Here is a 115,343-nt window from a genome sequence, read left to right as displayed (position 1 = left end):
CGTACTCCCGTCCGTGCCCGGTGGGCCGCTCCAGTCGGAGGAGCAGCCGGCCGTCAGCAGGAGTGCGGTGGCGGCCAGCACGGCTGTCACAGCTCGACGTTGCACGATCAGGGTCCCTTCGACGCGGCGGCGGCTTCTGTATCTCATACACCGCTCGCGCCCGCCGGGTTCCCATCCCGGCGCACCGAACTCCATGATCCGCGCCGGGAGCTGAGGGGGCTGAGGGGGCTGAGGGGGCTGAGGGGGCTGAGGGGGCTGAGGGAGCGACGAGGGCGACGAGCGGTCCGACGCGGCGGCGGCCCTCAGTCCCAGGACCCCACGGCCGCGGGGAGCTGGGCCAGATCCGTCAGGTCCTGGGAGGTCAGGGTCAGCGACGGCGCCTTCGCGTTCTCCGTCACCCAGCGCTCCCGCTTGGCACCCGGCACCGCGATCACGTGCCGACCCTGCGCCAGGACCCAGGCCAGGGCCACCTGGGCCGGCGTGACCTGCTCGCCGTGCCGCCGGGCGACCCGGCGCAGCCCGGCGACGATGGGCTGGTTGGCGGCCATCATCTCGGCCGTGAAGCGCGGATGGCGGGCCCGGACGTCGTCCGGTTCGAAGCCCTCGCCCGGGGTCAGCGTGCCGGTCAGGAAGCCGTTGCCGAGCGGCATCGCGGCGAGGAGGCCCACCCCGTGCGCCGCGCACCACGGCAGCAGCGCGTCCAGCGCCTCGCGCGACCACACCGACAGCTCCGCCTGCACCGCGCTCACCGGGAAGACCTGCTGGACGCGCCGGAGCTGCCGCAGGGTCGCGTCGTGCAGCCCCGCACCCGAGCGGCGCCCGCCGCGCGCGCCCACCGCGCACAGGCCGAGCGCGCGGACCTTGCCGGCCCGTACCAGTTCCGCCATCGCGCCCCACGTCTCCTCGACCGGCACCTCCGGATCGGCGCGGTGGAGCTGGTACAGGTCGATCACGTCCGTCTGCAACCGGCGCAGCGACGCGTCGCACGCCCGCCGCACGTACCCCGGGCGGCCGTTGGCCACGATGTGCTGCTCGCCCACCAGCAGACCGACCTTGGTCGACACGAACGCGTCCGCGCGCCGCTCCTTCAGCACCCGGCCGATCAGCAGCTCGTTGGTGAACGGGCCGTACATGTCCGCCGTGTCCAGGAGCGTGGAACCGAGGTCCAGGGCCCGGTGCACGGCCCTCACCGATTCGTCCCCACGCTGCCGCGACCCGCTGTACGCCCAGCTCATCGGCATACAGCCGAGTCCGACGGCCCCCACCGCGAGCGCCCCCGCGCCGATCGTCCTGCGCTCCACCTGCTCGTGAACCTCCCTCTCGGGCCCCCAACCTAGCCCCTGCCTCCTCCGAGCCTGACATAGCCTCGGGACCATGACTGCAGACGTATGGCTGCCCATTCCGCCGGAGGAGATCGAAGGGCTTCCCGACGGGCCCGACTACCTGTTCTGGAACGGGGAGGAGAAGTTCCCCGCGGACCCGGCCGACTGCGCCTTCTACGTCGTCCCCTACATGCAGCCCAGCGACCTGTGCGTCCGCCCGATGCGGGACATGAGCACCGTGCGGGTCGTGCAGACGATGTCCGCGGGCATCGACCACGTGCAGCCGGGCCTGACGCACCTGCGTCCGGGCGTCCGGCTGTGCAACGCGCGCGGCGTGCACGAGGCGAGCACGAGCGAGCTGACGCTGGCGCTGATCCTCGCTTCGCTGCGCGGCGTCCCGGACTTCGTGCGCCGCCAGGACAGAGGGGAGTGGCGCGGCGGGTTCCACCCGGCGCTGGCCGACAAGACCGTGCTCATAGTCGGTTACGGATCCATCGGCGCGGCCATCGAGGACCGGCTCGCGCCCTTCGAACTCGCGCGGGTGGCGCGGGTTGCGCGCTCCGGGCGCACCGCGGAGCGCGGTCCGGTGCATCCGCTCACCGAACTGCCCGCCCTGCTGCCGGAAGCGGACGTCGTGATTCTCTCCACGCCCCTGAGCGAGAGCACACGGGGCCTTGTCAACGCCGACTTCCTCGCGCGGATGAAGGACGGGGCACTGCTGGTGAACGTCGCCCGTGGACCCGTCGTCGACACCGGGGCGCTGCTCGCGGCGCTGGAGAGCGGTCGCATCACCGCCGCCCTGGACGTGACGGACCCCGAACCGCTGCCCCCGGGCCACCCCCTGTGGCAGGCGCCCGGTGTGCTGATCAGCCCGCATGTGGGCGGCGCCACGTCGGCTTTCCTGCCGCGCGCCAAGCGGCTGCTGAGGGACCAGTTGACCCGCTTCGTGAACCGGGAGCCGCTGCGCAACGTGATCCTCACGACGGGCTCCGCGGACTCCACGGGCCCCGTCGGCTCCACCGAGTCCACGCGCGCGGGACGGCCGACGTAGCAGACACGTGATCCGTTTTCGGTACGCTCCGCAGTTTTCCGGACGCGAGGGGTACCCGAATCTCACTGTTCGTCACTGAGCGTAGAGGGGCTATGTCCCTGAGTGACGAGACTGGTGTATCGTCCCGACAGGGGCTGCGCCGCGCACCGTTCGGCGCCGGGGATGGACATTTCAGAGATGTGAGGGGGGCGACGGGCGATGCACGGCCTATGGACGAACGATCCGACGCGGCGGGGCCGCCGACGACCCTGGCGCACGGCGGCGCACAGACGCGGCCACCACACCAGCCATCACCGCAGGCACAGCGGGCGCAGAAGGCTTGTCCACCTGGACCCCCGGGACCCGGGAACGGTACGGATCCGGAGGGTCCGGTGACCTCGCCGCCCACGGTGACGACCACCACCCTGCCCGGGTCGCTGCGGGCGCAGCGACCGGCAGGGGCGCCGCTGCCCCGTCCGCCTGCCGTCGGCGGCGGGACCAGCATGGTCCATCAGCTCGTTCTGGCTCTGTTGTGCGCGGGCTACGCCGTCGGTTCCGCGCTCGACTGGGGTTCGAGCGAAATCGCGCTGATCATGGGTGACTTCGGGCTGGCCGCGGCGGCGGGCACCGCCGCGGTCTCGTGTCTGTTCTACGCCCGCAGACACCGTGTCCGCTTTCGGCCCGCCTGGCTGCTGTTCGCCCTCTCCTCGGCGATGGTGGCTTTCGGCAACGCGGTCTGGGGGTGGTACGAGGTCGTGCTGCGCCGGCCCATGCCCAGCCCCAGCTTCGCCGACCTGTTCTTCCTGTGCTTCGCGCCGCCCGCGATCGTGGGCCTGCTGGTCCTCGCCAAGCGGCCGGTGACGAGAGCGGGCTGGATCTGCCTGGCGCTGGACGCCTGGCTGATCGGCGGTTCGCTGCTCACCCTGTCGTGGAGCCTCGCGCTGGCGCAGGCCGCCAGGTTCGACGGGCCGAGCGTCGCGCACACGGCGCTGTCGCTGGCGTATCCGCTCCTCGACATCGCCCTGGTCAGCATGGTGCTCGCGCTGCACTTCCGGCGATCACCGGGCAACCGCACCGCGGTGAACACGGCGATCGGCGCGCTCGCCCTGACCGTGATGTGCGACGCGCTGTTCACCTCGCCGCTGCTGCACAGCAGTTACCGCTCCGGGCAACTGCTCGACGCGGGCTGGTTCGCCGGTTCGCTGCTGCTCGCCTACGCGCCCTGGGCGGCAGCCCCGCGCCATGGCCGGCCGGAGCCCGAGCGGGCCCGCGGCGACGCCCACGCGCGCGTGGGCGATCCGTACCCGCCGGGGCAGCGGGCCGCCGGCCACCCGTACTCGCCCGTACCCGGCCAGGGCGGCGAGCACGGTCGGTATCCGGCAGGCCGGCCGCTCACCGGCTCCCTGGCCGCACTCACCCCGTACCTGGCCGCCGCCGTGTGCACCCTGGGCATCCTGTACAACGTCCTCAACGGCCGCAGCCCCGATCACGTGGTGCTGGTGACGGCCGGGTGCGTGGTGCTCGCGCTCGTCGTGCGGCAGGGCATCATGCTGCTCGACAACATCACCCTCACCCACGAGCTGGCGCAGAAGGAGAACCACTTCCGCTCCCTGGTGCAGGGGTCGAGCGACGTGATCATGATCGCCGCGCCCAACGGAACCCTCCGGTACGTCTCCCCGGCCGCCGCCGGGGTCTACGGGCGATCGGCGGAGGACCTGGTGGGCAACGAACTGGCCATGATCATCCACCCGGACGACCTGGGCTGCGTGGTGCACGAGGTGCGCCGGTTCCTCGCCGCCAGTCCCCTCGAAGAACCCACCACCCGCATCGAGTGCCGTTTCAGGTCCGGCGACGGCGGCTGGCTCAATGTCGAGTCGACCGTCAACCGCCATCACGGCGGCCTCATCTTCAACAGCCGCGACGTGACCGAAAGAGCGCGATTGCAGGCACAGTTGCAGCACAACGCGGAACACGACCCGCTCACCGACCTGCCCAACCGCGCGCTGTTCACGCGGCGCGTGCAGCAGGCGCTGTCCGGCCGCCGTGTCTCCGACCGCGGCGCGGCCCCGCACGGCACGGCCGTGCTCTTCATCGACCTCGACGGCTTCAAGGCCGTCAACGACACGATCGGGCACCAGGCCGGCGACGAACTGCTCGTCCAGGCGGCCCGCAGACTCCAGGAGGCGGTCCGGCAGGGAGACACCGCCTCCCGGCTGGGCGGCGACGAGTTCGCGGCCCTGATCATCGGGGACGGCACCCGGGACCCCGGCGCCCGGCAGCACGACATCCTGGAGCTGGCGGACCGCCTGCGGGTCACCCTCTCGCAGCCCTATCTGATCGACGGCAACGATGTCCGGGTCAACGCCTCCATCGGCGTCGCGTTCGCCGAACCGGGCCTCGGCGCGGGCGAACTGCTGCGCAACGCCGACCTGGCGATGTACCGCGCCAAGGCGGCCGGAAAAGGCCGTGTCGAGCTGTACAAGCCGCAGATGCAGCAGGACGTCGTACGGAAGGCGGAGCTGGCCACCCGGCTGCGCGCCGCGCTGCACGACGGCGAGTTCACGCTGCTGCACCAGCCGGTGGTGTGCCTGGGCAGCGGCCGGGTCATGTCGGCCTCGGCCCAGGCGCGCTGGCGCTCCTCCCAGGGGGTGCTGTTCACACCGGCCGAATTCCTGCGGGTGGCGGAGGACAGCGACCGGACCTCGGAACTGGACCGCTGGGTCCTGGAGGAGGCGGTGGCCCGAGCCGCGGAGCGGGCGGCGACCGGACTCGCCGTACCCGTGGCGGTGCGGATGTCCGCGCGGCGGCTGCTGGACCGGTCGCTGCCGCTCGGTTCCGTGGAGGCCCTGCTGACCCGGCACGGGCTGCCCTCGGGATCCCTGCTGATCGAGCTGGCGGACACCGACCCCGGGGTCAGCGTGGACGAGCTGGAGCGCCGGCTCGGGGCGCTCAGGCGGCTGGGCGTGCGGATCGCACTGGACGGCCTCGGCAACGGCTACGCGGCGATCACGGCCCTGCGCAGACTCCCCGTCGACGTGCTGAAACTCGACCGCAGCCTGGTCGAGGGCGTCGTCGAGTCCGCGCGGCTGCACAAGATCACCAGCGGGCTGCTGCGGATCGCCACCGACCTCGGGCTGCAGTCCGTGGCCGAGGGCGTGGACCATCCGGAGCAGGTCGTGGCCCTGCGCGCCATGGGCTGCACCCATGGGCAGGGCCTGGCCTTCGCCGAGCCGCTGGACGAGTTCCGGCTGCGCCGGGCGCTCGGATCCGGCTCCTATCCGGTGCCGCACGGACCGGCCGAACCGGTCTTCGCGGGCGCCCTGCGCGAGCCGCAGGGTGTCGGCGCGGAGAGCGGGGGAGCGCTCAGACCCGACGGGCTGAGCACGGTCGTGACCTCGGCCCCGGCGGTTGCGCCGCGGGGGTGAACGAGCCGTGGGGAGGCGGGCGCACGTGTGCGTGCGGGTGTACACAGGACGTGCGCCCGCCGCCCCCGGAGGAGTACGGGCCCTCGCTCACATATTGAGACTCCCGTCCACGTACTTGACACGTAGTGCGTGCCGGGGGGAGGGTCGGTGCCATGCGCACCCGAATCCTCGTACTTGGACAGCGCGTCGGCTGAACTGGGATCCACCGGAGACATCCGGAACCCCCAGCGACCTCACCGGCGCGCTCCCCTCGCTTGCCTTACGGCACGAGGGGTTTTTTGTTGCACGGGCACCCGCCGTACAGCAGACCAATACCGCACAAACTTCGCAAAAAACCCTCAGCATCGAGAAGAGATTGCCGATGACCGAGCAGGCCACCGGGGCCCATCATCCGCAGCCGCGGCCCCGTTCCGGAGGACATCAGTCCGCGACCGTCGAGCACGTCACGGGCGCGCAGTCCCTCATCCGCTCGCTTGAGGAGGTCGGGGCCGACACCGTGTTCGGCATCCCCGGCGGTGCGATCCTCCCCGCCTACGACCCGCTGATGGACTCCACCCGGGTCCGTCACGTGCTGGTCCGCCACGAGCAGGGAGCCGGACACGCGGCCACGGGGTACGCGCAGGCGACCGGCAAGGTCGGCGTGTGCATGGCCACCTCGGGTCCGGGCGCCACCAACCTGGTCACGCCCATCGCGGACGCCAACATGGACTCCGTGCCGCTGGTCGCGATCACCGGCCAGGTCGCCTCCAAGGCGATCGGCACGGACGCCTTCCAGGAGGCGGACATCGTCGGCATCACCATGCCGATCACCAAGCACAACTTCCTGGTCACCAAGGCGGAGGACATCCCGCGGGTGATCGCGGAGGCGTTCCACATCGCCGCCACCGGCCGGCCCGGCCCGGTCCTGGTCGACATCGCCAAGGACGCCCTCCAGGCGCAGACCACCTTCTCCTGGCCGCCGGTCATGGACCTGCCCGGCTACCGCCCGGTGACCAAGCCGCACGCCAAGCAGATCCGCGAGGCGGCCAAGCTGATCACCGCCGCCCGGCGACCCGTCCTCTACGTCGGCGGCGGCGTCGTCAAGGCCCAGGCCACCGCCGAGCTGAAGGTCCTCGCGGAACTCACCGGAGCGCCCGTCACCACCACCCTGATGGCGCTCGGCGCGTTCCCCGACAGCCACCCCCAGCACGTGGGCATGCCGGGCATGCACGGTGCGGTCACCGCCGTCACCGCGCTGCAGAAGGCCGACCTGATCGTCGCCCTCGGTGCCCGCTTCGACGACCGCGTCACGGGCAAGCTGGACAGCTTCGCCCCGCACGCCAAGATCGTCCACGCCGACATCGACCCCGCGGAGATCGGCAAGAACCGCGCCGCCGACGTGCCGATCGTCGGGGACGCCCGCGAGGTCATCGCCGACCTGGTCCAGGCCGTGCAGAAGGAGCACAGCGAGGGCCACGCGGGCGACTGCACCGCCTGGTGGAACGACCTCAACCGGTGGCGCGAGACCTACCCGCTCGGCTACGACCAGCCCGCGGACGGCTCGCTCTCCCCGCAGCAGGTCATCGAGCGCATCGGACAGCTGGCACCCGAGGGAACGATCTTCGCCGCGGGCGTCGGCCAGCATCAGATGTGGGCGGCCCACTTCATCCAGTACGACAAGCCCGCCGGCTGGCTGAACTCCGGCGGTGCCGGAACGATGGGCTACGCGGTGCCGGCCGCGATGGGCGCCAAGGCCGGCCGGCCCGAGCGCCCGGTCTGGGCGATCGACGGCGACGGCTGCTTCCAGATGACCAATCAGGAACTGACCACCTGCGCCCTGAACGACATCCCGATCAAGGTCGCCATCATCAACAACGGCGCCCTCGGGATGGTCCGCCAGTGGCAGACGCTGTTCTACAACCAGCGCTACTCCAACACCGTCCTGCACTCCGGCCCGGGCGCGACGGGCAAGGAGCCGAGCAGCGGCACCCGCGTCCCCGACTTCGTGAAGCTGTCGGAGGCCATGGGCTGCTACGCGATCCGGTGCGAGTCCCCGGAGGACCTGGACAAGGCCATCGAGGAGGCGAACTCGATCAACGACCGCCCGGTCGTCGTCGACTTCATCGTCCACGAGGACGCGATGGTCTGGCCGATGGTCGCCGCCGGCACCTCCAACGACGAGATCATGGCCGCCCGGGACGTCCGCCCCGACTTCGGCGACAACGAAGACGACTGAGCGAGGAAGACCAGACATGTCCAAGCACACGCTCTCCGTCCTGGTGGAGAACACGCCGGGCACCCTCACCCGGATCGCCGCCCTGTTCTCCCGCCGCGGCTTCAACATCGACTCGCTCGCGGTCGGCGTCACCGAACACCCCGACATCTCCCGCATCACCATCGTCGTGGGGGTCGAGGACCTGCCGCTGGAGCAGGTGACCAAGCAGCTCAACAAGCTCGTCAACGTCCTGAAGATCGTCGAACTGGAGCCGGCCCAGGCCGTCCAGCGGGAACTCGTGCTGGTGAAGGTGCGCGCCGACAACGAGACGCGCTCGCAGATCGTCGAGATCGTCCAGTTGTTCCGCGCCAAGACCGTCGACGTCTCCCCGGAGGCCGTGACCATCGAGGCCACCGGCTCCGGCGAGAAGCTGACGGCCATGCTCAAGATGCTGGAGCCGTTCGGCATCAAGGAACTGGTCCAGTCCGGCACCATCGCCATCGGGCGCGGCGCCCGCTCGATCACCGACCGCTCGCTGCGCGCCCTCGACCGGTCGGCGTGACCGGGTGACCGGCCCGGTCCTCGACCGGGCCGGCCCAACGGCGCATTCGGGTGGTCGGGTGACACCGGCCGCCCGTATGCCGAGACCCCGAACCGTCCCATCCCCCCACCGTCATACGGTGGGAGCAACACCTGCACACCAAGGAGAGAACCCAAAGTGGCCGAGCTGTTCTACGACGCTGACGCCGACCTGTCCATCATCCAGGGCCGCAAGGTCGCGGTCATCGGCTACGGCAGCCAGGGCCACGCGCACGCCCTGTCGCTGCGCGACTCGGGTGTCGACGTCCGGGTCGGCCTGCACGAGGGCTCCAAGTCCAAGGCGAAGGCTGAGGAGCAGGGCCTGCGCGTGGTGACGCCGGCGGAGGCCGCCGCCGAGGCCGACGTCATCATGATCCTGGTGCCGGACCCGATCCAGGGCCAGGTCTACGAGGAGTCCATCGCGCCGAACCTGAAGGACGGCGACGCGCTGTTCTTCGGCCACGGCTTCAACATCCGCTTCGGCTTCATCAAGCCCCCGGCCGGCGTGGACGTCTGCATGGTCGCGCCGAAGGGCCCGGGTCACCTGGTGCGCCGCCAGTACGAGGAGGGCCGCGGCGTCCCCTGCATCGTGGCCGTCGAGCAGGACGCCTCCGGAAGCGGCTTCGCGCTGGCCCTGTCGTACGCCAAGGGCATCGGCGGCACCCGCGCGGGCGTCATCAAGACGACCTTCACCGAGGAGACCGAGACCGACCTGTTCGGTGAGCAGGCCGTGCTCTGCGGCGGTACCTCCGCGCTGGTCAAGGCGGGCTTCGAGACCCTGGTCGAGGCGGGCTACCAGCCGGAGATCGCCTACTTCGAGTGCCTGCACGAGCTGAAGCTGATCGTGGACCTCATGTACGAGGGCGGCCTGGAGAAGATGCGCTGGTCCGTCTCCGAGACCGCCGAATGGGGCGACTACGTCACCGGTCCGCGGATCATCACCGACGCCACCCGCGCCGAGATGAAGAAGGTCCTGGCCGAGATCCAGGACGGCTCGTTCGCCCAGAACTGGATGGACGAGTACCACGGCGGCCTGAAGAAGTACAACGAGTACAAGAAGCAGGACGCCGAGAACCTGCTCGCGACCACGGGCAGCGAACTGCGTAAGCTGATGAGCTGGGTGAACGACGAGGAGTAGGTCTCACGCACGGGGCCGGGGCGGATCGCTCCGGCCCCGTCGTCCATCCCGTCCGACCCGGACGGGTGATCCTTCCGCAGGGGCGCGAAGCAGACGTGGTCCCGCCACTACACTGCTGCACAACAACGCGTCGGGCCCACAGCGTCGTGCGTCTTCCGCGGCTAGCCCCCTCCTCCGCCTGCGGCCGTCGGGACGGCCGTCCGCACGCTCCCCCCTAGCTCTCAACGCATGGGAGGTGCCCCCAGACTTGTGAGGACCTCACGTGAGCTCGAAACCTGTCGTACTCATCGCCGAAGAGCTGTCGCCCGCGACCGTGGACGCGCTCGGCCCCGACTTCGAGATCCGTCACTGCAACGGCGCGGACCGAGCCGAACTGATCCCCGCCATCGCCGACGTGGACGCGATCCTGATCCGCTCCGCCACCAAGGTGGACGCCGAGGCCATCGCCGCCGCGCACAAGCTGAAGGTCGTCGCACGAGCCGGTGTCGGCCTGGACAACGTGGACGTCTCCGCCGCCACCAAGGCGGGCGTGATGGTCGTCAACGCGCCGACGTCCAACATCGTCACCGCCGCCGAGCTGGCCTGCGGCCTGATCCTCGCCACCGCCCGCAACATCCCGCAGGCCAACGCCGCGCTGAAGAACGGCGAGTGGAAGCGCAGCAAGTACACCGGTGTCGAGCTGGCCGAGAAGACCCTCGGCGTCGTGGGCCTGGGCCGCATCGGCGCGCTCGTCGCGCAGCGGATGTCCGCCTTCGGGATGAAGGTCGTCGCCTACGACCCCTACATCCAGCCCGCCCGTGCCGCCCAGATGGGCGTCAGGGTGCTCTCCCTGGACGAGCTGCTCGAAGTGTCCGACTTCATCACCGTGCACCTGCCGAAGACCCCCGAGACCCTGGGGCTCATCGGCGAGGAGGCGCTGCACAAGGTCAAGCCGACCGTGCGCATCGTCAACGCGGCGCGCGGCGGCATCGTCGACGAGGAGGCGCTGTACGCGGCGCTGAAGGAGGGCCGGGTGGCCGGCGCCGGCCTCGACGTGTACTCCAAGGAGCCGTGCACGGACTCCCCGCTGTTCCAGTTCGACCAGGTCGTGTCCACCCCGCACCTCGGCGCCTCCACCGACGAGGCCCAGGAGAAGGCGGGCATCGCGGTCGCCAAGTCGGTGCGGCTCGCCCTCGCCGGTGAGCTGGTCCCGGACGCGGTGAACGTGCAGGGCGGGGTCATCGCCGAGGACGTCAAGCCGGGCCTGCCGCTCGCCGAGCGCCTCGGCCGGATCTTCACCGCCCTCGCGGGCGAGGTCGCCGTCCGGCTCGACGTCGAGGTGTACGGCGAGATCACCCAGCACGACGTGAAGGTCCTGGAGCTGAGCGCCCTCAAGGGTGTCTTCGAGGACGTCGTCGCCGAGACGGTGTCGTACGTGAACGCGCCGCTGTTCGCCCAGGAGCGGGGCGTCGAGGTGCGGCTGACGACCAGCTCCGAGTCGACGGACCACCGCAACGTCGTCACCGTGCGCGGCACGCTCGCGGACGGCGAGGAGGTGTCGGTCTCCGGCACGCTGGCCGGCCCGAAGAACGTCCAGAAGATCGTCGCCGTCGGTGAGTACGACGTCGACCTCGCGCTCGCCGACCACATGGTGGTGCTGCGCTACGAGGACCGTCCGGGTGTCGTCGGCACCGTCGGCCGGATCCTCGGCGAGGCGGGCATCAACATCGCCGGGATGCAGGTGTCCCGGGCGGGCGTCGGCGGGGCTGCGCTGGCCGTGCTCACCGTGGACGACACGGTCGCGCCGGGTGTGCTGACCGAGCTGGCCGAGGAGATCGGGGCCACGTCGGCCCGGTCCGTGAACCTGGCCTGAGCCGCCCGGTCCCGGGGCCCGTGCCCCGGGGGAAGATCCGTTCGCAGGAGCCGAACCCGGCTCCGCGGCAGGCGCCGGGCGGGCCGACCGAGTGGTCGGCCCGCCCGGCGTTCTCCTTGTCGGCCAGGCGTCGGGCGTCCGGCTCCCGCGCAGCGTCCCCGCCGCGGCCACCGCGGTCACCGCCGGCAGTACGGCGCCCGCCCCGGCCGCGGCCTGCATCCCGTCGGTGAATGCCTCCCGCGCGGTCGCCGCCAGGGCCTCTCCCGCGCGCCCCGGCAGCCGGCCCGCGACGGCCGGCGCGCCACCGAGCGTCTCGTGCGCCGCGGCGGGTGCCGAGTCCGGGATCCCGTGGTGGTAGACGGCGGTGCCGATGGAGCCGAGCACCGCCATCCCGCGGGCGCCGCCGAACTCGGCGCCGGTCTCCAGCAGGGACGAGGCGGAGCCCGCCCGCTCGGCCGGGGCGGTGCTGAGCGCCAGGTCGGTCACCTGGGGCATGATCATGACAATGTCGCAACCCCGCAGGCGACCAGGACCAGCCACAGCGAGCCGGTACCGGCCAGGGACAGCAGGCCGTAGCCGACCGCCGAGATCGCGAAGCCCGCCGCCACCACGTGGGCCCGCTCGACGCCCCGCCGCACCAGGACCGCCGCCGGCGGGGCCGCCGCGCCGGTCGGCACCGAGGGCAGCAGCGCCCACAGGGCCGCCTCCATCGCGTTCTTGCCGAGGACCGCTTGCAGGTACTGCGTGGTGAAGTAGGCCGAGCCCATCATCCCGAACGAGGAGACGAGGTTCAGCAGGACTCCGGGGGCGTAGCCCCGGGCACGGAACAGGGCGGGGGAGATCATCGGGGACGCGGCCGTGCGCTGCCGCCGGACGAAGAGGAACGCGAAGACCAGGCCCGCCGCGATCGACGCGCTGTACTGCACGCGCCAGCCCTGCGACGGGATCTCCTTCAGACCGTAGATCACGGGCAGGACCGCGGCCATCGACAGCGGGATGCTCAGCCAGCCGAAGCGGCCGGCCCCGGGGTTCTTCGACTCGGGCAGCAGGAACGGTCCGAGGAGCAGCAGCAGCGCCATCGCGGGCAGGTTCACCAGGAAGACGGAGCCCCACCAGAAGAACTGGACCAGGACGCCGCTGAGCACCGAGCCGAGCGCGACGCCCGCCGTCATCACACCGGACCACAGGCCGATCGCCTTCGCGCGCTGCGCGGGGTCGGTGAACATGGTGCGCACTAGGGCCATCGTCGAGGGCATCAGGGTGGCGCCGCCGATGCCGAGGACCGCGCGGGCCGCGATCAGCGTCCCGGGGCTGTCCGCGTACGCCGCCACCAGGGAGGCGGCGCCGAAGGCCGCGGCGCCGAGCAGGAGCAGCCTGCGGCGGCCCAGGGCGGGCGTTCCCGGAGGCGTGCTCGGCCGGGGACGTATGCCGCTCAGAGACGCGCGCCGCCGAAGACGTACGCAGCTCAGGGGCGCGTGCCGTCGAAGGCGTACGCAGCTCAGTGGCCGCCCGAGGTCACGTAGCTCCGGGGCGCGTGCCGCCGAGGACGTACGCGGCTCAGAGGCGTGCGCCCTTCAGTGCCATGTGCAGCAGCAACCGGTCCTCGCCGTCGTCCAGGTCCAGACCGGTGAGGTGCTCGACCCGGGACAGCCGGTAGTACAGGGTCTGACGGTGGATGCCCAACTCGGCGGCCGTACGGGACGCCTGGCCCGCGCAGTCGAGGAACACCTCGGCGGTGCGGGCCAGCTCCCGGTGGGCGGGGACGAGCAGCGGGGCGACCACCGGGTCGTGCGCCACCTCGGCGGGCAGCGCGGTCAGCAGCCGGTACGGGCCGATGCGCGCCCACTCCGCGACCGGCCCGAGCCCCGGTTCGGCCAGCGCCGCTCGGGCCGCGCCGGCCGCCTCCTGCCACGCGGCGCCCAGCCCGGCGAGCCCGGTCCGCGCGGCCGCGATCCCCGCCGCCCGCCGTGCGCCCGCCGCGCCGCCCCGGCGCCGCTTGCCGCCCGCCTGCTCCAGCAGCCGCCCCGCCGCCGACACGGCCGGCGCGAGCGCGTCCGTCGACCGCAGCCGGACCAGCAGCGCCAGTGCCTGACCTGCGTCCCCGGCCGCCTCGGGCGCGGGGAAGGCGCCCTCGCCCCACGGCGCCGCGCACAGCGCGGTCGCGCCCGGCACCGTACGGACCGAAGGGGCGTCGTCCGGGGCCGCCGAGGGCCAGGGCGCCACGCACACCATCGTGTAGGGCCCCTCGGACCGGCCGCCCAGACCGGTGCGCAGCTCCGCCACCGCCATCTCCCGCTGCCAGTCCCGCTCCGCGGTCAGCACCGCCCGCAGCTCCCTGGTCAGGTCGGCCCCGGCCTGCGCCTCGTCGGCGAGCAGCGCGCCGATCCGGGTGGTGACCGCCATGGCCGCGGCCAGCTGCCGTTCGGTCGGCCCGGGATCGTCGTCCAGGAGCCAGACGTAGCCGAGGACGACACCCCGATGGCGCACCGGCAGGCAGATGCGGCCCCGGTACACCCCGGCCTCCGGGGTGGGCGGGATGCGTACCGGCCCGGTCGCCCGGGTGATGCCGAAGCCCTCGAACCAGGTACGGACCGCCGACGTCGAACGCCGGGTCAGGATCGAGCGGGTGCGGACCGGGTCGAGGGCGGACGCGTCCAGCTCGCCCTCGCTGTCGTACGTGCCGAAGGCGATCAGCTCGAAGTCCCGGTTCTCCAGGGTCGCCGGCGCGCCCAGCAGCTCCGAGATCTCGTCCACCAGCTCCTGGTAGTCACCCTTGTAATCCGCCGTCACCCGGGCATTCTCCCGCATTCTCCGGCCTGTTTCATACATCTGTCTGAGAAGCGGTGAGCGGATGCGTGACAGCTGTCGATGGCTGACGATCGGATGGATCCATAGGTTTCACGGTGGTTCCCCGTGCCGTACCCGAATAGTCGGTTGTCGGCATCTTTGGTGCTCTGCTGTGGAGGTGCCCCGTGCTGGGTCCCGTGATTCTCGCCGCGTCGCGCAGTGACCGGATGCGCCGTCTGATCTCCGCCGCCCCGGTGACCAGGCAGGTGGTCGACCGCTTCATCCCCGGTGAAACCGTCGGCGACATCGTGCCGATCATCCAGGATCTGACCGCCAAGGGCCTCGAACTGACGATGGACGTCGTCGGCGAGGACATCACCAGGCCCGAGCAGGCCACCGCGGCCCGGGACGCCTACCTGGAACTGGTCGGTCACCTCAAGGAACTCCGGCTCGGCCGGAAGGTCGAGATGTCCGTCAAGCTCTCCATGTTCGGCCAGGCCCTGGCCGACGGCCACGAACTCGCCCTGAAGAACGTGCGTTCCGTCGTCGAGGCCGCCGCCGAGGTCGGCACGACCGTCACGCTGGACGCCGAGGACCACACCACCCTCGACTCGATGTTCGCCATCCACGACGAGCTGCGGAAGGACTTCCCGCAGACCGGCTGCGTCATCCAGGCATACCTCTTCCGTACCGAGGCCGACGCCCGCCGGCTCGCCGCGAGCGGCAGCCGGGTACGGCTCGTCAAGGGCGCCTACAAGGAGCCCGCCGAGGTCGCCTACCAGCAAAAACACGAGATCGACAAGGCGTATGTGCGCATCCTGCGCACACTGATGGAGGGTACGGGGTATCCGATGATCGGGTCCCACGACCCACGGCTGATCTCCATCGCCCAGGAACTCGCCCGCCAGGCAGGCCGGAAGTTCGACGAGTACGAGTTCCAGATGCTCTACGGGATACGGAACGAGGAGCACCTGCGGCTCGCCGCCGAGGGCCACCGCATGCGCGTCTACACCGCGTACGGCACCGACTGGTACGGCTACTTCATGCGGCGCCTCGCGGAGAAGCCGGCCAACCTGCGGTTCTTCGCACGAAGCATGATCACCAAGGGCTGAACCACACCGCTCAAGTCAAGGAGTTACGGATCTCATGGACGCTGTGACCCAGGTCCCCACCCCCGTCAACGAGCCGGTGCACGGCTATGCCCCCGGCTCGCCCGAGCGCGCCCGCCTGGAGGCCAAGCTCAAGGAGCTGGCCGAGAACCCGATCGACCTGCCCTGCACCATCGGCGGCGAGAAGCGGATGGGCGGCGGCGACCCCTTCCAGGTCGTTCAGCCGCACCACCACAAGGCGGTCATCGGCACGCTCCGCAACGCCACCCGGCAGGACGCCCAGGACGCCGTCGACGCGGCCCTGGCCGCCGCGCCCGCGTGGCGCGCCATGTCCTTCGACGACCGCGCCGCGATCATCCTGCGCGCCGCCGAGCTGCTGGCCGGCCCCTGGCGCGAGACCATCGCCGCCTCCACCATGCTCGGCCAGTCGAAGACCGTCCAGCAGGCCGAGATCGACACCCCGTGCGAGCTGGTCGACTTCTGGCGGTTCAACGTCCACTACGCCCGTCAGATCCTGGCCGAGCAGCCCCCGGCCAACTCCCCGGGCGTCTGGAACCGCCTCGACCACCGTCCGCTGGAGGGCTTCGTCTACGCGATCACGCCCTTCAACTTCAGCGCCATCGCGGGCAACCTGCCCACCGCGCCCGCGCTGATGGGCAACGTGGTCGTCTGGAAGCCGTCGCCGACCCAGACCCACGCGGCGGTCCTGCTGATGCAGCTGCTGGAGGAGGCCGGTCTGCCCAAGGGCGTCATCAACCTCGTCACCGGCGACGGCATCGCCGTCTCCGAGGTCGCCCTGACCCACCGGGACCTGGCCGGAATCCACTTCACCGGCTCCACGAAGACCTTCCAGTACCTGTGGAAGACGATCGGCGCCAACATCGAGACGTACCGCTCCTACCCGCGGCTGGTCGGCGAGACCGGCGGCAAGGACTTCGTCGTCGCCCACCCGAGCGCCGACCGCGCCGTCCTCAAGACCGCGCTGACCCGCGGTGCCTTCGAGTACCAGGGCCAGAAGTGCAGCGCGACCTCCCGCGCCTACATCCCGGCGTCCATCTGGAACTCCGGTTTCAAGGAGGAGTTCGCGGCCGAGGTCGACTACCTCACCATGGGTGACGTCACCGACCTGGCGAACTTCGTCGGCGCGGTGATCGACGAGCGCGCCTTCGCCAAGAACAAGGCCGCCATCGACCGGGCCAGGCAGGACCCGTCCTGCACGATCGTCGCGGGCGGCTCCTACGACGACTCGGTCGGCTACTTCGTCCGCCCGACCGTCATCGAGTGCAGCGACCCGGAGAACGAGGTCTTCCGTACCGAGTACTTCGGCCCGGTCCTCGCCGTCCACGTCTACGAGGACGACCGCTACGACGAGATGCTGACCCAGATGGAGTCCGTCTCCGACTACGCCCTGACCGGCTCGGTCGTCTCGGGTGACCGCGCGGCGGCGGCATACACGATGGAGAAGCTGCGCTACGCCGCGGGCAACTTCTACATCAACGACAAGTCGACCGGCGCCGTCGTCGGCCAGCAGCCCTTCGGCGGCGGCCGTGCCTCCGGCACCAACGACAAGGCCGGCGCCCCGCAGAACCTGCTGCGCTGGACGCTGACCCGCGCCATCAAGGAGGCGCTGGTCCCGCCGACCGACTACACGTACCCGCACATGGGCTGACGAGCCCCCCGAACGCGGGCCGGGAAGCCTGAGACCTCCACGAACCAGGCTTCCCGGCCCGTTTCCATGCCGGTGCGCGGGAGACCGGCCGCGCAGGGGACGATCGAGGCATGGCCTTCACCGTGCGCACCGATACCGCCGAGCCGGCCCCCGCCGAACCGCGCGCCGTCCGCTCCCTCCTGCACGTCGGTTTCGAGGGCGAGTCCGCCGACGACGACTTCGAGCATGCGCTGGGCGGAGTGCACGCCCTGGTGCACGGCGCGGACGGAATCGTGGCGCACGGGTCGGTCGTCATGCGGTGAGCACGGCACCGGGGGCGGTGGCTGCGCGTCGGCCATGCCGAGGCCGTCGTGGTACGGCCGGCCGAGCGCCGCCAGTGCCTGGGCGGCCGGGTGATGGGCGCCCTGGAGCAGGTGATCGACCGGGCCTGCGACCTCGGCGCGCTGTCGGCGAGCGAGGACGGCGCCCGCCTCTGCGCGGCGCGCGGCCGGCGGCTGTGGACCGGCCGCGTCCACGCCCTCTCGCCGGACGGGATCGTGCGCCTCGCGGACGAGGAGGGCGGCCTTCACCTGTGGCCCGCACCCGCAGCGCCGCCCGACCCCGGCCACGAACTCCTCTTCGACTGGCGCGACGGGGACGTGCTCTGACCGCCGGGCGATGAATTCGCAGGTCAGAGCCGTGTGGCCAGGTGCGCCGTCTCAGATAGTAGGAAGTCCGACTAATTGTAGAGACAGAAGCGTGCTCCTCCCTTACTTTTGTAGGAGCCGAACGTCTCGCTCGATCCAGCGAATGGCGGTCGTGAGCCGGGCCCGTGCAGGCAATCCCTGCGGCGCCGCTCCCCGCCCCTCCGGCGTCTCGCACCCCCCTTTTCCCGTACTCCAGATGCATCCCGAAGGAGTCGATTCCCATGGCCGAGACGACCGTCCGCCGCCGAGTCCGCCACGTGTCCCGCACGAGCGATTCCGACCGCAAGAACGCCGCCGCGGCCCTCCAGCGCGCCCTCGACCGCCGGGACAACGGCGGCGAGACCGGCCACTGAACCGGGCGCCCGCACACCCCACGCGCCGGGCCCGGCCCACGCGTCACACCCCCGCGGCCGGGAGCCGCGTCCGCGGGGGACGCGCCGCGGCCCTACCCGCCGCGCCGCACCTCGAAGTGGTCGATCCGGCTGCCGTCCTGGGCCAGCGCCGACACCGTCAGCCGTGCACCAGGACCCGGCCGCGCCTCCACCTTCAGCAGCGAGAAACCGGTGTAGCGCACCCGTGACCACTCCACCGTCTCCGCCTCGGTGGCGCCAGACGCCGTCCAGCGGAAGCTGCGCACCGCGTCGTGCCGGGTGAGGTGTCCCTCGTAGCTGTCCGCGACCCCGGACGGGAACGAGAAGAGGTTCCGGCCGCCCCCGCCCGCGGTGACGTACACGGTCCCGTCCCGGGCCGGTTCCGTGGACCCGCCGACCGGCACCGCCCGGCCGACCTCGCCGCCGCGCACCGCGTCGGTCCGCTCGTAGACGTGGTTGTGCCCGTTGATCACCAGGTCCACCTGGTGCCGGGCGAACAGCGGCAGCCACGCGTCCCGCACCCCTCCGTCCGAGGCGTGCTTGGCGGTGGCGTAGGCGCAGTGGTGGAAGAAGACGACCACGAAGTCGACGTCCTGCGCCGCGCGCAGCGCACCGAGGGTGCGGTCCAGCCATGCCGTCTGCCGGCCGTCCGAGTGGCCGAGGTTGGCCGGGATCTCGTACGACACGTCGTTCGCGTCCAGCGCCACGAAGCCGACGTTGCCGTAGGTGAAGGAGTACGCGCCCGGCGTCCCGCGCGGATCGAAGCCGCTGTCCGGGAGGGAGAACCGGGCGAGTTGGCCGCCGTAGCCGTCCGGGGAGTACCACGCCTCCATGTCGTGGTTGCCGGTGGTCACCATCCATGGCACCGACCGGGCGGCCGGCTCGGTCTGCTTCAGGTACAGGTCCCAGGTGCGGGGGTCGTAGCCGTCCGCCGTGCTGCCGGTGCCGGCCGCGTCCGCGTAACAGATGTCGCCCGCGTGCAGATGGAAGGCGGGCCGCTGACGCAGCAGGACATCGTCGTTGGCGTCCGCGCTCCGGCCCACCCCCTGGTCACCGAAGGCCGTGAAGACGAAACGCTCCGGGGTGGCGGGCGCGGTGCGGAAGGAGGCGGTGGCCGACCGGTGGGCGGCGGAGACGGGGTCCCAGCCGTCGTGGCCGACACCGTAGTAGTACGTCGTGCCGGGGCGCAGACCGTCCAGGGCCGCGTGCAGGTAGTACTGCTCGACCGCCGGGCGCACCCCGGTCAGTGCGGGGGTGCGCAGATCGCGCAGGTCCGCCTCGATCCGGCGGCCCAGGTCGTCGGGGCGCAGCCCGACCCGTACGAAGGGCCGGCGGACCGCGAACGGCACCTGCCAGGAGATCCGCATCCGGGTCCTGGGGTCGGCGCCGAACGCGAGGTGGCGGCCGAACGGGGCGACGGCGGCGCCCGCGACCCGGGCGGTCGCGGCGGCGGTCGCGGACACCGGCGCGCCCGCCGGACGGGACGGTCCCGAACAGCCCGTCAGCAGCCCGCCCGCCACCGCGCCCGCCGTCACCAGGGTGCGGCGCCGGGACAGCCGGGTCCGCAGGTACTCGTGCTGTTCGGCCATGCTCATCCGGCTCGCCAGTCGTGGCGGGATGCCGAAGTCGGGGGTCTCCATGACGGAGACATGCCCAGCGGGGGCCGGTATCCGCTCCGCACGCGGGTGAACACCGGGCGGCGCGCTCTCCCCGTCACCCGTCGGGGTGGCCCTGGGCCTGTCCGAATGACGGACGCGGTATGTCATTCCATGGGACGAGGGGTAGGGTGCCCGCATGTCTCGCAGCATCAATCTCGCAGTGATCCCCGGTGACGGCATCGGCCAGGAGGTCGTGGCCGAAGGACTGAAGGTCCTGTCCGCCGTTCTCCCGCAGGACGTGAAGCTGCAGACCACGGAGTTCGACTTCGGCGCCAGGCGCTACCACGCCACCGGTGAGACCCTCACCGACGCCGACCTCGACGCGCTCAAGGAGCACGACGCCATCCTGCTCGGTGCGATCGGCGACCCGTCGGTCCCCTCCGGCGTCCTGGAGCGCGGCTTCCTGCTCAAGCTCCGCTTCGCCTTCGACCACCACGTCAACCTGCGTCCGTCGAAGCTGCTCCCCGGCGTCGCCACCCCGCTGGCCGGCCAGCCCGAGATCGACTTCGTCGTCGTCCGCGAGGGCACCGAGGGTCCCTACACGGGCAACGGCGGCACCATCCGCAAGGGCACCCCGCACGAGGTCGCCACCGAGGTCTCCGTCAACACCGCCTACGGGGTCGAGCGGGTGGTCCGCGACGCCTTCGCCCGCGCCCAGGCCCGCCCGCGCAAGAAGCTCACGCTGGTCCACAAGAACAACGTGCTGACCTTCGCGGGCCACCTGTGGACGAACATCTTCAACCAGGTGGCCGAGGAGTACCCCGAGGTCACCACCGACTACCTCCACGTGGACGCGGCGACCATCTTCCTGGTCACCCAGCCCGAGCGGTTCGACGTCATCGTCACCGACAACCTCTTCGGCGACATCATCACCGACCTCGCCGCGGCCGTCTCCGGCGGCATCGGCGTGGCCGCCTCCGGCAACATCAACCCGGGCGGCGCGTTCCCGTCCATGTTCGAGCCGGTCCACGGCTCGGCCCCGGACATCGCCGGCCAGGGCAAGGCCGACCCCACCGCCACCGTCCTGTCCGTCGCGCTGCTGCTGCGCCACCTCGGCTACGACACCGAGGCGGCCCGCGTCGAGAGCGCCGTCTCCGCCGACCTCGCGGAGCGCGGTACGGGTCCCGCGCGCAGCACCTCGGAGATCGGCGACGCGCTCCGCGTACGCGTAGCCGGCTGACCCCCGCCGCGCTGCACCAAGCCGCCGGGTGGCACGGACGCCCGGCGGCTTCCCCATGTCCCCGCCGGGTGCCACCATCGACCCCTGGGCCGCTTTCACCCCGATTCCTTCCGTCCGGGCCCCCGCGAGATAATCGAACGCGGAGCCGCGGCATGAGGGAATGCTCGGACGTCCTAGCACTGGCCGCCGGCCATGCGGACGTGAGCGCGGCCCGTCACTACAACCGGTGAAGGACTACCACTCATGACGACGCCCAAGATCGAGCTCAAGCCCTCCGCCCACCCGCTGCCCGCGGCGGAACGGGCGGCGATCCTGGCCAACCCCGGATTCGGCCGCCACTTCACCGACCACATGGTGACGATCAGGTGGACCGAGGGCCGGGGCTGGCACGACGGCCAGCTCGTTCCGTACGCGCCGATCCCGCTCGACCCGGCCACCAACGTGCTGCACTACGCGCAGGAGATCTTCGAAGGGCTCAAGGCGTACCGCCGTCCCGACGGTTCCGTGGCCACCTTCCGCCCGGACCAGAACGCCAGGCGCTTCCAGCGCTCCGCCCACCGCCTCGCGATGCCCGAACTCCCGGTCGAGACCTTCATCGAGGCGTGTGACGTCCTGGTCCGGCAGGACAAGGACTGGGTGCCCGCGCACGGCGGCGAGGACTCCCTCTACCTACGCCCCTTCATGATCGCGACCGAGGTCGGCCTGGGCGTGAAACCGGCCGACGAGTATCTGTTCCTCGCCATCGCCTCGCCGGCCGGCGCCTACTTCGCCGGGGGCGTCAAGCCGGTCTCCATCTGGGTGTCGGAGGACCGGGTCCGCGCCGTCCCGGGCGGCATGGGCGACGCCAAGACGGGCGGCAACTACGCGGCCTCCCTGCTCGCCCAGGCCGAGGCGGCGGCGGAGGGCTGCGACCAGGTCTGCTACCTCGACGCGGTCGAGCACCAGTGGGTCGAGGAACTCGGCGGCATGAACCTGTACTTCGTGTACGGCAACAAGATCGTCACGCCGCCGCTCAGCGGCTCGATCCTGGAGGGCGTCACCCGGGACAGCCTGCTGACCCTGGCCCGCGACCTCGGCTACGAGGCGGAGGAGTCCCCCGTCTCCGTCGAGCAGTGGCAGCGCGACTCGCAGGACGGCACCCTCACCGAGGTGTTCGCCTGCGGCACCGCCGCCGTCATCACCCCGGTCGGTACGGTCAAGCGCGCGAGCGGCGAATGGAAGCAGTCGGAGGGCGAGCCGGGCAAGGTCACGCTGGAACTCCGGCAGGCCCTCCTCGACGTCCAGCGCGGCATCACCGAGGACCGGCACGGGTGGATGCATCCGCTCGGCTGACGGGGCGCTGCGCTGGCCTTGGCGGGGTATGACGGGTTGTCGTTCGTCCGCGGGGGTGTGGTGGCTGGTTGCGCAGTTCCCCGCGCCCCTATGGGTGGGTGTGATGGGTTGTTGTTCGTCTGCGGGGGGTGTGGTGGCTGGTTGCGCAGTTCCCCGCGCCCCTATGGGTGGGTGGGTGTGATGGGTTGTTGTTCGTCTGCGGGGGGTGGCGTGGCTCGTCGCGCAGTTCCTCGCGCCCCTTGGGGGACGGTGTGCGCGCCCGCGTGTGTGAACGCAATGAACACAATCCGAGTCGCCCTTGTCGCGTCTGCGAACGCCCGGCACGTTACGGGCATGGGACGAGAGCATTGGAAGAGGATCTGGATCGGCTCGGCCGGCAACATGGTCGAGTGGTTCGACTGGTTCGTGTACGCGAGCTTCGCCACCTACTTCGCCGGGGCGTTCTTCCCGAGCGGCAACCCCACCGCCCAGCTGATGAACACCGCGGGCATCTTCGCCGTCGGGTTCTTCATGCGCCCCGTCGGCGGCTGGCTGCTGGGCCGGGTGGGCGACCGCAGGGGCCGCAAGGCCGCGCTGACCCTGACCGTCACGCTGATGTCGGTGTCCGCGGTGCTCATCGCCGTCGCGCCGACCTACTCCGTGGCCGGCTACGGCGGCGCGCTCGTGCTGCTCGTCGCCCGCCTGCTGCAAGGTCTGTCGGTGGGCGGCGAGTACGCGGCCAGCGCCACCTATCTCACGGAGGCCACGGACCCGCGCCGGCGCGGCTTCGCCTCCAGCTTCCAGTACGTGTCCATGACCGCCGGTCAGATCGTCGGGCTCGGCCTGCTGATCGTGCTCCAGCGCACCATGTCCGATGACGCGCTGCACAGCTACGGCTGGCGCATCCCGTTCGTGGTGGGCGCGCTCGGCGCCGCGGTCGTCTTCTACCTGCGGCGTTCCATGCTGGAGACCGAGGTGTACGCGGAGGACGCCTCGGACGACGAGGAGCGCGGCACACTGCGCGCGCTGTGGCGGCACAGGCGGGAGGCGTTCCTGGTCGTCGCGCTGACCATGGGCGGCACGGTCGCCTACTACACGTACACCACCTACCTCACCAAGTACCTGTCGAACTCCGCGGGGCTGACCAAGGAGACCGCCACCCTGGTCTCCTTCACCGCGCTGATCGTCTTCGCCTGCCTCCAGCCCCTCGCGGGCCGTCTCTCCGACCGGATCGGCCGCCGCCCGCTGCTGATCACCTTCGCGGTCGGCTGCACCTTCCTCACCGTGCCGATCATGACGCTGCTGAAACACGCCGGCGGCTACTGGCAGGCCCTCGGCCTGTCCCTGCTGGCGCTCGTGGTGGTCACCGGCTACACGTCGATCAACGCGTGCGTGAAGGCGGAACTGTTCCCGACGGGGGTGCGCGCGCTGGGCGTGGCGCTGCCCTACGCGGTCGCCAACGCCTTGTTCGGCGGCACGGCGGAATACGTCGCGCTGTGGTTCAAGAACGCGGGCCTGGAGTCCGGCTTCTACTGGTACGTGGCCGGCTGCGCGGCGGTCTCCCTGGTGGTGTACGTCACCATGCGGGAGACGAAGGACCTGGATCTGGCCCGGATGGGCGCACGCGACGCGTCCTCGATGACGACCGCATCCTGAGACGGGCGGTGAGCCGGGGGCAGGATGTGCCAGACTGCCCCCGTGCTCTCGTTCGCCATGATTATTGGCAGCAGGCGCGCCGGTCCGCAGTGACCGCCACGTACGACCAGGTACGGGCGGCCACCGTCGTCCCCGACCCGCGCGCAGACCTCTCGCACCCGCGAGGGGTTTTTTCGTTTTCCGGGCCCACCTTCAGCCGGAGGCGCAGCGCGAGGGATCATTGGGGGAACGGTGAACCGGTCATTCCGGTAAGACCGAGATCCGATACAGGAGCCTTGAGACCATGACCGAGACGGAAACCAGCGAACTCGACGACTCGTTCCACGTCTTCGACACCACGCTGCGCGACGGCGCCCAGCGCGAGGGCATCAACCTCACCGTCGCCGACAAGCTCGCCATCGCACGGCACCTGGACGACTTCGGCGTGGGCTTCATCGAGGGCGGCTGGCCGGGCGCGAACCCCCGGGACACCGAGTTCTTCGCCCGCGCCCGGCAGGAGATCGACTTCCGGCACGCCCAGCTCGTCGCGTTCGGCTCGACCCGCCGCGCCGGTGCCAAGGCCGCCGACGACCCGCAGGTCAAGGCCCTCCTGGAATCCGGCGCCCCGGTGATCACCCTGGTCGCCAAGTCGCACGACCGGCACGTGGAACTGGCGCTGCGCACCACGCTCGACGAGAACCTGGAGATGGTCCGCGACACCGTCTCCCACCTGCGCGCTCAGGGCCGCCGGGTGTTCGTCGACTGCGAGCACTTCTTCGACGGCTACCGGGCGAACCCGGAGTACGCGAAGGCGGTCGTCCGGGCCGCCGCCGAGGCCGGCGCGGACGTGGTGGTGCTGTGCGACACCAACGGCGGCATGCTCCCGGCACAGGTCCAGGCCGTGGTCGCCACCGTCCTCGCGGACACCGGGGCGCGGCTCGGCATCCACGCCCAGGACGACACGGGCTGCGCGGTGGCCAACACCCTCGCGGCCGTCGACGCCGGTGCCACCCACGTGCAGTGCACGGCGAACGGCTACGGCGAACGCGTCGGCAACGCCAACCTCTTCCCGGTGGTCGCGGCTCTGGAACTCAAGTACGGCAAGAAGGTCCTGCCCGAGGGCCGGCTGCGCGAGATGACCCGCATCTCGCACGCCATCGCCGAGGTGGTCAACCTCACCCCCTCCACCCACCAGCCCTACGTCGGGGTTTCCGCCTTCGCCCACAAGGCGGGCCTGCACGCCTCCGCGATCAAGGTCGACCCGGACCTGTACCAGCACATCGACCCCGTGCGGGTCGGCAACACCATGCGCATGCTGGTCTCCGACATGGCCGGCCGCGCCTCCATCGAGCTGAAGGGCCGGGAACTCGGCATCGACCTCGGCGACGACCGCGAACTGGTCGGCCGGGTCGTCGAGCGCGTCAAGGAACGCGAGCTGAAGGGCTACACGTACGAGGCCGCGGACGCCTCGTTCGAGCTGCTGCTGCGCGCGGAGGCCGAGGGCCGGCCGCTGACGTACTTCAAGGTCGAGTCCTGGCGGGCCATCGTCGAGGACCGCCCCGACGGCACCCACGCCAACGAGGCCACGGTCAAACTCTGGGCCAAGGGCGAGCGCATCGTCGCCACGGCGGAGGGCAACGGCCCGGTCAACGCCCTCGACCGGGCCCTGCGGGTGGCGCTGGAGAAGATCTACCCGCAGCTCGCCAAGCTCGACCTCGTCGACTACAAGGTGCGCATCCTGGAGGGCAAGCACGGCACCCAGTCCACGACCCGGGTGCTGATCGCCACCTCCGACGGTGCCGGCGAGTGGTCCACGGTGGGCGTCGCCGAGAACGTCATCGCGGCCTCCTGGCAGGCCCTGGAGGACGCCTACACCTTCGGTCTGCTGCGCGCGGGCGTCGAGCCGGCGAAGTGAGCGACCCGCCCGGCAGCACCTCGTGCCACGGCCGGGCGTAGCCGGCCGTGGCACGAGACGCTGCCGGCCGTGGGGCGAGGTGCTGCGGGCCGCGGGACGAGGCACTGCCGGGGCACGCGGTCCGCACGGCGCGGGTCCTCGGCCGGGCAGAGCCTCGGCGAGCCGCGCGGACTCGCCGAGGCCGTCGGCCCGTCGCCCGGCCGGCTGCGGGGCCGGACCCGGCCTACTCCAGACGCCACTTCTGGTTGGCGGCGCCCGTGCACGACCAGATCTGCGCGCGTGCCCCGTTGGCCGACGAGTTGTCCGTCACGTCGAGACACTTGTCGGCCGCCGTGTTGACCACGTCGCCGGTGGACGCGTTGTACGACCATTGCTGGGCACCGGACCCGGTGCAGTCGTACAACTGCACCTTCGCCCCGTTCGCGGTCGAGCCCGACGTCACGTCCAGGCACTTGCCCAGCGCCCGGACCGAGCCGTCGCCCTGCACCGTCCACTGCTGGGCGGTGCTGGAGTTGCAGTCGTAGAGCTGCACGGCCGCGCCGTTGGCGCCGGACGCGCCCGCCACGTCCAGGCACTTGCCCGCGAGTCCCACGAAGGCCCCCGACCGGCCGCCGCTGCCGGACTGCGTACCGGACCAGGTGAAGGTCGCCGACGTCTTGCCCGGCAGCGAGTAGGTGGCGTGCTGCCCGCCCCAGTTGACGGTGATCGTCCGGGCGGCCGCCGAGTCGTTGTAGGCGATCAGTGCCTTCGAGCCGTCCGGGTTGCGCCAGGCCACGTTGGGCACGGCCGTCGACGCCGTCGAGGCGATCCGCTGGGCGCCGGGGCGGACGAACTTCGTCAGGTGCCCCATCGTGTAGTACTCGACCGTGTAGTCGACCGTGCCGCTCGCGCCGTCCCCGTTGTGGACGGTGATCAGACCGGTGCAGGTGCCGCACCCGCCGTTGTGCGGTCCCCTGTTCTGGTCCACCGCCAGCGACCACTTGGTCACCGACTTAGCCCAGTTGCGCGTGTAGTCGACGATGTTGAGCATGTCCTCGCGCTGCTGGTTCGCGATCCACGTACCGCCCGAGTGCTCGGTGCCGAACGCGTCCAGCGAGGGGTACTGGTTGTGCACGGAGGTCTGCTTGGCGACGTCACCGCCGTAGCCGTGCCAGGCGATCCCGCCGAAGTTGGGGTGGCTGCGGACCGCCGCGTCGTCCACCGTCTGGGCGGCGTAGGAGTCGTAGACGTCCCAGTTCCAGTCGTGCGCCAGCACCTTCGTGGACAGGCCCGCGGCCTGGAGCTTGGGCAGCAGCTCGCTCTTGGTGAAGTAGGCGAGGCCGCTTGCGTTCCAGCTCATCGACGGATAGCCCGAGCAGCAGGTCGGCTCGTTCTGCGCCGACACGTACCCGACGCCCACGCCCTGGTCCCGGTACGCCTGGAGGTACTTCACGAAGTACGAGGCGTACGCCCCGTAGTACTCCGCCTTCAGCCAGCCCCCGTTGAGCTGCCCGCTGTCCTTCATCCAGGCGGGCGCCGTCCACGGCGAGGCCATCACGGTCAGGGACGGGTTCAGCTGGAGCGCCTGCTTGGTGAGCGGGACCACGTCGGCGAGGTCGTGCGCGATCGAGAACCGCGTCAGGTTCGGGTCCGTCTGCCCGGCCGGCACGTCGTCGTAGGTGTACCCGTAGCGGGCCAGGTCCGAGGCGCCCATGGGGTTGCGCAGGAACGACAGCCCGATGCCGTCCGTCGGTGAGAACAGTTTCCGCATCGTCGCGTCCCGGGTCGTCTGCGACAGCGCCCCGCTGCTGTTCATCAGCCAGGCCGCGGTGTCCGTGAAGGACGCGCCGCCGCCGGTGAAGGTCTGGTAGCGGGTGTTCTCGTCGACGGTGATGTTCTCGCCGCCGCCGCCGGAGCCGGGCTGGAAGGCGAACGGGGTCTGGGCCTGGAGCCCGCGCACGACATGGCGTCCGCCGGCGTCGTCGGTCGTGGTCAGCCAGGCCGTGACCTGCTCGCCCGCCGCATGGGCGGGTGCGGTCGCCACGCTGAGGCCGGCCGTGCCGAGCAGACCGGCCAGGAGCAGCCGGACGGCCCGCGTCGATCTCTTCATGGAGCGCCACCCTTCTGGAGGTGGGGGATGGGAGGCGTGCGAGCCGTGAGTAAATGACGGCTTCGCGGGCGCGTCAAGGGGGCGCGCGTTCACCATGTGAAGGGGCAACGGGCTTGAGACGGGCGGGACTTGGGGGCGTACCGGATCCGGCGTGAAGACTTGACGGGTCCTGGGGCGGCGAGCGCGCGGCGGGCCCGTGCGACGGTGGCCGGGCGGATCGGTGGCGCTCAGGTCTCCGGAGCCTGCCGCACCGTGCGCGACGAGGCGGGGCCGCGGACCACGGCCGGGGCTCGCCGCCACGGCCGCGAGCCCTTCGCTGACGCGGACGTGAACCGTTCGCCGACGCGGACCGCCTGTCGCGTACTGGGCGGCGTGCGTCGGGCGGCGTGTACCAGGCGGCGCGCACCGGCGCACGGACCGCTGCCCGCGACGGCCCAGCCGGCCCGCAACAGTCCGCGACCGCCCAGCCGGCCCGCGACGGCCCGCGACGGCCCGCGACGGCCCGCGACGGCCCGCGACGGCCCGCGACGGCCCGCGACGGCCCGCGACGGCCCGCGACGGCCCGGGTCGGCCCGGGTCGGCCCGTGAGGGTCCGTGAGGGTCCGGCACCTCCGCACGTCCGGCGATGTGAATTGTTCCGAATGACTGAATATGTGACGCTTCGGGTAACTTCGAATCATGAAGGCCGTACCGAAGGCTGTACCGAAGGCCACCTACACGGCCGTACGACGGACCCGAAGCCTCCCGGCGCTGCTGCTGGCCGTGCTGGCGCTCGTCGTCATGACCGCGCTCGCCCCCGGTGCCACGGCCGCCACCGGCGTCTCGACCATCGCCGCGGAACTGCGCAAGAACCCGGTGTACGTCGATCCGGCCGCCGCCGGACAACTGTCCACGGCGGATGCGCGGGCCCTGCGCGACCGGATCGAGGGCGCCGGCAAACCCGTCTTCATCGCGGTCCTGCCCGACGGCTTCCCGACCCAGAACCTCTTCACGAACCTGCGCACCGCGACCGGCGTCACCGGTCTGTACGCCGTCCGCCTCGGCGACCGCTTCGACGCCCGCGCCGACTCCTCGGTCATGTCGCGCACGGCCGTGCAGAACCTGGTGAGCAGCGTCCAGGGCGAGGACGCCAGGACCCAGCTGACCGACTTCACCGACCGCGCCCTCGCCAATGCGGGCGGCAAGGCACCCGCCACCTGGGGCTCGTCCGGCCACCGCGGCGGGACCTCCGCCACCGCGCTGATCACCACGGCCGCCGTCCTGGTGGCCGGCGGCGTGGGCGCGTACGCCCTGGTGCGGCACAGCCGCAGGCGCCGCGAGGAGGAGCAGCGGGCCGCCCTGGAACGGCTGCGGGTGGTGGTGGACGAGGACATCACCGCTTTCGGCGAGGAACTCGACCGGCTGGACTTCCATCCGGCCGAGGCCGGCGCCGACGACGCCATGCGCGCGGACTACGAGCGGGCGCTGGACGCCTACGACCAGGCGAAACAGCGTATGGCCGCGGCCCGCAGACCGGAGGACGTCCGCGCCGTCACCGAGGCGCTGGCGGACGGCCGGTTCGACCTGGCGCAACTCGCCGCCCGCCGCGCGGGCCGGCCGCTCCCCGCGCGCCGCCCGCCCTGCTTCTTCGATCCCCGCCACGGCCCCTCGGTCGCCGACGCGACCTGGATCCCGCCCGGCGGCACCGCGCGCGAGGTACCGGTCTGCGCGGCCGACGCCACCCGGCTGGCCGACGGCCGCGACCCGCAGACGCGCGAGGTCGACACCGACCAGGGCCGCCGCCCCTACTGGGACGCGGGTCCGGCCTACGGCCCCTGGGCGGGCGGCTACTTCGGCGGCGGCCTGCTGCCCGGTCTGCTCGTCGGCACGCTCCTCGGCAGCGCGATGGCCGCCCCGACGTACGCGGCCGACTACGGCACCGGGTACGGCGACTTCGGCGCGGCCGGTTACCAGGGCGGGGACGTGTCGGGGGCCGACTTCGACCCCGGCGACTTCGGGGGCGGATTCGGGGACTTCGACGGGGGCGGCGGGAACTACGGCGGGGGAGGGGATTTCGGAGGCGGGTTCTGAGCAGGGACGTGACCGGACAGGCGTGACCGGACAGGTGTGGTCAGACGGACGTGACCGGGCGCGCGCGGGTGGCGCGCCCGGTCACGGTGTCGGTCGCGGGCTTGCGGTGGCCGGCCGCGGGGCGCCGTGGCCGGCCACCGGACCGAGGCGGCCGTCGCTCGGCGCGGGCGGTTCAGGCGTTCTTGACCGCCGAGATGTCGAAGTTCAGCTTGATCTTGTCGGAGACCAGGACACCGCCCGTCTCCAGGGCCGCGTTCCAGGTCAGACCCCACTCGGAGCGCAGGATCTCCGCCTTGCCCTCGAAGCCGACCCGCTCGTTGCCGAAGGGATCCTGGATGGTGCCGTTGAATTCGAGGTCGATGACCAGCGGCTTCGTGGTGCCGAGGATGGTCAGGTCGCCGGTGATGCGGTAGTCGTCCCCGCCGAGGGCCTCGGCCTTGGTGGAGCGGAAGGCCATCGTCGGGAACTCGTCGGTCTTGAAGAAGTCGGCCGACTTCAGGTGGGTGTCGCGGTCGGCGTTGCCGGTCTCGACGCTCGCCAGCGTGACGTCGATCGAGGCGGTCGACTTGGCGGGGTCGGACCCGTCGAGGTGCAGCGTGCCGGAGAACTCCTGGAAGCTGCCCCGGACGTTGGTGACCATCGCGTGCCGGGCCGCGAAGCCGATCGAGGTGTGCGCCGTGTCGATCGTGTAGTCACCGGTGACCGCGGCCAGTTCGGGGTTCACGGCGGTGCCGCCCGCGTTCGCGGGCGTGTCGTCGGCGTGCTGGCGACCGAAGATGCTCATCTCATGCTCCTCGAAGACGTGGGACTGTTGATGTTGAAAGTTCAATGAGTGCGTTACGGTGACTCTAGACCCGTACGGTTCAACATTCAACATCACCTGCGGGTGTGTCGCGCTTTTTACGGTGGGTCACATGGTTCCCCAGTGCATCACGCGGTGGTAGACCGCAGGGGCATGACTGCGGACATCACCCCTACGCGTCGCACTTTTCTGGCCGGAGCCCTCGCCGCGGTGGCCACGGCGACCGGCTCGCCGGCGGCGGCCGGTCCCGGCGGCGTCCCTGCTCCCGGCCCCGCCGCCGACCCGGACGGCCGTGCGTACGGCGCCCGTGACGCCGACGACGCCTATGACGGCCTCCGTCGGCGCTGGCTGGATATCGCCCTCGGTACCGGCTACGACCCGGCCGCCGAGCCCTACGCCTCCCGGCTCGCCGCGACCGGCGAACGGGCCCGCGCCTTCCGCGCCGGCCTGGCACCCACGCCCACCTCCCTGTGGCCGGACCACCCCTTCGACCCGCCCGCGGGCATCACCCAGAGCTACAGCCGCCTGTGGACGATGGCCCAGGCATACGTGCAGGACGGCACCGGATCCACCGGCGACACGGGCCTTCTCACGGACGTCCTGCGCGGCCTCGACCATCTCTCCGGCACCGTCTACAGCCCCGCCACCACCCGCTACGGCAACTGGTGGGAGTGGCAGATCGGCAGCCCCCGCCTCCTGCTGGACATCACGGCCGCCCTCCACGACCACCTGGGAGAGGCCAGGATCGCCGCCGCCTGCGCGGCCGTCGACCACTTCATCCCGGACGCCCTGCTCGCCGACTACTCCGGCACCTCCACCGGGGCCAACCGGGTCGACCTGTGCCGCTCCGTCGCCCTGCGCGGCGTCCTCGGCCGGGCCGCCGACCGCCTCGCGCTCGCCCGGGACGCGCTCTCGCCCGTCTTTCCGTACGTCACCCAGGGGGACGGCCTGTACGCCGACGGCTCCTTCGTCCAGCACACCTGGGTGGCCTACTCCGGTACGTACGGCCAGGTGCTCCTCGACGGTCTCGGCCGGCTGTTCGCGCTGCTGGCCGGTTCCGCCTGGGAGGTCACCGACCCGGCCCGGCAGAACGTCCTCGACAGCGTCGAACACGCCTACGCGCCGCTGATCCACGACGGGCTGATGATGGACGGCGTCAACGGACGTGCCATCAGCCGGGGATACCTCAAGGACGACGACCTGCACGTCATGCGCAGCGACCACTTCCACGGGCAGGGGATCGTCGCGGCCGTGGCGCTGCTCGCGGCGGGGGCGGACACCGCGGCGCGGGAACGCTGGTACGGGCTGGTCAAGGGCTGGATCGAACGGGACACCGTCACCCCGGTCCTGACGGCACCCCAGTTCGGCACCGCCGAACTGGCGCGGCTGCACGCCGTCGCCGACTCACCGGTGCCCGCCGCGCCCGAACCCGTCGGCCACCGTCTGTTCGCGGCCATGGACCGGGCCGTGCACCGCCGGCCCGGCTTCGTGGCCTCGCTCTCCCTGGCCAGCGACCGGATCACGCACTACGAGTGCGGCAACGGCGAGAACCCGCGGGGCTGGCACACGGGCGCCGGGATGCTCTACTGGTGGGCCGACGGCACGGACGGGCGGGCCGGCCGGAGCGATCAGTACACCGACTGGTTCTGGCCGACGGTGGACTGGTACCGGCTGCCCGGCACGACGGTCTCCACCCGGCCCCTCGCCGACCGGGCCGGCGGCGAGTGGGGCGCACCGCGACCCGATGTGCGCTGGGTCGGGGGCGTCACGGACGGCGAGTACGCGGCGGTCGGACAGCACCTGAGGGGCCTCGGTTCGACCCTGCGGGCCCGCAAGTCGTGGTTCTTCCTCGCCGACGAGGTGATCTGCCTGGGCGCGGGGATCAGCTGCGCCGACGGCGTCCCGGTCGAGACCGTCGTGGACAACCGGAACCTGGGGGAGGACGGCACACAGGTCTTCGTACGCGGGCGCCACTGGGCCCATCTGGAGGGCCACGGTGGCTGGATCCTGCCGTACGGCGGCACGCTGCGCACCCTGCGCGAGGACCGCACCGGCGCCTGGTCGGACATCAACAGCACGAGCACCACCGAGCGGCGCACCCGGCGCTGGCAGACCCTCTGGCTGGACCACGGCACCGACCCGGTGGACGCCGGTTATGCCTACGTCCTGCTGCCCGGTGCGACCCGGCGCGAGGTCGTCGCCCGTGCCGCCGAACCGGGCCGGCTGTCCGTGCTCGCCAACGACGCCCGGTGCCAGGCGGTCCGGGTGCCCGCCCTGGGGCTGACCGCGGCCACCTTCTGGCAGGCGGGCACGGCGGGCCCGCTGACCGCATCGGCGGGCGCGAGCGTGCTGGTCCGGATGGACGGCCGTACCGCTAAGCTCTGCGTGAGCGAGCCGCCGCGCACGGGTGAGCCGCTGGAGATCGTCTGGGACCACCCGGTGCGGTCGGTGGTCCGGGCCGACGACACCGTGGAGGTGCTCGCCGCAGGCGGCCGTTTGAGGCTCCGTGTCACTCCGGGGATGGCATGTGCCGGGCACGAATGTGAGGTGGCGCTCCGGTGACGGCTTTGTGGCATCTCCACAACGGAGATGGCCTCTGAGCAGTCGGAACGGCTGCATCACCGTGCGGATCTGTTCAGGGGTACCAGGAAAACGGGTCGGAGACTGTACGGAGTCGACGGCTCGCTTTCCTCGGTGTCCTTCGTAAGGTCGCTACATGACCGTTTTGGAAGAGACGACGGGTGACACGGCCGGCGAGGCCGTGGGCGAGGCGGACGGCGAGCCGACGGACGCGCGCGGGCGGGTCGCCGAGTTGCACGTCATCCGTGCGCAGGCGCTGGCGGGTCCCAGCGAGAAGGCGACCGAGGCGCAGCGCGCCAAGGGCAAGCTGACCGCCCGGGAGCGGATCGAGCTGCTCCTGGACGCGGGGTCCTTCCAGGAGGTCGAGCAGCTGCGCCGGCACCGGGCGTCCGGCTTCGGCCTGGAGGCCAAGAAGCCCTACACGGACGGTGTGATCACCGGCTGGGGCACGGTGGACGGCCGTACGGTCTTCGTCTACGCCCACGACTTCCGGATCTTCGGCGGGGCGCTCGGCGAGGCGCACGCCACGAAGATCCACAAGATCATGGACATGGCCATCGCGGCCGGTGCCCCGCTGATCTCCCTCAACGACGGCGCCGGCGCCCGCATCCAGGAGGGCGTCTCGGCGCTGGCCGGCTACGGCGGAATCTTCCAGCGCAACACCAAGGCGTCCGGGGTCATCCCGCAGATCAGCGTGATGCTCGGCCCGTGCGCGGGCGGCGCGGCCTACTCGCCGGCGCTCACCGACTTCGTCTTCATGGTCCGTGACACCTCGCAGATGTTCATCACCGGGCCCGACGTGGTCAAGGCGGTCACCGGCGAGGAGATCACCCAGAACGGCCTCGGCGGCGCGGACGTGCACGCCGAGACCTCCGGCGTGTGCCACTTCGCCTACGACGACGAGGAGACCTGCATCGCGGAGGTGCGCTACCTCCTGTCGCTGCTGCCGCAGAACAACCGGGAGAACCCGCCGCGGGTGGAGTCGACCGACCCGGTCGACCGGCGCAGCGACGTCCTGCTCGACCTGGTCCCGGCGGACGGCAACCGGCCCTACGACATGGCCAAGGTCATCGAGGAGATCGTCGACGACGGCGACTACCTGGAGGTCCACGAGCGCTGGGCCCGCAACATCATCTGCGCGCTGGCCCGCATCGACGGCCAGGTCGTCGGCATCATCGCCAACCAGCCGCAGGTGCTGGCGGGCGTACTGGACATCGAGGCGAGCGAAAAAGCTGCACGCTTTGTCCAGATGTGTGACGCTTTTAACGTTCCGATCATCACCTTCCTGGACGTCCCGGGATTCCTCCCCGGCGTCGACCAGGAGCACGGCGGGATCATCCGGCACGGCGCGAAACTCCTCTACGCCTACTGCAACGCGACCGTGCCGAGGATCTCGCTGATCCTCCGCAAGGCGTACGGCGGCGCCTACATCGTGATGGACAGCCAGTCCATCGGTGCGGACCTCACGTACGCGTGGCCCACCAACGAGATCGCCGTGATGGGTGCCGACGGCGCGGCCAACGTCATCTTCCGCCGGCAGATCGCCGGGGCCGACGACCCCGAGGCGATGCGGCAGAAGATGGTCAAGGAATACAAGGCCGAGCTGATGCACCCGTACTACGCCGCCGAGCGCGGCCTGGTCGACGACGTCATCGACCCGGCCGAGACCCGCGAGGTGCTGGCCAGGTCGCTGGCCATGCTGCACACCAAGCACGCCGACCTGCCCTCGCGCAAGCACGGCAACCCCCCGCAGTAACCCGGTGGATCCGCGGTGACCCACGTGCCGGCCCGCGGGAACCTCTCTCACGGAGACTGACAGCCATGAATGATCCCGATATCCGCGTCGAGAAGGGCCACGCCGAGCCCGAGGAGGTCGCCGCCATAACGGCGATCCTGCTGGCCCGCGCCGCCGCCCGTAGCTCCGAGCCGACCCCGGCGCACCGCGGCCGTGCCAAGGCGGGCTGGCGCCGCCTGGAGCGCGAGCCCGGCTTCCGGGCCCCGCACAGCTGGCACGGCTAGACCGCGCCGCCTTCCCCCGTACGAAAGGGCCCCTCCACTGCGGAGGGGCCCTTTCGGCATGTACCAGGGACGGACGCGTCCCTTCAGGACGCGGGGAGCCGCGCGGCCGGCCACGGACCATCCGTGGCCGGCGTACGGCCGGCAGGGCGGCCCGGTGGCCGGGGCCGCGGGTCGCTAGCGCAGGCGGGCCATGAGTGCGTGCTCCACGAGCGTGATGAGCGCGCTCTTGGCGTCGGCCCGGTGGCGGGCGTCGGTCGTGATGATCGGGGTGTCCGGGCCGATCTGGAGGGCCTCGCGGACCTCGTCGGGGGTGTACGGCTGATTGCCGTCGAAGCCGTTGAGGGCGATGACGAAGGGGAGACCCGAGTTCTCGAAGTAGTCGACGGCGGGGAAGCAGTCGGCGAGGCGTCGGGTGTCCACCAGGACGACCGCGCCGATGGCGCCGCGGACCAGGTCGTCCCACATGAACCAGAACCGGTCCTGGCCGGGCGTGCCGAACAGGTAGAGGATCAGGTCCTGGTCGAGCGTGATGCGGCCGAAGTCCATGGCGACCGTCGTGGTCGTCTTGTCCCCGGTGTGGGTGAGGTCGTCGATGCCGGCCGAAGCGGACGTCATGACGGCCTCTGTGCGCAGCGGGTTGATCTCCGAGACAGCGCCGACGAACGTGGTCTTACCCACGCCGAAGCCGCCCGCCACCACAATCTTCGCTGAGGTGGTGGAGCGGGAAGGACCGCCGCTAGAGCTTGCGAAGTCCACTGAGCACCCTTTCGAGCAATGTCACGTCTGGCTGGCCGCCGGCGTTCTCGTCGCCGCCGGGCTGATGGATGGCGACCAGGCCCGCCTCCGCCAAGTCGGCGACGAGGATCCTGGCCACGCCGAGGGGAATGGTCAGCAGCGCCGAGATCTCGGCGACCGACTTGATCTCTCGGCACAGGTGGCAGATCCGCTGATGCTCGGGCAACTGGCCCTGCATCTGGTGCGGCTGCGCGGTGGTGTGCACCAGCGCCTCGATGGCGAGCTGGTACCGCGGGCGGGTCCGGCCGCCGGTCATGGCGTACGGACGCACCAAGGGGTTGTTCGCCGCCATGGCGGGCGCCGGCTCGGGACGGCGCTGCGGCTGGACCGGCTGGATGCGCGGGGCCGGCGGCTGGTCGTACGGTGAAGGGCCGGGGCCCTGCGGTGCGTACGGCTGCCGGTGACTCGGGGTGGAGGGGAAGTTGTACCGGTTCGTCGAACCGTCACCCTGGCCCTGGGCAGGGCCGTACGACCAGTTGCCTGCCGACGAACCGCTTGGGGGTGTTGCCACTTTCTCCTCCTCCGACCGTGCCGGGCACCCGTCCCTGGGAGCCGCGTCCCGAAACCTTACGGCTCCGGAAGGCGAAAACGCACCGTCTGTCTGTTAGTTGAGAAGGCTGCCCTGGAGCTCCGCACGCAGATCCGGGGTGAGAACCGTGCCTGCGCGGTCCACCAAAAGTGCCATCTCGTACCCGATGAGGCCGATGTCCGCCTCCGGGTGTGCCAGGACTGCGAGCGACGAGCCGTCGGAGATGGACATGATGAAGAGGAATCCCCTCTCCATCTCCACAACTGTCTGGTTCACCGTGCCCCCCTCGAAGATCCGGGAGGCGCCTGCCGTCAGTGACGTCAGCCCGGAGGCGACGGCCGCGAGCTGGTCGGCGCGGTCGCGGGGGAAGCCTTCGGACATCGCCAGAAGGAGTCCGTCGGCGGAGACCACCACCGTGTGGGACACCCCCGGGGTGTTGTCCACGAAGTTGGTGATCAACCAGTTCAGGTTCTGTGCCGCCTGGCTCATCGGGCTCACACTAACGCTCCTGGTCGTAGGTGCTGTCAGGACCGAAGCCCTGGCCATTCGTTTCACCGCCTGCGCCAGCGTTGCGTCCGCGCTGGACGCCCCGACGCAGGTTGCTCAGCCTGCCCCGGATGTCCTCCGGGGCTCGGGAGACCTGTGGGCCTCCCTGGTGGGTGGCTTCCGCGGCGCCCTCGACCAGGTTGGCCTTGGGCACCCGCCGCGGCAGGCCGGAGGGGGTGACCCCGCCTGCCTTGGGCTTGCGCAGCTGCGAGGCGTGCTGCCAGCGCTCGTCGTTCGCCGAACGCCAGCCACCGTCCCCGTCGTTCTCCGGTGCGGACTCCGGCGTCTCCTGGTGCCCGGCCGCCCCGTCGAGCGGGCCGTTGCCGTTCGGACCGCTCGCGATGGTTCCGCGGCGGGGCAGCCCGGCGTCGGTCAGCTCGTGGACGGCGGAGGAAGCCGGTCCCGGACGGTCGAAGCCTACGCGGTCCCGCTCCGTCACGTCACCGGCCTGCGAAGATTCCGCTTCGGGAGCGTACGGGCCCGGATATCCGTTCTGGTAGCCGTCCCGCTGGGGCCAGTCATCCTGGTGGGGCTGCTCGCCGAAACCGGGGAAGGCGCCGGCCGCCTCGCCGGGCGCGCTCGCCTGCTGCTCCTGGGCGGGCTCCGCATACGCCTGCTGCGGGTAGCCGCCGTTCGGGGTGAACGTGCCGCCCTGCGGGAGGCCGCCGTCGGTCGCGTAGTACTGCTCGCCGTACGACGGCGGGCCCGGCTGCTCGTACGCCGGCTGCGGGTCGTACGGCGCGGGCTGCTGCTGGTAGCCCGTACGGCCGCTGTCGTACGTCTGTGCGTCGAACCCCTCGGCGTAGGAGGGCGCTCCGGGTGTCTCCTGCCCGCCCTGGGGGAGCGCACCCGTGTCCTGCGCCTGGCCGCCGAGGGCCGCGCGGCGCTCCCCGCGTTTCAGGGAGCGGCCGACCGGGTCCAGTTCCCGGATGTCGTCGGGGACGTCGGGGTAGCGGCTGTCGTCGAAGCCGAGTTCCGCCGCGGTGCGCATCGGCAGCTGCTGACCGGGGTGCTCGCCCGGGAACGGCTGCTCCGGGATGATCTGCGAGACCGTGAACTCGCGGTTCAGCGGCTGCTGCCCGCGACCACCGTGGGTGATCGCGTCGGGGAGCATGACCAGCGAGGTGGTGCCGGCCTGCTCGCCGGAGGGCCGCAGCTGGACCCGGATGCCGTGCCGGTCGGACAGCCGGCCGACCACGAACAGGCCCATGCGCTGGGAGATCGCCGCGTCCACGGTCGGCGGGTTGGCCAGCTTGTGGTTGATGTCCGCGAAGTCCTCGGCGGTCAGGCCGATGCCCTTGTCATGGATCTCGATCATGACCCGGCCGTCGGGCAGCCGGGTCGCGGTCACCCGCACCTTGGTCTGCGGCGAGGAGAACGTGGTGGCGTTCTCCAGCAGCTCGGCCAGCAGATGGACGAGGTCGGTCACCGCGCGGCCGTGTATCTCGGCCTCCGGTACGCCGGACAGCTCGATGCGCTCGTACTGCTCCACCTCGGAGGAGGCGGCGCGCAACACGTCGACCAGCGGGACCGGCTGGTCCCAGCGGCGGCCGGGCTCCTCGCCCGCGAGGACGAGCAGGTTCTCGCCGTTGCGGCGCATACGGGTCGCCAGGTGGTCCAGCCGGAAGAGGCTCTCCAGCTGGTCCGGGTCGGCCTCGTTGTTCTCCAGGTCGGTGATCAGGGTCAGCTGGCCCTCGATCAGCGACTGGTTGCGGCGGGAGAGGTTGGTGAAGATCGCGTTGATGTTGCCGCGCAGCAGGGCCTGCTCGGAGGCGAGCCGGACGGCCTCGCGGTGGACCTGGTCGAAGGCGCGGGCGACCTCGCCGATCTCGTCGGTCGAGGCGATCGGGATCGGCGCGACCCGGGTGTCGACCCGGCCGGGGTCGGTGCGGGAGAGCTGGTCGACCAGCATCGGCAGGCGCTGCTCGGCGATGCCGAAGGCGGCGTTGCGCAGCCGGCGCATCGAGCGGCTCATCTGCCGGGCGACGGCGCCGGCCAGGAGGAACGCGACGAACAGAGCGACCACGATCGCGGCACCGGTGACGAACGCGGAGGTCCGGGCGTCGCCGGCGATGCCCGCGGCCTCGCTCACCGCCTTGTCGGCCAGGTCCGACTCGATCGTGCGGTACGCGTCGTACTTGAGGGTGTTGACCGCCCACCAGTTCTGCGCGGTGATGCCCTTCTGGGCCAGCGCCTGGCGGGCGGCGGTGCCGGTGTCGGGCAGCGAGGCCACGGCCGAGACCATCGTGGTCGGGTTGGCCGGCGGGGCGACGTACTTCGGGTCCTTGGCCTTGGCCTGCTGGGCCAGCGCGGCGCCGTCGGTCCTGATCTTCTTCTCGGCGTCGGTGAGCTTCTGCGCGTCCGCGTCGGTACCGCCGCCCACGTACTCCTCGACGGCTATCCGCTCCAGATAGGCGTACGACGACAGGGCCACCCGCTGGGTGGCCAGGTTGGGGGCGTCCGGGCCCGGCTTGATCAGCAGGTGCATGCCGATGGAGCGTTCGAGGGACAGCGCGGCCTTGGTCAGTGAGATGGCGTAGACGGTACGGCCGTAGGAAGTGATGTTGCCGGTGCCCAGTCCGAGTTCGTTGGCGAACTCCATCAAGGGGTGGGCGATCCCGACATAGCCCTCTTCGGTCCCCACACCGGTGAGTTTCGTGGTGTAGGCCGTCTTGCGCAGGTCCTGGAGCTTGGGCTCCTCTTCGCGGAACAGTTTCAGACGGCGTTCCAGGCCGGCTTTCCGCGGCATGTTCCGCGCGGCCTGGTCGAAGGCGCTGGCGGCCTGGTCGGTTTTCTTGCGGGCGTCGTCGACGGGTGTCTTGTCGGTGTTCAGCAGCAGGGGTGCCACGGAGACGTCGCGCTCGACGTACAGAGCGTCCGCGTAGGTGAGGGCGGCGCGGACCAGGCGCGCGGTGCTCTCCGCGTCCCGGGCCTGCTTCCAGGTGTCGATCGAACTGTTCACCTGGAACCCGCCCATGACCAGGCCGACCACCACGGGTATGAGCAGGATCGCGTTCAGCCGGGTCGGCACCCGCCAGTTGCGTGGGGAGAGGCGGCCGCCGCGCGGCGCGGGAGCGGCCGTCCGCTGAGGACCGGGCAGGGGGCTGGGCGCCGCGGCGCGCGGCGGCGGGGTGAAGTTTCCCCGGGCCGACGGCTCGGGGCCGTTCTTGCTTCGCCTCACTCGACCAACAACCTCTCGGCGGCGGGCACCTACGTCGTGCCGCAGTCTCTCAGAGCCCGATATGTCGACGGACCACTACTCGGTTCCTCAGTACGTCTTTGACTACTGGGCAGTTCAGGCATTCCAGCACGACGACCAGCGCACTTCCAAACAGTGAAGCCAGTGATTTCCGCGTGATCCGAGCCGCAGATAAACCGGTCATAAAGAACAAGCCCCGCCAAAAGGCGGGGCTCTTGTGCGCGCAGCGGGTTCATTCGACCGCGACGCGTATCGATCTGAACCGATTCCTCTGCCGAAACGTTATGAACAGGGGAGCCGACCGTGTCTCAGGCAACAGCCGGATCCCCTGCCGGTACGGCAACTGCCGTAAGCGACTTCCGACTTGAGTCCTACCCTTTCGGCGCGGCCACCCGGGCCGTCTCTCTTCCCTCTTACCTCAGCCGCGCCATGAGCGCGTGCTCGACCAGCGTGATGAGCGCGCTCTTGGCGTCGGCCCGGTGGCGGGCGTCGGTCGTGATGATCGGGGTGTCCGGGCCGATCTGGAGGGCCTCGCGGACCTCGTCGGGGGTGTACGGCTGATTGCCGTCGAAGCCGTTGAGGGCGATGACGAAGGGGAGACCCGAGTTCTCGAAGTAGTCGACGGCGGGGAAGCAGTCGGAGAGGCGTCGGGTGTCCACCAGGACGACCGCGCCGATGGCGCCGCGGACCAGGTCGTCCCACATGAACCAGAACCGGTCCTGGCCGGGCGTGCCGAACAGGTAGAGGATCAGGTCCTGGTCGAGCGTGATGCGGCCGAAGTCCATGGCGACCGTCGTGGTCGTCTTGTCCCCGGTGTGGGTGAGGTCGTCGATGCCCGCGCTCGCGGACGTCATGACGGCCTCCGTGCGCAGCGGGTTGATCTCCGAGACGGCACCGACGAAGGTCGTCTTGCCGACGCCGAAGCCCCCCGCCACCACGATCTTCGCGGAGGTGGTGGCCCGGCCCCCGTCAGAGCTTGCGAAGTCCACTGAGCACCCTTTCGAGCAGTGTCACGTCCGGTGCACCGCCGTTGTTCTCGTCGCCGCCCGGCTGGTGGATGGCGACCAGGCCGGCCTCGGCGAGGTCGGCGACCAGGATCCGGGCCACGCCCAGGGGCATGGTCAGCAGCGCCGACACCTCGGCCACGGACTTCACCTCGCGGCACAGGTGGCAGATCCGCTGGTGTTCCGGGAGCAGCCCCATGAGCGCTGCCGGGTCGGCCGTGGTGCTGATCAGTGCCTCGATGGCGAGCTGGTAGCGCGGCCGGGTCCGGCCGCCGGTCATCGCGTACGGACGTACCAGCGGCTGGTCGCCCTCGTCCCCGTACGGCTCCGCGTACGGATCATGAGAGGCGGTGGGCGGGGTCATGAATCCTCCGGGCGGGACAGCAGGTCGGACAGTCGTGCCTGGCGGGGCCGGTGGGGGGATTGTGGCGGCCGGACGGTGATTTGGTGAGCTGGGTGGATCCGGGGCCGGTCAGTGGAGCAGACTGCCCTGTAGTTCGGCGCGCAGGTCGGGCGTGAGGACGGCGCCCGCGCGGTCGACGAGGAGCGCCATCTCGTAGCCGACGAGGCCGATGTCGCACTCCGGGTGGGCGAGGACGGCGAGGGACGAGCCGTCCGAGATGGACATGAGGAAGAGGAACCCGCGTTCCATCTCCACGACCGTCTGCGCCACGGTGCCCCCCTCGAAGATCCGGGAGGCCCCGGCCGTCAGCGAGGTGAGCCCGGAGGCGACGGCCGCGAGCTGGTCGGCGCGGTCCCGCGGAAACCCTTCCGACATGGCCAGAAGGAGTCCGTCGGCGGACACTACGACGGTGTGGGACACCCCGGGGGTGTTGTCCACGAAGTTGGTGATCAACCAGTTGAGATTCTGTGCCGCCTGGCTCATCTGGCTCAACTAACGCTCCTGCTGGTGAGTGGGGCTCGGGAAGCTGCCGGTCTGGCCGTTGTTGGCCTGGCGACCCTGCGCGATACCCCGACGGAGATTGGTCAGCCGGCCGCGTACGTCATCGGGCGCACGCGAGACCTGCGGACCGCTGTGGTGCTGTTGTTGTTCCTGAGCCGTGCCCGCGACGAGGTTCGCCCGGGGCACGCGGCGCGGCAGACCGGAGGTGGTGACGCCGCCCGCGGCGGGCTGCCGCACCCGCTGGGCCTGCCGGACGAGCTCGTCGTTCGGCGAGCTGCGCCAGGAACTCGTGACGGGACGCTGCGGGTCCCCCGGGAAGGCCGGTTCGCCCTGCGGCTGCTGCTGCGGGGCCGGATCGGCCGGGCCGCCGTCCTGCGGCCGCTCCTGCTGGCCGCCGCGGAACCAGTTGGTCTCCAGCGTGTCGTACAGCGGCGTACGGCCGTCACCGGGAGTGTTCGCCGGGGGCAGCAGTGCCTCCGGCTCCTGCCGCGGTCCGCGCTGGGCCGGCACCGGCGGGCGGGGCGCGCCGAAGTCGGCACCCCGGCCGTTCGCCTGCGGCTGCTCGAACTGGCCCGGGTGCTGCTGGCCCTGCGGCTGGCCCGGCCGGGTGGGCAGCGAGTGCCGACCGGTGGGGCCGTTGTCGTGGCCGGGGGCCGGGAACTGCCCGGTGGGGGCGTTGTCGTAGCCCGGTGCGGGGAACTGGCCCGTGGAGCTGTTGTCGTGGCCGGGGGCCGGGAACTGCCCGGTGGGGGCGTTGTCGTAGCCCGGTGCGGCGAACTGGCCGGTCGAGCTGTTGTCGTGGCCGGGGGCCGGGAACTGGCCCGTGGAGCCGTTGTCGTAGCCCGGCGCGGGGAACTGGCCGGTCGAGCCGTTGTCGTAGCCCGGCGCGGGGAACTGGCCCGTGGTGGACGGGTTCTGCTGTCCGATCGGCCCACCGAAGACGTCGGAGCGGACGAACTGGCCCGAGCCCTGCGGACCGGGCCCGCCGGGCCGCGGGAACTGGCCGCTGTCGCGCTGCGGGGTGTCGAAGCCCGCGTGGGTGAACTGGCCCGTGTTCTGGGCGCCGTTGGCGCCGGTGAAGTCCGGGCGGGGAAACTCGCCGGTGGCGGCCGGATCCTGAGAGGCGTCGGCCGCCGGGACGGCCGGCATCTCCGCCGTCGCGCCGGGGCCCTGGCGGTCGTCGACGCGCGGCATGCGCGAGGTCTGCGCCGGGTCCTGCTCGTCGTGGCCGCGCGGGGCGTCCAGCGAGGCCCGGGACAGCGGCGGCACGCCCTCGTCCCAGCCGGGCGTGCGCGGCTGGGGGTTGCCGCCCGGCAGCTCGGCCCGCGGACCGCCGCGCGGCGGCAGCTGCGGCTGGCGGCCCTGGCCGGCGCCACCGCGCTGCGGGGCGGCGCCACGGCCGCCGAAGACGTCCTGCTGCGGCCCGCCCGTGCCCGCGGCCCGCAGCCCCTGCGGGGCACCCGGCGCCTGACCGCCGAAGGCTCCGGCGCCCGCCCCGGCCGGAGCCGGCCGGTCCTGCCGCGGCCCGCCCGCGCCGCCGGGCCCACCCGGCAGCGCGCCCTGGCCGGTGCCGGGCAGCGCGGCCCGCGGCCCCTGACCCGCGCCGACCTGGCCGCGCGGCCCGCTCCCGGCGCCGAGCCGTCCACCGGCGCTCGCGGCACCGGGACCGAGCGCACCGGCGGGCGCGCCGGCCCCGAGGGCACCGCCGCCGCCCTGGGCGGCGTTGCGCCGGGCCGCGGCCGCGCCGGCGGCGGCCTGCGCGGCGGCCGGACCGCCCGTGGCGGGCACTCCCGGCTTGCCGGCGGGCGCCTTGCCGCCCTGGGCGACATCGACGGGCAGCATGACGAGCGCCGTCGTACCACCGGAGTCGGACGGGCGCAGCTGGATGCGGATGCCGTGGCGCTGCGAGAGCCGGCCGACCACGAACAGACCCATGCGCCGGGAGACGGAGACGTCCACGGTGGGCGGCGAGGCGAGCCGCTCGTTGATCGCCGCGAGATCCTCGGGGGACAGGCCGATGCCGGTGTCGTGGATCTCGATCAGCACCCGCCCGTCGGGCAGCGCGTGACCGGTGACCTTGACCTTGGTCTGCGGCGAGGAGAACGATGTCGCGTTCTCCAGCAGCTCGGCGAGCAGGTGCACGAGGTCGTTGACGACGCGCCCCGCGACCTCGGTGGTCGGCACCGAGGCCAGCTCGATCCGCTCGTACTGCTCCACCTCGGAGGCGGCGGCGCGCAACACGTCGACCAGCGGGACCGGACGGGTCCAGCGGCGGCCGGGTTCCTCACCGGCGAGGACGAGGAGGTTCTCACCGTTACGGCGCATACGCGTCGCGAGGTGGTCGAGCTTGAACAGCGAGGACAGCTGGTCCGGGTCGGCCTCGCGGGACTCCAGTTCGGAGATCAGGGACAGCTGACGCTGGATGAGGCCCTGGGAGCGGCGCGAGAGGTTGGTGAACATCGCGTTGACGTTGCCCCGCAGCAGGGCCTGCTCGGCGGCGAGGCGGACCGCCTCGCGGTGCACGTCGTCGAAGGCCGCGGCCACCTTGCCGATCTCGTCCCGGGAGTGCACACCGACCGACTCCACGGAGGTGTCGACGTCCTGCGGGTCGGACTCGGACAGCTGCTTGACCAGCTCGGGCAGCCGGTCCTGGGCGACCTTGGTGGCGGTGTCCTGGAGCCGGCGCAGCGAGCGGATCATGGACCGGGCGACGACGAAGGCGCCGACCAGGGAGACGCCGAGGACGAGCAGGATCAGCGCACCGGAGATGATCGCGTCGCGCTCGGTGGCGCTGCGCAGCTCGCGGGCCTTCTGCTCCATCTCTTCGAGCAGCGTGTGCTCGATCTTCTGCATCTGCTCGATCTTGGTCGAGCTGTCGTCCACCCAGTCGCGGTAGGAACGCTTCTGGACGCTGAGGCCGTCCTCGCCGCCGAGCGCGCGCTTGGCGTAGGTGTCCGCGGACTCGATGGTCGGGTTGCCCTCGTCGATGGGCTTGAGGAGTTCCTCGGCGCCCTGCCCGGAGTAGAGGCTGCGGAAGATGTTCAGCTCGGAGGACTCGCTCTCCAGCGCGGACTCGCCGTAGAGCCGGTCGTTGTCGGAGAGCGCGCCGACCGTCTTGTTGGTGTCGGGCAGCGCAGCGGCGATGACGGCGCGCTGCACGGACGCGTACTCCTTGGCGGTGGAGAACGCCGCCAGGGCGCGGGTGCGCTGGATCATCTCCGGGTTGCTGGACGCCTCCGCCATGTCCTGCGAGAGGTCGATCAGCTGGGTGATCAGCCGGTGGTACGCCTCGACCGTCTGGGTCGAGTTGCCCTTCTGCTGGTACGCGGTCCGGCGGACCTTGGCCAGGCTGTCCAGCTGGCCGGCCAGGCCGACGAGGCTGTCACGGACACCCGTGAGGTTGCCGTCCTTGCTCGCGGAGTCGATCTGCTCGGAGGCGTTGAGGAAGTTGGTCAGGGCCCGGTCGGTCCGCTGCTCGTAGCCCTTGACCGTGTAGTTGTTCGCGCTCTGGCCGTTGGCCAGCGGTCCGGCCGACTGGTCGCGCTCCTCCTGGAGCGCCGCGGCCAGTTCGGTCGCCTGCTTCGTCATGTCCGTCAGCAGCTTCATGTTGTCGAGCTGCTGGATGTCGTCCATGGACTGGTTGATGCGCAGGCCACCCAGTGTGGTGGCCGCGACGACGGGGAGCGCGAGCAGCGACACCAGACGGGTGGAGATGCGCCAGTTGCGCAGGGCTATTCGTGAACCGGGGCCGGACGGTCCCTTGGCCGGCTTGGCCGCGGGCTTGGGGTTCGACGGCGGCGTGACACCGGGACGCCCGGGGCGCTCTGGGCCGTCACCGGCCGGGGTCGGGCCTGGGTTCTGGGCGTGCTGGGGGGAGGAACCGCGGTCGGTCCCGCCGTGCGGCCCCGGCTCGGCCGGAGCACTGCCATCCCTCTTGAAACGTCCCTGCACTAGCGTCGCAACCTCTGGACCAGGCGCCCCTCCGCGTGAGCGGTGGGACACGGTGTCGGCGTTGTCGGGGAGCGCCCTGAATACGTCCCCCGGGTGGTCGTGAGTGACCGGCGCTGGCTCCCCCTGTCTCGCCGCCACTCGGCGCTGCTTTGCGCCCCCTGAGCGCCGGCTCGATCCTGCGGCGGTCCGTGGAATTCCAGCACAGTGCCGGATCTCCAACAAGGCCCATGGGCGAGCCCGTGAAACCTGTGACGGCGTGTGAGGACAGCGTCACGAGGCGTGGAAAATGATCTCGCCCATAACGGACTTACTCCTGCGAGTTGCCAACGGCGGGTGGGTGTCCCAGTCGCCATGATCAGCAGCGGAATGGCGGGTTCGGGGCTGCAATGTCCGTTTCGTTAGTGCGCGTTGCGGGCCGGAATTGACCGGATTGTGTTCGGATCCGTGAGCAAACTCACATGGCGATCATGCGCACTTCGCGACGGTGCCAGGGAATCGGATGTTTAGCCTGACGCTTTACAAGAGGGAAGTATCTGCCAACCGGCACCGCCGGCCCACACAGGACAGGGTTCCTACCGCCGTGAAGACCACGATGATGTTCCGCACCATAGCCAACCCGCGTCGCACGACTCTCTCCCACCTCGACGACGCCGAGGAGTTGCAGGCGACGGAACATCCGGAGCACTCCCTCGACCTCCCCGCCCACACCGCCAATCCGCGCCGCACGGTACTCGACGAGCTGCCGGCCGCGGCGGTCGCCGCGGAGTAGGCGCGCACGGACCGCCGCACCACCGCGGGGGGCGCACACCCGTCGCCGTACGGCGGTACGCGACTGCCGTGGTAAAGGGGTTCGCGACCGCTGCCGTAGTACGGGGGTCCGTGTCCGCTGTCTTACGTCCTTACGTCATACGGCGGGGTCCGCGACCGCCCTCGTACGGCAGGGGCTCCGCGTCTCTCCCGCGAGCGGCCCCGCGGCCCCTCGTGGCGCGCCGCGGACAGGCGTACCCCGGCAGGCCGTACCCCGCTATATACGCGAGGCCGCGGCCTCCTGTCGCGTTAGCCTGGAGCGTCAGACTCCAGCCGACATCCAGCCGGTCCCCAGCCGACGCGGTCGTCTTCAGTTAAGGGGCGCAAGCAACTCGTGCGCATCGCCAGGTTCTCCATCGACGGGACCGTCGCCTTCGGCGCGGTCGAGGGCGACAAGCAGGACGAACTCGTCCTCGACGTCATCAAGGGCATCCCGTTCACGGACTTCGAGCTGTCCGGCACCAAGGTCCCGCTGAGCAAGGTCAGGCTGCTTCCGCCGGTGCTCCCCAACAAGGTCGTGGCCTTCGGCCGCAACTACGCGGAGCACGCGAGCGAGCTGGGCAACGAGGTGCCCGACGCCCCGTTCGCCTTCTTCAAGCCGTCCACCTCGGTGATCGGCCCCGGCGACGAGATCCAGTACCCGCCGTTCTCCACCGAACTCCACCACGAGGCCGAGCTGGCGGTGGTCATCGGCCGGCTGTGCCGCGAGGTCCCGCGCGAGCGCGTCAAGGACGTGGTCTTCGGGTACACCTGCGCGAACGACATCACCGCCCGTGACGTCCAGAAGCGCGAGAAGCAGTGGGCCAGGGCCAAGGGCTTCGACACCTCCTGCCCGCTGGGCCCCTGGGTGGAGACGGACCTCGACCTGGAGCGCGCGAACGACCTCACCGTCCAGCTCACCGTCAACGGCGAGCAGCGCCAGCTGGGCCGCACCAGCGAGATGATCCACTCCATCGAGGACCTGATCGTCAACATCACCGAGGCCATGACGCTGCTTCCCGGCGACGTGATCCTCACCGGCACCCCGGCCGGGGTCGGCCCCCTCAACGTCGGCGACGAGGTCGCCGTCACCATCGAAGGCATCGGCACTCTCACCAACAAGGTTGTCAAGCGTGGCTAGCGCAGCAGGCTCCACCTCCCCCCGCGTCCGTTTCTGTCCCTCGCCCACCGGTAACCCCCATGTGGGCCTGGTCCGCACCGCCCTGTTCAACTGGGCGTTCGCCCGGCACCACCAGGGCACCCTGGTCTTCCGCATCGAGGACACCGACGCGGCCCGTGACTCCGAGGAGTCGTACGACCAGCTGCTCGACGCGATGCGCTGGCTGGGCTTCGACTGGGACGAGGGCCCCGAGGTCGGCGGCCCGCACGCGCCGTACCGCCAGTCGCAGCGGATGGACATCTACCGGGACGTCGCGGCCAGGCTCCTGGAGGCCGGCCACGCCTACCGCTGCTACTGCTCCCAGGAGGAGCTGGACTCCCGCCGCGAGGCGGCCCGCGCCGCCGGCAAGCCGTCCGGCTACGACGGCCACTGCCGCGACCTGACCACCGAGCAGGTCGCGGAGTACGAGGCCCAGGGCCGCACCCCGATCGTCCGCTTCCGGATGCCCGACGAGACGATCACCTTCACCGACCTGGTCCGCGGCGAGCTGACCTTCACCCCGGAGAACGTGCCCGACTACGGCATCGTCCGGGCCAACGGCGCCCCCCTGTACACGCTGGTCAACCCGGTCGACGACGCCCTGATGGAGATCACCCACGTCCTGCGCGGCGAGGACCTGCTCTCCTCCACCCCCCGCCAGATCGCCCTCTACAAGGCGCTGATCGAGCTGGGCATCGCCCAGGAGGTGCCGGCCTTCGGCCACCTGCCGTACGTGATGGGCGAGGGCAACAAGAAGCTGTCGAAGCGGGACCCGCAGTCCAGCCTGAACCTCTACCGGGAGCGCGGCTTCCTGCCCGAGGGCCTGCTCAACTATCTCTCCCTGCTCGGCTGGTCACTCTCCGCCGACCAGGACATCTTCACGGTCGACGAGATGGTCGCGGCCTTCGACATCGCCGACGTGAACCCGAACCCGGCCCGCTTCGACCTGAAGAAGTGCGAGGCGATCAACGCCGACCACATCCGGCTGCTGGACGTGAAGGAGTTCACGGAGCGTTGCCGCCCGTGGCTCCGGGCCCCGTTCGCGCCCTGGGCACCCGAGGCGTTCGACGAGGCCAAGTGGCAGGCGATCGCCCCGCACGCGCAGACCCGCCTCAAGGTCCTGTCGGAGATCACGGACAACGTCGACTTCCTGTTCCTGCCGGAGCCGGTCTTCGACGAGGCGAGCTGGACGAAGGCGATGAAGGAGGGCTCGGACGCCCTGCTGCGCACGGCCCGCGAGCGGCTGGAGCAGGCCGACTGGGCCTCGGCCGAGGCCCTGAAGGAGGCCGTCCTGGCGGCCGGCGAGGCGCACGGCCTCAAGCTGGGCAAGGCCCAGGCCCCGGTGCGGGTGGCGATCACCGGCCGCACGGTCGGCCTGCCCCTCTTCGAGTCCCTTCAGGTACTCGGCAAGGAGTCGACGCTGGCCCGGATCGACGCGGCCCTCGCGAAGCTGGCGGCGTAGACACCGGACCATGCGCGAGGGGCGGCACCCGATGCCCGGGTGCCGCCCCTCGGTGCCGGTCACTGCGCGTCGGCCTCGTCGATCAGATAGTGGCTCTCGTCGAAGATCTCCAGCACCACGACGACCATGATCGCGCCGGCCACCATGTACTCCAGCAGCACGCCAGGGGCCACGTACGCCTTGCGCAGGTGCTCGTCCGGTCCCAGCTGGGCGGTCGACGTCTTGCGGAAGGGATCACGGGCCAGGACGCGCACGGCCCTGTCCACCTGGGCCCGGCGTTCCGCGGGCAGGTCCTCGTACGCGGCGCGGGCCTCGACGGTGAACTGGACGCGGTACTCGGTCATGGCTGTGGCTCGGTCTTTCGCTCGTCGGTCCGTCCAAGCTACGGCATCCGCGAGCCCCGGGACGCCGAAAGTACAGACGTGGTCACGGCCCCCGCGTTCCCGTCGCCCCATGAGCATCCGAGCCGTGGTCTGGGACGTCGACGACACGCTGTTCGACCACACCTCCGCCGGCCGGGCCGGGATGCGCGCGCACCTGGCAGCCGAAGGACTGCTCCACCGGTACGACAGCGCGGAGCAGTCCCTCGCGCGCTGGCGGGAGATCACCGACCTCCAGTGGGCGCGGTTCGGCTCCGGCGAGGTCGGCTTCGAGGAACAGCGCCGGGACCGGGTGCGGATGTTCCTGGGCGCGGAGCTGACCGACGGCGAGGCCGAGTCCTGGTTCCTGCGCCACGTCCGGCACTACGAAGCCGCCTGGAGCCTGTTCCCGGACGTGCTGCCCGTCCTCGACGCCCTCGCCGCGAGCCACCGGCACGCGGTGCTGTCCAATTCGAGCATCCGGGTCCAGGACCCGAAGCTGCGCGCGCTGGGCGTGCGCGACCGGTTCGAGGCGGTGCTGTGCGCGGCGGAACTCGGCGTCTCCCAACCCGCGGGCGAGGCGTTCCTGGCGGCCTGCGCGGCCCTGGAACTGCCGCCCCACGAGGTGGCGTACGTCGGTGACCATCCGGAGATCGACGGACGGGGCGCGGCCGAGGCCGGGTTGCTGTCCGTGTGGATCGACCGGGTCGGGACGCCGGCCGACGGCACCGCCGTCGCAGCGGCCCACCGGATCTCCTCGCTGGCCGAACTCCCCCCGATCGTCCACGCCGATACTCGTTTTGGAGCCCCGTCCAGCTTCGGGTAATGTTCTTCCTGCGCCGCGGAGAGCGGGCCGGAAGGCCAAGGACCCGGGCGCACAACTAGAACAAGATCCCCTCCGGGGCTTGCGTTCCAGTGGCCTATGGTGTAATTGGCAGCACGACTGATTCTGGTTCAGTTAGTCTTGGTTCGAGTCCAGGTAGGCCAGCTCGCAGAGCTCATCTGCAGGTGCGGATCTCATCCGCAGAGCCCCCGTTGTGTAGCGGCCTAGCACGCTGCCCTCTCAAGGCAGTAGCGCCGGTTCGAATCCGGTCGGGGGTACGGTCCCGATCATCATGGGACGCTAGGGCCCCCGTTGTGTAGCGGCCTAGCACGCCGCCCTCTCAAGGCGGTAGCGCCGGTTCGAATCCGGTCGGGGGTACTGAATGGTCTAAACCACCATTGGTCTATGGTGTAATTGGCAGCACGACTGATTCTGGTTCAGTTAGTCTTGGTTCGAGTCCAGGTAGACCAGCTTGGATCTGCGGAAACGCAAGATCCTCGCCCCCGTTGTGTAGCGGCCTAGCACGCCGCCCTCTCAAGGCGGTAGCGCCGGTTCGAATCCGGTCGGGGGTACTTGATACGAAGGGCCCGTCACCCCGGTGATGGGCCCTTCGTCGTGTCTCTTCCAAGGGCGTGTCACCCGGGTCGCTCCAGCCGGCCGGTGCCACCCGGCCGGAGTCCCACCCTGAGCCGTACCGCCGCGCGCGCCGATTCGCTTCGCCCGTACCCGCCGCCTCCTCCGTCAACCGGGCGTCGGGCACGGGCAGTTCGGCGTTCCGGCAGGGCGGCGGAACAAGTGCGGCGGGGAAGCGCAGGCGGTCCGCGGACCGGCCGGCGAGGGCGGGACGGCGGGGCCGGGAGCGGGGGAGGGGCTGCCGCGGCGTTGAGGCGGACCCTCCTGGAGCGCTCCCGTACGTTCCCGTGGGTTCCCGTACGGGTCCGGGCGGCGGGCTCAGCCGGAGCGGCGCAGGGCCTCGGAGAGACGCGCGGCGGCGTCGATCACCGCCTGGGCGTGCATCCGGCCCGGGTGCCGGGTGAGGCGCTCGATGGGGCCGGAGACGGACACGGCGGCCACCACACGGTTCGAGGGGCCGCGCACGGGCGCGGAGACGGACGCCACGCCCGGCTCGCGCTCGCCGATGGACTGGGCCCAGCCGCGGCGCCGCACCCCCGACAGGGCCGTCGCCGTGAAACGGGCGCCCTGGAGTCCGCGGTGCAGGCGCTCCGGCTCCTCCCAGGCCAGCAGGATCTGCGCGGACGAGCCCGCCTTCATCGTGAGCGTGGAACCGACCGGGACGGTGTCCCGCAGTCCGGACAGACGCTCCGCGGCGGCCACACAGATGCGCATGTCACCCTGGCGCCGGTAGAGCTGGGCGCTCTCGCCGGTGATGTCCCGCAGATGCGTGAGCACCGGGCCCGCCGTCGCCAGCAGGCGGTCCTCGCCCGCCGCCGCGGCCAGCTCCGCCAGCCGCGGGCCGAGGATGAAGCGGCCCTGCATGTCGCGTGCCACCATGCGGTGGTGTTCCAGCGCCACGGCCAGCCGGTGGGCCGTGGGTCGTGCCAGTCCGGTGGCGCCGACCAGACCCGCGAGGGTGGCCGGACCGGACTCCAGAGCGCTCAGGACGAGGGCCGCCTTGTCCAGAACGCCGACGCCGCTACTGTTGTCCATGCAACGATATTCGCGTCTCACTCTGTGAAACGCAAGTTCAATTTCCGGTGGAACGCGCCACTCTGGAAGACACAGTGGCCCGCGGTCCGGCGGGCTTGGCGACGGACGCCCACGGGACAGGGGCACGGGCGCCGTTTCCAGGGAAATCTCTAGTTGGGCCGGTGCAGCACTGCCGGCCGGAGGGAAAGCGATGGGTAGGACACTCGCGGAGAAGGTCTGGGACGATCACGTCGTCCGGCGCGCCGAGGGCGAGCCCGACCTCCTCTTCATCGATCTGCACCTGCTGCACGAGGTCACCAGTCCGCAGGCATTCGACGGCCTCAGGCAGAGCGACCGCAGGGTGCGCCGTCTCGACCTCACCATCGCGACCGAGGATCACAACACTCCGACCCTCGACATCGACAAGCCCATCGCGGACCCGGTCTCCCGCGCCCAGCTGGAGACGCTGCGCAAGAACTGCGCCGAGTTCGGGGTGCGGCTGCACCCGCTCGGCGACGTGGAGCAGGGCGTGGTGCACGTCGTGGGCCCGCAGCTGGGCCTGACCCAGCCCGGTACGACGGTCGTCTGCGGCGACTCCCACACCTCCACGCACGGTGCCTTCGGCGCGCTGGCGTTCGGTATCGGCACCTCCCAGGTGGAGCATGTGCTGGCCACCCAGACGCTGCCCCTGGCCCGCCCGAAGACCATGGCGATCACGGTCGACGGCGAGCTGCCCGCGGGCGTCGCCGCCAAGGACCTGATCCTGGCGATCATCGCGAAGATCGGCACCGGCGGCGGCCAGGGCTACATCCTGGAGTACCGCGGCACCGCCATCGAGAAGCTCTCGATGGAAGCCCGGATGACCATCTGCAACATGTCGATCGAGGCCGGCGCCCGCGCGGGCATGATCGCTCCCGACGAGACCACCTTCGCCTACCTCAAGGGCCGCCCGCACGCCCCCGAGGGCGCCGACTGGGACGCCGCGGTGGAGTACTGGAAGACGCTGCACACCGACGAGGACGCGGTCTTCGACGCCGAGGTCGTCATCCACGCGGACGCACTCACGCCGTTCGTCACCTGGGGCACCAACCCGGGCCAGGGCGCGCCGCTTTCGGCGTCCGTCCCCGACCCGGCTTCGTACGAAGACGCCTCGGAGCGGCTGGCCGCCGAAAAGGCCCTGGAGTACATGGGGTTGGAGGCCGGACAGACGCTGCGCTCCATCCAGGTGGACACCGTCTTCGTAGGCTCCTGCACCAATGGGCGCATCGAGGACCTGCGCGCCGCCGCGGGCGTCCTCAAGGACCGCAAAGTCGCCGACGGCGTACGGATGCTGGTCGTCCCGGGCTCCGCGCGGGTGGGTCTGCAGGCCGTCTCCGAGGGGCTGGACGTGGTCTTCAAGGAGGCCGGGGCCGAATGGCGGCACGCGGGCTGCTCGATGTGCCTGGGCATGAACCCCGACCAGCTGGCCCCGGGTGAGCGTTCCGCGTCCACCTCCAACCGCAACTTCGAGGGCCGGCAGGGCAAGGGCGGTCGTACCCATCTGGTATCGCCGCAGGTCGCGGCCGCGACGGCGGTCCTGGGCCACCTGGCGTCGCCCGCCGACCTGTCCGAGACCGACATCCGTACGCCCGCCGAAGTCTGAGAGTCGCTGAGGATCATGGAAGCATTCACCACGCACACCGGCCGGGCCGTCCCGCTGCGCCGCGGCAACGTCGACACCGACCAGATCATCCCTGCTCACTGGCTCAAGAAGGTCACTCGGGACGGATTCGAGGACGGGCTGTTCGAGGCATGGCGCAAGGACCCGGAGTTCGTGCTCAACCGCCCCGAGCGGCAGGGCGCCACCGTCCTGGTCGCCGGCCCCGACTTCGGCACCGGCTCCTCCCGTGAGCACGCCGTCTGGGCGCTGCAGAACTACGGCTTCAAGGCCGTGATCTCCGCCCGGTTCGCCGACATCTTCCGCGGTAACTCGCTGAAGAACGGCCTGCTCACAGTGGTGCTGGAGCAGAAGATCGTGGACGCGCTGTGGGAGCTGACCGAGCGGGACCCCGAGGCCGGGATCACCGTCGACCTGGAGCGCCGCGAGGTGCGCGCCGAGGGCGTCACCGCCGCCTTCGAGCTGGACGAGAACTCCCGCTGGCGGCTGCTGAACGGCCTGGACGACATCTCGATCACCCTGCGGAACGAGGCTGACATCGCCGCGTACGAGGCGAAGCGGCCCGCGCACAAGCCGCGGACGCTGAAGGTCTGATTCTCCGGCCCACAACAGGTCGACTTTCGGCCACCTCAACACCCCGTCTGTACCCCCGATCGCCACGATTGGGGGTACAGCCATGTCTGCACCCGAGCGGCCCCGGCGCGTCCCGGGAGATCTTCCAACTCCCCACGTTAGGCGGGCGATTGCCGGGGTAGGCGGGCACCCGGGCAGTGGCTCCTGGTGGGCCCGAGGAGCGCCGCGAGCGGCGCCAGTTGCCCCCTGGGCAGGCGACAACTCGCCCCAGATGGCACAATCTGTGCATGGAACACGACGGCCAACTCCAGCTCTATGCGGCGGTCGCGGACCAACTGAAGGAAGCGCACGCAAGGGTGCGCGCACTGCAAGTCCCGGAGGGCGTACGGATGGCGCTGACCCGGAAGCTGCTGGTCATTACGGCTGCGGCCAAGCACGATCTCGCCGACGCGGCAAGGCGGCTCGACCGGTTCACCACGGACCTCGACGCGGGGCGAATCCCCGAAGAGGAACGCTGAACCGGTCCGAGAGGGCCGAGTCCGTTGCGGCACAAGGGTGATTAGCCCGTTTCGTGTTTGATTTGCGGTATATATCTGCCTAACGTGCGAAAAAGCTTGAACACTTTCGTTCTGGCGATGTCTCCGAAGGGGAAGACGTGAACAAGGCGCAGCTCGTAGAAGCGATTGCCGACAAGATGGGTGGCCGCCAGCAGGCCGCCGATGCTGTCGACGCGGTCCTGGACGCCATCGTCCGCGCCGTCGTCGCGGGCGACCGGATCTCGGTCACCGGCTTCGGGTCCTTCGAGAAGGTGGACCGTCCGGCCCGTTACGCCCGCAACCCCCAGACGGGCGAGCGGGTTCGGGTCAAGAAGACCTCGGTACCGCGTTTCCGTGCCGGTCAGGGCTTCAAGGACCTGGTGAGCGGCTCGAAGAAGCTCCCGCGCAGCGGCGAGGTCTCCGTCAAGAAGGCGCCCAAGGGCAGCCTGACCGGCGCTGCTGCCGCGACGGTCAAGAAGGCCGCGGCCAAGAAGGCCACCGCCAAGAAGGCGGCGGCCAAGAAGGTCCCGGCGAAGAAGGTCACGGCGAAGAAGGTCACGGCCAAGAAGACGACCGCGGCCAAGAAGACGGCCGCCAAGAAGACCACCGCGGCCGCCAAGAAGGCCACGGCGAAGAAGGCCACCGCCAAGAAGGCGGCGGCCAAGAAGGCCCCGGCGAAGAAGGTCACGGCCAAGAAGGCCCCGGCCAAGAAGTCGACGGGCCGCAAGACCACCGCGAAGAAGGCCACCGCCCGCTAGGCACAGGCGCGCGGGGCACTCACACGCCGGGCCGGACTCCCTCGGGAGCCCGGCCCGCGGTGTGTTCCGGGGGGCTCTTGCCGGGGGGCCGGGGAGCGATGGGGGGAATCCGGAGCCGGAAGACCGGAGGGACCTCGGGCTCCGGCGTGCTCGGAGGGGACCGGTCGGGGGCTCTGGCGCGTCCGCGGGGCCGGGACGACCGAGGACTCTGCGCGTCCGCGGGGGGCCGCGCCGACCGAGGGGTTCGGGGGACTCGCGGAGCTTGCGTGGTGTCGGCGGGCCCGGTGGGAGCAGCACAGAAGGGGACTGTGGGGCCGACGGGGCCGGTGCGGGGGGCCCGCGGCTCAGAGCGTCTGAAGGGTCACCAGGGTGATCCGCAGGCCCGGCCCGGCGCCGCCCGCCGGTTCCGTCTCGATCCGCACCCGCTGTCCGGGCCGCAGCAGCCGCAGCCCGCCCGCGTCGAACGCCGGCGCGTCGAAGGGCACCGGGGTGCCGTCGTCCAGCAGCACCTGCCCACTGCGGGTCTCGGGGTCGTAGGTGTACGCGGTCGCCTGCATGGCGGCAGCCTACTGCCCGGGGATCAGCAGCCGCGCGGCCGCGGCCGCGGTGCGCGGGCCCACCCCCAGCGCCAGCGCCGCGCGCAGGTCGTCGCCGGTGTCCACGTCCTGCCGTACCGAGTCCACCGCGTCCAGCCGGAGTTCCACCGCGCCCGACGCACGGTGCCGGGCGCGGGAATCGACGCCGAAAGCCGGGAGCAATTCCAGGCCCGGGGCCGCCGCCAGCAGAGTTGTGCCGATTCCGGCCGCATCGGGGAGAAAGGCGCGCGGGAATTCCGCGGCGGCGTCCAGTACCCGGGACAATTCCGGCGGGCGCAGGGCGGGCAGATCGGCGTTCAGCGCCGCCACCGCGGACCGCGCGTCCGCGGCCCGTACCACCCCGGCCGCGTGCGCCAGGGCGGCGTTCAGGCCGCCGCCCGGTTCGTCCGGGACGATCCGCGCGCCCAGCGCCGCGAGTTCCCGGCCGGCCAGCGCGTCGTCCGTGACGACTGCCACATCCCGTACCGCCTCGCCGGCCAGCGCGGCGGCCACCGTGTCCTGCGCGAACGCGAGGGCCAGCCCCGGGCGGAGCCCGTCCGCGGCGGTGTCCGCGAGCCTGCTCTTGGCCAGTGCCAAGGGCTTCACGGGGATGACCAAGGTCCACTGCACCGCCGTATCGTTCCTCTCTCGTCGCGGCCATTGTCACCCGGGTCGGCCGAAGGCCCGGGAAGCGGGGCGTACGGTGTCCTCGACAGACAGGCCGCCCGGAGCGACACTTGTGCGGCTCCCCAGGCCCTTAGAGGAAGGTGTCCGTGTGTCCCGCCGCAGAATCGGCTTCTGGTACCGCTTCGCCGCGGTGATCTGCAAACCGCCGCTGGTGGTTCTGATCAAGCGGGACTGGCGAGGAATGGAGCACATTCCGGCCGAGGGCGGATTTATCACCGCGGTGAATCATAATTCCCACATCGACCCCTTCGCTTACGCGCACTATCAGTACAACACCGGACGGGTGCCGCGATTCCTGGCGAAGAGCGGTCTGTTCAAGAAGGGATTCGTCGGGGCCGCGATGCGCGGTACCGGACAGATCCCCGTCTACCGCGAGAGCACCGACGCGCTCAGCGCCTTCCGGGCGGCCATCGACGCGGTGGAGCGCGGTGAGTGCGTCGCCTTCTACCCCGAGGGCACCCTCACCCGCGACCCGAACGGCTGGCCCATGACCGGCAAGACCGGCGCCGCGCGGGTGGCCCTGACGACCAGGTGCCCGGTCGTCCCCATCGCCCAGTGGGGCTGCAACGAGCTGCTGCCGCCGTACGCCAAGAAGCCCGACCTGCTGCCGCGCAAGACGCACCACGTGCTCGCGGGCCCGCCGGTGGACCTGTCGCGCTTCTACGGCCAGGAGCTGACCGCGGACGTCCTCCGGGAGGCCACCGAGGTCATCATGGGTGCCGTCACCGGCCTGCTGGAGGAGATCCGCGGCGAGAAGGCGCCCGGGACGCCGTACGATCCGCGCCGGGAGCGGATCGACCAGCGGCGCAGGACGCAGGCGCAGGCCGTCGAGGAGAAGCAGGCGCAGACCGTTCAGGAAGGGGACGGCGGCAAGTGAGCGAGCCGGTCAAGGCGGCGGTCTTCACCGCCGGTTCGTGGGGCACGGCGTTCGGGGTGGTGCTGGCCGACGCGGGGTGCGACGTCACCCTGTGGGCGCGGCGCCCGGAGGTCGCCGAGGCGATCAACTCCGCGCGGACGAACCCCGACTACCATCCCGGCGTCGAGCTGCCGAGAAACCTGCGGGCCACCACCGATCCCGCCGAGGCCGCCGCCGGCGCCGACTTCACGGTGCTGTCGCTGCCCGCGCAGACGCTGCGCGAGAACCTCGCCGCCTGGGCCCCGCTGCTGGCGCCCCGTACCGTCCTCGTCTCCCTCATGAAGGGCGTGGAACTCGGTTCCACGATGCGGATGAGCGAGGTCATCGAGGACGTTGCCAAGGTCGGCCGGGACCGGATCGCCGTGGTCACGGGCCCCAACCTCGCGCGTGAGATCGCCACCCGGATGCCCGCGGCGGCCGTCGTCGCCTGCACCGACGAGGCGGTGGCCCGGCGGTTGCAGACCCACTGCCACACGCCGTACTTCCGCCCGTACACCAACACCGACGTGGTGGGCTGCGAGCTGGGCGGTGCCGTGAAGAACGTCATCGGCCTCGCCGTGGGCATCGCCGACGGCATGGGGCTCGGCGACAACGCCAAGGGCTCGCTGATCACGCGCGGGCTCGCCGAGACCACCCGGCTCGGCGCGGCACTCGGCGCCGATCCGCTGACCTTCTCCGGACTCGCCGGTCTGGGCGACCTGGTGGCGACCTGCTCCTCGCCGCTCTCCCGCAACCACACCTTCGGCACCAACCTGGGCAGGGGGATGACCCTGGCGGAGACCGTGGCGGTCACCAAGCAGACCGCCGAGGGCGTCAAGTCCTGCGAGTCCGTGCTGGATCTGGCCCGTCGGCACGGCATCGACATGCCCATCACGGAGACGGTCGTCGGCATCGTGCACGAGGGCAAACCACCGGCCGTGGCCCTCAAGGAGCTGATGGCGCGCAGCGCGAAACCCGAGCGACGCTGAACAGCGCTGACCGGCCGAACAGCGCTGACCGTCCGAACAGCAGTGAACGGCCGAACGGCACTGAACGGCTCACCGGCCGAAGGGCACTGACCGGCCGAACGGCGAACGGCGCTGGCCGGCTGAACAGCACTGAACGAAAATGACCGAACCAACCGGTTTTTGATCCGTTTGTGTACGGGGGTGACGCTGTCTCCGGCCTCTACCAACCGGTACTCTCATCGCGATATGAGCACCGAGAACCTCCCCCAGAGCCCTGAGCAGCAGCCTCGCAAGCCGCGTGTGGCCGTCGTGTTCGGCGGCCGCAGCTCCGAACACGGGATCTCCATGGTCACCGCGGGCGCCGTGCTGCGTGCCATCGACCGCACGAAGTACGACGTGCTGCCGATCGGCATCACGCGGGACGGGCGTTGGGTGCTCACCGCGGACGACCCGGACCGCATGGCCATCGCCGAACGCCGTACGCCCGAGGTGGAGGAACTCGCCGAGTCGAGCGAGGGCGCGGTGGTGCTCTCCGTCGATCCCGCCAACCGCGAGGTCGTCTACAGCGAGCCCGGCTCCGTGCCCAAGGCGCTGGGCGAGGTCGACGTGGTCTTCCCGGTGCTGCACGGCCCGTACGGGGAGGACGGCACCCTCCAGGGGCTGCTGGAGCTGTCCGGCGTCCCCTACGTGGGTTCGGGCGTGCTCGCCTCGGCCGTCGGCCAGGACAAGGAGTACATGAAGCGGGTCTTCACCTCCTTCGGCCTGAAGGTCGGCCCCTACCTGGTGATCCGGCCGCGGGAGTGGGAGCGCGACGAGTCCGCCGCCCGCAAGCGGATCGTCGACTTCGCCGGTGAGCACGGCTGGCCGCTGTTCGTGAAGCCCGCGCGCGCGGGTTCGTCGATCGGCATCACCAAGGTCGACGATCTGTCCGGTGTCGACGAGGCGATCGCCGCGGCCCGTGCGCATGACCCGAAGATCCTGGTCGAGGCGGCGCTGCGGGGCCGCGAGATCGAGTGCGGGGTGCTGGAGTTCGAGGACGGGCCGCGGGCCTCCGTGCCGGCCGAGATCCCGCCGCCGGACGCCCACGCGTACTACGACTTCGAGGCGAAGTACATCGACTCCACGCCCGGCATCGTGCCCGCCCCGCTGAGCGGTGAGGAGACCGCCGAGGTGCGGCGGCTCGCGGTGGCAGCGTTCGAGGCCGCCTCCTGCGAGGGTCTGGTCCGCGCGGACTTCTTCCTCACCGAGGACGGTGAGTTCGTGATCAACGAGATCAACACCATGCCAGGCTTCACGCCGATCTCGATGTACCCGCAGATGTGGCAGGCGTCCGGCATCAGCTACGCCGAGCTGGTGGACCTGCTGGTGCAGGCGGCGCTGCGGCGCAGCACGGGACTGCGCTGAGGCCGCGCCGGAGGGCTCGGCCGCACCGGGGGGGCTCGGCGGGGAGTCAGGTGGGAGGGGTCCGGCGCAGCGGTCGCGGTGGCTCGGCGGCCCGCCGTCCGCGGTGCGCCGTGGCCGGCCGTGCGGTTCCCGGCGCTCCTTCGGGGGCGCGGGGCGTCAGGTCATGGAGGCGATCCCCGAGGGGATCGCCTTCTTCACGGCGGGCGCGAGGCCGACGAGCACCGGCGAACTCTGCCGGCCGTCCGTCCCCTTCGGCAGGGTCACCTGCACATACGCCTGACGGCTGGCCGTGGTGAACCGCCAGGTCCCGTCGGGCTGCTGCTCCATCAGCCAGTTCACGCCGTTCACCCCGCCCGCGATCGCATCGGGGTCGTCGCCCTGCGCGACCTTGGGGTCGATCATCTTGGGCGGCCGGGTGACACCGCAGCGCAGTATGATCGCCGGGCTTCCCCAGCCCGCCGTGTAGGCGGACCGGGGCTCGGGGTCGTTGCGGCTGCGCCCGTCCAGCGTCCGCGGCAGCGCCTTGTCGAGGTTCTGACACAGCCCGGCCGTCTTCGCGTCCGGGCTGGGAACCGCGACGGTGCCGCTGTCGTCTGCCGAGGAGCAGCCCGCGACGGAGATCAGCAGGGCCAGCGCGGGCAGGCCGAGCGGCCGGTGCCGGAAGAAGTTCACCGGCCAAGGGTAGACGGGGGCTACAGATGCACGATGGGGCAGGTCAGTGTGCGTGTGATGCCGTCCACTTGCTGGACCTTCGCGACCACCATGCGACCAAGTTCGTCCACGGTGTCCGCTTGCGCGCGCACGATGACGTCATACGGTCCCGTCACGTCCTCGGCCTGGATGACTCCAGGGAGCTTGCTGATCGTTTCGGCGACGGTCGATGCTTTGCCGACTTCCGTCTGGATCAGGATGTACGCCTGTACCACGGAACCTCCAGGGCGGCCACGAGGATCATGTGGGGAAAAGGAACGCCACGGTATCGCGTCGCCGCTCGCCGCGGGGAGACCCGCGCAGACCAGGGCCCGCGCGCCGGGGTGCAGGCGGGACAGAGGTTGACGGCCGCGCCGACGGTGCCGAGGCCGGCGGCGGAGCGCGAGCGGGCACGGACAGATCGCCGGCGGGCACGGGCAGGTACTGTGCGAGCGGGCCGGAAAGGTACAGAAGGGGCGAAAGGGCAATGAAGGGCACTGTCGGTGAACTGGGGGAATTCGGGCTCATCAGAGAGCTGACCTCCCGCCTGACGACCACGCCGGCGGTCCGGGTGGGTCCCGGTGACGACGCCGCGGTGGTCGCCGCCCCCGACCGCCGGGTGGTGGCGAGCACCGACATCCTTCTGGAGGGGCGGCACTTCCGGCGCGACTGGTCCACGGCGTACGACGTGGGGCGCAAGGCCGCCGCGCAGAACCTCGCCGACATCGCGGCCATGGGCGCCGTACCCACCGCCCTGCTGCTCGGCCTGGTCGTACCCGCCGAACTCCCGGTCACCTGGCCCAGCGAGCTGATGGACGGACTGCGCGACGAGTGCCAGGTCGCCGGCGCCTCGGTGGTCGGCGGCGACGTGGTGCGCGGCGACACGATCATGGTGTCGATCACCGCGCTCGGCGATCTGCGCAACCAGGAACCGGTGACCCGGGCCGGCGCACAGCCTGGCGACCTGGTCGCGGTCACCGGCTGGCTCGGCTGGTCCGCCGCCGGGTACGCGGTGCTCTCCCGCGGCTTCCGCTCGCCGCGCGCCTTCGTCGAGGCCCACCGGCGGCCCGAGCCGCCCTACCACGCGGGTCCGGCCGCCGCCGCGCTGGGCGCGACCGCGATGTGCGACGTGAGCGACGGGCTGATCGCCGACCTCGGGCACATCGCGGAGGCCAGCAAGGTCCGCATAGACGTCCGTTCCGGTGCCATGGACGTACCGACCCAGATGAACGACATCGGGCAGGCCGTCGGCGTCGACCCGCTCCAGTGGGTGCTGACCGGGGGAGAGGACCACGCGATCGTGGCGACCTTCCCGCCGGACGTGAAGCTCCCGGCCCGCTGGAAGGTGATCGGCGAGGTCCTCAACCCCTCGGCGCTGCCCCGGGTGACGGTCGACGGCGCGCCGTGGACCCGCAAGGGCGGCTGGGACCACTTCGGGGACATCGAGTCATGAGCGCGCCACCCAGGGTGCTGACGGTCGCCGGTTCCGACTCCGGCGGGGGTGCGGGCATCCAGGCCGACCTGAAGACGATGCTGGCGCTGGGCGTGCACGGCATGAGCGTGATCACCGCGGTCACCGCGCAGAACTCGCTCGGGGTGCAGGGCGCCTGGGAACTGCCGGTGGAGGCGGTACGGGCCCAGTACCGCAGCGTCGTCGACGACATCGGCGTCCAGGCGGTGAAGACCGGGATGCTGGCCTCCGCGGAACTCGTCGAGACGGTCGCGGAGTTGATCGGCGGGACCGACGCGCCCGTGGTCGTCGACCCGGTGGGGGTCTCCAAGCACGGCGATCCGCTGCTGGCCGCCTCGGCGCTGGACTCGGTGCGCACGGCGCTGCTGCCGCTGGCGACCGTGGCGACCCCGAACCTGGACGAGGTGACCCAACTCACCGGCGTACGCGTCGAGTCGGAGTCCGGGATGCGCGAGGCCGCCGGGGCGGTGCTGGCGTACGGACCGGACTGGGTGCTGATCAAGGGCGGGCACCTGACCGGGGACGCCGTGGACCTGCTCACCGACGGTAGGCGGGAGCACTGGCTGCGGGCGCCGCGGCACGACAACCGGCACACGCACGGCACCGGCTGCACGCTGGCCTCCGCCGTCGCGGCGGGGCTGGCGAAGGGCCTGCCCGTGCCCGAGGCGGTGACCGCGGCCAAGGAGTACGTCACCGGGGCCATCGCCGCCGGGTTCGCCCTGGGGCGGGGGATCGGGCCCGTGGACCACGGCTGGCGCTTCCGGCCGGGCTGACCGCGTCGTACGGGGCGGGCGCGGAGTCGGACCGGGGTCGCGGGCGTACCGTGCTACGCGCCTGTGATGCGGTCCCCTCTGGTGCAATCCCCTGTGGTGCGGTCCGCCGCCGCGCCACTGTGCAGGCACAGCAAAAAGCCGGCCCACCCTGGGGTGGACCGGCTCGATGCGGCGAACCGGCGATGGCCGCGCACTACGGGGTCCCCCGGCCCGTTCAGGACGCGGGGGATGTGCGTCAGCGCGAGACCTTGCCGGCCTTGATGCACGAGGTGCAGGCGTTCACGCGCTTCGGCGTCCCGCCGACCACGGTACGCACACGCTGGATGTTCGGGTTCCAGCGACGGGGCGTACGGCGGTGCGAGTGCGAGATGTTGTTGCCGAAGCCCGGCCCCTTGCCGCAGACGTCGCAGTTGGCAGCCACGGGTCACTCCAAAGACTTCAGATGCACTTACGGTTGATCCCGGCATGCCGAGGATCGAGATCCGAAGATCCAAGATCTTGAGTGGCGTTGCCAGGGGAATGGCCCGATCAGGATCGGGCAACCGGAGCAGCATACAACGGCTGCGCCCGTGGGGCGAAACTACCATGGCAGCTCAAGGGCCTCCTGCGGCCCTGCTCCGGCCGGCGACGATCCGGGGTCTACGCTGCGTCCACGTCCGGCCGGCTCAGGGAGGCGCAGGTGGCGCAGGTGCCGCAGACATTCCTCGATGCTCCCGCGGTGCGCAACTGGTGCGGTCACGCGCTCCGGGCGCTGGGACGGGCCCGCGAGGAGATCGACGCGATCAATGTGTACCCGGTGGCGGACGGCGACACGGGGACCAACCTGTACCTGACCCTGGAGTCGGCGGCGGCCGCGGTCGAGGCGGTGTTCGCCGGGTACGAGGTGGGCGCCGGGAAGGGTGCGGCGCCGTCGCTGGCCGATGCCGCGCACGCGATGGCGCACGGGGCCCTCATCGGGGCCCGCGGCAATTCCGGGACGATCCTCGCGCAGCTGCTGCGCGGCATGGCACAGGTACTCGCGGACGCCGCACCCACGGGGGCAGGGGCGCCGCGCACGCGGGTCGTGGCCCTGGCGAGTGACGGGGCTCCTGCGGGCGCGGTTGTCTCCGCGAGTGACGGGGCCCCTGTGAGCGTTGGGGCTCCTGTGAGTGCCGTTGCCCCCATGGGCGAGGGCGCGGACCCGGGCGACCCGATCGCCCCGGGGGACGGGACAGGGGCGGCCGGTGTCGACGGGCCGGGACTCGGGCGCGCTCTGCGGCACGCCGCCGACTCCGCCCGCCTGGCCGTGGCCCACCCGGTCGAGGGCACCGTGCTCTCGGTCGCCTCGGCGGCGGCGGACGCGGCCGGGGCGGCCGAGGGCGACTGCGGGGCGGTGGCCCGGGCCGCCTACACGGGCGCGTGCGCGGCGCTGGCGGCCACTCCGGGGCAGCTGGCCGTCCTGGAGCGGGCCGGGGTGGTCGACGCCGGAGGACGCGGGCTGGTGGCCGTCCTGGCGGCACTGGTGGAGACGTTCACGGGGGAGGCGCCCGGTGCCGCCGTCCCGATGCGCGGGGCGCACGCGCGCGTGGCGCCCGACAGCCGCGCCGAGCCTCCCGTCGTACCCGCCGCCGTATCCGCCGTATCCGCCGGGTCCGCAGCCGAGCCCGCGCCCACGCCCGCGCCCGCGTGCCCGGCGGCCCGCACCGAGGACGCCGGACACGACGGCGGGGGGGAGCGGGGCGGGCCCGCCTACGAGGTGATCTATCTGCTGGAAGCCGCCGACGCCGCCGTGGACCGGCTGCGGGCCAGGCTCGACGGCCTCGGCGACTCCCTCGTGGTGGTCGGCGGCGACGGCCTGTGGAACGTCCACGTGCACGTCGACGACGCGGGCGCCGCCGTGGAGGCGGGCGTCGAGGCCGGGCGGCCGTACCGGATCCGGATCACCCACTTCGGCCAGGGTGACGTCCGTGCCCACGGGGGCGCGCCGCCGCCCCGGGAGCGGGTGCAGCGGGCCGTCGTCGCCGTCGTGCCCGGCGAGGGCCTGGCCGGGCTGTACACCGAGGCCGGGGCCACCACCGTGCTCGCCCGCCCGGGAGAGCCACTGGCGAGCGGCGAGCTGGTCGAGGCGGTACGGCGGGCCCACGCGCGCGAGGTCGTGCTGCTGCCCAACGACGGCGAACTGCGGCACACCGCGGCCGCGGCGGCCGAGCAGGCCCGCGCCGAGGGCGTCCGCGTCGCACTCATCCCGACCCGCTCCGCCGTGCAGGGGATCGCCGCGCTCGCCGTGCACGAGCCGCGGCGCCGCTTCGACGAGGACGTGGTCCAGATGACCTCGGCCGCGGGCGCCACCCGCTACGCCGAGGTCACCGTCGCCGAACGGCAGTCCTGGACCATGGCCGGCATCTGCCAGGCCGGTGACGTCCTCGGCCTCGTCGAGGGCGACGTCGCGGTGATCGGCTCGGAGGTCGCCGCCACCGCCGTGGCCGTCCTGGACCGCATGCTCCAGGCGGGCGGGGAACTGGTCACCATCGTCCTCGGCGACGACGCGCCCGCCACGCTCGCCGACCGGCTGGAGACACACGTACGGGAGTCCTACCTCGCCGTCGACACGGTGGTGCACCGCGGGGGACGACAGGGAGCGCTGCTCCTCATCGGCGTGGAGTGAGCCGGGGCCGCCGCCCGGCCGGCGGTTTCCCGCGACGTATGGGGTTTTGTCAGTGTCGTGGTGTGCAATGGATCTCGTGCCCGCACTGGAAGAACCACCGAACCGAACGCTGGACCAGCCGCTGAAGCCGGTGCTCGGCCCCGCCACCGCCAAGGTGATGGCCGAGCACCTCGGCCTGCACTCCGTCGGGGACCTCCTGCACCACTACCCCCGCAGATACGAGGAGCGCGGGCAGCTCACCCACCTCGCCGACCTCCCGATGGACGAGCACGTCACGGTGGTCGCCCAGGTCGCCGACGCCCGCCTGCACTCGTTCGCCTCCGCCAAGGCCCCCCGCGGCAAGGGCCAGCGGCTGGAGGTGACCATCACCGACGGCAGCGGCCGGCTCCAACTGGTCTTCTTCGGCAACGGCGTGCACAAGCCGCACAAGGAACTCCTGCCGGGCACCCGCGCGATGTTCGCGGGCAAGGTCTCCGTCTTCAACCGGCGGCTCCAGCTGGCCCACCCGGCGTACGAACTGTTCCACGGCGCCGACGGCGACGCCGAGGAGACGGCGGAGACCTGGGCCGGCGCCCTGATCCCGATCTATCCGGCCACCGCCAAGCTGGAGTCCTGGAAGATCGGCAAGGCGATGCAGACGGTGCTGCCCAGCGCCCAGGACGCCGTGGATCCGCTGCCCGGGTCGCTGCGCGAGGGCCGTGGCCTGGTCTCGCTGCCCGAGGCCCTGCTCAAGATCCACCGCCCGCACACCAAGGCGGACATCGCCGACGCCCGTGCCCGCCTCAAGTGGGACGAGGCGTTCGTCCTCCAGGTCGCCCTCGCCCGCCGCCGGCACGCCGACGCCCTGCTGCCCGCCGTCCCGCGCAGGCCCGCCCCCGACGGCCTGCTGGCCGCCTTCGACGACCGGCTGCCCTTCACCCTCACCGAGGGCCAGCGCAAGGTCTCGAAGGAGATCTTCGACGACCTCGCCACCGAACACCCCATGCACCGGCTGCTCCAGGGCGAGGTCGGCAGCGGCAAGACGATGGTCGCCCTGCGCGCCATGCTCGCCGTCGTCGACGCGGGCGGTCAGGCCGCCATGCTCGCGCCGACCGAGGTGCTGGCCCAGCAGCACCACCGCTCCATCGTGGAGATGATGGGCGAACTGGCCGAGGGAGGGATGCTCGGCGGTGCCGACGACGCCACCAAGGTGGTGCTGCTCACCGGTTCCATGGGGGCCGCCGGCCGCCGGCAGGCGCTGCTCGACCTGGTCACCGGGGAGGCCGGGATCGTGATCGGCACGCACGCGCTGATCGAGGACAAGGTGCAGTTCCACGACCTCGGGCTGGTCGTCGTGGACGAGCAGCACCGCTTCGGCGTGGAGCAGCGCGACGCCCTGCGCGGCAAGGGGAAGCAGCCCCCGCACCTGCTGGTCATGACCGCCACCCCGATCCCGCGGACCGTCGCCATGACGGTCTTCGGCGACCTGGAGACCTCCGTCCTCGACCAACTGCCCGCCGGGCGTTCGCCGATCGCCAGCCATGTCGTGCCGGCGGCCGACAAACCGCACTTCCTGGCCCGCGCCTGGGAGCGGGTGCGTGAGGAGGTCGCGGGCGGGCACCAGGCGTACGTCGTCTGCCCGCGGATCGGTGACGAGGACGACGAACCGAAGAACCCGAAGAAGGAGGGCGTCGCGAAGTCACCCGAGGACGAGGCCGAGAAGCGCCCGCCGCTGGCCGTCCTCGACGTGGCCGCCCAGCTCGCCGCGGGCCCGCTGCGCGGCCTGAAGGCCGAGGTGCTGCACGGCCGGATGCCGCCCGACGACAAGGACGCGGTCATGCGCCGCTTCGCGGCCGGCGAGACCGACGTCCTGGTGGCCACGACGGTCATCGAGGTCGGCGTCAACGTCCCGAACGCCACGGCGATGGTGATCATGGACGCGGACCGCTTCGGCGTCTCCCAGCTGCACCAGTTGCGTGGCCGGGTCGGCCGTGGCTCGGCCCCCGGACTGTGCCTGCTGGTCACCGAGATGCCCGAGGCGAGCGCGGCCCGCCAGCGGCTGAACGCCGTCGCCGCCACCCTCGACGGCTTCGAACTGTCCCGGATCGACCTGGAACAGCGCCGGGAGGGCGACGTCCTCGGCCAGGCCCAGTCCGGGGCCCGCTCCAGCCTGCGGGTGCTCGCCGTCATCGAGGACGAGGAGATCATCGCCGAGGCGCGCGCGGAGGCGGCCGCGGTGGTCGCCGCCGATCCCGGCCTGGACCGGCTGCCGGGGCTGCGGACGGCGCTGGACGCCCTGGTGGACGACGAGCGGGAGCAGTATCTGGAGAAGGGCTGAGACACTGGAACCGCCACCGTCCGAACGCACCCCGTGCCCAGCACCCGACAAGGACCCGAGATGACCCGCGTGATCGCCGGCCGGGCCGGCGGACGCCGACTGGCCGTTCCGCCGGGCAACGGAACCCGGCCCACCTCCGACCGGGCCCGCGAGGCACTCTTCTCCACCTGGCAGTCCCTGCTGGGCGGCCCCCTGGACGGCGAGCGCGTCCTCGACCTCTACGCGGGCTCGGGCGCCGTCGGCCTGGAGGCGCTGTCCCGCGGCGCCGGCCACACGCTGCTCGTCGAGGCCGACGCACGGGCCGCCCGCACGGTCCGCGAGAACGCCCGGAATCTGGGCCTGCCGGGCGCCGAGGTCAGGGCGGGCAAGGCGGAACAGGTCGTCCGGACCCCGGCGCCGGCCGAGCCGTACGACCTCGTCTTCCTCGACCCCCCGTACGCCGTGTCGGACGACGATCTTCGGGAGATTCTGCTCACACTCCGCTCGGAGGGCTGGCTCGCGGCCGAAGCCCTCGTCACCGTGGAACGCAGCACCAGAGGCGGGGATTTCCACTGGCCGGGCGGCTTCGAAGCGATCCGGACCCGTCGCTACGGCGAGGGAACGTTTTGGTACGGTCGCGCCGCTTCCCCGTACGAAGACGCACGATGACCGGACCGGAGAGCGAGGGATCACAAGTGCGCCGTGCCGTCTGTCCCGGGTCGTTCGACCCCATCACCAACGGACACCTCGACATCATCTCCCGCGCCTCCCGTCTGTACGACGAGGTCTATGTCGCGGTGATGATCAACAAGTCCAAGAAGGGCCTGTTCGAGATCGACGAGCGGATCGACCTGATCCGCCAGGTCACCGCCGAGTACGCGAACGTACGCATCGAGGCGTTCCACGGCCTCCTCGTCGACTTCTGCAAGCAGCGTGACATCCCGGCCATCGTCAAGGGCCTGCGCGCCGTCAGCGACTTCGACTACGAACTGCAGATGGCCCAGATGAACAACGGCCTCTCGGGCGTCGAGACCCTCTTCGTCCCCACCAACCCCACCTACAGCTTCCTCTCCTCCTCCTTGGTCAAGGAGGTCGCGGCGTGGGGCGGTGACGTCTCCCACCTGGTGCCCCCGGTGGTCCTCGACGCCCTCAACGAGCGTCTCCGCAGGGACTGATGGGACTCATGGACTGATGGGACTACAGTCGTTCCGTCCGTCTCCAACCCGGCTGTAGAGAGTGGCGAGCACAGGTGGACGTGCAGAAGAAGCTCGACGAGATCGTGACCGCGGTCTCCAGCGCACGGGCGATGCCCATGTCGGCGTCGTGCGTGGTCAACCGCGCCGACCTGCTCGCGATGCTCGAAGAGGTGCGTCAGGCCCTGCCTGGCTCCCTCGCCCAGGCCCAGGAGTTGATCGGCGGCCGTGAGCAGATGGTCGAGCAGGCCCGCCAGGAGGCCGAGCAGATCATCCAGCACGCGCACGCCGAGCGCGGCTCGCTGATCTCCGACACCGAGATCGCCCGCCGCTCCCAGGACGAGTCGGACCGGATCCTCGCCGCGGCCCGCCAGGAGTCCGAGGAGATCCGGGCCGAGGCCGACGACTACGTGGACTCCAAGCTCGCGAACTTCGAGGTCGTCCTCACCAAGACCCTCGGCTCCGTCGGCCGCGGACGCGAGAAGCTGCTGGGCACCGGCCCCGGCCTCGACGAGGCCGGCTACGAGGACGCGGACGCCCCCGAGCGCAGCCACGACCCGGAGACCCTGCGGCGCACCGCCGACGAGTACGTGGACGTCAAGCTGGGCGCCTTCGAGGCGGTCCTGGCCAAGACCCTGGAGGCCGTCGGCCGCGGCCGGCAGAAGCTGCACGGCCGCATCGCCACCGACGACCTCAGCGCCCTCGCCGACGACCCGACGACGCTCAGGCACTCCAGCGACGCCGACTACCTGGCCGGCCTCGCGGAACCGTCGGACGCGTCGACCGAGCCCGGCGCGCACCAGCAGCCCGCCGCACCGTACGAACAGCAGCCCGGCACGCCCTACGAGCCGCAGCCCGCGTACGCCGCCGCCTCCGGCTACCCACCGGCGGGCGGCGTCCCCGTACCGCAGCAGGACCCGTACGGGGCCTTCCCGCAGCAGCAGGGCCACGAGGGCTACGCACAGCAGGACCCGTACGCCCCCACCTCCGGCTACGCTCCGGCGGGAGGCGCCCCCGTCCAGCAGGCCGACCCCTACGCCGTCGCGCCCGGCTACGCCCAGACCGCGGACGCCGCCTTCCAGGGCTACGACGTCCAGCAGACCGGCTACGACCAGGGCCAGGACCCGCAGCAGCCCCAGCAGGGCTACGCCCTCGACGAGACCAGCCTCTTCGACACCAGCATGATCAGCGCGGAACAACTGCGGGCGTACGAGCAGGGCCGGGGCCTGTAGCCGGGCACCGGATTGGGCCGACAGCGGAAGGTCCAGTATTCTGGCTGTTCGGTCACGGCTACGTGCGTGATCAGCGCTGCCCCGGAGCACTCCGGGCGGTGACCCACCGAGTTCAGAAGATCGAAAGCAGGAATGTCCGCCAACGCCCGCCTCGACCACCGTGACCCACTCGTGTTCGACACGCATGAGCTGGGGCGGCGTCCCGGCGCGCTGCAGCGGCTGACCCGCACGATCGACGCCCCCAAGGACTTCGGTATCCGGGGGGTCGTCGAAGTGCCGCAAGGCAGCCCGGTGGAGCTCGACCTCCGGCTCGAATCGGTCATGGAAGGTGTGCTCGTCACAGGCACCGCCCGTGCACGGGCCGAGGGGGAGTGCGTAAGGTGTCTGGAGCCGGTCGGGCTGGAGCTCGAAGCGGACTTCCAGGAACTGTTCTCGTACCCTGACGCCGACGACCGGGGCCGCGTGATCGCGGAACCGGGCGACGACGCCGAGGACGACGAGGACAGGTACTTCGTCGAGGACGGACTCTTCGACCTCGAACCTCTGCTGCGCGATGCGGTGGTGCTCGCACTGCCGATGCAGCCGGTGTGCCGGGACGACTGCCCGGGTCTGTGCTCCGAATGCGGAGCGCGGCTCGCGGACGAACCGGACCACCACCACAACGCCGCCGACATCCGTTGGGCGGCTTTGCAGGGACTCGCCGACACCATGAGGGACGGCGAGAAGGACGATATGGGCGGCGCCGGAGCAGGCGTCGACGAGAAGCAGGAGAAGTAGCCGTGGCTGTTCCGAAGCGGAAGATGTCGCGCAGCAACACGCGCCACCGCCGGTCGCAGTGGAAGGCTGCGGTCCCCACCCTGGTTGCGTGCGAGCGCTGCCACGAGCCCAAGCAGCAGCACATCGCGTGCCCGTCGTGCGGCACCTACAACAAGCGCCAGGTTCTAGAGGTCTGAGCGGCTGGTGAGAGGCACTGTGTCCACACCGAAGAAGAACTCTTCCCGCGTGAGCGGAAACGGACCAGCGGACAACACGGCCTCGTCCCACACGCTTCTGGAAGGGCGGCTCGGCTACCAGCTTGAGTCCGCCCTTCTGGTGCGAGCACTGACCCACCGTTCCTACGCGTACGAGAACGGCGGTCTGCCGACGAACGAGCGGCTGGAGTTCCTCGGGGACTCCGTACTCGGCCTCGTCGTCACCGACACGCTGTACCGCACCCACCCCGATCTGCCCGAGGGCCAGCTGGCCAAGCTCCGGGCCGCGGTGGTGAACTCGCGGGCGCTCGCGGAGGTGGGCCGCGGTCTCGAACTGGGCTCCTTCATCCGGCTCGGCCGTGGTGAAGAGGGAACGGGCGGCCGGGACAAGGCGTCCATCCTCGCCGACACCCTGGAAGCGGTGATCGGCGCGGTCTATCTCGATCAGGGCCTCGGCGCGGCGTCCGAGCTGGTGCACCGGCTCTTCGACCCGCTGATCGAGAAGTCCTCGAACCTCGGAGCCGGCCTGGACTGGAAGACCAGCCTCCAGGAGTTGACCGCGATGGAGGGGCTCGGCGTGCCCGAGTACCTGGTCACGGAGACCGGACCCGACCACGAGAAGACCTTCACTGCTGCCGCCCGCGTCGGAGGCGTCTCGTACGGCACCGGCACCGGCCGCAGCAAGAAGGAGGCGGAGCAGCAGGCCGCCGAGTCCGCCTGGCGGTCCATCCGGGCCGCCGCGGACGAGCGTGCCAAGACCGGGCAGCCGGCCGAGGAGGCCGTCGCCGCGGCCGACGCGCCCACCGGCGACGACACCGACGCGGCCGCCGCCTCCGCCTGACACCAGCACATCCGGCCCGCCCGCCCCCTGCGAGGGGCGGGCGGTCGGCTTCCCGCACCGTCCGTCACGGGGGTCCCATGCCCGAACTGCCCGAGGTCGAGGTCGTACGCCGGGGCCTGGAACGGTGGGTCGCCCACCGCACCGTCGCCGACGCCGAGGTGCTGCACCCGCGCGCCGTACGCCGTCATGTGGCCGGCGCCGACGACTTCGCGCACCGCCTGGGGGGCCATCGCGTCGGCGTGGCCGGCCGCCGCGGCAAGTACCTGTGGCTGCCGCTCGCGGACACGGACCTGTCGGTCCTGGCCCACCTGGGGATGAGCGGCCAACTGCTGGTCCAGCCGCAGGAGGCGCCGGACGAGAAGCACCTCAGGATCCGGGTGCGGTTCGCCGACGACCTGGGTACCGAACTGCGCTTCGTCGACCAGCGCACCTTCGGCGGACTTTCCCTGCATCCCACCACCCCGGACGGGCTGCCCGACGTCATCGCCCACATCGCCCGCGATCCCGTCGACCCACTTTTCGACGACGAGGCGTTCCACCAGGCGCTGCGCCGCAAGCGGACCACCATCAAACGGGCCCTGCTGGACCAGTCGCTGATCAGCGGCGTCGGCAACATCTACGCGGACGAGGCGCTGTGGCGGGCCCGGATCCACTACGAGCGTCCGACCGCGCACTTCACCCGGCCGCAGACGGCCGGACTGCTGGGCGATGTGCGGGACGTGATGAACGCGGCCCTCGCCGTCGGCGGCACCAGCTTCGACAGCCTGTACGTCAACGTCAACGGCGAATCGGGATACTTCGACCGGTCCCTCGACGCGTACGGGCGCGAAGGGCTGCCCTGCCGCCGTTGCGGGACGCCGATGCGCCGCCGTCCCTGGATGAACCGGTCCAGCTACTTCTGCCCGAAGTGCCAGCGCGCGCCGCGCGTCACACCGTAGCGGCGCGGGCGTCGTACGCCGCGCGGGCCGTCAGGACGTCGTCCATGGAGCCCTGCACGCACTGGATGAGGGCCAGCAGCCGCCCGGCGACCTCCCGGCCCAGCGGCGTCAGTTCGTAGTCCACCCGGGGCGGGCTCGTCGGCCGGGCCTCGCGGTGCACCAGGCCGTCGCGTTCCAGCGCGTGCAGTGTCTGGGACAGCATCTTCTCGCTCACTCCGTCGACGCGGCGGCGCAGCTCGTTGAAGCGGTACGAACCCTCGTGCAGGGCACCCAGGGTGAGCGCGCCCCAACGGCCCGTGACGTGCTCCAGCGTGCCGCGCGACGGACACGCCTTGGCGAACACGTCGTACGGGAGGCGCTGGGTTGGGGGCTCCTCGGTTCGCTCCTGGGTCGTGGACATGGCGCCAGCGTAGGTGAGTGCAGCGCCCGGCCGCCAGGCTGCGGCGACCAGGAGCCGGCGGTGCCGGAGCGGCCGGTCAGCGGCCGAAGTCCTGGGTCCACCACGGGCCGCCGGACCCGAAGTGGACACCGACGCCCAGGGTCGTGAAGTCGCAGTTCAGTATGTTGGCCCGGTGCCCCGGGCTGTTCATCCACGCCTCCATCACGGCGGCCGCGTCGGCCTGGCCCCGGGCTATGTTCTCGCCGCCGAGGCCGGAGATATCGGCCGCGGACGCCCGGTCCCACGGGGTCCTCCCGTCCGGGTCGGTGTGGTCGAAGAAGTCCCGGGCGGCCATGTCGGCGCTGAACGCCTCGGCCAGCCGGGTCAGCGAACCGCTCGCCGTCAGCGCGTCGCACCCTGCCTTCGCCCGTTCCTCGTTGACCAGCTTCAGCACCTGTGCCTCGGCGGCGGTCGCGGCGGACACCTTCGCGGGCGCCGACGTCCGCCGGGCCGGCGCGGGCGCCGCAGGCGTCGTGGGCTTCCCGGCCGGCTGCTTCGCGGGTGTGGCCGTCGGCTGCTTCGACGGCGTCCTGGCCGGGGCGGGCGCCGACGAGGCCGGGGCGGACGGCGCGGACGAGGACGGCCGGGGAGTGGCACGGCCACCGGCCGAGCCGTCGCGGCCGGGTTCGGCGCTGCCGGAGGTGCCGCCCTGCTCCGTCGGCGTGTTGCTCGGCACCCCGTCGGCCCGCACCTGGTCGCCGTCGCTCGTGCCGCCGGTCCGGTAGCCGTCCAGACCGGGCAGTACCCCCGTGGCCACCGCGACGGTACCGAGGGCGACGGCGGCGGAGACGCCGAGCAGACCCGTGCGCACGGTCGCGGCACCCTTCTTCTTCCGCCGGTGCCCCCGCTCGCGGGGCCCGTCGTCGTCGACGGGAGCGAACTCCGGCGCGGAGAACCCGTCGCCGCCCGGGCCCCGCGTGTCCGCCTGTTCCGGTCGCTGTCCGTACCCGTCGCCGGGCTGTCGTCCGTACCCACCGTCCGGTTGCCGCCCGTACCCGCCGACGGGCTGTCGCCCGTACGCGTCGTCCGGTCGCTGTCCGTACCCGTCGTCCGTCGCGTACAGGTACGCCGTGCTCGCCGTGCTCTGCGCGTCGGCCGCGGCGTACGTCTGCGGGGTCGGACGGGGGGCGGTGCGCGTGGGGGTGCGGTCGCCCGCGTACGCGTACCGCGGGTCGGGGTCCTGCGGGGCCGAGCCGCGCGGCGGTATGACCCCGGTGGCGCGGCCGGCGGCGGAGCGTCGGTGGCGTCCCATGTCCTGGCCTTCCCTCGGTCTCGCGGTCGACCCCCCCTGCGAACCCGTGGGTCAACCAATCTCACTCGAACGAGTGAGATTCATATGAGATTCATTGGGTGGGGACGGTACCGCATGGCGTCCGGGCGGGATGTGCTCTCGGAGAGATCGGCCCGTTAGGTTGCAGCCATGAGCGACGACGTACGGCTGGTCGCCTGGGTGCGCGGACGTGTCCAGGGTGTGGGTTTCCGCTGGTTCACCCGGGCCAAGGCGCTGGAGATCGGTGGCCTGAGCGGCTTCGCCCTCAATATGGGGGACGGACGCGTCCAGGTGGTCGCCGAAGGGCCGCGGGCGCACTGCGAGGGGCTGCTCGACTGGCTCCAGGGCGGCGACACGCCCGGGCGGGTGGACGGCGTGACCGAGATCTGGGACACACCCCGCGGGGGTTACGAGGGATTCGCCGTACGCTGAGCCCGACGGGCGGACGGCCACGGCGGCACGTGCCCGGGGCACCTGCGCGAAGGGGAAACGCCCAGGTGGTTGCCAAGGACCGTCGGTCGTGGCAGGCTCCCCCGTTACCACTGATCGCCACGCCCCGAGGACCCCGTGGCGGACGCGGCGCGGCCCCTCTTCCGGCCCCGTGTCCCCGGGTCGTCCGCCGACACGGGGCGTGATCGTGTTGACCGTCAAACTTTTTGGTGAGACGCTGAAAGCCCCGCGCACCTTAGCTGTTTGGCATGTAGGAACAGCAGAGCAACACTCGGCAGTGCCAAGCACCGCGGGTGCGAATCCCTCACGACCCACACCGATTCGGTCGGTCACTCAGTGTGGAGGACCATCCATCATGGCAAAGGCGCTTCTCGGTTACGTCGGCGGCTCCGACCCTCGACTCCTTGCCGAGATGCGACGGCTCCAGCAGCGCGTCCAGGACCTGGAATCCGAGCTCGTACGGATCCAGGCGGAGAACGAGGCGCTGACGGCTGCCGCTTCTCACGACAGGGTCATGGAGAGCATCGACGCACACCAGGCGGAGCCTGCGCTCACCTGATCGCTGCACCGCTCCACGACCAGCACACGCAGTGATCGGGCTGCCCGTGTCAACCGCTAAATTGTCAGAGTGGCAAGGGACGCTTCGGCGTCCCTTCTTTCTTGCCCGGCTCCTACTTGCCCGGTCATTCTCTCCCCCGCGCATCCTTTCACCCTCTTTAACGTCTGGTGTGCCCTGCATGTTCAGGCGTGAAACCGCGGGGTTGCGAGGGTTCGTGGAGTGGAACAGCGGCGGCGGGTAGAGTCCACCGGCGTGCACCTCAAGGCCCTGACCCTGCGCGGGTTCAAGTCGTTCGCCTCGGCGACCACGCTCCGGTTCGAACCGGGGATCACGTGCGTCGTCGGGCCGAACGGCTCGGGCAAGTCCAATGTCGTGGACGCGCTCAGCTGGGTCATGGGCGAGCAGGGCGCCAAGTCGCTGCGCGGCGGCAAGATGGAGGACGTCATCTTCGCCGGCACCACGGGGCGTCCGCCGCTCGGCCGGGCCGAGGTGTCCCTGACCATCGACAACTCCGACGGCGCCCTGCCCATCGAGTACGCCGAGGTCACCATCACGCGGATCATGTTCCGCAACGGCGGCAGCGAATACCAGATCAACGGCGACACCTGCCGCCTCCTCGACATCCAGGAACTGCTGTCCGACTCCGGCATCGGCCGCGAGATGCACGTCATCGTCGGCCAGGGCCAGCTCGACTCCGTGCTGCACGCCGACCCCATGGGCCGCCGGGCCTTCATCGAGGAGGCCGCCGGCGTCCTCAAACACCGCAAGCGCAAGGAGAAGGCGCTGCGGAAGCTGGACGCGATGCAGGCCAACCTCGCGCGCGTGCAGGACCTCACCGACGAACTGCGCCGCCAGCTCAAACCGCTGGGCCGGCAGGCGGCGGTCGCGCGCCGGGCCGCCGTCATCCAGGCGGACCTGCGGGACGCCCGGCTGCGGCTGCTCGCCGACGACCTGGTGCGGCTGCGCGAGGCGCTCAGGACCGAGATCGCCGACGAGGCCGCGCTGAAGGAGCGCAAGGAGGCCGCCGAGCAGGAACTGCGCAAGGCGTTGCAGCGCGAAGGGCTGCTGGAGGACGAGGTGCGCCGGCTCACTCCCCGGTTGCAGCGCGCCCAGCAGACCTGGTACGAGCTGTCCCAGCTGGCCGAGCGGGTGCGCGGCACGATCTCGCTGGCCGACGCCCGGGTCAAGAGCGCCACCTCCGCGCCGCCCGAGGAACGGCGCGGCCGGGACCCGGAGGACATGGAGCGGGAGGCCGCCCGCATCCGCGAGCAGGAGGCCGAGCTGGAGGCCGCCCTGGAAGCGGCCCAGCGTGCCCTCGACGACACCGTCGGCCACCGTGCCGAACTGGAGCGCGAGCTGGCCCTTGAGGAGCGGCGCCTGAAGGACGCGGCCCGCGCCATCGCCGACCGCCGCGAGGGCCTGGCCCGGCTGAACGGGCAGGTCAACGCGGCCCGTTCGCGGGCCGCCGCGGCCCAGTCCGAGATCGACCGGCTCGCGGTGGCCCGGGACGAGGCCCAGGAGCGGGCCGCGCGGGCGCAGGAGGAGTACGAGTCGCTCCAGGCGGAGGTCGACGGCCTCGACGCGGGCGACACCGAACTCGCCGGGCGGCACGACGCGGCGAGGACGGCGCTGGCCGAGGCGGAGTCCGAGCTGGCCGCCGCACGCGAGGCGGCCACCGCGGCCGAACGCCGACGCGCCGCGACCCAGGCCCGGCACGAGGCGCTGGCGCTCGGCCTGCGCCGCAAGGACGGCACCGGCGCGCTGCTCGGAGCGAAGGACCGGCTCACCGGAGTGCTCGGCCCGGCGGCGGAACTGCTCACCGTGGCGCCGGGCCACGAGACCGCGCTGGCGGCGGCGTTCGGCGCGGCGGCCGACGCCGTCGCGGTGACCACACCCGCCGCGGCCGCGGACGCCATCCGGCTGCTGCGCAAACAGGACGCGGGCCGGGCGGCGCTGCTGCTCGGCGGCGCCCCCGACGACGCACCGCGACAACCCCGCCCGGACGGACCGCCGTACGCCGCCGACCTCGTCCAGGGCCCCGCCGAACTGCTGCCCGCCGTGCGGCGGCTGCTGCGCGGCGTCGTCGTGGTCGGCACCCTCGAAGACGCCGAGGACCTGGTCTACGCGCATCCCGAGCTGACCGCGGTCACCGCCGACGGCGATCTGCTCGGCGCCCATGTGGCGCACGGCGGGTCCGCCGGGGCGCCGAGCCTGCTCGAAGTGCAGGCGTCCGTCGACGAGGCCGCCGCCCAGCTCGACGAGCTGGGCGTGCGCTGCGCCGAGCTGACCGAGGCGCAGGCCGCGGCGGGGGAGCGGCGCCGGGAGTGCGCCGGGCTGGTGGAGGAACTGGCGGAGCGGCGCCGGGCCGCCGACCGGGAGAAGTCGGCCGTCGCGCAGCAACTCGGCCGGCTCGCCGGGCAGGCGCGCGGCGCGGCAGGCGAGGCCGAGCGGTCCGCGGCGGCGGCGGCCCGGGCGCAGGAGGCGCTGGAGAGAGCCGTGCAGGAGGCGGAGGAACTCGCCGAACGGCTCGCCGTCGCCGAGGAGATGCCGATCGAGGAGGAGCCGGACACCTCCGCGCGGGACCGGCTCGCCGCCGACGGCGCCAACGCCCGGCAGACCGAGATGGAGGCCCGGCTCCAGGTCCGTACCCACGAGGAACGGGTCAAGGGGCTCGCCGGGCGGGCCGACGCGCTCGACCGGGGCGCCCGCGCGGAACGCGAGGCACGCGCGCGTGCCGAACAGCGGCGGGCCCGGCTGCGCTACGAGGCGTCCGTGGCCGAGGCCGTCGCCTCCGGCGCACGGCAGCTGCTCGCGCACGTCGAGGTGTCGCTGGGCCGGGCCGACGCGGAGCGGGCCGCCGCGGAGGCGGCCAAGGCGCGCCGGGAACAGGAGCTGGCCGCCGCCCGGAACACGGGGCGCGACCTCAAGGCCGAACTCGACAAGCTGACCGACTCGGTGCACCGGGGCGAGGTGCTGGGCGCGGAGAAGCGGCTGCGGATCGAACAACTGGAGACCAGGGCGCTGGAGGAGCTGGGCGTGGAGCCGGCCGGGCTCGTCGCCGAGTACGGCCCGCACCAGCTCGTACCGCCCTCCCCGCCCGCCGAGGGGGAGGAGCTGCCGGAGGATCCGGAGCATCCGCGCAACCAGCCGCGGCCGTTCGCGCGGGCCGAGCAGGAGAAGCGGCTGAAGGCCGCCGAGCGGGCGTACCAGCAGCTCGGCAAGGTGAATCCGCTCGCCCTTGAGGAGTTCGCCGCGCTGGAGGAGCGCCACAAGTTCCTCAGCGAGCAGTTGGAGGACCTGAAGAAGACCCGCGCCGACCTGCTTCAAGTGGTGAAGGAGGTCGACGAACGGGTCGAGCAGGTCTTCACGGACGCCTACCGGGACACGGCACGGGAGTTCGAGGGCGTCTTCAGCCGGCTCTTCCCGGGTGGTGACGGCCGGCTGGTGCTGACCGATCCCGACAACATGCTCACCACGGGCGTGGACGTCGAGGCCCGGCCGCCGGGCAAGAAGGTCAAGCGGCTCTCCCTGCTGTCCGGCGGGGAGCGGTCGCTCACCGCGGTCGCCCTGCTGGTGTCCATCTTCAAGGCCCGGCCCAGCCCCTTCTACGTCATGGACGAGGTCGAGGCCGCCCTCGACGACACCAACCTCCAGCGGCTGATCCGCATCATGCAGGAGTTGCAGGAGGCGTCCCAGCTGATCGTGATCACCCACCAGAAGCGCACGATGGAGGTCGCCGACGCGCTCTACGGCGTCTCCATGCAGGGCGACGGCGTGTCGAAGGTCATCTCCCAGCGACTCCACTGACCTCGGTTTCAAGAGCTGAACTTAATTCCGCCGCGCGGTGCCTGAAAGCTCACACTGCGCGGACTGGTGTATTCGGAACTTGAAGACATAGTCTCGGCGGCGTTCTTTTCACCTTCAGGTGTGAGCGGCGTGAACCTGTGCGCCACTGGAAGCCTGCAGGGCTCACCCCCACCCGGCGGCGTTGCCGGTGGCCCGAGGAGTGGCACGTGACCAGCACAGCGCAGGCACCGCAGTCAGGAGCCGGGACGGCTCACCCCGACCATCTCGGGCACATCGTCTTCATCGCGGCGGCGGCCGCCATGGGCGGCTTCCTCTTCGGCTACGACAGCTCCGTCATCAACGGCGCCGTCGAGGCCATCCGCAGCCGCTACGGCATCGGCTCGGCGGAACTCGCCCAGGTCATCGCCATCGCCCTGATCGGCTGCGCCGTCGGCGCCGCGACCGCCGGCCGGATCGCCGACCGCATCGGCCGCATCCGCTGCATGCAGATCGCCGCGGTCCTCTTCACGGCCAGCGCCGTCGGCTCCGCGCTGCCCTTCGCCCTGTGGGACCTCGCGCTGTGGCGGATCGTCGGCGGCTTCGCCATCGGTGTGGCCTCGGTCGTCGGCCCCGCCTACATCGCCGAGATCGCCCCGCCGGCCTATCGCGGACGCCTCGGTTCCTTCCAGCAGGCGGCGATCGTGGTGGGCATCGCCGTCTCGCAGCTCGTCAACTGGGGCCTGCTGAACGCCGCGGGCGGCGACCAGCGCGGACGGCTGCTGGGCCTGGAGGCATGGCAGGTCATGCTCGGCGTCATGGTCGTCCCGGCCGTCCTCTACGGCCTGCTGTCCCTCGCCATCCCCGAGTCGCCCCGCTTCCTGCTCTCCGTCGGCAGGCGTGAGCGGGCCCGCGAGATCCTCGCCGAGGTGGAGGGCGGGGGCACCGACCTGGACGCCCGGGTCGCCGAGATCGAACACGCCATGAAGAGTGAGCACAGGTCCACCTTCAGGGACCTGCTCGGCGGTTCCTTCTTCTTCCGGCCGATCGTCTGGGTCGGCATCGGCCTGTCGGTGTTCCAGCAGTTCGTGGGCATCAACGTCGCGTTCTACTACTCCTCGACGCTCTGGCAGTCGGTCGGCGTCGACCCGGCGGACTCGTTCTTCTACTCCTTCACGACGTCGATCATCAACATCGTCGGCACCGTGATCGCGATGATCTTCGTGGACCGCATCGGCCGCAAGCCGCTCGCGCTCATCGGCTCGGCCGGCATGGTCGTCGGCCTGGCGCTGGAGGCATGGGCGTTCTCCCACGACCTGGTCGACGGCAAGCTGCCGGCCGCGCAGGGCTGGACCGCCCTGATCGCGGCCCATGTGTTCGTCCTCTTCTTCGCCCTGTCCTGGGGCGTCGTCGTCTGGGTCTTCCTCGGCGAGATGTTCCCGAACCGGATCCGCGCCGCCGCCCTGGGTGTCGCCGCCTCCGCGCAGTGGATCGCCAACTGGGCGATCACCGCCAGCTTCCCGTCGTTGGCCGACTGGAACCTGTCCGCGACCTACGTGATCTACACGGTCTTCGCCGCGCTGTCCGTCCCGTTCGTGCTGAGGTTTGTCAAGGAGACGAAGGGCAAGGCGCTGGAGGAGATGGGGTGACGGCCCCGCGCCCGCTCACCGGACGCGGACACCACCGCCGATCCCCGGGGCTTCGCGGCAGCTCACCCGTCGCCTTCGGACTCGGACCCGGGCGGCCACCCCGTGAGGCGGTGGGTCAGTCCGCCAGCGCCGGAAGCACCCGTTCCGCCAGCAGCCTGAGGCTGCGCCAGCCCTCCTCCACCGGCATCCCGCCCGCCAGCGGGTGCAGGACCAGGTTGTCCAGGCCCTGGGCCACGCACTCCTCGGGCGCGAGGATCCGGTACACGCCCTCCGCGCGCAGCTCGTCCACCGTCGTGGCCGCCGAGCGCACCGCCGAGCGGATGTCCCCGGACTGCCAGGAGGCATACGTCCGCGCCTCGTGCAGGAAGTGCTTCCCGTACTCGGCCCACGCCCGGTCCGGGTCCTCGGCGATGTGCAGCAGCGGGGTCTCGGCGGCGGGCATCCTGGTCCAGCCCTCCGTGCCGTACTCGGCCAGCCGCTCCTTGTAGTAGGTCTCCAGCTCCGGCAGGTGCGCGCTGGGGAAGAAGGGCAGGCCGAGCCGGGCCGCCCGGCGGGCCGCGGCCCGGGAGGAGCCGCCGACCAGCAGGAGCGGGTGCGGTTCGGTGAGCGGGCGCGGGGTGACCCGGACCGTCCGGCCCCGGTAGTCGAACTCCTCGCCGGTCCACGCCTTCAGCAGGGTCTCCAGCAGCTCGTCCTGGAGCCGGCCCCGCTGCTTCCAGTCCACGCCGCTGCGGGCGTACTCCTCCGGCCGGTACCCGATCCCGGCGACGGTGACCAGCCGGCCCCCGCTGAGCAGATCGAGTACGGCGATGTCCTCGGCCAGCCGCAGCGGGTCGTGCAGCGGCCCGATGACCGCGGAGACCGTGACGGCGATCCGCCGCGTCGCCCCGAGCACCGCGCCCGCGAACACGAACGGCGAGGGCATCCAGTTGTTCTCGACCCCGTGGTGCTCCTCGGTCTGCACCGTGGCGATCCCGTGCTCGTCGGCGTAGGCCGCCATCTCCAGGGCCGCCCGGTAGCGGGCGGCGAGGGAGGCGGGGGTGGCGCCGGGCTCGACGAGGTTGAACCGGACGACCGTTGCGGGCATGAGGAGTCCCTCTGTTCACGGGGCGGATGGGTGCCGTGGGGGACATTAGCTGACGATCGATCAGACGACCAGAGCGGTGGACCCCTCGGTGGCCGCCGCGGGGTCCGGGGACGCCGCCACCACCGCCGGCTTCGGCAGGATCGCGTACACCACGCCCGAGACGGCGATCGTCACCACCCACCCGAGTCCGTACCCGCCGACCGGATTGTTCCTGGCCAGCGGGCCGGTGAACCAGTCCGACCCGGTGAACAGCAGACCCGTGCCGAGCCCCAGTGCCCAGGCGGTGACGGCCGCCGGACAGAAACCGCCCCGGTACCAGTACGCGCTGGTGCGCGTGGTGTCGAGCAGGGCCCGCGCGTCGTACCCGCGGCGGCGCAGCATGTCCGTGCCGAACACCCCCGCCCAGGCCGAGAAGGCCACCGCGAGCAGCGACAGGAAGGCGATGAAGGAACTCAGGAAGGAAGCCGCCGCCAGTATCAGGACGCCGCCGATGGCCAGGGAGATCACCGCGTTGACCGAGACCGCCCAGGGGCGCGGGACCCGCAGGCCGAGCGTCTGCGCGGTGAAGCCCGCCGAGTACATCGACATCGCGTTGATCAGCAGCATGCCGACCAGCGCGATGAGCAGATAGGGGACCGCGAGCCACAGCGGCAGGGCCCGGCCCAGGAAGGAGACGGGATCGGCCGCCGTGGCGAACCGCGGGTCGGAGGCGGCCAGCACGGCGCCCATCAGGACCATTGGCAGCATGACGACGGTGGACCCGCCGACGGTGCCCAGCACGATCGCCCGTGACGACGCCGTACGCGGCAGATAACGGGTGAAGTCCGCCGCCGTCGGTGCCCAGCTGATGCCGCCCGCGGCGATCAGCCCGATGCCCGCGATCACCGCGGAGGCCGGCGCCGCCGCACGCGCGAGGACGCCGCTCCAGTCCGTCGTCACGACCAGCCGGGCCAGGACCAGCAGGGAGAAGGCGCCGAACAGCCAGGACGCCCAGCCGGCGCAGTGCCGTAGCGCGCGGATGCCCAGGCCCGAGATCACGAAGGTGGCGAGGACGAAGGACAGCAGGGTGGCCAGGGTCAGGGGACCGGTGCGTCCGACGCCCAGGGTGAGGTGCAGAACGGCGAGCAGCGCGTAGGCCCCGGTCACCGCGTTGATCGTCTCCCAGCCCCAGCGGGCGACCCAGATCAGCGCGCCGGGGAGCAGGTTGCCGCGCTGCCCGAAGACCGCGCGGGACAGTGCCATGCCGGGTGCGCCGCCGCGCTTGCCGGCGATGCCGAGCACCCCGACGAGGCCGTACGAGACGAGCGGCGCCGCGCAGCCGACGACCAGGACCTGCCAGAAGTTCAGCCCGTAGGTCACGGACAGACCCGCGCCCAGGGTCAGCAGCAGGATGGTGATGTTGGCGGCGATCCAGGTGGGAACGAGTCCGCGGGTCCGCGCGGTGCGTTCACTTCTGGGGACCGGTTCGATGCCCCGGGTCTCCGGACCGTGGCCCCGCGCGGGATCCGGGCGGGGCGCGCCATCGTGGCGAGCGGCGGTACCCATGGGACGACATGGTACGTAAGCTGACAAAATTCCTGAAGTGATCCGAGCCTCCCGGCGGATCCGGAAGCTGGGTCCGCCCGGGACCCATGGCCGATACTGGACGGGTTATGGAAACCGTCATCCTTGCTGTAGTCATCGCCGTGGTCGTGATCGCCGCGGTCGGCGGGCTCGTCATCGGCAGCCGGCGCCGCAGGCCGCTGCCCTCGCCACCGCCGGCCACCCCCGACATCACCGCCCCCCCGGCCGAGCCGCACGTCGGCGACGAGGCCGAGACGCCGCACGACGAACCGCGCCGGACGATCGAGGAGGTGGACCTCCCCGGCGGCTCCGCCCCGGCCGCCGTCGCGGAGCCACCCGTCGTCGAGGAGCTGCCGGCCCCCGAGATCGAGGTCCCGGAGCCCACGGCCGGCCGCCTGGTGCGGCTGCGCGCCCGCCTCTCCCGCTCGCAGAACGCCCTCGGCAAGGGGCTGCTCACGCTGCTGTCGCGCGAGCACCTCGACGAGGAGACCTGGGAGGAGATCGAGGACACGCTGCTGACCGCCGACGTCGGTGTGCAGCCCACTCAGGAACTGGTCGAGGGGCTGCGCGAGCGGGTGAAGGTGCTCGGCACCCGCACCCCCGACGAACTGCGCGGGCTGCTGCGCGAGGAACTGCTCAAGCTGGTCGGCACCGAGGTGGACCGCACCGTCCGGACCGAGCCGGACGACCGCAAACCGGGCATCGTGATGGTCGTCGGCGTCAACGGCACCGGCAAGACCACCACCACCGGCAAGCTCGCCCGGGTCCTGGTCGCCGACGGGCGCACCGTCGTCCTCGGCGCCGCCGACACCTTCCGGGCCGCCGCCGCCGACCAGCTGCAGACCTGGGGCGAGCGGGTCGGCGCCTACACCGTGCGCGGCCCGGAGGGCGGCGACCCCGCGTCCGTCGCGTTCGACGCGGTGAAGGAGGGCAAGGAGATGGGCGTCGACGTGGTGCTCATCGACACCGCGGGGCGGCTGCACACCAAGACCGGGCTCATGGACGAGCTGGGGAAGGTCAAGCGGGTCGTCGAGAAGCACGCCCCGCTCGACGAGGTGCTGCTCGTCCTCGACGCCACCACCGGGCAGAACGGCCTGGTCCAGGCCCGGGTCTTCGCCGAGGTCGTCGACATCACCGGCATCGTGCTGACCAAGCTCGACGGCACGGCGAAGGGCGGCATCGTGGTCGCCGTCCAGCGTGAGCTGGGCGTGCCGGTCAAACTCGTCGGCCTCGGTGAGGGCGCCGACGACCTGGCGCCGTTCGAACCGGACGCGTTCGTGGATGCGCTCATCGGTGACTGAGGGCGACCCACGGAAGCACCTGATCCACGGCACCACCCCCGAAAATCCGGATGTGCCCAGGAAGCGCCCGTCCCCGCCGGCATGCGGCTGGGGACGGGCGCTTCGCCGTACGCGCCGGTACACCCGGGGGGGCGTGCTCGGGCGCGCGGAGTCCGGTGGCGCCCCCGGTGCTCGGGGGTGTGTCTCGAAAGTCCCGCCCGCCCCACGCGCCCCCGGCCGCGCGGTCGGGAGGCCGGGGGAATGCGCGCTCGCCGCGTTGTCGGGTCGCCCGCGCACACCCGGTACGCGGGCGCCCCGCCGCCCCGCGACCACACGCGTCGGACACCACCGGACACCACCGGACCGCCCTCCGCACGGGCGGCGCTGCTTTCGGGACCCGCGCTATGCGCGCGACCGGTGTGCCACGTAGGCCAGGGTGCCCAGGAGCAGACGGGCGGCCGGGGGTTTGGTCGCGGAGTCGAGGGCGGGCGGGCGCAGCCAGCGGGTCGGGCCCAGCCCGCCGCGGTCCGAGGGCGGTGCCGTGAGGTACCCGCCGGGGCCGAGGCCGCGCAGGTCGAGGGCGGCCGGGTCGTCCCAGCCGAGGCGGTAGAGCAGTGCGGGGAGCGCGGCGGCGGCGCCGGGGGCGACCAGGAACTGGGCGCGGCCGTCGGGGGTCGCGAGGACCGGGCCCAGGGGCAGGCCCATGCGCTCCAGACGGACCAGTGCCCGGCGCCCGGCGGGCTCGGCCACCTCCAGCGCGTCGAAGGCGCGCCCGGCCGGCAGCATCACCGCGGCGCCGGGGAACTCCCCCCAGGTCTTGGTGACCTCGTCGAGGGTGGCGCCGGCGGTGATGTGGGGTGCGAACTCCAGCGGATGAGCGCCCGGCGCACAGCAGTCCGCCCGGCCGCACGAACAGGCGCCCCCCGCGGCCCGCGCGCCCGGCACCACGTCCCAGCCCCACAGACCGGTGAACTCGGCGACCGCGGTGCACTCCGAGGAGCGGCCGCGCCGGCGAGTGCCGGAGCGGAGCTCGCGCATGCCGCCGATCGTGAAGTCCATGCCCCCTCCAACGGGTCCAGCGCGCCGGTGGTTACGACGCGGAGCGAGACGGAAGCGGAACGTGACCGTATACGGCTCCGTCTACCCCACTCCCGCGGGGGCCGAGCGGCGCTTTGAAGCGTCTTCGGTGGTGCGTCGGGAGGTGCGCGCCCCCGAGTGCACCGTCGCACCCACTTGTGGCCGTCCTATGTCAAGTGAATCGCGCTCGGGCAGCCGTGAGTTCAATCGAAGGGGTGGCGAATGGTGGCGTTTCCAGGATCGCCATGGTGCGTCCGTGAACGTAAGATTACGTTGAGTACACGAGTCCCGGGGCACATGCACGTACGGGTATGCCGGAGGCAAGTCGGCTCTCCGTTCGAAGGGTGAGAACCGCCGGACGGACCACGGTGGGTAGCGGCATCCTGATAAGGCTTGGCGCACTCGGTGACAAGTAGTCTCAGGAATTGGGGGCGCTCCAGTGGGCGGCAACGGCGGTGGCGGGACGAACGCTGACAAACGCCCGAACGAGCTGCTGGGCTCGTGGTTCGTGCGCAGCGGCTGGTCCAAGGGCGAACTGGCCCGCCAAGTGAACCGCCGTGCCCGCCAGTTGGGCGCCAACCACATCTCCACGGACACCTCCCGGGTGCGCCGCTGGCTGGACGGCGAGAACCCCCGCGAGCCGATCCCGAGGATCCTCTCCGAGCTGTTCTCCGAGCGGTTCGGCTGCGTCGTCTCGGCCGAGGACCTGGGCCTGCGCGCCACCCGCCCCTCACCCTCCGCGACCGGCGTCGACCTGCCCTGGACGGGCCCGCAGACGGTGGCCCTGCTGAGCGAGTACTCGCGCAGCGACCTCATGCTGGCGCGCCGCGGCTTCCTCGGCACGTCGCTCGTCCTGTCCGCGGGCCCGTCCCTCATCGAGCCGATGCAGCGCTGGCTCGTCCCCTCGCCGCCGTCCCCGCTGCCGGAGCCCGAGCCGGTCGAGCCCCGCCGCCCCGGCCGCCTGTCCAAGCCCGAGCTGGACCTGCTGGAGACCACCGCGGTGATGTTCCGCCAGTGGGACGCCCAGTGCGGCGGCGGCCTGCGCCGCAAGGCGGTCGTCGGCCAGCTGCACGAGGTCACCGACCTGCTTCAGGAACCCCAGCCGGAGGCCACCACCAGGAGGCTCTTCAAGGTCGCCGCCGAGCTGGCCGAACTGGCCGGCTGGATGAGCTACGACGTGGGGCTCCAGCCCACCGCGCAGAAATACTTCGTCCTCGCCCTGCACGCCGCCAAGGAGGCGGGCGACAAGCCCCTGGGCTCCTACATCCTCTCCAGCATGAGCCGCCAGATGATCCACCTCGGCCGGCCCGACGACGCCCTGGAACTGATCCACCTCGCCCAGTACGGCAGCCGCGACTGTGCGAGCCCGCGCACCCAGTCCATGCTGTATGCGATGGAGGCCCGCGCCTACGCCAACATGGGCCAGCCCGGCAAGTGCAAGCGCGCGGTGCGGATGGCCGAGGACGCCTTCGCCGAGGGCGACGAGTGGGACGAGCCGGACCCCGACTGGATCCGCTTCTTCTCCGAGGCCGAGCTGTACGGCGAGAACTCCCACTCCTACCGCGACCTCGCCTACGTCGCCGGCCGCAGCCCCGGCTACGCCTCCCTGGCCGAACCGCTGATGCAGCGGTCCGTCGAGCTGTTCGCCACGGACCACGAGCACCAGCGGTCGTACGCACTGAACCTGATCGGCATGGCCACCGTGCACCTGCTGCGCCGTGAGCCGGAGCGGAGCACCGCCTACGTCACCGAGGCGCTGAGCGTCGCCGGGAAGGTGCGGTCCGAACGGGTGAACACGCGGATCCGGAAGACCGTCGACACGGCCGTACGCGACTTCGGCGACCTCGCCGAGGTCATCGACCTCACCGACCAGCTCGCGACCGCCCTCCCGGAGACCGCTGAGGCGGTCTGACCCCGCAGGACCCCGGCCGCGGCCGGCCCTCCCGAACAGCCCGACTCGGCTCCCCCGCGCCAGGTCGTCGGAAGGCCGGCCGCGGCCGGTTTCGTTCCGCGGGAGATGGTTGCGTCACGATAACGATCGCCGTGCGGCGAATCCGGCAGTTCATCCACGCGTAACACACACGGCGCCTTCGTCACTCCGGTGAAACAACGAGGGGCGTCGACCGAAACCGCGCTGCGCCAGTCTCGTGGCGCATAACCGGCCCGCCCCTCACCGACCGGACCACTCTTCAGGCCCTGCCCGCACGGGCCGTACCAATCGACGAGGAGACGCCGATGGCACCAGCCATCACGCTTGCCGCGGAGGCACCCAAGCTGTCCGCCGCGGACACAGGCTTCATGCTCATCTGTTCCGCCCTGGTGATGCTCATGACCCCCGGCCTGGCCTTCTTCTACGGAGGCATGGTCCGCGTCAAGAGCACCCTGAACATGCTGATGATGAGTTTCATCAGCCTGGGCATCGTCACCATCCTGTGGGTGCTCTACGGCTTCTCCGTGGCCTTCGGCACCGACAAGGGCTCCCTCGTCGGCTGGACCTCCGACTTCGTCGGATTCAGTGGCATCGGCAAGATGGACCTCTGGCCCGGCTACACCATCCCGGTCTTCGTCTTCGCCGTCTTCCAGCTGATGTTCGCGATCATCACGCCCGCCCTGATAAGCGGTGCCCTCGCGGACCGGGTGAAGTTCTCGGCGTGGGCCGTCTTCCTCGTGCTGTGGGTCACGATCGTGTACTTCCCGGTGGCGCACTGGGTCTGGGGCTCCGGCGGGTGGGCCTACGAACTCGGCGTGATCGACTTCGCCGGTGGTACCGCGGTCCACATCAACGCGGGTGCCGCGGCCCTCGGCGTGATCCTCGTCATCGGCAAGCGGGTCGGCTTCAAGAAGGACCCGATGCGCCCCCACAGCCTGCCGCTGGTCATGCTCGGCGCCGGTCTGCTGTGGTTCGGCTGGTTCGGCTTCAACGCCGGCTCCTGGCTCGGCAACAACGACGGCGTCGGCGCGCTGATGTTCGTCAACACACAGATCGCCACCGCGGCCGCCATGCTGGCCTGGCTCGTCTACGAGAAGATCCGGCACGGCGCGTTCACCACGCTGGGCGCCGCCTCCGGCGCGGTCGCGGGACTGGTCGCGATCACCCCGTCCGGCGGCGCGGTCTCCCCGCTCGGCGCGATCGCCGTCGGCGCCATCGCCGGTGTGCTGTGCGCCATGGCGGTGGGCCTGAAGTACAAGTTCGGCTACGACGACTCCCTCGACGTGGTCGGCGTCCACATGGTCGGCGGTGTCCTCGGCTCCCTGCTCATCGGCTTCTTCGCCAGCGGCAAGGGCCAGTCCGACGTCAAGGGCCTGTTCTACGGCGGCGGACTCGACCAGCTCTGGAAGCAGTGCGCCGGTGTCTTCGCGGTCCTCGCCTACTCCCTGATCGTCTCCGCCGTCCTCGCCTTCCTCCTCGACAAGACCATGGGCATGCGGGTCACCGAGGACGAGGAGGTCTCCGGCATCGACCAGGCCGAGCACGCCGAGACCGCATACGACTTCAGCGGCGCCGGTGGCGGGGTCATCGGTAGCATCGCGCCCGCCCTGGCCGCCCTGCAGAGCAAGAAGGTGGACGCATGAAGCTCATCACCGCGGTCGTCAAGCCGCACCGGCTCGACGAGATCAAGGAGGCCCTGCAAGCCTTCGGGGTGCACGGTCTGACGGTCACCGAGGCGAGCGGTTACGGTCGTCAGAGGGGACACACCGAGGTCTACCGCGGCGCCGAGTACACCGTCGACCTGGTACCCAAGATCCGTATCGAGGTGCTGGCCGAGGACGACGACGCCGAGCAGCTGATCGACGTCATCGTCAAGGCCGCCCGCACCGGCAAGATCGGTGACGGCAAGGTCTGGTCCCTGCCGGTCGAGACGGCCGTACGGGTGCGCACCGGCGAGCGCGGTCCGGACGCCCTCTGACCGGACGCGCAGGCGAACAGCAGAACGACAGGAGCCGCTGGGTGACGGGTACGGAAGAGCACTACGACGCGAAGGACTCGGGACCCAGTGGCTACGCGGCGGCCCGGCTGCGCCTCCTCACCGAGGGGGAGCAGTCCGGGCCGCCGCGCCGAGCGGCCCTCGCCGAGCTGACCGACGACTGGCTGGCCGGGCTGTTCGGCGCGGCGGCCGAGGGGCTCCCGGGCGTCTCGCTGGTCGCCGTCGGCGGATACGGCCGCGGCGAGCTGTCCCCGCGCAGCGACCTCGACCTCCTGCTGCTGCACGACGGCCCCGACACCGAGGCGATCGCCGCCCTGGCCGACCGCATCTGGTACCCGGTCTGGGACCTCGGCCTCGCCCTCGACCACTCCGTGCGCACGCCCGCGCAGGCCCGCAAGACGGCGGACGGCGACCTCAAGGCCCAGCTCGGCCTGCTCGACGCCCGCCACCTCGCGGGCGACCGCGGCCTCACCGCCGCACTGCGGACGACCGTGCTCGCCGACTGGCGCAACCAGGCGTCCGGACGCCTCCCCGAACTCCAGGAGCTGTGCGCCGAACGCGCGGCCCGCCAGGGCGAGCTGCAATACCTCCTGGAACCGGACCTCAAGGAGGCCCGCGGCGGCCTGCGGGACGCCACCGCCCTGCGCGCGGTCGCCGCGTCCTGGCTGGCCGACGCCCCCCGGGAGGGCCTCGCGGACGCCCGCCGGCGTCTGCTCGACGTCCGGGACGCCCTGCACCTGACCACCGGCCGCGCCACCGACCGCCTCGCCCTCCAGGAACAGGACCAGGTGGCCGCCGAGCTGGGCCTGCTCGACGCCGACACACTGCTGCGGCAGGTCTACGAGGCGGCCCGCGTCATCTCGTACGCCAGCGACGTCACCTGGCGCGAGGTGGGGCGCGTACTGCGGTCGCGCGCCGTACGTCCCACACTGCGCAGACTGGCGAGGGAGCGAAGCGACTTCCTCAGAAGGGCGGTGGCGGGCGACGGGAGGGCGCTGGGCGGCAAACCGGTCGCGGAGCGCTCGCCGCTGGCCGAGGGGGTCGTGGAACAGGACGGCGAGGTGGTGCTCGCCCGCACCGCGCGCCCCGAACGCGACCCGGTGCTTCCCCTGCGCGCCGCGGCCGCCGCGGCCCAGGCCGGTCTCCCGCTCTCCCTGCACGCCGTACGGCGCCTGGCGGCCACCGCCGGCCCGCTGCCCACGCCCTGGCCCGCCGAGGCCCGCGAGCAACTGGTCACACTGCTCGGCTCCGGCCGGCCGACGGTCGACGTCTGGGAGGCGCTGGAGGCGGAGGGTCTCGTCACCCGGCTGCTGCCGGACTGGGAGCGGGTGCGCTGCCGTCCGCAGCGCAACGCCGTCCACGTGTGGACCGTCGACCGGCATCTGATCGAGACGGCGGTCCGCGCCTCCGAGCTGACCCGCCGGGTCAGCCGGCCCGACCTGCTGCTGGTCGCCGCCCTGCTGCACGACATCGGCAAGGGCTGGCCGGGCGACCACTCCGTGGCGGGCGAGATCATCGCCAAGGACGTGGCCGTCCGCATCGGCTTCGACCGCGGTGACGTGGGCGTGCTCGCCACCCTCGTACGCCACCATCTGCTGCTGGTGGAGACCGCCACCCGGCGCGACCTGGACGATCCGGCCACGGTCCGCGCGGTCGCCGACGTCGTCGGCTCGCCGAGCACGCTGGAACTGCTGCACGCGCTGACCGAGGCGGACGCGCTGGCCACCGGCCCGGCCGCCTGGTCGTCCTGGCGCGGCGCCCTGGTCGCCGACCTGGTGAAGCGGGTCGCGGCCGTCCTCGCCGGGGACACGCCCGGCGAGCCCGAGCCCGGCATCCCCACCGCCGAGCAGGAGCGCCTCGCCATCGAGGCGTTCCGTACCGGCGGACCGGTGCTGGCGCTGCGCGCACAGCCGCAGCGGCCGGCGACGGACGAGGAGCCCTCGGGTGATCCCGAGCCGCTGGGCGTCGAACTCCTCATCGCCGTACCCGACCAGCCGGGGGTGCTGCCCGCGGTGGCCGGGGTCCTCGCCGTGCACCGGCTCACCGTGCGCACCGCGGAACTGCGGACCCTGCGGCTGCCGGACGACGTCGACGACGGGTCGCTGCTGCTGTTGGACTGGCGGGTCGCGGCGGAGTACGGCTCGCTGCCGCAGGCCGTGCGGCTCCGCGCCGACCTGGTACGGGCGCTGGACGGCAGCCTGGACATCGCGGGCCGGCTCGCCGAGCGCGACGCGGCCTATCCGCGCCGCCGCGGCTGGCCGGCCCCGCCGCCGCGGGTCACGGTCGCTCCGGCCGCCTCCCGGCACGCCACGGTGATCGAGGTCCGCGCCCAGGACGCGCCGGGGCTGCTGTTCCGGATCGGCCGGGCGCTGGAGGACGCGGGCGTCCGGGTGCGGAGCGCGCACGTCAGCACGCTGGGTGCCAACGCGGTGGACGCCTTCTATGTGACGACGGGGACGGGGACGCCCTTGCCGGCCGGCGACGCGGCGGCGACGGCCCAAGCGCTGGAGGAGACGCTGCGGGCATGACCCGGCGGGCGTGTCGTACGCGTACCTGACGTGGTCACCGCCGACGCGGGGCGGGCCGGGCGGCCCGTCCGGCCCGCCCGCCCGGCCGTGTCATGGCCCCGCCGCGCGCGTCCCGCCCCGCCCCGCTGAACGCGGCGGCCGGGGACGATCTGCTTGCGCGGCCGGATACCCTGGAAGACGCTCTGTACTGCCCCCAACTCCGAGGACCGACGCCGCCGTGTTCGATACTCTCTCCGACCGCCTCAGCGCCACTTTCAAAAACCTCCGTGGAAAAGGCCGGCTGAGCGAAGCGGACATCGACGCCACGGCGCGCGAGATCCGCATCGCGCTGCTCGAAGCGGACGTCGCCCTTCCTGTCGTCCGCACGTTCATCAAGAACATCAAGGAGCGGGCCCTCGGCGCCGAGGTCTCCAAGGCACTGAACCCGGCCCAGCAGGTCCTGAAGATCGTCAACGACGAACTGGTCACCATCCTCGGCGGCGAGACCAGGCGCCTGCGCTTCGCCAAGCAGCCGCCCACGGTGATCATGCTGGCGGGTCTCCAGGGTGCGGGCAAGACCACCCTCGCGGGCAAGCTCGGCCGCTGGCTCAAGGAGCAGGGCCACTCCCCGCTGCTCGTCGCCGCCGACCTGCAGCGCCCGAACGCCGTGAACCAGTTGAGCGTCGTCGCCGAGCGCGCGGGCGTGGCGGTCTTCGCACCGGAGCCGGGCAACGGCGTCGGCGACCCGGTGAAGGTCGCCGAGGACTCCATCGACTTCGCGAAGTCCAAGGTCCACGACATCGTCATCGTCGACACCGCCGGCCGCCTCGGCATCGACCAGGAGATGATGCAGCAGGCCGCGGACATCCGTGACGCGGTCTCCCCGGACGAGATCCTGTTCGTCGTCGACGCGATGATCGGTCAGGACGCGGTCAACACGGCGGAGGCGTTCCGCGACGGCGTCGGCTTCGACGGCGTGGTGCTCTCCAAGCTCGACGGCGACGCCCGCGGCGGCGCCGCCCTGTCGATCCGCCAGATCACCGGCAAGCCGATCATGTTCGCGTCGAACGGCGAGAAGCTCGACGACTTCGACGCCTTCCATCCGGACCGGATGGCCTCCCGCATCCTCGACATGGGCGACCTGCTCACCCTGATCGAGCAGGCGGAGAAGACGTTCAGCCAGGAAGAGGCCGAGAAGATGGCCTCCAAGCTGGCGTCGAAGAAGGGGCAGGACTTCACCCTCGACGACTTCCTGTCCCAGATGGAGCAGGTCAGGAAGATGGGCAGCATCTCGAAGCTGCTCGGCATGCTGCCCGGCATGGGCCAGATCAAGGACCAGATCAACAACCTCGACGAGCGCGACGTCGACCGCACCGCCGCGATCATCAAGTCGATGACCCCCGGCGAGCGCCAGGACCCGACGATCATCAACGGCTCGCGCCGCGCCCGTATCGCCAGGGGCTCGGGTGTCGAGGTCAGCGCGGTGAAGAACCTCGTCGAGCGGTTCTTCGAGGCGCGCAAGATGATGTCCAGGATGGCCCAGGGCGGCGGGATGCCCGGCATGCCGGGCATCCCGGGCATGGGCGGCGGTCCCGGCCGGCAGCGGAAGCAGCCGAAGAAGGCCAAGGGCAAGCAGCGCTCGGGCAACCCGATGAAGCGCAAGCAGCAAGAATTGGAGGAGGCCCAGCGGCGCGAGGCCGCCGCGCAGGGCGGGGGAGCGGTGGGCCTGCCGCAGCAGGGCGGGCAGGACTTCGAGCTGCCGGACGAGTTCAAGAAGTTCATGGGCTGAGCCCGGCCCCGGCCGCGCGCGACCCGAGGGCGTTCCCTTCCACGAGGGGACGCCCTTCGACGTTCCCGAGGGTGCCACCGACCGTGCCCGCCGGGCCTCACGGGTACGCCCATGACTTGCTGCGGGTGCCGTGCTCTGATACGTGGCGTAACGTCCCGATATGGCCAACCCGGCGCCGCCGCGTGACTCCCCCGACCAGCCCTGGCGCACCGAGGGCGCTCCCGCACCGGCCCCCGACCGCGGCGGACGCGAGGCCATCCTGCGGATCCACACCCGCGGCATCCCGCTAGCCGAGGACGTGAACCTCGCCCAGGTGGCCCGTACCACCCCGGGCATGACCGGCGCCGAGCTGGCCAACCTCGCCAACGAGGCGGCCCTGCTCGCGGTCAAGCACGCACAGCGGGAGGTGACGCGGAGCGACCTCTCGGAGGCGTTGGAGAAGGTCCAGCTGGGCGCCGAACGCGCCCTGGTGATGCCCGAGGAGGAACGCCGGCGCACCGCGTACCACGAGGACGCGTACCGGATCGCCGGCATCACCCGTCTGACGAAGGACGAACCCTGAGCCGACCCGCCCCGTTCGGGCCGCGCGCGGGGATCTGCCCCGAGAGGAGCGCGTGGTGCGTGCCTGCGGCACCGCCGAGGACCCGGAGGCGTACGCCGAGTCGTTCGTGGAACGGATCCTGCCCGCCGCCCTGCCCCACGAGATCGGCACGCCCGCGTCGTACGGCTCCGCCCGGTGGATACGGCCCACGCTCACCGACAACGCACCGGACGTGTTGTTCTCCCTCGCCGCCGCCCCCCGCCGACACCCCTGCTGACGCTCGGCATCGGCAAGGAGTCGGTCACGCCCGAGTCCCGGCGTCGTTCCCGTACGTGCCGCCCGCACCCTGAGCGCGCGGCCCTCGCGCTGCCCGCCCCCAGGGCAACCCACCTAGGGAACACGGGCGATCAGATAACGGAACACGTTCGGCATCCACACCGTCCCGTCCTGCTGCCGGTGGGGATGCAGCGCTTCCCGCAGTTCCTTGTCCACCTGTGCCGGGTCGGTGGCCGTGAGCGCCGCGTCGAACCATCCCGTCGACAGCAGACCGCGCACCGCGCTGTCGACGTCCGCGTACCCGAACGGGCAGGCCACCCGCCCGGAACCGTCCGGCCGCAGCCCGGCCCGCCGGACCACCTCCTCCAGGTCGTCGCGGCCGGCCGGGCGGCACGGATCGGCCGGTCCGGCGGCCACCCGCAGCACGTCCGAGGTGGCACAGCGCTCCGGCGGACCCCAGCCGGCCAGCACCACGGCCGCGCCGCGCACGGCGAGCGGCAGCGCGGCGGCGAGTGGTCCACCGGGCCCCGCCGCGTCGTCCGCGCGGCCTCCGGCCGGTTCGAAGACGGTCACCAGGGTGTACGCGGGCGTCTCCGCGTCGGCCGCGTCCCCGGGCGAGCCGTCGACGATCCGGGCGCGCGCACGCGCGCGTGCGTCCCGCGCGTCCGGCAGCAGGCGCTGCCGCGCGAGGGCGAGCAGTTCGGGCCGGCCGCGGTCGACGCCGGTCACCGCGGCCCCTCTGGCCGCCGCCGTCAGCAGGGCGAGTCCGGAACCGCAGCGCAGGCCGAGCAGCCGGGTGGCCGGGCCCACTTCAAGCCGTTCGTAGACGGACTCGTGGAGCGGGACCAGCATCCGTTCCTGGATCTCGGACCAGTCACGCGCGCGTGCCCACCGGTCCACACCGGGGGCGGTGCCCGCGGGGGCCGGGTGCTGCCGCACGAGCGTAGGTGTCATGGATCAGCGCCCCAATCCGCCGAAGGCCGCCGCTGCGACCGGTTGCGTGGCCCCCGTGCCGTGCGCTCGCACTCTCCACCCATGCCAGGTAACTCCCGGCTCGCGACGGCGTCCAGGGGTCCTGGAACGCGGATTGCCGCTGCGTGGCGGCCGTGGCGAGAATTCACATCCCGGCAACGTGGACCCGTACCATCGCGCCATGGCAAAGGCACCCGTTCTCACCCCCCGGGCGGTCGACTTCCCCCGCTGGTACCAGGATCTGATCAACAAGGCGGAGCTGGCCGACAACGGCCCGGTGCGCGGCACCATGGTGATCCGACCGTACGGGTACGGGCTGTGGGAGCGGATGCAGGCCGAGATGGACACCCGGATCAAGGGGGCCGGCGCCGCCAACGCCTACTTCCCGCTGTTCATCCCGCAGTCGTACCTGACCCGGGAGGCCGAGCACGTCGAGGGTTTCGCGCCGGAGCTGGCCGTCGTCACGCACGCCGGCGGCAAGGAATTGGAGGAACCCGTCGTCGTCCGGCCCACCTCCGAGACGATCGTCAACGACTACTTCGCCAAGTGGGTGCAGAGCTACCGGGACCTGCCGCTGCTGATCAACCAGTGGGCGAACGTGGTGCGTTGGGAGCTGCGCCCGCGCGTGTTCCTGCGCACGACGGAGTTCCTGTGGCAGGAGGGCCACACCGCGCACGCCACCTATGAGGACGCCCGCGACTACGCCGCGCGCATCCACCGCGAGGTGTACGCCGACTTCATGGAGAACGTCCTCGCCATGGACGTCCTCGCGGGCCGCAAGACCGCCCGTGAGCGGTTCGCCGGTGCCGTCAACACCCTCACCCTGGAGGGCATGATGGGCGACGGGAAGGCCCTCCAGCTCGCCACCAGCCATGAACTCGGCCAAAACTTCGCCAAGGCTTTCCATACCCAGTACCTGTCGAAGGACGGTCGGCAGGAATACGTCTGGCAGACCTCGTGGGGCTCCACCACCCGCATGATCGGCGCCCTGGTGATGATGCACGGGGACGACGACGGCCTGCGCGTCCCGCCCCGGCTGGCGCAGATCCAGGCCGTGGTGCTCGCCGTCAAGGACGATGAGGCGGTCCTGGCCAAGGTCCGCGAGATCGGCGACCGGCTGACCGCGGCGGGGATCCGGGTACGGGTGGACGACCGCACGGACACCCCGTTCGGCCGGCGCGCCGTCGACTGGGAGCTGAAGGGCGTGCCCGTCCGCATCGAGGTCGGCCCGCGCGATCTGGAGGCCGGCACCGCGATGCTGGCCCGCCGCATCCCCGGCGGCAAGGAACCGGTCGCCCTGGACGCGCTGCCCGCCCTGCTCCCGGGGATCCTCGAAGCGGACCAGGCGCTGCTGCTCGGGCAGTCCCGGGAACGCCGCGAGTCCCGCACGGTCGACGTGGCCACCGTCGCGGAGGCCGTCGAGGCCGTCACCGCCGGCGGCTGGGCGCGCATCCCGTGGGCCGGCCTCGGCGAGGAGGGCGAGGCCGAACTGGCCGAGCACGCCGTGACCGTACGATGCCTGGTCGCGGCGGACGGATCGGTGCCGGGCGAAGACGGCACCCCGGGTGACGTCGCGATCGTCGCGCGCGCATACTGAAGCGGCGCCGTCACGGCGAGAGCGACCGAAACGTCTCTTGCGCAGCGGCCGCCCACAGCCGTCCCGGCGCGCGGACCCGTTCTGCGTGCCGGGTTCTACGTCGGACTACGTACCGGGTTGGTAGGAGCTGTGCGGCTTCTCCGCAGATCAGCGCTCCCGCCCTCGTCAGGTCGCATCAGCGGCAACTGACGGGTACGTGCAAAATTATTTTGGGATGCCCCGGAATCGGAACACAGCGGCGGTCCGGCTCGTTCTCATTACGTGAGCACGACACAGACACCACCTGTACTCGCCGCAGAGCTGGCACAGGCGTGGGCCGACATTCAGCGGTACCACCCCGAGCTGCCTGACCTTGCCGCGCCAGAATCCCTGATCGGAGAGTCGTCGTCCGCGTGCGGACACGAGCTCTCCTTCGAGCGACTGCTTCACGAGGCAGTCCACGGCATCGCCGCCGCCCGCGGCGTACGCGACACCTCCCGGGCCGGCCGCTATCACAACCGGAGATTCCTCGCCATCGCCGAGGAGCTGGGCCTGGACCACCCCGACGAGCCGCACCCGAGCAGCGGCTTCTCGCTGGTGACGCTCAACCCCGAGGCGAAGCGGCGCTACCGCCCGACGACGGAGCGGCTCCAGCGCGCCCTGAAGGCCCACCTGGCCGCCACCTCCGCCGACACCTCCCGCACCTTCCGCGGCCCGGCCGCCCGCCACGGCTCCTCCGGTGGCGGTGTCCGCGTCAAGGCCGTCTGCGACTGCGGGCGCAATGTTCGGGTCGTCCCGTCCGTGCTGGCCCAGGCGCCGATCATGTGCGGCGGCTGCGGCAAGCCGTTCCGGATCCCGGAGGTCGTGGGGGCGGCGGCGAACTAGGCACGCGGCTGCTCGTGGCAGCCGCGTGCGCCGACTCGCCGGTGCCGGGCAGCACACCCGACGTACGGTCGTCTCCGCGCCGGGTGTCTGTCCGGCATGCCCGGGCCCCGGCCCAGGCCCTCGGCCGGAAGCGACCCGCTGCGTGTGGCACAATGGCTAGCTGTACTCGACAGCCGTACAGGACCCCTCTCTCCTCCGGCTGACGCGTCCATCGGGCCACTCGGGTCCGCAACCCCACGCGGCATCTCGTTGTGCCCCACCACGTCAAATCCAGGAGAACCCACTCCCGTGGCAGTCAAGATCAAGCTGAAGCGTCTGGGCAAGATCCGTTCGCCTCACTACCGCATCGTCGTCGCCGACTCCCGTACCCGCCGTGACGGCCGGGCCATCGAGGAGATCGGCAAGTACCACCCGACCTACAACCCGTCGGTCATCGAGGTGGACGCCGACCGCGTGGCGTACTGGCTCGGTGTCGGCGCCCAGCCGACCGAGCCCGTGCTCGCCATCCTGAAGAAGACGGGCGACTGGCAGAAGTTCAAGGGCGAGCCCGCTCCGGCGCCGCTGCTCGTCGCCGAGCCGAAGGCCGCGCGTCCGACCTTCGAGGCTCTCGGCGGCGAGGACGAGGGCAAGGGTGAGGCGATCACCCAGCGGAAGAAGGCCGAGAAGAAGGACGAGGCCGGCGCCGAGTCCTCCGAGTCGACCGAGGCCTGAGCAGCATGCTCGAAGAGGCGCTTGAGCACCTCGTGAAGGGCATCGTCGACAACCCTGACGACGTGCAGGTCGCCTCGCGCAACCTGCGCCGCGGGCGCGTTCTTGAGGTCCGGGTCCATCCCGACGACCTCGGCAAGGTGATCGGCCGCAACGGCCGCACCGCGCGTGCCCTGCGCACCGTCGTGGGTGCCATCGGCGGTCGCGGAGTCCGCGTCGACCTCGTCGACGTCGACCACGTCCGCTGACGCTTTCGAGAACCGGCTCGGGCCGGGGAAGGCCACTGGGCCGTCCCCGGCCCGCAGTCGTATGACAGGAGATCTGGAAACGTGCAGCTGGTAGTCGCACGGATCGGCCGCGCCCACGGCATCAAGGGCGAGGTCACCGTCGAGGTACGCACCGACGAGCCGGAACTCAGGCTCGCGCCCGGCGCCGTGCTCGCCACCGACCCCGCCTCCGCGGGACCGCTCACCATCGAGACCGGCCGCGTCCACAGCGGCCGCCTGCTCCTGCGTTTCGCCGGCGTCCAGGACCGCAACGGCGCGGAAGCCCTCCGGGGCACCGTCCTGATCGCCGAGATCGACCCGGAGGAACTGCCCGAGGGCGAGGACGAGTACTACGACCACCAGCTGATCGACCTCGACGTGGTCACCGAGGACGGCACGGAGGTCGGCCGCATCACCGAGATCTCCCACCTGCCCTCCCAGGACCTGTTCATCGTCGAGCGGCCCGACGGCAGCGAGGTGCTGATCCCCTTCGTCGAGGAGATCGTCACCGAGATCGACCTGGCGGAGCAGAAGGCGGTCGTGGCGCCCCCGCCGGGCCTCATGGACCTCGCGGCCCGCGACGACGCCGCCGGCGGACCCGGCGCCGGGGCCGGGGACGAGGGCGCATGAGGCTCGACGTCGTCACCATCTTCCCCGAGTACCTGGAGCCGCTGAACGTCTCCCTCGTCGGCAAGGCACGCGCGCGTGGACAGCTCGACGTGCACGTGCACGACCTGCGGACCTGGACGTACGACCGGCACAACACGGTCGACGACACGCCCTACGGCGGCGGGCCCGGCATGGTCATGATGACCGAACCGTGGGGCGACGCCCTCGACTCCGTACTGGCCGACGGCTACGAGACCGGCTCCGGGACGCCCGCGCTGATCGTGCCCACCCCGAGCGGCCGCCCCTTCACCCAGGAACTGGCCGTCGAACTGTCCGAACGCCCCTGGCTGATCTTCACGCCGGCCCGGTACGAAGGCATCGACCGGCGCGTCATGGACGAGTACGCGACCCGGATACCGGTCTACGAGGTGTCCATCGGCGACTACGTGCTCGCCGGCGGCGAGGCGGCCGTCCTGGTCGTCACCGAGGCCGTGGCACGGCTGCTGCCCGGCGTCCTGGGCAACGCCGAGTCGCACCGGGACGACTCCTTCGCACCCGGTGCGATGGCGAGCCTCCTGGAGGGCCCCGTCTACACCAAGCCGCCCCTGTGGCGCGGCCGGGACATCCCGGACGTGCTGCTCAGCGGCCATCACGGGAAGATCGCCCGCTGGCGCCGGGACGAGGCGCTGAAGCGTACGACCGCCAACCGGCCCGACCTGATCGAGCGTTGCGAACCCCGGGTCTTCGACAAGAAGGACCGCGAGATGCTCTCCATCCTCGGCTGGTCCCCGGACCCGGACGGGGGACCGTACGGCCGATTTTGGCGCAGGCCAGAGGGCATGGAACAATAGCTCGCTGTTGTGCGTCCGTCCGGCGTGCGCCCCTGCCACAGGGGGACACGACGCCCGCCCCGATCCGCACGGCACTCCTTTGACGAACATCTAGTTCCCGTTGATGACCTGTGGCATCAGCGAAGAAAGCAGACGACATGTCCCACCTGCTCGACTCCGTCGACTCCGCTGCGCTGCGCAGCGACATCCCGGCCTTCCGTCCGGGTGACACCGTCAACGTCCACGTCCGCGTCATCGAGGGCAACCGCTCCCGTGTGCAGCAGTTCAAGGGCGTGGTGATCCGCCGCCAGGGCTCCGGTGTCCGCGAGACCTTCACGGTCCGCAAGGTCTCCTTCTCCGTCGGTGTCGAGCGGACCTTCCCGGTGCACACCCCGATCGTCGAGAAGATCGAGCTGGTCACCAAGGGTGACGTGCGCCGCGCCAAGCTCTACTACCTGCGCGACCTGCGCGGCAAGGCCGCGAAGATCAAGGAGAAGCGCGAGAGCTGAGCGCTCCCGGGAGTTCCCAGCCGGGCCGGATAACATCAGCCCGCGATGGACACCGAAGCACAGCCGACGAGACGCGACCGTTCCTCCTCAAGCCCCGGCGCACCGGGCACGGAGGGACGGTCGCGTTTCGCGTTCGTGTCGCGTCTCGCCGACTGGCTGCCGGGCGGACGCATCACCCTCACCCTCTTCGTCTGCCTGCTGTTCCTGCTGCTCCTCAACACGTACGTGGCACAGCCGTTCCAGATCCCGAGCGGATCCATGGAGAACGGGCTGAGGATCGGCGACCGCGTCCTCGTCAACAAGGTGGCGTACCGTTTCGGTGCCGGTCCGCGCCGTGGTGACGTGGTCGTATTCGACGGAACCGGGTATTTCGGGGACGCGGACTACATCAAGCGCGTTGTGGGTGTAGGCGGGGACCACGTGGTCTGCTGCGACGAGGAGGGCAGGATCGAGGTGAACGGCCGAGCGGTCGACGAGACGGCGTTCCTCTATCCCGGGGACAGCCCGTCCACCGTGCCCTTCGACGTCGTCGTACCCCAGGGCAGGCTGTTCGTCCTCGGCGACCACCGCGGCGACTCCAGCGACTCCCGCGACCACCTGGGCTCCCCGGGCGGCGGCATGATCCCCGTCGCCGACGTGATCGGGCGCGCCGACTGGATCGTCTGGCCCGCCGCCCACTGGACCCGCCTCGACCGGCCGGCCGCCTACGCGCGCGTGCCCGCCGCGGAGCAGCCGCATGGGTAACCGCGGCAAACCCCGCGGTGTGCCCGGCAACGCGGCCGACGGCCCGCTGCCCGCCGGGGGCCGGCGCGCGGCCGGTCCGGCCGGCGGCCGGACCCGCGCGGAGCGGCGCAAGCTCCAGCGCAAGGTCAAGCGCAAGCGCAGGCGCAGCGCGGTGCGGGAGATACCGCTCCTGGTCGGCGTGGCCGTGCTGATAGCGCTGGTCCTGAAGACCTTCCTCGTCCAGGCATTCGTGATCCCGTCGGGCTCCATGGAACAGACGATCCGGATCGGCGACCGAGTCCTGGTCGACAAGCTCACCCCGTGGTTCGGCTCCGAACCGCAGCGTGGGGACGTCGTCGTCTTCCACGACCCGGGCGGCTGGCTGGGCGACGAGCAGGCCGGCAAGAAGAACGCCCCCGTCGTCGTCAAGCAGATCAAGGAAGGGCTCACCTTCATCGGGCTGCTGCCCTCCGACAACGAGAAGGACCTCATCAAGCGGGTCATCGGGGTCGGCGGTGACCATGTCAAGTGCTGCGACACGCAGGGCCGGATCACCGTCAACGGCGTTCCGCTGTCCGAGTCGGACTACCTGTATCCGGGCAACGTCCCCTCCAGTACGCCGTTCGACGTCACCGTCCCCCAGGGGCGGCTGTGGGTGATGGGCGACCACCGCGGCAACTCCGCGGACTCCCGAGCCCACCAGAACACCGACTACGGGGGCACGGTCTCCGTGAACTCCGTGGTGGGCCGGGCCATGGTCATCGGCTGGCCCATCGGCCACTGGTCCCGTCTGACCGAACCTAAAACCTTCGCAAGCGTCTCCGACTCGGCGTCGGGGTCGACCGCGGCCCCCCTGCTGTCGCATAGGGTTGCCTCCGACGATCCGGACGGAATGATCCAGCTCCCGACTCCTGCGGAACTCCCGCTCGTTATGGGAGTGGTGGGCCTGCACCGTACCCGGAGCAGGCGGCGGCACGGCGTAAGGAGTTGGCGTGGGGGATGTGGCGGTTGGCGCACGGTCGGGATACGACGGCGAAGATCACCGCGGGCGCCCCGTGGAATCGAGTGAACCCACGGCGGAGAACGCCGTGACCTCCGGGAATGAACCCGGATCGGCCCCGGGCGGAAGGCCCGCGGAGGGGCAGCCCCCGGCGGTCGGCACTCCGGACGAGGGGCCGGGCGGCTCGGCTCCCGGGCCGAGGAAACCGCGCTCCTTCTGGAAGGAGCTGCCGATCCTGGTCGTCATCGCGCTGGTGCTGGCACTGCTGATCAAGACGTTCCTGGTGCAGGCGTTCTCGATCCCGTCGGACTCGATGCAGAACACCCTCCAGCAGGGTGACCGCGTCCTGGTCGACAAGCTCACCCCGTGGTTCGGCTCCAAGCCCGACCGCGGCGAGGTCATCGTCTTCCACGACCCGGACAACTGGCTCGCGGGGGAGCCGGCGCCGAATCCGAACCCGGTGCAGAAGGTCCTCAGCTGGATCGGCCTGATGCCGTCCGCGGAGGAGAAGGACCTGATCAAGCGGGTCATCGGGGTCGGCGGTGACACGGTCGAGTGCAAGAACACCGGCCCGCTGCTGGTCAACGGCAAGCCGCTGAACGAGCCCTACGTCTACCCCGGGAACACGCCGTGCAGCGTGGACGACCAGGGCGGCCAGTTCAAGGTGACGGTCCCCAAGGGCTACCTCTGGGTGATGGGCGACCACCGCCAGAACTCCCGCGACTCGCGCTACAACCAGTCCGACAAGAACCACGGCATGGTCCCCGTCGACGAGGTCGTCGGCCGCGCCATCGTCCGGGCCTGGCCGATCAACCGCTGGGGCACCCTGCCGGTCCCGGACACCTTCGACCAGCCGGGTCTCGACCAGCAGTCCTCCTCCGCCGCCGCCCCGCTGCCGGTGGGCCCCGAGAGCATCGCGCTCGTGGGCGTGCTGCCGGTGGTGGTGTGGCGCCGCCGACGGGCCGCTGCGAGCCGGACCCGCTGAGGAGACCGGAGCGAAGCGGAACCCCGGGGTCTGCCGCGGACCCCGGGGCCGTGGTGGACAGGGGGTCCGGGTGATCCCGGGCACCGGGGAGGGACCCGGGGCCGTGAGCCCGGGAAGGTCCATTCGTCCGGGCCGTGGGCCTGGAGGTATTCGTTCGTCCGGGCCGTGGACCTGAAGGTGTCCGTTCGTCCCGGCTGTGGGCCCGGGGAAGTCCGTCCGTCCGGGCCGCGCCGCCCGGAAAGGCGTCCGCGCGGAAGCGTGCAAGGGCCGGCCTCCCTCCCGTCCGAGAGGGAGGGAGCCTGGGCCCGCTCGGTACCGCCCGGTAGGGTGCGGGTCCATGGGTGGCGAGAGCACGACACGTACGGCCCCGCACCGCGGTGGCCCAGGCACGGCACAGGCCGGCAGCCCGCTCGGGCAGCGGCTGTCCGGGGTGGCCGTGGCACTGGGCCTGGTGCTGTTCCTCGGAGGATTCGCGTGGGGCGCGGTGGTCTACCGGCCGTACACCGTCCCCACCAGTTCCATGACCCCGACGATCGACGCCGGTGACCGCGTCCTCGCCGAGCGCATCGACAGCGGTGAGATCCGCCGGGGTGACGTCGTCGTCTTCCAGGACAAGACCTGGGTCACCGGCTCCGACGTGGTCAAGCGCGTGGTCGCGGTCGGCGGGGACACCGTCGCCTGCTGCACCGAAGGCAAGCTGACCGTCAACGGCGAACAGATCGACGAGCCCTACCTCCCCAAGGGCAGCGCGGCCGAACTCATGGGCTTCCCGACCGTCAAGGTTCCCGCGGGCCGCCTCTTCCTCCTCGGTGACGAGCGGCAGGGCTCGCTGGACTCCACCGCCCACCTCACCGACGCCGCCCGCGGCACCGTCGTCGCCGGCGCCGTCTCCGCCCGCGTCGACGCCGTCGTCTGGCCCATGAACGGCATGCTGAAGCGCCCCACCGGCTTCGAGGCGCTGGGCGCCCTCTCCCAGCCGGGTCCGCTGCGCACCATCGTCGTGCTGATCGTGGCCGGGGCGGTGCTCGTCCTCGCCGGCGCTGCCTACGGCCCGGTCGCCAAGCTGCTGAGCCGTTCCCGGACGCGCCCGGAGCCCGCCGGTGTCCACTGAAGCCCCGGAGCCGGGCGCGGATTCTTTCGCGGGCGGCCTGCGCCGCGTCGCCCGAGTGGTGCTGCTGGACCCCGGCGACCGCATACTGCTGTTGCACGGCCACGAGCCGGACGACCCGGCCGACGACTGGTGGTTCACGCCCGGCGGCGGCCTGGAGGGCGACGAGACCCGCGAGCAGGCGGCGCTGCGGGAACTGGCCGAGGAGACCGGTATCACCGACGTCGAACTCGGCCCGGTGCTGTGGCGCCGCCGGTGCTCCTTCCCGTTCGCCGGCCGCCGCTGGAACCAGGACGAGTGGTACTACCTGGCCCGTACGGCCCACACCTCCCTGCCGCAACCCGAGCCGCTGGCCCTGACCGAACTGGAGCGCCGCAGCGTCGCCGGAGCGAGGTGGTGGACGTGTCGGGAACTCGCCCGGGCGCATGAGACGGTGTACCCGACCAGACTCGCCGAGCTGCTCCGGACGCTGCTCGACGAAGGTCCCCCGGCCAAGCCCGTGACCCTTGACACGGAAATCGTCTAGAGGCGCGCGGGACTGGCGCACAATGGTGGGATCGCACGGCTGAAGGGGAACATGCCATGAGCGCCGAGGACCTCGAAAAGTACGAGACCGAGATGGAGCTGAAGCTCTACCGGGAGTACCGCGATGTCGTCGGTCTGTTCAAATACGTGATCGAGACCGAACGGCGCTTCTACCTCACCAACGACTACGAGATGCAGGTGCACTCGGTACAGGGCGAGGTGTTCTTCGAGGTGTCCATGGCGGACGCCTGGGTCTGGGACATGTACCGGCCGGCCCGATTCGTCAAGCAGGTACGTGTCCTGACGTTCAAGGACGTGAACATCGAGGAGCTGAACAAGAGCGACCTGGAGCTGCCGGGCGGCTGAACGGACGTCCGGGACGGCTGACGGGGCCCTGGACGGCTGAGGGGACTTCTCGGGCGGGTACGGGATTTCCCGGGCCGGCCGTGCGGGATTTCCCGCGCTGTTCGGGACTTCCTCGGCTGATGGCGATGGGGGTCCTTTGAGCCGTACAGGATTCCCGGCCGATGGGGATCCCCCGGGCCGACGAGAGGTGCACGGGCGGGTGACGAGGTTGTCCACAACCAGCGGGTAACCCACCAAGATCCACTTTCTCCGGCCGGGTACGCGACGGTGGGCGCGGAGGAGGTGCCCACATGAACGCACAGCAGGCACGCAACGCACTCGGCAGGTACGGCGAGGACCTGGCCGCTCGGCGCCTGACCGAGTCCGGGATGACGGTTCTGGAGCGCAACTGGCGCTGCGGCCGTTCCGGCGAGATCGACATCGTGGCCCGGGACGGGGACACGCTCGTCCTCTGCGAGGTGAAGACGCGCCGTGGCGGGTGCTACGAGCATCCGATGGCCGCGGTGACCCCGCAGAAGGCGCACCGGCTGCGGGACCTCGCCGAGCGCTGGATCCAGACCCACGGCGGCGCACCGCCCGGCGGCGCCCGCATCGATCTGGTCGGAGTCCTCGTGCCGGACCGCGGAGCCCCCGTGGTCGAGCACGCGCGGGGGGTGGCCTGAGATGGGGTTCGCCCGGACGTGCTCCGTGGCGCTGGTGGGCGTCGAGGGTGTGGTGGTCGAGGTCCAGGCCGACCTGGAACCGGGAGTGGCGGCGTTCACGCTGGTGGGGCTGCCGGACAAGAGCCTGACGGAGAGCCGGGACCGGGTGCGGGCCGCGGTGGTGAACTCCGGGGCGTCCTGGCCGTCGAAGAAACTCACCGTGGGCCTCAGCCCGGCCTCGGTGCCGAAGGCGGGCAGCGGCTTCGACCTCGCCGTGGCCTGCGCGGTGCTCGGCGCCGCCGAGCGGATTGACCCCCGGGTGCTCGCCGACATCGTGATGATCGGCGAACTGGGCCTCGACGGCCGGGTGCGCCCGGTCCGGGGCATCCTGCCGGCCGTGCTGGCCGCGGCCGACGCCGGGTACGAGCAGGTGGTGGTGCCCGAGTGCGCCGCGGCCGAGGCGTCGCTGGTGCCCGGCGTGTCGGTGCTCGGCATCCGCAGCCTGCGCCAGTTGATCGCCGTGCTGGCGGACGAGCCCGTACCCGACGAGGAGCCCGACGAGCCGGGCCGCCCCGATTCGCTCCGCGCGGGGCTGCGGGTGCCCGGCGCGGGCGCGGCCACCGGCATGCAGGGCGTCGGTGCCGCACAGCACGACCACGACCTGGCCGACGTGGTGGGGCAGCACTCGGCGCGCACGGCGGTGGTGGTGGCCGCCGCGGGCGGTCACCACCTCTTCCTGGAAGGGCCGCCCGGGGCGGGCAAGACGATGCTCGCGGAGCGGCTGCCCGCCGTGCTGCCCCGGCTCGGCCGGGAGGAGTCGCTGGAGGTCACGGCGGTCCACTCGGTGGCGGGCCTGCTGCCGCCGGGCAAACCGCTGATCGACGTAGCGCCCTACTGCGCTCCGCACCACTCGGCCACGATGCAGTCGCTCGTCGGCGGCGGCCAGGGCATCGCACGCCCCGGCGCGGTGTCGTTGGCTCACAGAGGAGTGCTGTTCCTGGATAGAGCGTGTAAAACAGGTGGCTTCTCGACGAGGGCGGCGTGCGTGCGATGGCGCTCGTCGAGCGTCGTTCGTCGGAGCCATGGTCGTCGCGCGGGTAGGGAACGGCGGCGCCGCCGGCGGATCAAGGGCACGCGACGTACTCGCGATGCCGAAGGGTCTGGCCATCAGTCTCGGGAACCATAGACGCGCGTGCCCCGCCTCGCTACGAGAGGCGGGGCAGCGGCATTTGTGCAGCTCAACGTCCAGTTTGCCTGAACTTGCGCGATGTTCTGTAACTGTGCGCTATTCTCATGGACGTGCCCACGGTGGAGCTGCGAACTCCTGTGAGCGCGTGACTGGTTGACGACGGGCGGCCCTTGGGTCGGTCGTTGTTCATCCAGTCAGCAGAACTTCATGTCTTGTCACCTCTGTGATCCGCATGAGTACGCGGGGCGTTCCAGGGGACGTGTGATCTGTCTGGCTGCTGCGCTTGTACGGGAAAGTCACGTACACCCCAGAAGCCATCCGACGTCGGATCGCACTCGACTTAGGCTGTCTTCTGCTTTTACCACGAACAGATTACTAACAGCCAGGCTCACGCCTGGTGTCTGAGATCCCCGGCGAGACGTCGGATGCAGGGCTTCTCAGTTCGAGCCACGTTAGTTGTGGCCGAGCTGATGAGTGCCCTGCGCATGAGTCTTCTGCTCGGTCACCCGACCCGAAAGGTACCGAGTCAGTTGGACGGGGCAATGACGCTCGCCATCCTCGCCGTCGCAGGTGTGGCCTCGATCTTTCTCTTTGCACTGAAGGGGATCTTGGATCAGGTCCCCGATGTGATCAATTCCGCCAGCCGTGCGCGCGCCGCGTGGCGTCGCTTCAAGAGCTCGGATGATCAACAACCGTCCGCACCCAACCAAGTGACGCAGCTAACCGCCCGTCCCGCGGATGAAGAGGAGCAGCCTCCTGCCGCTGCATAGGTCACGTCGGCCTTTCGCGCAGTCTCGGTGGCGCCGGAACCCGGGATCCAGCGGGTACACGAAGGGCCACGAGGAGACGTCTCGTGGCCCCGCGTAGAGTGACCGGTCAAGGGGAAAGAGCGTGTGCGCCCGTCTGCCGACCTTTCTCGCGGTACGTGGCCCATGTCTGGGCGGCGGCGGTGAGAGCGGCCCTGTGAGGCATGGGGCGCGTTCGTTCCCAGTCCTCCCAGGCAGCGTAGACGGTCCGCGCGAACGTGGTGACGGTGGCAGGGTCGGCCGCGCTGTATGCGGGCACCTGCTGGGCGATCGTCTCGGCCTGTTCCGGCGTATGGCCGGCGGAGATCAGCCGGGGCACCGTAAGCGCCGTGTCGGCCCACCCGGGGGCGGGGCAGGAGAGGGCCCAGTCCAGTAGCAGCAGCTTGCCGCCCCTGGTCATCAGCATGTTGTGCGGGGACATATCCGTGTGGGCGAGTCCTCGGCCTTGCAGCCCGGACGGTACGTCTTCGGGCAGGAATTCAGCCCACCGTGTGTGAAGCGGCTTCTTGTTCAGTGCCTCGGGCCATGGCACCTCGGACGTAACGGTAAGCGTGCGAAGCAGAGGGGCGAGGTCGTCGGACCCCGGGGCCAAGTCCGGATGTCGGCCGTCGATGTAGTCGTATCCGTAGAGCAGCCACCCGCCGGCGTCGATCTCCCACAGCACGCCGGGCGCGAGGGGTGCGCGTCGTGTAACCCGTGCCTCGTGGCGATACACCCATGCTTGTGGGTCGTCGTGCCGGGTGCCCTTGATGAATGTTCGTCCCGCTGGTGTGTGGACGGTGCAGGCGAGCCGGGACATGACGCCGTGCGGCGCGGTCTCGGCTGCCTCGACCGGGCCTGTATGCCGTTCGACGGCCGCGCGGGTCGTTGCCGGTAGGTCGTGCCATTCGATGCGGTCCACCCGCGATCTCCTGCGTTGGTTGAGCGAAACGGGGTCGGCCCCCGGCCTGGCCACAGCGTGGCACAGGCCGGAGGCCGACAGAGAACTGTTACGGGTGGTTCGGGCTGTCCGAGCAGCTCGCGTGACACTGCGAGCAGTCGGCGAGGTCCAGCTCGGGCCAGAACTCCATGTCGATCTCGTACCCGGCGAGCGTGATGCAGTCGACGGTGCGGGCGCGGAGCACCTTGCCGCCGCCGTGCTCCTCCGGGTCCAGATAGCCGGGCTGGTGGTCCAGGAACCGGCCGAAGTTCTCCTGGCAGAAGTTTCGGTATGCCTTGGTGTGGAGCAGGAAGGCGTGCCAGAAGTCGTCTACCAGCGGCGAGGGGCTGAGCGGCCTCTCGCTGTAGTCGGACGCGGCGAGGAAGGCAAGCATCTGGCCGACGCCGCGGTCTGCCTTCTCCTCGGTCAGCTGGGGGAACCGGTCGCACATGTTGGCGACGAGGGTTGCCCGCATTTCGTCGCTGATCAGGCGGCGCGCGTCGATCAGCGGGCGCTTCGTCGTTTCGGTCACGTTCCGTGCCTCCTTGGTCGGTGGTGCTTCGGACGTGGGTGGTGCGACCCGTCCCGGGGCTCGGCTTGTTCCGGGTTGAGACCCGGGACGGGGGTCTAGGGGTGACGCTGAAGTGGTGCGGTCTGCTGGGGCACCTTTGGGCACCGGCCACCGGGGTGGGTGTACACGGTCGGGCTGGCGCCGGTCGGGCGCAGCGGGGACATCTCTTCCGCCGGACCCGTGATGTGCTGATCGCAGCGGCGGCAGATCTTCATGGGGTCCCCCGTCGGTGGCGGGGGCACTGGCAGGGCGGGTAGCCGTCCGTGAGCGGTGGCAGTTCCGCGGCGGGAGGGACGACGACCGTTCGGCCGTCGCGGGTGATCTTTCCGCGGCGGTCCACCTGGTAGATCCGGATGGTCATGTAGCCGAGACGGGGCCTCGCGCGGGCAGGGAGTTTGTCCGGGGTCATCGGCGGCAGTCCCTCACCAGCCGGTACAGGCCGCGGCCGACCGTACAGGCCGCGGCCGTCTGCTTCGTCTCGCAGAGCGGGCAGGCCACGGTGTGGGTGAACAGGCCACGGTGGGCGCGGTCGGCGACGCAGGAACGGCAGGCCCGGGGGAACCAGGTCATCCCGGAGATGGCCGAGCTGCCGTTGAGCGGTGAGCGCTGCTGACCGAAGTCCACGGCGGTGTCCCCGGTCAGCCGTTTGTCGCACCAAAGGCACTCGGCACCGCGCACCTTGTCGTCCGCGAGACCGTCCAGGGTGGGCAACGCCAGGACCTCAAGAACCTCGGCGGGGACTTCCTGAATCGCGCTGCTCATCTGATCACCCCGTAGGGCGGCCGGACGGTACGGTGCGGCATGTCGACTCCTTCGCAGTCGGCCATGCCCCGGGAGGTGACCGCCTCGCCGGGGTCTTTCTGTACCGGCCGACGGTAGGTGCCGGACGTGCAGCACATCCATGAATGTGCAGATCTGCTTACACAGCTTTCCTAGCCCGTGTCTTGGCTGCTTTACCCTCTTGACTGAGCAGACCGCCAAGGTGAAGGTGTTGCACATAACTGCACAACTCATCGACGGAGGCAGCAGTGTCGCTACTGTTCATCGGCATCGACCCCAGCACCGGGGACAAGCAGAGCCCTACCGTGTGGGTCGACCAGCAGAAACGAGAACTCGTCTTCCAAGGCTGGAAGCCGGGGCCCGAACTGGAGGCAGAATGCGCGGCGTTCGAACTGCCGGGCCATGCACAGGGAATCCCGGAAGGCGAGGCAGTGATCCGTATCCCCGCGAGCATGGCGGACATGATCAGGGAGGCGTGCGATGCCGTTGAACGTACAGACCTTCGATGAGTTGATCGCAGGCTGCACACGTTCCGCCGTACACCTGGAGATGCGGGACTCATACGCTGTCGACTACGAAGAGGGGCCGTTCGCTGAGTGGAAGAACGGTTTCCGCCATGACCCGGCCGACCGCGCCTCCTGGTGGCGACCGTGGCTCGACCTGATCCAGGAGACCGTGGAGCGCGGTGTCATCGTGCGGCGGGCCCGCCTCGTATCCGAACCGGTCAGCGAGTACACCCGCTTCTTGTACGACGGTACGTTCACCAATGTTGCTGCGGGCGAGCAAGTACGATGGCTGCCCCGGCGTCGAGCGTCGGACATTGCCTTGCCAGGAAATGACTTCTGGCTTTTTGATGAGCGCTGGATCCACTGGAATCATTTCGCTGGCGATGGGTCCTGGACTGGCGAGGAGATCAGCGAAGATCTCGCCACGGCCAAACTGTGCGCCGAAGCGTTTGAAGCCGTGTGGGCTCGCGCCATCCCGCATGACGAGTACGAGATCCATTGACAGCACACACCGGACAGGCCAGTTCACATGCCTATCTCCCCGTCCTCGTCTGCTCAGGAGGCACGGAAAGTCGTCGCGTTCCGGCTGCGCGACCTCCGCAAGACCGCTGGACTGACGGTCGTTGAGCTGGCTGACCGGTGTGGCTGGCACCACTCGAAGACGTCTCGTATCGAGAACGCCATCACCGCGCCAACCGCCAAGGACATACGGGCCTGGGCTGGCGCTTGCGGGGCTGTGGATCAGTCGGAGGATCTGGTTACCCAGTCGCTGAACGCAGAATCCATGTACAGCGAGTGGCGGCACCAGGTACGGCGCGGGATGAAACAGCTACAGGACAGTGTCGTCCAGTTCTTCCACGAAACACGACTGTTCCGGATCTACTCCTCGACGATGGTTCCCGGCTTTCTACAGACGGAAGGATATGCAGCCGCCCTGCTGAGCAGCATCGCTGAATTTCGAGGCATCCCCGTCAACGACGGTGCTGAGGCCGCAGCCGCCCGCGTTGAACGTTCCAGGGTCATTCATGAACCAGGGCACAGGTTCGTCATGCTCGTTGAGGAGGCTGTCCTGTATTCCCAGCTGGGTAACGAGGACGCCATGGCGGCGCAACTCGGATACCTGCTGACCGCTGGGGCGCTGCCGCAAGTGTCGTTGGGCATCATCCCAATGGCGACCCGCGCACGCCCTCATTGGCCCGTTGAGACATTCCACATGTATGACGACAGCCTCGTGTCAGTAGAGTTCCTATCGGCGGAGGTGAACATCACGCAGCCCTCGGAAATCGCCCTGTACGTGAAGGCGTTCGAGCGGCTTCGTGGTATGGCCGTGTACGGTGCCGAGGCGCGTGCTCTGGTCCTCAAGGCGATTGAAGCCCTGTCCTGACCTTGAAAGTACGAACGCGGTTCCGACCTCCCACCATGGGAGGCCGGAGCCGCGGTGGTGTCGGGGGTCAACCGGCAAGGAGCTGTACCGCGTACCCGGCGACCATGCCCAGCACCGCGGCGCCACCCGAGGCGGCCCATACGCGGCGCTCGACCGCGGTCAACCGTTCCTCGATGGCGTCAAGGTCGGCGCGGTGGTCGGCGAGTGCGGCATCCGTCTGCCCCGCGCGCTGTACGAGGAGAGCCAACGACCCTTTGATCTCGGCGAGGCCGGTCCCGAGGTCGCCCCGCAGATCGGCGAGGGCAACGGCGACCGACACCGGGTCGGACGATGTGGGCTGCTGTGGGATCACTTGCCGTCGGCTCCGCTCTGGAACTGGCCGAGGCCGATTCGGTCGAACAGCTGCTCGACGGCGGGCAGGGCCATGACGCGGGCGAGGCCGGCGGCGACGGCGACCGCCCCGGCGGCCCACGGCAGGGCGTCTAGGCCGGACGCGTCGGCGATCTCGGGCAGGGTGGCGGCGAGGCCGACGGCGGCCTGTATGACGGTACGGATGGTGCGGCGTGTGGCGCTGCTCATGGGGTGGTGCCTCTCGTGAGGTGGGGGGGCGGCCCGCACGGCGCGGTGCCGGGGCGGGCGGGGTGCCTACTTGCCGTAGGCGAGGCGGAACAGGGCGGCCCAGCCCTTCGGGCCGATCGCTACGTCGTGCTTCACGCCTGCGACCTTGTACTGCGGGTGCGCGTCGTGGAACTTCGCGACGGCGGCCTGTGTCTGTGGGCCGTAGTTCGGGGACTCCTCAACGCTCTTGGGCATGTACTTGGTGGCCTTGAGGGCGTGCTGAAGCGTGACGGCCGAGGGGCGGGCCTTGCCCGGGGCGAGGCCGGCCGGGAACGACGGCGGGGTGTAGGGCTTCGGCGCGGCCGGCTTGCTCGGCGTGGTGGTGCCCGCGGCCCACTCACGGAGCGCGGTGGGGGAAAGGTAGGCGATGGACCGGTCGAGTGGGGTCGAGGTGAACTGCCAGAACGTCACCGTCCGGCCGGACGGTGCGGGCCGGGCGTGCTTCTCGGCCTCGCCGTACGTGTCGGTGCTCGCGCCCGGGTACGCCGGGTACCAGAGGGTGACTCCGGCGGGGACGCGGCCGGCGGCGATGTCCGCGGCGGACGTGTAGATGCCGACGCGCTGCCCGGGGAACGCTTTCTGTATGGCGGCGATCCACGCGGACGCGTACGCCTTGATCTGCGCGGCGGTGCGGCCGGCGTAGTTGCGGCCGTCGCTGTAGCGCTCCAGGTCGAGCCAGTGCAGGAACCCTTTGCCCGCGTGCGGGCGCACGGCGGCGATGTAGTTCGCGGCCTCGCGTGCGGCGTCCTGGTTGGGCCACGCGAAGTGGTAGGCGCCCGGGACCAGGCCGGCGGCCTTGATCCCCTTGATGTGGGTGGCGAACCGGGCGTCGCGGGTCGTCTGGCCCTCGCTCGCCTTGGCGAACGCGAAAGTCATGCCGTTGTGCTTGTGGGCGGCCCAGTCCTGCGCGGTCTGGTACGCGGACACGTCGAGGCCGCGGGATGTGCTGGTCATGGTGCCTCCAGGGCATGAAAAAACGCCCGG

General features: G+C 71.3%; 101 protein-coding genes, 5 tRNA genes and 4 pseudogenes (1 of these 110 only partly in view). 76 read left to right on the top strand and 34 right to left on the bottom strand.

Features of this window, described 5'->3' with window-relative positions:
* Positions 1-147, bottom strand: the 5' portion of a protein-coding gene (locus tag ACFY2B_RS19220; protein ID WP_390764278.1) for a PQQ-dependent sugar dehydrogenase. 1,059 nt of this gene lie to the left of the window's left edge; only the first 147 of its 1,206 coding nucleotides appear in the window; it begins with the start codon at positions 145-147; its stop codon lies off the left edge, out of view.
* Between the two features lie 155 nt (positions 148-302).
* Positions 303-1,301: an aldo/keto reductase gene (locus ACFY2B_RS19215; RefSeq protein ID WP_390764277.1), complete on the bottom strand. Its 999-nt coding sequence runs from the start codon at positions 1,299-1,301 to the stop codon at positions 303-305.
* Positions 1,302-1,374: 73 nt separating this feature from the next.
* On the opposite strand from ACFY2B_RS19215, the gene ACFY2B_RS19210 reads away from it, so the two are divergent.
* From ACFY2B_RS19210 to serA, 6 genes are all read left to right on the top strand, one after another.
* On the top strand, positions 1,375-2,373 hold the full coding sequence (locus tag ACFY2B_RS19210) for a 2-hydroxyacid dehydrogenase (RefSeq protein ID WP_390764276.1): 999 nt from the start codon (positions 1,375-1,377) through the stop codon (positions 2,371-2,373).
* Between the two features lie 371 nt (positions 2,374-2,744).
* Entirely contained in the window at positions 2,745-5,777 is a 3,033-nt protein-coding gene (locus ACFY2B_RS19205; RefSeq protein ID WP_390764275.1) for a putative bifunctional diguanylate cyclase/phosphodiesterase, read from the top strand.
* Positions 5,778-6,138: 361 nt separating this feature from the next.
* On the top strand, positions 6,139-7,992 hold the full coding sequence (locus ACFY2B_RS19200; RefSeq protein ID WP_390764274.1) for an acetolactate synthase large subunit: 1,854 nt from the start codon (positions 6,139-6,141) through the stop codon (positions 7,990-7,992).
* 16 nt (positions 7,993-8,008) lie between these two features.
* The gene (gene ilvN, locus ACFY2B_RS19195) at positions 8,009-8,533 is read left to right on the top strand and encodes an acetolactate synthase small subunit (RefSeq protein ID WP_390764273.1); all 525 of its coding nucleotides are present in this window, start codon (positions 8,009-8,011) and stop codon (positions 8,531-8,533) included.
* Between the two features lie 156 nt (positions 8,534-8,689).
* Positions 8,690-9,688, top strand: coding sequence for a ketol-acid reductoisomerase (ilvC, locus tag ACFY2B_RS19190; protein ID WP_376532754.1), 999 nt, complete (start codon positions 8,690-8,692; stop codon positions 9,686-9,688).
* A gap of 262 nt (positions 9,689-9,950) precedes the next feature.
* Positions 9,951-11,540, top strand: a complete 1,590-nt coding sequence (serA, locus tag ACFY2B_RS19185) for a phosphoglycerate dehydrogenase (RefSeq protein WP_376532752.1) — start codon at positions 9,951-9,953, stop codon at positions 11,538-11,540.
* 129 nt (positions 11,541-11,669) lie between these two features.
* Here the strand turns inward: serA and ACFY2B_RS19180 are convergent.
* Together ACFY2B_RS19180 and ACFY2B_RS19175 are read right to left on the bottom strand one after the other, a co-directional pair.
* Positions 11,670-12,928, bottom strand: a pseudogene (locus ACFY2B_RS19180) (MFS transporter); the annotation flags it as partial.
* Positions 12,929-13,097: 169 nt separating this feature from the next.
* Positions 13,098-14,348, bottom strand: a complete 1,251-nt coding sequence (locus ACFY2B_RS19175; protein WP_390764272.1) for a PucR family transcriptional regulator — start codon at positions 14,346-14,348, stop codon at positions 13,098-13,100.
* 164 nt (positions 14,349-14,512) lie between these two features.
* Between ACFY2B_RS19175 and ACFY2B_RS19170 the strand changes: the two genes are divergently transcribed.
* The 4 genes and pseudogenes from ACFY2B_RS19170 (at position 14,513) to ACFY2B_RS19155 (ending at position 18,144) form a co-directional block, all read left to right on the top strand.
* A complete protein-coding gene (locus tag ACFY2B_RS19170; protein ID WP_390764271.1) occupies positions 14,513-15,439 on the top strand; it encodes a proline dehydrogenase family protein in 927 nt (308 codons plus the stop codon).
* A gap of 34 nt (positions 15,440-15,473) precedes the next feature.
* Positions 15,474-17,105 carry an L-glutamate gamma-semialdehyde dehydrogenase gene (gene pruA, locus ACFY2B_RS19165; protein WP_390764270.1) on the top strand — a complete coding sequence of 544 codons (1,632 nt, stop codon included), beginning with the start codon at positions 15,474-15,476 and terminating at the stop codon, positions 17,103-17,105.
* A gap of 110 nt (positions 17,106-17,215) precedes the next feature.
* Positions 17,216-17,752: pseudogene (locus ACFY2B_RS19160) on the top strand (aminoglycoside 2'-N-acetyltransferase).
* Positions 17,753-18,012: 260 nt separating this feature from the next.
* Positions 18,013-18,144, top strand: coding sequence for a hypothetical protein (locus ACFY2B_RS19155; RefSeq protein WP_294004210.1), 132 nt, complete (start codon positions 18,013-18,015; stop codon positions 18,142-18,144).
* A 92-nt stretch (positions 18,145-18,236) separates the two neighbouring features.
* Here the strand turns inward: ACFY2B_RS19155 and ACFY2B_RS19150 are convergent, their stop codons facing one another.
* Positions 18,237-19,802 (bottom strand): purple acid phosphatase family protein, encoded by a 1,566-nt coding sequence (locus tag ACFY2B_RS19150; protein ID WP_390764269.1) that lies wholly within the window; start codon positions 19,800-19,802, stop codon positions 18,237-18,239.
* 154 nt (positions 19,803-19,956) lie between these two features.
* Here ACFY2B_RS19150 and ACFY2B_RS19145 point away from each other — a divergent pair, with 154 nt between their 5' ends.
* From ACFY2B_RS19145 to cimA, 4 genes are all read left to right on the top strand, one after another.
* The gene (locus ACFY2B_RS19145; RefSeq protein WP_390764268.1) at positions 19,957-21,000 is read left to right on the top strand and encodes a 3-isopropylmalate dehydrogenase; all 1,044 of its coding nucleotides are present in this window, start codon (positions 19,957-19,959) and stop codon (positions 20,998-21,000) included.
* Between the two features lie 243 nt (positions 21,001-21,243).
* Complete coding sequence (locus tag ACFY2B_RS19140) at positions 21,244-22,332, top strand: branched-chain amino acid aminotransferase (RefSeq protein ID WP_390764267.1); 1,089 nt, start codon at positions 21,244-21,246, stop codon at positions 22,330-22,332.
* 333 nt (positions 22,333-22,665) lie between these two features.
* On the top strand, positions 22,666-23,967 hold the full coding sequence (locus tag ACFY2B_RS19135) for an MFS transporter (RefSeq protein ID WP_390764266.1): 1,302 nt from the start codon (positions 22,666-22,668) through the stop codon (positions 23,965-23,967).
* 283 nt (positions 23,968-24,250) lie between these two features.
* The gene (cimA, locus tag ACFY2B_RS19130; protein ID WP_390764265.1) at positions 24,251-25,861 is read left to right on the top strand and encodes a citramalate synthase; all 1,611 of its coding nucleotides are present in this window, start codon (positions 24,251-24,253) and stop codon (positions 25,859-25,861) included.
* A 223-nt stretch (positions 25,862-26,084) separates the two neighbouring features.
* Here cimA and ACFY2B_RS19125 read toward each other — a convergent pair whose 3' ends face one another.
* Positions 26,085-27,950 (bottom strand): ricin-type beta-trefoil lectin domain protein, encoded by a 1,866-nt coding sequence (locus ACFY2B_RS19125; RefSeq protein WP_390764264.1) that lies wholly within the window; start codon positions 27,948-27,950, stop codon positions 26,085-26,087.
* A 678-nt stretch (positions 27,951-28,628) separates the two neighbouring features.
* On the opposite strand from ACFY2B_RS19125, the gene ACFY2B_RS19120 reads away from it, so the two are divergent.
* The gene (locus tag ACFY2B_RS19120; RefSeq protein ID WP_390764263.1) at positions 28,629-30,020 is read left to right on the top strand and encodes a hypothetical protein; all 1,392 of its coding nucleotides are present in this window, start codon (positions 28,629-28,631) and stop codon (positions 30,018-30,020) included.
* A gap of 172 nt (positions 30,021-30,192) precedes the next feature.
* Here ACFY2B_RS19120 and ACFY2B_RS19115 read toward each other — a convergent pair whose 3' ends face one another.
* Positions 30,193-30,804, bottom strand: coding sequence for a YceI family protein (locus ACFY2B_RS19115; RefSeq protein WP_390764262.1), 612 nt, complete (start codon positions 30,802-30,804; stop codon positions 30,193-30,195).
* Between the two features lie 171 nt (positions 30,805-30,975).
* Between ACFY2B_RS19115 and ACFY2B_RS19110 the strand changes: the two genes are divergently transcribed.
* The 3 genes from ACFY2B_RS19110 to ACFY2B_RS19100 all read left to right on the top strand — a co-directional run bounded on the left by ACFY2B_RS19110 (position 30,976) and on the right by ACFY2B_RS19100 (position 35,421).
* Positions 30,976-33,384 carry a polysaccharide lyase 8 family protein gene (locus tag ACFY2B_RS19110; RefSeq protein ID WP_390764261.1) on the top strand — a complete coding sequence of 803 codons (2,409 nt, stop codon included), beginning with the start codon at positions 30,976-30,978 and terminating at the stop codon, positions 33,382-33,384.
* Between the two features lie 154 nt (positions 33,385-33,538).
* Positions 33,539-35,158, top strand: a complete 1,620-nt coding sequence (locus ACFY2B_RS19105; protein ID WP_390764260.1) for an acyl-CoA carboxylase subunit beta — start codon at positions 33,539-33,541, stop codon at positions 35,156-35,158.
* 65 nt (positions 35,159-35,223) lie between these two features.
* Entirely contained in the window at positions 35,224-35,421 is a 198-nt protein-coding gene (locus tag ACFY2B_RS19100; protein ID WP_376533224.1) for an acyl-CoA carboxylase subunit epsilon, read from the top strand.
* A gap of 174 nt (positions 35,422-35,595) precedes the next feature.
* Here ACFY2B_RS19100 and ACFY2B_RS19095 read toward each other — a convergent pair whose 3' ends face one another.
* The 8 genes from ACFY2B_RS19095 to ACFY2B_RS19060 form a co-directional block, all read right to left on the bottom strand.
* Complete coding sequence (locus tag ACFY2B_RS19095; protein ID WP_200262884.1) at positions 35,596-36,177, bottom strand: ATP/GTP-binding protein; 582 nt, start codon at positions 36,175-36,177, stop codon at positions 35,596-35,598.
* Positions 36,158-36,727 carry a DUF742 domain-containing protein gene (locus ACFY2B_RS19090; protein ID WP_376533225.1) on the bottom strand — a complete coding sequence of 190 codons (570 nt, stop codon included), beginning with the start codon at positions 36,725-36,727 and terminating at the stop codon, positions 36,158-36,160. Before ACFY2B_RS19090 ends, ACFY2B_RS19095 begins: the two co-directional genes overlap by 20 nt.
* A gap of 93 nt (positions 36,728-36,820) precedes the next feature.
* Positions 36,821-37,234 (bottom strand): roadblock/LC7 domain-containing protein, encoded by a 414-nt coding sequence (locus ACFY2B_RS19085; RefSeq protein WP_376533226.1) that lies wholly within the window; start codon positions 37,232-37,234, stop codon positions 36,821-36,823.
* 10 nt (positions 37,235-37,244) lie between these two features.
* Complete coding sequence (locus ACFY2B_RS19080) at positions 37,245-40,472, bottom strand: nitrate- and nitrite sensing domain-containing protein (protein WP_390764259.1); 3,228 nt, start codon at positions 40,470-40,472, stop codon at positions 37,245-37,247.
* Between the two features lie 431 nt (positions 40,473-40,903).
* Positions 40,904-41,479: an ATP/GTP-binding protein gene (locus tag ACFY2B_RS19075; protein ID WP_376533228.1), complete on the bottom strand. Its 576-nt coding sequence runs from the start codon at positions 41,477-41,479 to the stop codon at positions 40,904-40,906.
* Positions 41,460-41,858, bottom strand: a complete 399-nt coding sequence (locus tag ACFY2B_RS19070) for a DUF742 domain-containing protein (RefSeq protein ID WP_121890765.1) — start codon at positions 41,856-41,858, stop codon at positions 41,460-41,462. Before ACFY2B_RS19070 ends, ACFY2B_RS19075 begins: the two co-directional genes overlap by 20 nt.
* A gap of 108 nt (positions 41,859-41,966) precedes the next feature.
* Positions 41,967-42,380: a roadblock/LC7 domain-containing protein gene (locus tag ACFY2B_RS19065; RefSeq protein WP_037654657.1), complete on the bottom strand. Its 414-nt coding sequence runs from the start codon at positions 42,378-42,380 to the stop codon at positions 41,967-41,969.
* A gap of 9 nt (positions 42,381-42,389) precedes the next feature.
* Positions 42,390-46,349, bottom strand: coding sequence for a nitrate- and nitrite sensing domain-containing protein (locus ACFY2B_RS19060; protein WP_390764258.1), 3,960 nt, complete (start codon positions 46,347-46,349; stop codon positions 42,390-42,392).
* Positions 46,350-46,929: 580 nt separating this feature from the next.
* On the opposite strand from ACFY2B_RS19060, the gene ACFY2B_RS19055 reads away from it, so the two are divergent.
* The 3 genes from ACFY2B_RS19055 (at position 46,930) to gltX (ending at position 49,756) form a co-directional block, all read left to right on the top strand.
* Positions 46,930-47,118, top strand: a complete 189-nt coding sequence (locus ACFY2B_RS19055; protein WP_390764257.1) for a hypothetical protein — start codon at positions 46,930-46,932, stop codon at positions 47,116-47,118.
* Positions 47,119-47,490: 372 nt separating this feature from the next.
* The gene (locus ACFY2B_RS19050; RefSeq protein ID WP_376533231.1) at positions 47,491-48,276 is read left to right on the top strand and encodes a fumarylacetoacetate hydrolase family protein; all 786 of its coding nucleotides are present in this window, start codon (positions 47,491-47,493) and stop codon (positions 48,274-48,276) included.
* On the top strand, positions 48,269-49,756 hold the full coding sequence (gene gltX / locus ACFY2B_RS19045) for a glutamate--tRNA ligase (protein ID WP_390764256.1): 1,488 nt from the start codon (positions 48,269-48,271) through the stop codon (positions 49,754-49,756). Before ACFY2B_RS19050 ends, gltX begins: the two co-directional genes overlap by 8 nt.
* A gap of 59 nt (positions 49,757-49,815) precedes the next feature.
* Here gltX and ACFY2B_RS19040 read toward each other — a convergent pair whose 3' ends face one another.
* Entirely contained in the window at positions 49,816-50,100 is a 285-nt protein-coding gene (locus tag ACFY2B_RS19040) for a type II toxin-antitoxin system RelE/ParE family toxin (RefSeq protein WP_390764255.1), read from the bottom strand.
* 109 nt (positions 50,101-50,209) lie between these two features.
* Here ACFY2B_RS19040 and ACFY2B_RS19035 point away from each other — a divergent pair, with 109 nt between their 5' ends.
* The 6 genes from ACFY2B_RS19035 to ACFY2B_RS19010 all read left to right on the top strand — a co-directional run bounded on the left by ACFY2B_RS19035 (position 50,210) and on the right by ACFY2B_RS19010 (position 51,510).
* Positions 50,210-50,941, top strand: a complete 732-nt coding sequence (locus ACFY2B_RS19035; RefSeq protein ID WP_390764254.1) for an HAD family hydrolase — start codon at positions 50,210-50,212, stop codon at positions 50,939-50,941.
* 90 nt (positions 50,942-51,031) lie between these two features.
* Positions 51,032-51,103, top strand: a tRNA-Gln gene (locus ACFY2B_RS19030).
* A gap of 40 nt (positions 51,104-51,143) precedes the next feature.
* Positions 51,144-51,216 (top strand) — tRNA-Glu (locus ACFY2B_RS19025).
* Between the two features lie 27 nt (positions 51,217-51,243).
* Positions 51,244-51,316, top strand: a tRNA-Glu gene (locus tag ACFY2B_RS19020).
* A gap of 21 nt (positions 51,317-51,337) precedes the next feature.
* Positions 51,338-51,409 (top strand) — tRNA-Gln (locus tag ACFY2B_RS19015).
* Between the two features lie 28 nt (positions 51,410-51,437).
* Positions 51,438-51,510: transfer RNA gene (locus tag ACFY2B_RS19010), tRNA-Glu, on the top strand.
* A gap of 379 nt (positions 51,511-51,889) precedes the next feature.
* On the opposite strand, the gene ndgR is transcribed toward ACFY2B_RS19010, so the two are convergent.
* Entirely contained in the window at positions 51,890-52,606 is a 717-nt protein-coding gene (gene ndgR, locus ACFY2B_RS19005) for an IclR family transcriptional regulator NdgR (RefSeq protein ID WP_039656563.1), read from the bottom strand.
* A 190-nt stretch (positions 52,607-52,796) separates the two neighbouring features.
* On the opposite strand from ndgR, the gene leuC reads away from it, so the two are divergent.
* From leuC to ACFY2B_RS18985, 4 genes are all read left to right on the top strand, one after another.
* The gene (gene leuC / locus ACFY2B_RS19000; protein WP_390764253.1) at positions 52,797-54,227 is read left to right on the top strand and encodes a 3-isopropylmalate dehydratase large subunit; all 1,431 of its coding nucleotides are present in this window, start codon (positions 52,797-52,799) and stop codon (positions 54,225-54,227) included.
* A 15-nt stretch (positions 54,228-54,242) separates the two neighbouring features.
* Complete coding sequence (leuD, locus tag ACFY2B_RS18995; RefSeq protein ID WP_390764252.1) at positions 54,243-54,836, top strand: 3-isopropylmalate dehydratase small subunit; 594 nt, start codon at positions 54,243-54,245, stop codon at positions 54,834-54,836.
* Between the two features lie 266 nt (positions 54,837-55,102).
* Positions 55,103-55,333: a hypothetical protein gene (locus ACFY2B_RS18990; protein ID WP_376533238.1), complete on the top strand. Its 231-nt coding sequence runs from the start codon at positions 55,103-55,105 to the stop codon at positions 55,331-55,333.
* A gap of 137 nt (positions 55,334-55,470) precedes the next feature.
* Positions 55,471-56,109: an HU family DNA-binding protein gene (locus ACFY2B_RS18985; RefSeq protein WP_390764251.1), complete on the top strand. Its 639-nt coding sequence runs from the start codon at positions 55,471-55,473 to the stop codon at positions 56,107-56,109.
* 344 nt (positions 56,110-56,453) lie between these two features.
* On the opposite strand, the gene ACFY2B_RS18980 is transcribed toward ACFY2B_RS18985, so the two are convergent.
* A complete protein-coding gene (locus ACFY2B_RS18980) occupies positions 56,454-56,666 on the bottom strand; it encodes a hypothetical protein (protein WP_390764250.1) in 213 nt (70 codons plus the stop codon).
* Positions 56,667-56,675: 9 nt separating this feature from the next.
* Positions 56,676-57,314 carry a 2-phospho-L-lactate guanylyltransferase gene (gene cofC / locus ACFY2B_RS18975; protein WP_390764249.1) on the bottom strand — a complete coding sequence of 213 codons (639 nt, stop codon included), beginning with the start codon at positions 57,312-57,314 and terminating at the stop codon, positions 56,676-56,678.
* A 145-nt stretch (positions 57,315-57,459) separates the two neighbouring features.
* On the opposite strand from cofC, the gene ACFY2B_RS18970 reads away from it, so the two are divergent.
* The 3 genes from ACFY2B_RS18970 to ACFY2B_RS18960 all read left to right on the top strand — a co-directional run bounded on the left by ACFY2B_RS18970 (position 57,460) and on the right by ACFY2B_RS18960 (position 60,638).
* Positions 57,460-58,248 carry a lysophospholipid acyltransferase family protein gene (locus tag ACFY2B_RS18970; protein WP_390764248.1) on the top strand — a complete coding sequence of 263 codons (789 nt, stop codon included), beginning with the start codon at positions 57,460-57,462 and terminating at the stop codon, positions 58,246-58,248.
* Complete coding sequence (locus ACFY2B_RS18965; RefSeq protein ID WP_390764247.1) at positions 58,245-59,255, top strand: NAD(P)H-dependent glycerol-3-phosphate dehydrogenase; 1,011 nt, start codon at positions 58,245-58,247, stop codon at positions 59,253-59,255. Before ACFY2B_RS18970 ends, ACFY2B_RS18965 begins: the two co-directional genes overlap by 4 nt.
* Positions 59,256-59,480: 225 nt before the next feature.
* Positions 59,481-60,638, top strand: a complete 1,158-nt coding sequence (locus ACFY2B_RS18960; protein ID WP_390764246.1) for a D-alanine--D-alanine ligase family protein — start codon at positions 59,481-59,483, stop codon at positions 60,636-60,638.
* A gap of 156 nt (positions 60,639-60,794) precedes the next feature.
* Here ACFY2B_RS18960 and ACFY2B_RS18955 read toward each other — a convergent pair whose 3' ends face one another.
* The gene (locus ACFY2B_RS18955) at positions 60,795-61,310 is read right to left on the bottom strand and encodes a DUF3515 domain-containing protein (protein ID WP_390764245.1); all 516 of its coding nucleotides are present in this window, start codon (positions 61,308-61,310) and stop codon (positions 60,795-60,797) included.
* 20 nt (positions 61,311-61,330) lie between these two features.
* Positions 61,331-61,564: an Lrp/AsnC family transcriptional regulator gene (locus ACFY2B_RS18950; RefSeq protein ID WP_376533245.1), complete on the bottom strand. Its 234-nt coding sequence runs from the start codon at positions 61,562-61,564 to the stop codon at positions 61,331-61,333.
* Between the two features lie 251 nt (positions 61,565-61,815).
* On the opposite strand from ACFY2B_RS18950, the gene ACFY2B_RS18945 reads away from it, so the two are divergent.
* Both ACFY2B_RS18945 and thiD read left to right on the top strand, forming a co-directional pair.
* Entirely contained in the window at positions 61,816-62,781 is a 966-nt protein-coding gene (locus ACFY2B_RS18945) for a thiamine-phosphate kinase (protein ID WP_376533246.1), read from the top strand.
* Positions 62,778-63,572 carry a bifunctional hydroxymethylpyrimidine kinase/phosphomethylpyrimidine kinase gene (gene thiD / locus ACFY2B_RS18940; RefSeq protein ID WP_390764244.1) on the top strand — a complete coding sequence of 265 codons (795 nt, stop codon included), beginning with the start codon at positions 62,778-62,780 and terminating at the stop codon, positions 63,570-63,572. Before ACFY2B_RS18945 ends, thiD begins: the two co-directional genes overlap by 4 nt.
* Positions 63,573-63,807: 235 nt before the next feature.
* Here the strand turns inward: thiD and rpmB are convergent, their stop codons facing one another.
* Positions 63,808-63,993, bottom strand: coding sequence for a 50S ribosomal protein L28 (gene rpmB / locus ACFY2B_RS18935; protein ID WP_004924906.1), 186 nt, complete (start codon positions 63,991-63,993; stop codon positions 63,808-63,810).
* Positions 63,994-64,251: 258 nt separating this feature from the next.
* Between rpmB and ACFY2B_RS18930 the strand changes: the two genes are divergently transcribed.
* The 9 genes from ACFY2B_RS18930 (at position 64,252) to mutM (ending at position 73,687) form a co-directional block, all read left to right on the top strand.
* A complete protein-coding gene (locus tag ACFY2B_RS18930) occupies positions 64,252-66,216 on the top strand; it encodes a DAK2 domain-containing protein (protein WP_390764243.1) in 1,965 nt (654 codons plus the stop codon).
* 67 nt (positions 66,217-66,283) lie between these two features.
* The gene (gene recG / locus ACFY2B_RS18925) at positions 66,284-68,533 is read left to right on the top strand and encodes an ATP-dependent DNA helicase RecG (RefSeq protein WP_390764242.1); all 2,250 of its coding nucleotides are present in this window, start codon (positions 66,284-66,286) and stop codon (positions 68,531-68,533) included.
* Positions 68,534-68,593: 60 nt separating this feature from the next.
* Entirely contained in the window at positions 68,594-69,181 is a 588-nt protein-coding gene (gene rsmD, locus ACFY2B_RS18920) for a 16S rRNA (guanine(966)-N(2))-methyltransferase RsmD (protein WP_390764241.1), read from the top strand.
* Between the two features lie 26 nt (positions 69,182-69,207).
* Positions 69,208-69,687, top strand: coding sequence for a pantetheine-phosphate adenylyltransferase (gene coaD, locus ACFY2B_RS18915; protein WP_390764370.1), 480 nt, complete (start codon positions 69,208-69,210; stop codon positions 69,685-69,687).
* A gap of 74 nt (positions 69,688-69,761) precedes the next feature.
* Complete coding sequence (locus tag ACFY2B_RS18910) at positions 69,762-70,937, top strand: cell division initiation protein (protein WP_390764240.1); 1,176 nt, start codon at positions 69,762-69,764, stop codon at positions 70,935-70,937.
* A gap of 132 nt (positions 70,938-71,069) precedes the next feature.
* Entirely contained in the window at positions 71,070-71,714 is a 645-nt protein-coding gene (locus ACFY2B_RS18905; protein ID WP_390764239.1) for a YceD family protein, read from the top strand.
* Positions 71,715-71,716: 2 nt separating this feature from the next.
* Positions 71,717-71,890, top strand: a complete 174-nt coding sequence (rpmF, locus tag ACFY2B_RS18900; RefSeq protein ID WP_003951102.1) for a 50S ribosomal protein L32 — start codon at positions 71,717-71,719, stop codon at positions 71,888-71,890.
* A 7-nt stretch (positions 71,891-71,897) separates the two neighbouring features.
* On the top strand, positions 71,898-72,749 hold the full coding sequence (gene rnc / locus ACFY2B_RS18895) for a ribonuclease III (RefSeq protein ID WP_390764238.1): 852 nt from the start codon (positions 71,898-71,900) through the stop codon (positions 72,747-72,749).
* Between the two features lie 77 nt (positions 72,750-72,826).
* Positions 72,827-73,687: a bifunctional DNA-formamidopyrimidine glycosylase/DNA-(apurinic or apyrimidinic site) lyase gene (gene mutM, locus ACFY2B_RS18890; protein ID WP_390764237.1), complete on the top strand. Its 861-nt coding sequence runs from the start codon at positions 72,827-72,829 to the stop codon at positions 73,685-73,687.
* Here the strand turns inward: mutM and ACFY2B_RS18885 are convergent.
* Together ACFY2B_RS18885 and ACFY2B_RS18880 are read right to left on the bottom strand one after the other, a co-directional pair.
* Positions 73,677-74,087, bottom strand: a complete 411-nt coding sequence (locus tag ACFY2B_RS18885) for a winged helix-turn-helix transcriptional regulator (protein WP_390764236.1) — start codon at positions 74,085-74,087, stop codon at positions 73,677-73,679. The two genes, mutM and ACFY2B_RS18885, sit on opposite strands and share 11 nt — an antisense overlap.
* A gap of 76 nt (positions 74,088-74,163) precedes the next feature.
* Positions 74,164-75,378 (bottom strand): CAP domain-containing protein, encoded by a 1,215-nt coding sequence (locus ACFY2B_RS18880; RefSeq protein WP_390764235.1) that lies wholly within the window; start codon positions 75,376-75,378, stop codon positions 74,164-74,166.
* A 168-nt stretch (positions 75,379-75,546) separates the two neighbouring features.
* Here ACFY2B_RS18880 and ACFY2B_RS18875 point away from each other — a divergent pair, with 168 nt between their 5' ends.
* From ACFY2B_RS18875 to ACFY2B_RS18860, 4 genes are all read left to right on the top strand, one after another.
* On the top strand, positions 75,547-75,828 hold the full coding sequence (locus tag ACFY2B_RS18875) for an acylphosphatase (RefSeq protein ID WP_390764234.1): 282 nt from the start codon (positions 75,547-75,549) through the stop codon (positions 75,826-75,828).
* Positions 75,829-76,201: 373 nt separating this feature from the next.
* Entirely contained in the window at positions 76,202-76,405 is a 204-nt protein-coding gene (locus ACFY2B_RS18870) for a hypothetical protein (protein ID WP_376533258.1), read from the top strand.
* Between the two features lie 252 nt (positions 76,406-76,657).
* Entirely contained in the window at positions 76,658-80,212 is a 3,555-nt protein-coding gene (smc, locus tag ACFY2B_RS18865; RefSeq protein ID WP_390764233.1) for a chromosome segregation protein SMC, read from the top strand.
* 206 nt (positions 80,213-80,418) lie between these two features.
* Positions 80,419-81,837, top strand: coding sequence for a sugar porter family MFS transporter (locus ACFY2B_RS18860; protein WP_390764232.1), 1,419 nt, complete (start codon positions 80,419-80,421; stop codon positions 81,835-81,837).
* Between the two features lie 115 nt (positions 81,838-81,952).
* On the opposite strand, the gene ACFY2B_RS18855 is transcribed toward ACFY2B_RS18860, so the two are convergent.
* The gene (locus tag ACFY2B_RS18855) at positions 81,953-82,924 is read right to left on the bottom strand and encodes an LLM class flavin-dependent oxidoreductase (protein ID WP_390764231.1); all 972 of its coding nucleotides are present in this window, start codon (positions 82,922-82,924) and stop codon (positions 81,953-81,955) included.
* 60 nt (positions 82,925-82,984) lie between these two features.
* Entirely contained in the window at positions 82,985-84,469 is a 1,485-nt protein-coding gene (locus ACFY2B_RS18850; RefSeq protein ID WP_390764230.1) for a purine-cytosine permease family protein, read from the bottom strand.
* A gap of 107 nt (positions 84,470-84,576) precedes the next feature.
* Here ACFY2B_RS18850 and ftsY point away from each other — a divergent pair, with 107 nt between their 5' ends.
* On the top strand, positions 84,577-85,788 hold the full coding sequence (gene ftsY / locus ACFY2B_RS18845; protein ID WP_390764229.1) for a signal recognition particle-docking protein FtsY: 1,212 nt from the start codon (positions 84,577-84,579) through the stop codon (positions 85,786-85,788).
* A gap of 381 nt (positions 85,789-86,169) precedes the next feature.
* Here ftsY and ACFY2B_RS18840 read toward each other — a convergent pair whose 3' ends face one another.
* Entirely contained in the window at positions 86,170-86,826 is a 657-nt protein-coding gene (locus ACFY2B_RS18840) for a bifunctional DNA primase/polymerase (RefSeq protein WP_390764228.1), read from the bottom strand.
* A gap of 457 nt (positions 86,827-87,283) precedes the next feature.
* Between ACFY2B_RS18840 and ACFY2B_RS18835 the strand changes: the two genes are divergently transcribed.
* The 7 genes and pseudogenes from ACFY2B_RS18835 to ACFY2B_RS18805 all read left to right on the top strand — a co-directional run bounded on the left by ACFY2B_RS18835 (position 87,284) and on the right by ACFY2B_RS18805 (position 95,884).
* Complete coding sequence (locus ACFY2B_RS18835) at positions 87,284-88,756, top strand: hypothetical protein (protein ID WP_390764227.1); 1,473 nt, start codon at positions 87,284-87,286, stop codon at positions 88,754-88,756.
* 323 nt (positions 88,757-89,079) lie between these two features.
* On the top strand, positions 89,080-90,417 hold the full coding sequence (locus ACFY2B_RS18830) for an ammonium transporter (protein WP_390764226.1): 1,338 nt from the start codon (positions 89,080-89,082) through the stop codon (positions 90,415-90,417).
* Positions 90,414-90,752, top strand: coding sequence for a P-II family nitrogen regulator (locus tag ACFY2B_RS18825; RefSeq protein ID WP_003997576.1), 339 nt, complete (start codon positions 90,414-90,416; stop codon positions 90,750-90,752). Before ACFY2B_RS18830 ends, ACFY2B_RS18825 begins: the two co-directional genes overlap by 4 nt.
* A gap of 41 nt (positions 90,753-90,793) precedes the next feature.
* A complete protein-coding gene (locus ACFY2B_RS18820; protein WP_390764225.1) occupies positions 90,794-93,298 on the top strand; it encodes a [protein-PII] uridylyltransferase in 2,505 nt (834 codons plus the stop codon).
* Positions 93,299-93,515: 217 nt separating this feature from the next.
* Positions 93,516-95,066 carry a signal recognition particle protein gene (gene ffh / locus ACFY2B_RS18815; RefSeq protein ID WP_390764224.1) on the top strand — a complete coding sequence of 517 codons (1,551 nt, stop codon included), beginning with the start codon at positions 93,516-93,518 and terminating at the stop codon, positions 95,064-95,066.
* A 151-nt stretch (positions 95,067-95,217) separates the two neighbouring features.
* Positions 95,218-95,601, top strand: a pseudogene (locus ACFY2B_RS18810) (cell division protein FtsH); the annotation flags it as partial.
* A 79-nt stretch (positions 95,602-95,680) separates the two neighbouring features.
* Positions 95,681-95,884: a hypothetical protein gene (locus tag ACFY2B_RS18805; protein WP_390764223.1), complete on the top strand. Its 204-nt coding sequence runs from the start codon at positions 95,681-95,683 to the stop codon at positions 95,882-95,884.
* 113 nt (positions 95,885-95,997) lie between these two features.
* Here ACFY2B_RS18805 and ACFY2B_RS18800 read toward each other — a convergent pair whose 3' ends face one another.
* Complete coding sequence (locus ACFY2B_RS18800) at positions 95,998-96,837, bottom strand: SAM-dependent methyltransferase (RefSeq protein WP_390764222.1); 840 nt, start codon at positions 96,835-96,837, stop codon at positions 95,998-96,000.
* Positions 96,838-97,036: 199 nt separating this feature from the next.
* On the opposite strand from ACFY2B_RS18800, the gene proS reads away from it, so the two are divergent.
* The 16 genes and pseudogenes from proS to ACFY2B_RS18720 all read left to right on the top strand — a co-directional run bounded on the left by proS (position 97,037) and on the right by ACFY2B_RS18720 (position 109,545).
* Positions 97,037-98,452 (top strand): proline--tRNA ligase, encoded by a 1,416-nt coding sequence (gene proS, locus ACFY2B_RS18795; protein ID WP_390764221.1) that lies wholly within the window; start codon positions 97,037-97,039, stop codon positions 98,450-98,452.
* A 261-nt stretch (positions 98,453-98,713) separates the two neighbouring features.
* Positions 98,714-99,316, top strand: a complete 603-nt coding sequence (locus ACFY2B_RS18790; protein WP_390764220.1) for a hypothetical protein — start codon at positions 98,714-98,716, stop codon at positions 99,314-99,316.
* A gap of 288 nt (positions 99,317-99,604) precedes the next feature.
* A complete protein-coding gene (gene rpsP / locus ACFY2B_RS18785; RefSeq protein WP_376533273.1) occupies positions 99,605-100,027 on the top strand; it encodes a 30S ribosomal protein S16 in 423 nt (140 codons plus the stop codon).
* 5 nt (positions 100,028-100,032) lie between these two features.
* Positions 100,033-100,272, top strand: a complete 240-nt coding sequence (locus ACFY2B_RS18780; RefSeq protein WP_003973401.1) for an RNA-binding protein — start codon at positions 100,033-100,035, stop codon at positions 100,270-100,272.
* 81 nt (positions 100,273-100,353) lie between these two features.
* The gene (rimM, locus tag ACFY2B_RS18775; protein WP_390764219.1) at positions 100,354-100,920 is read left to right on the top strand and encodes a ribosome maturation factor RimM; all 567 of its coding nucleotides are present in this window, start codon (positions 100,354-100,356) and stop codon (positions 100,918-100,920) included.
* Positions 100,917-101,750 (top strand): tRNA (guanosine(37)-N1)-methyltransferase TrmD, encoded by an 834-nt coding sequence (gene trmD / locus ACFY2B_RS18770; protein ID WP_390764218.1) that lies wholly within the window; start codon positions 100,917-100,919, stop codon positions 101,748-101,750. Before rimM ends, trmD begins: the two co-directional genes overlap by 4 nt.
* A gap of 137 nt (positions 101,751-101,887) precedes the next feature.
* Positions 101,888-102,238 (top strand): 50S ribosomal protein L19, encoded by a 351-nt coding sequence (gene rplS / locus ACFY2B_RS18765; RefSeq protein WP_390764217.1) that lies wholly within the window; start codon positions 101,888-101,890, stop codon positions 102,236-102,238.
* Positions 102,239-102,283: 45 nt separating this feature from the next.
* Positions 102,284-102,982 carry a signal peptidase I gene (gene lepB, locus ACFY2B_RS18760; RefSeq protein WP_390764216.1) on the top strand — a complete coding sequence of 233 codons (699 nt, stop codon included), beginning with the start codon at positions 102,284-102,286 and terminating at the stop codon, positions 102,980-102,982.
* Positions 102,975-104,030, top strand: coding sequence for a signal peptidase I (lepB, locus tag ACFY2B_RS18755; RefSeq protein WP_390764215.1), 1,056 nt, complete (start codon positions 102,975-102,977; stop codon positions 104,028-104,030). The genes lepB (ACFY2B_RS18760) and lepB (ACFY2B_RS18755) overlap by 8 nt, the downstream gene beginning before the upstream one ends.
* Positions 103,954-104,946: a signal peptidase I gene (gene lepB, locus ACFY2B_RS18750; protein ID WP_390764214.1), complete on the top strand. Its 993-nt coding sequence runs from the start codon at positions 103,954-103,956 to the stop codon at positions 104,944-104,946. The genes lepB (ACFY2B_RS18755) and lepB (ACFY2B_RS18750) overlap by 77 nt, the downstream gene beginning before the upstream one ends.
* A gap of 337 nt (positions 104,947-105,283) precedes the next feature.
* A complete protein-coding gene (gene lepB / locus ACFY2B_RS18745; RefSeq protein WP_390764213.1) occupies positions 105,284-106,057 on the top strand; it encodes a signal peptidase I in 774 nt (257 codons plus the stop codon).
* Positions 106,047-106,580, top strand: a complete 534-nt coding sequence (locus tag ACFY2B_RS18740; RefSeq protein WP_390764212.1) for an NUDIX hydrolase — start codon at positions 106,047-106,049, stop codon at positions 106,578-106,580. Before lepB (ACFY2B_RS18745) ends, ACFY2B_RS18740 begins: the two co-directional genes overlap by 11 nt.
* Positions 106,581-106,636: 56 nt before the next feature.
* The gene (locus ACFY2B_RS18735) at positions 106,637-106,945 is read left to right on the top strand and encodes a DUF2469 domain-containing protein (protein WP_003965949.1); all 309 of its coding nucleotides are present in this window, start codon (positions 106,637-106,639) and stop codon (positions 106,943-106,945) included.
* Between the two features lie 290 nt (positions 106,946-107,235).
* The gene (locus ACFY2B_RS18730) at positions 107,236-107,607 is read left to right on the top strand and encodes a YraN family protein (protein WP_376533282.1); all 372 of its coding nucleotides are present in this window, start codon (positions 107,236-107,238) and stop codon (positions 107,605-107,607) included.
* A 1-nt stretch (position 107,608) separates the two neighbouring features.
* A pseudogene (locus tag ACFY2B_RS18725) lies at positions 107,609-108,610 on the top strand (ATP-binding protein); the annotation flags it as partial.
* Between the two features lie 707 nt (positions 108,611-109,317).
* On the top strand, positions 109,318-109,545 hold the full coding sequence (locus ACFY2B_RS18720; protein ID WP_390764211.1) for a hypothetical protein: 228 nt from the start codon (positions 109,318-109,320) through the stop codon (positions 109,543-109,545).
* Positions 109,546-109,651: 106 nt separating this feature from the next.
* On the opposite strand, the gene ACFY2B_RS18715 is transcribed toward ACFY2B_RS18720, so the two are convergent.
* The 3 genes from ACFY2B_RS18715 to ACFY2B_RS18705 all read right to left on the bottom strand — a co-directional run bounded on the left by ACFY2B_RS18715 (position 109,652) and on the right by ACFY2B_RS18705 (position 111,833).
* Positions 109,652-110,482, bottom strand: coding sequence for a phosphotransferase (locus ACFY2B_RS18715; protein WP_390764210.1), 831 nt, complete (start codon positions 110,480-110,482; stop codon positions 109,652-109,654).
* An 88-nt stretch (positions 110,483-110,570) separates the two neighbouring features.
* Positions 110,571-111,032, bottom strand: coding sequence for a glycine-rich domain-containing protein (locus ACFY2B_RS18710; RefSeq protein ID WP_390764209.1), 462 nt, complete (start codon positions 111,030-111,032; stop codon positions 110,571-110,573).
* A 444-nt stretch (positions 111,033-111,476) separates the two neighbouring features.
* A complete protein-coding gene (locus tag ACFY2B_RS18705) occupies positions 111,477-111,833 on the bottom strand; it encodes a hypothetical protein (protein WP_390764208.1) in 357 nt (118 codons plus the stop codon).
* A gap of 266 nt (positions 111,834-112,099) precedes the next feature.
* Between ACFY2B_RS18705 and ACFY2B_RS18700 the strand changes: the two genes are divergently transcribed.
* The 3 genes from ACFY2B_RS18700 to ACFY2B_RS18690 are packed head-to-tail and all read left to right on the top strand — an operon-like array spanning position 112,100 to position 113,741.
* Positions 112,100-112,360: a hypothetical protein gene (locus ACFY2B_RS18700; protein WP_390764207.1), complete on the top strand. Its 261-nt coding sequence runs from the start codon at positions 112,100-112,102 to the stop codon at positions 112,358-112,360.
* Positions 112,332-112,859, top strand: a complete 528-nt coding sequence (locus ACFY2B_RS18695) for a DUF6879 family protein (RefSeq protein WP_390764206.1) — start codon at positions 112,332-112,334, stop codon at positions 112,857-112,859. Before ACFY2B_RS18700 ends, ACFY2B_RS18695 begins: the two co-directional genes overlap by 29 nt.
* A gap of 27 nt (positions 112,860-112,886) precedes the next feature.
* Positions 112,887-113,741, top strand: coding sequence for a helix-turn-helix domain-containing protein (locus ACFY2B_RS18690; RefSeq protein ID WP_390764205.1), 855 nt, complete (start codon positions 112,887-112,889; stop codon positions 113,739-113,741).
* Between the two features lie 67 nt (positions 113,742-113,808).
* Here ACFY2B_RS18690 and ACFY2B_RS18685 read toward each other — a convergent pair whose 3' ends face one another.
* From ACFY2B_RS18685 to ACFY2B_RS18675, 3 genes are all read right to left on the bottom strand, one after another.
* Positions 113,809-114,060 carry a hypothetical protein gene (locus tag ACFY2B_RS18685; RefSeq protein ID WP_390764204.1) on the bottom strand — a complete coding sequence of 84 codons (252 nt, stop codon included), beginning with the start codon at positions 114,058-114,060 and terminating at the stop codon, positions 113,809-113,811.
* A gap of 29 nt (positions 114,061-114,089) precedes the next feature.
* Positions 114,090-114,320 (bottom strand): hypothetical protein, encoded by a 231-nt coding sequence (locus ACFY2B_RS18680; protein ID WP_390764203.1) that lies wholly within the window; start codon positions 114,318-114,320, stop codon positions 114,090-114,092.
* A 66-nt stretch (positions 114,321-114,386) separates the two neighbouring features.
* Complete coding sequence (locus tag ACFY2B_RS18675) at positions 114,387-115,313, bottom strand: GH25 family lysozyme (RefSeq protein WP_390764202.1); 927 nt, start codon at positions 115,311-115,313, stop codon at positions 114,387-114,389.
* Positions 115,314-115,343 lie beyond the last annotated feature (30 nt).

The organism is Streptomyces sp. NPDC001270 (assembly GCF_042896695.1).
Lineage (GTDB): Bacteria > Actinomycetota > Actinomycetes > Streptomycetales > Streptomycetaceae > Streptomyces.
Note: the sequence above shows the minus strand (reverse complement) of the source record. Positions and strands in the feature narration are given on the sequence as shown.

Coding starts and splice junctions, on each gene's coding strand:
- ACFY2B_RS19210 (WP_390764276.1), top strand. CDS start 1,375: ATGACTGCAGACGTATGGCTGCCCATTCCGCCGGAGGAGATCGAAGGG.
- ACFY2B_RS19200 (WP_390764274.1), top strand. CDS start 6,139: ATGACCGAGCAGGCCACCGGGGCCCATCATCCGCAGCCGCGGCCCCGT.
- ilvN (WP_390764273.1), top strand. CDS start 8,009: ATGTCCAAGCACACGCTCTCCGTCCTGGTGGAGAACACGCCGGGCACC.
- ACFY2B_RS19175 (WP_390764272.1), bottom strand. CDS start 14,348: ATGCGGGAGAATGCCCGGGTGACGGCGGATTACAAGGGTGACTACCAG.
- pruA (WP_390764270.1), top strand. CDS start 15,474: ATGGACGCTGTGACCCAGGTCCCCACCCCCGTCAACGAGCCGGTGCAC.
- ACFY2B_RS19155 (WP_294004210.1), top strand. CDS start 18,013: ATGGCCGAGACGACCGTCCGCCGCCGAGTCCGCCACGTGTCCCGCACG.
- ACFY2B_RS19150 (WP_390764269.1), bottom strand. CDS start 19,802: ATGGAGACCCCCGACTTCGGCATCCCGCCACGACTGGCGAGCCGGATG.
- ACFY2B_RS19145 (WP_390764268.1), top strand. CDS start 19,957: ATGTCTCGCAGCATCAATCTCGCAGTGATCCCCGGTGACGGCATCGGC.
- ACFY2B_RS19140 (WP_390764267.1), top strand. CDS start 21,244: ATGACGACGCCCAAGATCGAGCTCAAGCCCTCCGCCCACCCGCTGCCC.
- ACFY2B_RS19135 (WP_390764266.1), top strand. CDS start 22,666: ATGGGACGAGAGCATTGGAAGAGGATCTGGATCGGCTCGGCCGGCAAC.
- cimA (WP_390764265.1), top strand. CDS start 24,251: ATGACCGAGACGGAAACCAGCGAACTCGACGACTCGTTCCACGTCTTC.
- ACFY2B_RS19125 (WP_390764264.1), bottom strand. CDS start 27,950: ATGAAGAGATCGACGCGGGCCGTCCGGCTGCTCCTGGCCGGTCTGCTC.
- ACFY2B_RS19120 (WP_390764263.1), top strand. CDS start 28,629: ATGAAGGCCGTACCGAAGGCTGTACCGAAGGCCACCTACACGGCCGTA.
- ACFY2B_RS19115 (WP_390764262.1), bottom strand. CDS start 30,804: ATGAGCATCTTCGGTCGCCAGCACGCCGACGACACGCCCGCGAACGCG.
- ACFY2B_RS19110 (WP_390764261.1), top strand. CDS start 30,976: ATGACTGCGGACATCACCCCTACGCGTCGCACTTTTCTGGCCGGAGCC.
- ACFY2B_RS19105 (WP_390764260.1), top strand. CDS start 33,539: ATGACCGTTTTGGAAGAGACGACGGGTGACACGGCCGGCGAGGCCGTG.
- ACFY2B_RS19100 (WP_376533224.1), top strand. CDS start 35,224: ATGAATGATCCCGATATCCGCGTCGAGAAGGGCCACGCCGAGCCCGAG.
- ACFY2B_RS19085 (WP_376533226.1), bottom strand. CDS start 37,234: ATGAGCCAGGCGGCACAGAACCTGAACTGGTTGATCACCAACTTCGTG.
- ACFY2B_RS19070 (WP_121890765.1), bottom strand. CDS start 41,858: ATGACCCCGCCCACCGCCTCTCATGATCCGTACGCGGAGCCGTACGGG.
- ACFY2B_RS19065 (WP_037654657.1), bottom strand. CDS start 42,380: ATGAGCCAGGCGGCACAGAATCTCAACTGGTTGATCACCAACTTCGTG.
- ACFY2B_RS19040 (WP_390764255.1), bottom strand. CDS start 50,100: ATGACCGAGTACCGCGTCCAGTTCACCGTCGAGGCCCGCGCCGCGTAC.
- ACFY2B_RS19035 (WP_390764254.1), top strand. CDS start 50,210: ATGAGCATCCGAGCCGTGGTCTGGGACGTCGACGACACGCTGTTCGAC.
- ndgR (WP_039656563.1), bottom strand. CDS start 52,606: ATGGACAACAGTAGCGGCGTCGGCGTTCTGGACAAGGCGGCCCTCGTC.
- leuC (WP_390764253.1), top strand. CDS start 52,797: ATGGGTAGGACACTCGCGGAGAAGGTCTGGGACGATCACGTCGTCCGG.
- leuD (WP_390764252.1), top strand. CDS start 54,243: ATGGAAGCATTCACCACGCACACCGGCCGGGCCGTCCCGCTGCGCCGC.
- ACFY2B_RS18990 (WP_376533238.1), top strand. CDS start 55,103: ATGGAACACGACGGCCAACTCCAGCTCTATGCGGCGGTCGCGGACCAA.
- ACFY2B_RS18980 (WP_390764250.1), bottom strand. CDS start 56,666: ATGCAGGCGACCGCGTACACCTACGACCCCGAGACCCGCAGTGGGCAG.
- ACFY2B_RS18960 (WP_390764246.1), top strand. CDS start 59,481: ATGAGCACCGAGAACCTCCCCCAGAGCCCTGAGCAGCAGCCTCGCAAG.
- ACFY2B_RS18945 (WP_376533246.1), top strand. CDS start 61,816: ATGAAGGGCACTGTCGGTGAACTGGGGGAATTCGGGCTCATCAGAGAG.
- thiD (WP_390764244.1), top strand. CDS start 62,778: ATGAGCGCGCCACCCAGGGTGCTGACGGTCGCCGGTTCCGACTCCGGC.
- recG (WP_390764242.1), top strand. CDS start 66,284: ATGGATCTCGTGCCCGCACTGGAAGAACCACCGAACCGAACGCTGGAC.
- rsmD (WP_390764241.1), top strand. CDS start 68,594: ATGACCCGCGTGATCGCCGGCCGGGCCGGCGGACGCCGACTGGCCGTT.
- ACFY2B_RS18905 (WP_390764239.1), top strand. CDS start 71,070: ATGTCCGCCAACGCCCGCCTCGACCACCGTGACCCACTCGTGTTCGAC.
- mutM (WP_390764237.1), top strand. CDS start 72,827: ATGCCCGAACTGCCCGAGGTCGAGGTCGTACGCCGGGGCCTGGAACGG.
- ACFY2B_RS18885 (WP_390764236.1), bottom strand. CDS start 74,087: ATGTCCACGACCCAGGAGCGAACCGAGGAGCCCCCAACCCAGCGCCTC.
- ACFY2B_RS18880 (WP_390764235.1), bottom strand. CDS start 75,378: ATGGGACGCCACCGACGCTCCGCCGCCGGCCGCGCCACCGGGGTCATA.
- ACFY2B_RS18875 (WP_390764234.1), top strand. CDS start 75,547: ATGAGCGACGACGTACGGCTGGTCGCCTGGGTGCGCGGACGTGTCCAG.
- ACFY2B_RS18870 (WP_376533258.1), top strand. CDS start 76,202: ATGGCAAAGGCGCTTCTCGGTTACGTCGGCGGCTCCGACCCTCGACTC.
- ACFY2B_RS18855 (WP_390764231.1), bottom strand. CDS start 82,924: ATGCCCGCAACGGTCGTCCGGTTCAACCTCGTCGAGCCCGGCGCCACC.
- ACFY2B_RS18850 (WP_390764230.1), bottom strand. CDS start 84,469: ATGGGTACCGCCGCTCGCCACGATGGCGCGCCCCGCCCGGATCCCGCG.
- ftsY (WP_390764229.1), top strand. CDS start 84,577: ATGGAAACCGTCATCCTTGCTGTAGTCATCGCCGTGGTCGTGATCGCC.
- ACFY2B_RS18840 (WP_390764228.1), bottom strand. CDS start 86,826: ATGGACTTCACGATCGGCGGCATGCGCGAGCTCCGCTCCGGCACTCGC.
- ACFY2B_RS18830 (WP_390764226.1), top strand. CDS start 89,080: ATGGCACCAGCCATCACGCTTGCCGCGGAGGCACCCAAGCTGTCCGCC.
- ACFY2B_RS18825 (WP_003997576.1), top strand. CDS start 90,414: ATGAAGCTCATCACCGCGGTCGTCAAGCCGCACCGGCTCGACGAGATC.
- ACFY2B_RS18800 (WP_390764222.1), bottom strand. CDS start 96,837: ATGACACCTACGCTCGTGCGGCAGCACCCGGCCCCCGCGGGCACCGCC.
- proS (WP_390764221.1), top strand. CDS start 97,037: ATGGCAAAGGCACCCGTTCTCACCCCCCGGGCGGTCGACTTCCCCCGC.
- ACFY2B_RS18780 (WP_003973401.1), top strand. CDS start 100,033: ATGCTCGAAGAGGCGCTTGAGCACCTCGTGAAGGGCATCGTCGACAAC.
- trmD (WP_390764218.1), top strand. CDS start 100,917: ATGAGGCTCGACGTCGTCACCATCTTCCCCGAGTACCTGGAGCCGCTG.
- rplS (WP_390764217.1), top strand. CDS start 101,888: ATGTCCCACCTGCTCGACTCCGTCGACTCCGCTGCGCTGCGCAGCGAC.
- lepB (WP_390764216.1), top strand. CDS start 102,284: ATGGACACCGAAGCACAGCCGACGAGACGCGACCGTTCCTCCTCAAGC.
- lepB (WP_390764215.1), top strand. CDS start 102,975: ATGGGTAACCGCGGCAAACCCCGCGGTGTGCCCGGCAACGCGGCCGAC.
- lepB (WP_390764213.1), top strand. CDS start 105,284: ATGGGTGGCGAGAGCACGACACGTACGGCCCCGCACCGCGGTGGCCCA.
- ACFY2B_RS18735 (WP_003965949.1), top strand. CDS start 106,637: ATGAGCGCCGAGGACCTCGAAAAGTACGAGACCGAGATGGAGCTGAAG.
- ACFY2B_RS18730 (WP_376533282.1), top strand. CDS start 107,236: ATGAACGCACAGCAGGCACGCAACGCACTCGGCAGGTACGGCGAGGAC.
- ACFY2B_RS18720 (WP_390764211.1), top strand. CDS start 109,318: ATGACGCTCGCCATCCTCGCCGTCGCAGGTGTGGCCTCGATCTTTCTC.
- ACFY2B_RS18705 (WP_390764208.1), bottom strand. CDS start 111,833: ATGAGCAGCGCGATTCAGGAAGTCCCCGCCGAGGTTCTTGAGGTCCTG.
- ACFY2B_RS18695 (WP_390764206.1), top strand. CDS start 112,332: ATGCCGTTGAACGTACAGACCTTCGATGAGTTGATCGCAGGCTGCACA.
- ACFY2B_RS18690 (WP_390764205.1), top strand. CDS start 112,887: ATGCCTATCTCCCCGTCCTCGTCTGCTCAGGAGGCACGGAAAGTCGTC.
- ACFY2B_RS18680 (WP_390764203.1), bottom strand. CDS start 114,320: ATGAGCAGCGCCACACGCCGCACCATCCGTACCGTCATACAGGCCGCC.
- ACFY2B_RS18675 (WP_390764202.1), bottom strand. CDS start 115,313: ATGACCAGCACATCCCGCGGCCTCGACGTGTCCGCGTACCAGACCGCG.